Below are 115,343 nucleotides of genomic sequence, written 5' to 3'. Positions count from 1 at the left end.
GGTATAGAAGCGTCCTTGCGCCGCTTTGGTCATTATGATTATTGGTCAGATACGGTACGTCGCTCCATCTTAGTAGATTCTAAGGCAGATGTACTCGTCTATGGTATGGGAGAGCTTCAAATCATTGAACTAGCCGATGCCTTAGATCAAGGACGATTTAAAGAGTCCTTGCCGTCTATACGCGGTATTTGCTACATGGCAAAGGAAATTTCTACTATTGACTATGTAGAGTGCCCATCCTATGAAGCTATTAAGGCGGATAAGATGAACTTTGCCGATGCATTTCGCATTCAATACGATGAACAAGACCCGTTCTATGGTCGTATTGTAGTCCAAAAACATGGGGATAGATATCTCATTCAGAACACACCTGCTTTACCATTGACGCAGGACGAAATGGATGGTGTCTATAACTTGCCATATACTCGAAAGTGGCATCCTAAATACGATGATAAGGGTGGTGTACCAGCGTTAAGCGAGGTTCAGTTTAGCCTTGTGAGCCAACGAGGTTGCTTTGGCAGTTGTTCTTTCTGTGCTATTACTAATCACCAAGGGCGTATCATCCAGAATCGTAGTCATGAGTCTTTGATTGAAGAAGCTCACATGATGATCAAGATGGACAACTTTAAAGGGTATATTCATGATGTAGGGGGCCCTACGGCAAACTTCCGCCATCTAGCTTGCGATAAACAAGCTGTTTATGGTGCGTGTAAAGGTCGTACTTGTGCGGCTCCAGAGCCTTGTGAAAACTTGAATACAAATCATGATGACTATATTGCTTTACTGCGTAAATTACGTAAACTAAAAGGTGTAAAAAAGGTATTTGTTCGTTCTGGTTTGCGTTATGACTATGTACTAGCCGATAACAATAAAGATTTTGTGCGGGAACTTTGCGAGTTTCACGTAAGTGGGCAGCTAAAGGTAGCTCCAGAACATGTATCTAAACGGGTTACCAATATGATGGGGAAAGCTGGTAAAGAAGAATTCCTAACCTTTAAGTCTTGGTTTGAAGAGGCGAATAAAAAGCTTGGTAAGAAGCAATATTTAGTTCCGTACTTTATGAGCTCTCATCCAGGTTGTGCGTTAGAGGATGCTATTGAATTGGCGGAATTTTTACGAGACCACCATATGTACCCTGAGCAAGTACAGGATTTTATCCCTACACCGGGTAGTCTTTCTACTTGCATGTATTATACGGGCATTAATCCACTAGATGGAAAGCCTGTATATGTTGCTAAAAAGGGGCGAGATAAAGCAAAACAACGCGCTTTGATGCAGTTTAAAAATATTGAAAACTATGATCTTGTTAAAGAGGCTCTCATAGAAGCCAATCGACGTGATTTAATTGGCTTTGGCCCGGAATGCTTAATTCCACCGCGCCTAATTAGTGGAAATTCTAAGCGTATTAGCCAATCTAGTAAATTCCGTAATGGCAAACGAGATTGCGAACCTAGGAATCAATGCCGGACTGCCAAAAGGCGTAGTAGAGATGTGACTAAAGTTCGTACATCTAATAAAAGTTTTGGTGGTCGTTACATGTAGGGAGTAGCTTTAGCTACTCTCATTTTAAGATACTTTATGTCTTATGGGAGGCATATATGAAACGATGGATTGCTCCGAGCATCTTAGCATTATTTGTGGTAGGAATGTTGATCTATGGCATAAACTTTTACCAACAAGAACAAATAGAACAGGCCAAAGAGCCTATTCGTGGTGAAATTATAGTCTATACGGACTTACCTAATACTTTGACAGCTATGCTTGCTGAGCGTTATGAAGAGGAACAAAAGGTAAAAGTCACTGTAATGCCTCTTACAGAGGAACAAATGTCACAACGGTCGGCTTCTACCGTGGCTGATACTTCTGGTGATTTGGTGCTAACTTCTGAAGATAATCTCGTAGTTGGTGCCAATGCAGGTAAATATATGCCCATCGTCAATGAACGTATTGACGAGGTACGTGATAATCTAAAGGATCCAAATGGCTATTGGGTTGGTCTCTGGTACGATCCAATCGTATTTGTTCAGAATGATACCTTCCATAATGGCATTGGTAAATATATTACTACATGGGAAACATTGGGAAAACAAGGTGATTGGTCTATCGTTATGACTGATTTTGTAGCATCTCAGAATGCGGCCAATTTGCTATATAATATGGTAGAGTATAAAGGGGAACCAGAGGCTCTTGAATACTTATATAGTTTGAAGCCCCATGTGGTTCAACATGCTAAATTTTTGTCTACTCCAATACGCCTAACTGCGCTAGGGGAGACAAATATTGGTATTGGTAACTTGTCTGATGCGGCGCAATATAGTCATCATGGGTATCCAATTAAGATCATTTATCCTAAAGATGGTACGTCTTATTATGTGACTGGTGCTGCCGTTTTAAAAAATTCAAAACATAAAGCAGATAGTGTAGAGTTTATTAATTGGTTACTATCTTCTAAAACGGCGAAATATATGGTAGAAAAGAATTTTACTTATATATTTACTAATCCTGAGATGGATGAGCCAAAAGATTCTATGGGGCATGATTTAGTATTATGGCCTGTGAATGGTGGCTATACTCTAGAAGGTAAAAAGTTACTATTAAATCATTGGGTTAGTCAAGTACGATTCCGTAAGGACTAAGTCAGTTGTATAAATCCAAGAAATAAATAAGAATCTAGTGACGAAAGGATATAGAATGGGGAAAAAATTAGGATATGTTAGCCTAGGTTGTGCTAAAAATTTAGTAGATACAGAGGTAATGTTAGGCTTATTGAGAGATAATGGCTATTCGATTACAGAAGACTTAAGCGAAGCAGATCTTATCGTTGTAAATACCTGTACTTTTATTGAAAAAGCTAAGGCTGAGTCTATAAATACCATCCTTGAGGTTGCCCAATATAAGGAGGATGGTACTTGTAAGGGCCTTATCGTAGCAGGTTGTCTTAGCCAACAATATCAGGATGAATTATTCCAAGAAATTCCTGAAATTGATGCATTAATCGGTACCGGTGCATGGGATCAAGTTATGGTAGCCGTTGATGCTATTGAGCACGGCAATCGCAGTTGTATCATGGAAAATATTACGAATATCTATGATGAACGCATGCCTCGTATTCAAACAACACCTCGTTATAGTGCATATGTAAAAATTGCAGAAGGCTGTAATAATGGGTGTACATTCTGTATTATTCCTAAGGTACGCGGTGCATTCCGTAGTCGTACTATCGAGTCTATTAAGGCTGAAGTGGAACGATTGGCTGCGACAGGGGTTAAGGAAGTTGTCCTTATCGCTCAAGATACAACGAGCTATGGTATCGACCTTAATGCTGGTAAACCATTATTGACGACATTGTTAAAAGAATTAACAACTGTAGAAGGCATAGAATGGATTCGCATGCTATACCTATATCCGACATTTTTCTCTGATGAATTGTTAGATATTATCGTTAATGAGCCAAAGCTTTGTAAATATGTAGATATTCCATTGCAACATGTTAATAACGATATTTTGAAACAAATGAATCGCCGAGACGATCGCAATGATATTGAGCGCTTGCTTAAGAAGATTAGAAATGCACCGACTCATATTACATTGCGCACCTCTATCATTGTTGGATTTCCTGGTGAAACAGATGAACAATTTGAGGAACTTTGTGACTTTGTAAAAGAAATCAAATTCGATAATATGGGCGTATTTACGTATTCTCAAGAAGATGGTACACCAGCTGGTGCTCGTGAAGACCAAATACCAGAAGAGGTCAAAGAAGAGCGTTATCACGTTCTTATGTCCATCCAAGCTGCTATCTCTGAAGAGAACAATCGTAATTTAGAAGGTACCATTGATTATGCGATGGTAGAGGAAATCGAAGAAGGTGAACATGATACATTGCTTGCAAAAGGCCGTTTGAAATCTCAAGCACCTGATGTAGATGGTAATATGTATATTGAAGATTGTGGTGAAGACATTCAACCTGGTGATATTCTTAAGGTACAAGTAGAGCAAGGCTTTGCTTATGATGTAGTAGCTACGGTTGTAGAATAATACACAGTTCGATACATTCGATTGTGGAGGTGATCTGATGATTGTAGAACTTATTTCTACAGGTTCAGAATTATTGCTAGGTGATACAGTAAATACGAATGTATCTTGGCTAGCACAAGAGTTAAATAAATTAGGATATACCATTGCCCATCAATCGGTGGTAGGTGATAATCCGAAACGAATGGCTGAAGTTTTTCAGCTCGCTAGTACAAGGGCTGATATCGTTATTAGTACTGGTGGGCTAGGACCAACGCAGGGCGACATTACACGTAATGTACTTGCCGATTCAATTGGCAGACCTATTGTGTTTAATCAAGAGGCCATGAACGAGCTTGAAAGGTTTTTTAAAAGTGTAAACCGTACTATACCCGATGCGAGTCGGCGAGAAGCACAATTACCAAAAGGGGCAAAGGTATTATATAACCCTGTTGGAGTTGCTCCAGGTGTAGTCGTTGAAGATGGCGACACTACGTACATACTTTTACCTGGACCTCCTGGAGAAATGAAGGGCATGTTCCAAGAGAGCGTAGTTCCTTATTTAAATGGCCGATTTGGTTCTCAAGGTGTTGTTACATCCTATCGTTATGGCGTATATGATATTCGTGAAATTGATTTAGAAAGCACCTTGATGGATCTAATTAAGAAGCAATCTAATCCGACCATAGCTTTGCTCATTAAAAAAGGCTACATTGAGGTTCGTATCACTGCTAAGGCTGAAACATTAGAAGCGGCACAAGACCTGCTTAATCCTTGGGATGCAATCATACGAGAACGCTTAGGCTCTTGCATAGGGCGCAACTTAACAATTTCTATGGAGGAAACATTAGGTCGAACCTTGTTAGAGGAACATAGTACTATTAGTACTGCTGAATCATGTACATCAGGATTGGTTGGTAAATTACTGACTAATGTCAGTGGCAGTAGTGAGTACTATATGGGTGGTGTCATTTCGTATAGTAATGATGTGAAACATCGTGTTTTAGGTGTACCACAAGATATGTTAGATGCGTATGGCGCTGTTAGTGAACAAGTGGCTAAGGCTATGGCAGAGGGGGCACGAACTGTTGGCCAAACAACATATGCTGTTTCTACGACAGGCATAGCTGGTCCTGGAGGTGGTACTCGAGAAAAGCCTGTTGGTCTTGTATGGTTTGGTGTTACTGGTCCATATGGCACAGTGGCCCATAAAGCTAATTTAATTGGCAATCGAGAAGATATTAGACAAAGTGCGGCAGAACTAGCACTATACTATGTTTATACTTATATAACAGAAAAGGGGAAATAAAATAATGGCTGTAGATGGCAGACAAGCAGCGTTGGATAACGCGTTAAAACAAATTGAAAAAGATTTTGGTAAAGGTGCTATTATGCGTCTTGGTGAAGCGGCAGATCGCATGAATGTAGAGGTGATTTCCTCTGGTTCTCTTGCTATCGATATTGCTGTTGGTGTAGGTGGTTTCCCTCGTGGCCGTGTAATTGAAATCTACGGTCCAGAATCTTCTGGTAAAACAACAGTCGCTCTTCACGCTGTAGCAGAAGCTCAAAAACAAGGTGGTATTGCAGCATTTATTGATGCGGAACATGCGATGGATCCTGTATATGCTCGCAACTTGGGGGTAGACATCAATAATTTGTTGATTTCTCAACCAGATAATGGAGAACAAGCTCTAGAAATTACAGAAGCTCTTGTTCGCAGTGGTGCAGTAGATATTGTTGTAGTTGACTCCGTAGCGGCTTTGGTTCCTAAAGCGGAAATCGATGGCGAAATGGGCGATGCTCACGTAGGCTTACAAGCTCGTTTGATGAGTAAAGCTTTGCGCAAATTGACTGGTATCATCAGTAAATCCAAAACAGTTGTCATCTTCATCAACCAATTGCGTGAAAAAGTAGGTGTTATGTTCGGTAATCCTGAAACAACGACTGGTGGTCGTGCGTTGAAATTCTATTCTTCCGTACGACTTGATGTTCGTAAAGGGGAATTAATTAAAGCAAACAACGAAAATGTTGGCGCTCGAACAAAAGTCAAAGTTGTCAAAAATAAGGTGGCACCTCCATTTAAGACAGCTGAATTTGATTTGATGTATGGCGAAGGTATCTCTAAAACTGGCACACTTATTGATATTGGTACAAATATGGAAATTATTAATAAATCTGGTGCTTGGTACTCCTATAATGGGGAACGTATGGGGCAAGGTAAGGAAGCGGCTAAACAATACTTGTTAGAGAATCCACAAATAGCTGATGAAATCGATCGCATTATTCGTGATACATTGGCTGTTGGCACTGAAGAAATCGATGTAATCGGTGAAGAAGTAACTGAAGAAGTATAATCATGAGTGACGAAACGATGCAAGCTGCTATGGATCAAGCGTATCGCTTCCTAGCTCAGCGCTTCCTTAGTTCTTATGAGCTGACGCAGAAAATGAGACGTAAACAATTCGAGGACCCTATCATTGAGAGGGTCCTTGAGCGCCTTAGAGATTATGATTACATTAATGATGAACGTTTATCTGAGCAAGTATTAACCTATTTGATGAAAGAACAGAAATACGGTGCTTATATGATTAAGCAAAAAATGAAACTTCGAGGACTTGCGATTCCTCAAGAAATTTCTGCTTATGATGAGGTAAAAGCTGCTTATCGGGTGGTAGAGAAAAAATTTGGATCTATTCTCAATGAAGAGAAGACTCCTCGGGTAAAAGTTTTTAGTTTTCTCAAATACAGGGGGTTCTCAACAAGCACAATTCAAGTTGTATGCAATGATTTTTATGAATAAATTCTGCTTTTTGAGAGGCCTTGGTAGGCTTGTAAAATCTTGACAGAAAGGGCTTTGAAGTCTAAAATTAATAATAGCCTTATTTATTTATATGATGATATGGCTAATTGATAATTTAATGCATAAAGGGCATAAAAAGGAGCATGAAAGCTCAATTTTGAGAAATAAAAAGGAGGTGAAAGAAATTTTAGAGTATAGTCTAATTGCAGTGGTAATGGTACTGATTGGACTAGGGGTAGGCTATTTTTTAAGAAAAAATATTGCTGAAGGAAAACTGAATCAAGCTGAACAAGAGGCTGCTCGCATCATTGCAAATGGTGAACGCACAGCTGAGTCTAAAAAGAAAGAAGCTTTATTAGAAGCGAAAGAAGAAATTCATAAGCTCCGTTCTGATGTAGAACGAGAAAATAAAGATCGTCGTTCTGAACTTCAACGTATGGAACGTCGTATTCTTCAAAAAGAAGAATCTTTGGATAAAAAATTAGACAATATTGAGCACAAAGAGGAAGCTTTACATCGCAAAGAAGCTGACTTAGCCCAAAGCCGTGAAAAGGTAGAAGCTTTGTATGAAAAACAAATGGCAGAATTGGAACGTATTTCTGGCATGACGTTCGAAGAAGCAAAAAATATCTTGTTAACGAATGTGGAACAAGAAATCCGTCATGAAACGGCGATTATGGTTAAGGAAATGGAGCAGCAAGCTAAGGATGAAGCGGAGAAAAAAGCGAAAGAAATTATCTCCTCTGCTATCCAACGTTGTGCAGCTGACCATGTAGCGGAAACTACCGTATCCGTAGTGGCATTGCCTAATGATGAAATGAAGGGGCGCATTATCGGTCGTGAGGGCCGTAACATTCGTGCACTCGAAACATTAACAGGTATTGATTTGATTATCGATGACACACCAGAAGCAGTTATTCTTTCCGGCTTCGATCCAATTCGTCGTGAAGTGGCTCGTATTGCGCTGGAAAAATTGATTGTAGATGGTCGTATCCATCCAGCTCGTATTGAAGAAATGGTTGGTAAAGCTCGTAAAGAGGTGGACCAAACTATTAAAGAGGCTGGTGAACAAGCGACATTTGAAGCTGATGTTCATGGCTTACATCCTGAAATTGTTAAGATTTTAGGCCGTTTGAAATATCGTACTAGTTATGGTCAAAACGTATTGAAACATTCCATTGAAGTATCTCATTTAGCAGGTTTAATGGCAGCTGAACTAGGCTGTGATGTAACTTTGGCTAAACGAGGTGGTTTGATTCATGATATTGGTAAAGCATTAGACCGTGAACTTGAAGGTTCTCATGTTCAAATCGGTGTTGATGTGGCTCGTAAATATCGTGAAAGTGCAGCAGTAATTAACTGTATTGGTGCTCATCATGGTGATGAAGAGTTCCAAACCGTAGAAGCTGTATTAGTAGCTGCCGCTGATGCTATCTCCGCTGCCCGTCCAGGAGCACGTCGAGAAACATTAGAAAACTACTTAAAACGTTTATCTAAATTGGAAGAAATCGCTGAATCCTTCGAAGGCGTTGAAAAATGTTTTGCTATTCAAGCCGGTCGTGAGATTCGCGTTGTAGTAAAACCGGATAAGATTGATGAAGCTGAGTCTACATTACTTGTTCGGAATATCGTAAAACGCATCGAGTCAGAACTTGAATATCCAGGCCAAATTAAGGTCGTAATTATTCGTGAAACTCGCGTTGTGGATTACGCAAAATAATATGCTATAAGCGATAAGTATAGGCTGCAATGTTTTCATTGCAGCCTATTGTTATCAAAGTTTCGGTAATTATATATTGCTATATACGGCGTATAGGAATCATCATTTACATTGCGTTGTAGATGATGATTCCTATGATTCGTATCAAGTTATTTATACTTTTTTAATAATTTAATTGATTAAAATGCTTTACAAATAGAGGATTTTTTATTTGTATATAGAATTAATATATATATATGGGGAAGGAGGCGTTGGCTATGAGCCGATATTTTGAAAATGAGTTGATTGAACAAATCAAAGATGCTAATGATATCGTGTCAGTTGTATCCGAGCATGTAGCCTTAAAGAAACGCGGCAAGAACTATTGGGGTTGTTGTCCATTTCATAATGAAAAAACGCCATCCTTTAGTGTAGCCCCTGAAAAGGGTTTTTATTATTGCTTTGGGTGCCATGCATCAGGAAATGCTATTAAATTTCTTATGGAATTAGAGCATTTAACTTTTGTAGAAGCCCTAGAGCGGCTAGCTAATCGAGCTAATATTCCATTGCCAGAGGCGAAACTTTCACCTGAACAAAGAGCTAGAGATGAAAGGCGCAAAAAACTGTATGAAGCTTCTGATTTAGCGTCTACCTTTTTCCATAACTGTCTCACTCAAACGTCTATTGGTAAAGTGGGATTAGATTATTTGAAAAAGCGAGGGCTCACACAAGAGACCATAGAAACATTTAAGCTTGGTTTTGCTCCTGATGGTTGGGATAAGTTATATCGTGCCTTTCATGAGCGTGGCATTGATGATTCCATTCTTTTAGAGTTGAATCTTGTCCGAAAGAACCAAAAGGGTCAATTTTATGACTTCTTCAGAAATAGAATTATGTTCCCTATTATGGATGGTAAAGGGCGAGTAGTTGCTTTTGGTGGACGCGTTATGGATGATAGTACACCAAAATATTTAAACTCTCCAGAGTCATCAATCTTTGAAAAAGGTAAACTCTTATTTGCCTTTGATAAGGCTTATAAATCTATTCGTGAGGAAAAACAAGCTATTCTTGTAGAAGGCTATATGGATGTTATATCCGCTCATAATCATGGTGTTACTAATGTAGTCGCATCATTGGGGACTGCTTATACAAGAGATCATGGGCATATCTTGATGAGGCAAGCTGAAGAAATCGTGTTAGCTTATGATATGGATGGTGCTGGTCGTCAAGCGGCTGCTAGGGCTATTGAATTATTGCAAAATACGGATTTTAAGGTGCGTGTCCTTGCCATGCCAGACGGTAAAGATCCAGATGATTATGTGCGTAATCATGGGGGACAGGCATTTAAGGAGTTAGTTGCTAAAGCTGTTAAACCTCTTGATTATCTATTAAGTGAGTCTTTGATTAAACACGATACAAATGATACAGAAGGGAAGCAGGCTGTTATGGCAGATGTTTTCCCATATATTGCAAATATAGATAGTCAAACACAGAGAGATGATGCTTTAAAAACATTGGCATTGCCATTATGGCTTGATAATAGTACTATTTTTAGATACTTTAGAGATTATGTGAAAAAAGGACAAATTGAATTAGTGGATACTGCATCAACACCTTTGCCAACACAGGATTTACCAAAGGGGGATGCGGAAAAATTATTGTCCTTAGCTTTCACAGATGGCGAAGTATTACAACATATGATGAGCTATTTGCCATTAGAGGACTTTGAAAAAATTGAATATCGAGGTATAATAGAAAAGCTATTCACCTTGTATAAGTCCGAAGGTCGTCTAGATGAAACTGCAATTCAATCTGTTTTATCTTCTCAAGAATACGATATTTACTCTAGGTTGGTCGTCATGAGTGACGATGAATATAAGGTACAAGTGCCTGCATTAATCCGCAAGATAAGGCTCCATTCATTGCGTGAACAGTATAAAGCGCATTCAATTATGGCGGATCAATTAAAACGAGCAGGAGATTCGACGTTTATTAGCGAATTACATAAGTGTCAGGAAATACAGAATTTAATTAGAGAATGGTCTAAGTAAATCATTAATGGTTAAAAAGGAGAGCGCTGTGGCTAAGAAAGTACAAAAAAGTCAAATAGAGGAGATTGTTGAGCAACTTCTTGAAAAAGGCCGTAAGAGCGGTGTGTTGACACAATCCGAGATTTCAGATGCTCTTCATGAGCAGACGGAAATTACTGCGGAACAATTAGATGATATTTATACGACTTTGGGTAAATTGAATGTTGAGATTGTGGCAGATATTGATGCTGATGATACAGATAGTCATACAATTGAAACGGATGAAGATGAAGACGAAGTTTCTAGCGAGAAGAAAATTTCTATCGATTTAAGTGTTGATTCTGGTGTTAATATTGATGACCCTGTACGAATGTACCTAAAAGAGATTGGTCGCGTACCATTGCTTTCAGCTGACGAAGAAATCGTATTAGCTAAGCAAATCGAAGCTGGTGCACAAGAGGATGCTACATATAAAGATATTCAACTTAGCAAAAAGGCTAAGAAAAAATTGGTAGATGCTAATTTGCGGCTAGTTGTAAGTATCGCGAAACGTTATGTAGGTCGCGGTATGTTGTTCTTGGATTTAATTCAAGAAGGTAACCTAGGTCTGATTAAAGCGGTAGATAAATTCGATTATACTAAAGGTTATAAATTTTCAACGTATGCTACATGGTGGATTCGTCAAGCGATTACGCGTGCTATTGCAGACCAAGCTCGTACGATTCGTATTCCTGTACATATGGTAGAAACAATTAATAAATTGATTCGTATTTCTAGACAATTGTTGCAAGACAAAGGTCGTGAGCCATTGCCAGAAGAAATTGCTGAAGGTATGGGAATTACTGTAGAGCGGGTGCGTGAAATTCAAAAAATCGCCCAAGAGCCAGTATCCTTGGAAACTCCGATTGGTGAAGAGGAAGATTCCCATTTAGGGGACTTCATCGAGGACCAAGATGCGATTGCTCCAGACGATGCAGCTAGTTATATTTTATTGCAAGAGCAAATTGAAGATGTATTTACATGCTTGACTGATCGTGAGCAACAAGTATTGATTTTACGTTTTGGGTTGAAGGATGGTAAGCCTCGCACATTGGAAGAAGTTGGTCAACATTTCAATGTAACAAGAGAACGTATTCGTCAAATTGAAGGTAAAGCGCTTACTAAATTGCGCAACCGCGGTAAACGTGATAAAATCAAAGACTTCTTATAAGATTTTGAATCTCTTAAGGGTTGTAATGCAGTGTTGTATAGCACTGTATTACAACCCTTTTGTGTTATAATAAAAAATGGTAATATCTTACAATAAAAAGTAATTTATGATAAGACTTACGTAATAGACAAGCGTTTCATGTAATAGCGATAAGTTTTATGTAATAGATATAAGTTGAAAGCTTATGTAATAGATAGGAGATATAATGTTTACAGTTACTAAACGGTTAGAGGTGAGTGCATCTCATCAATTAAAACTAGATTATCCGAGTAAATGTCAAAATCTTCATGGGCATAACTGGATTATTACAGTTCATGCACGCTCTGAAGAGTTAGATCATAACGGGATGGTCATCGACTTTACGATTATTAAAGAAAAGATTCATGGTCGCTTGGATCATCGCCATATCAACGATGTACTAGGTGACATTAATCCTACTGCGGAGAATATGGCAAAATGGATTGCTGATGAATTGGGCCCAAAATGCTTTAAAGTAGAGGTTCAAGAATCTGAAGGGAACACAGCTGTTTATGAACGTGATTGAGATTTTTGCCTCTATTGATGGGGAAGGTAGTCGGCAAGGCTTGCTGACTACATTTTTACGTCTTCATGATTGCAATATTCGCTGTTCCTATTGCGATACGACTTATAGTTACGGCATTGATAGTATTTTCACAGAGATGACTGTAGCTGAGGTGGCTGATGTTATTGAAAGCTTAGGTAATCATCGCATTACTATTACTGGTGGGGAGCCCTTATTGCAAGAAGCCGCTGTAGTAGAGCTAATCGATGAGTTAAATCGTCGGAAGGCTGAAACAATGCAGGATAATACATCAGGTCAAGCTGGTTCAACTTGTATTATTGATATAGATAAATTTGATAAACGAGAGATGCTTAATAATAGCCTTTATGATTTCAATATTGAAACAAATGGCACGATTATACCGAGTTTTCATAGAGATAATGTGTGGTTTACCTACGATTATAAAACACCGTCTTCTTTAGCCGAAGAGTCTATGAATATAGACATATTCAAGGTGGCTACAGAACGAGATCTTATCAAGTTTGTCGTTGGTTCTCCAGAAGATTTGGATTGTATGCGTCGCATAATTGACCAATATCCTACAGCGGCTCAAATATATGTATCGCCTGTATGGGGACAGATTGAAGCGGTATTGATTATCGATTATATGAAAGCATATAATTTGCAAAATGTACGATTTCAACTGCAAATCCATAAATTTGTCTGGGATCCAGATACAAAGGGTGTATAGTATTATTAGGATGTGTAGTGTCAGTATCTTTTTTTATGCATAGTATGATATGGGATCTGATGGAATCTTGATATAAAGGGGTAAATATGGATACAAAAAAAATAGAATCGCTTATATATCAGTTGTTAGAAGCACTAGGTGAGGATCCTAATCGGGACGGTTTGTTAGAAACACCGAAACGGGTAGCTCAAATGATGGAAGAGGTATATGAAGGCATTCAGTATACAAATGCTGAAATTGCAGAAATGTATGGTAAAACCTTCGCTGTAGATACAAATCAAATGGTAGTAGTAAAGGATATTACTTGCTTCTCTCATTGTGAACATCATATGGCATTGATGTATGATATGAGTATCAGTATTGGGTATATACCAAAAGGTCGTGTCATAGGTTTATCTAAGATTCCTCGCATAGCTGAAATGTGTTGCAAGCGTTTACAATTGCAAGAAAAAATTGGTGAAGATATTGCGGAAGTAATTTCTTTAGCGACAGGGTCTAATGATGTTATTGTGCACATTATATCGTCGCACAGCTGCATGAGTGCACGAGGCATTAAATCTACAGATAGCCAAACGACTACACTAACTACTAAAGGCGTATTTAACGAAGATCATATGATTCACCGTTTTATGCTAATGAAACAGTCTTAAGATTTGAGTTTCCTTGACTAAATGATAGTCTATTCGGTATAATTAATAGGCTAGAAACTAACTGAGGGCCTATAGCTCAGGGGTAGAGCAACCGGCTCATAACCGGTCGGTCCCTGGTTCGATCCCAGGTGGGCCCACCATTATGTTGATATCTACCGTCCTTGAGATTTCAAGGACGGTTATTTTTATATGTAGCTCATTTTGAGGTAACATAATAGAGATTATTTCAGAATAGTATTGTGTTTAGAGCTATATAAACGAGAACAAATAAGTAAGAAAATAATCAAGAATTAGTAATTAAGAATAAATAATTAGTGATAGTAGAGGAAGTTATGGAACCTAGATCTATGATGGACCGCCTAGAAGCGGTATTCTCAATCGTACCAAAGGCTCATGCCATTGCAGATATTGGTACCGATCACGGCTATTTAGCGGTAGAGCTTATCAATCGTCAACGTGCTGAATATGTCATTGCCGGGGATGTGCATAAGGGTCCGTTAGAGTCTGCAAGAGCATATGTTGAGTCTTGTGGATTAGCCCCTAAAGTAGATTGTCGTTTAGGCGATGGTCTTAAGGTGACAGAAAAGGGTGAGTTGAATGGTGCCATTTGTTGTGGTATGGGTGGCTTTTTAATGCGAGATATTATAGATGCAGGTCCAGAACTATTAGAGTTCTATGTGTTGCAGCCACAGAATGGGCAAAAAGAATTGCGTCAATACATGGTTCAGAAGGGATATGTTATCGTTCTAGAAATCATTGTAGAAGATGCTGGTAAGCTCTATACAGCGTTTTTAGCAGTACGCAATGATTGTGTAGAAGCTTATACAGGTATGACTGAATATGTAGATGTTTATCAAACGTTACCGGAAGATTCCTTGTTGTGGTCTGTAGGGGCTTTATTGGAACAAGACAGACCACCACTTTGGATAAAATATATAGAGTATTTAATATATCAACGACAATGTGCCTTGGAGGATATGACAGAGAAATTAAGTCATATTGATAAATATCAGGATTTAGAGCAGGAAGTTAATTTTCTTCGGAATCTTTTATAGAATAGAGAGGAAGTGATTTTATGACGACGGTTCAACAAATTATTACTGTAATGGAACAACTAGCACCCCGCTCTTATGCAGAGTCTTGGGATAATGTAGGTTTAATGGTGGGCAATCGGAATGCAGTTGTTACAGGTGTAGTGACTACGTTAGACGTAACAGAAGAGGCTGTAGAATATGCTATTGAACAGAATTGTAATCTAATTATTAGTCATCACCCATTGATTTTTAAAGGTTTGAAACAATTATCCTACGATACAGTACAAGGACGCATGATCAATCGCTTGATTCAACATAAGATTGCCGTATATAGTGCTCATACGAATCTTGATATTGCATCAGGCGGTCTCAATGATATGTTGGCGAAACAATTAGGCCTCACAGATATTAAGGGCTTTATTAAAACTGGTGAAGAGGTGCTCTATAAGGTGACCACCTTTGTACCTGAAAGCTCGGCTGATGCGGTTCGTTTGGCTATGGGCGATGCAGGAGCAGGTCGAATTGGTAATTACGAGTATTGCAGCTTCAGTACCCATGGTGAAGGGCGCTTTGTTGGTAATGAAGATTCTCATCCTGTCATTGGGACAGCTGGTGCTTTGACAGTGACTCCTGAGGTACAAGTAAATGCTATAGTCGATGGTACGCATTTAAGCGAAGTCGTAGCGGCTATGAAATCAGCTCATCCGTATGAAGAGGTGGCTTATGAGGTTTTGAATATAGTTGAGCCTACTAGTTTAACTCAATATCTAGGCCGGGTAGGTCGCTTGCCTAATGCATTAAACTTAGAATCTTTCCGTGAATGGGTACAAGAGGCATTGCCTGATGCTAATATTCGCTTTGCCGGTGTTGCGCCAGAAACAATTCAATCCATTGCGCTATGCTCTGGTGCAGGTGCTGAATTTATTAAGGATGCTGCTAGATTACATGTAGATGCCTATATCACAGGTGATGTGAAGTATCATGAGGCGCAAATAGCTAAGGAATTAGGCTTACTCGTAGTTGATGCGGGGCATTTTGGAACTGAGTCTATAGTAGCGCGTGGCTTGCGTGATTATTTAATTTCTACAAGGCTTACTGTTCCTGTGAAAGCTTTTACAGAACAAAATGATTTCTTCTTTGTGTAATGATGCATTTTCTTGCAACAAATTGTTAGCTATGATAAACTGAATTGAAGCAAGTATGAAAGACGATTGCGAGTCTATAAGACTCGAGGAAAGTCCGAGCTCCATAGGGCAGGATGCCAGATAACGTCTGGCGAGGGTAACCTTAGGGAAAGTGCCATAGAAAAGGAAACCGCCACGTAAGTGGTAAGGGTGGAAAGGTGAGGTAAGAGCTCACCAGCAGTCTGGTAACAGGCTGGCTCGGTAAACCCCATCCGGAGCAAGACCGAATAGGGAAGGGTTAAGGGTGGTCCCGCCTACCTTCCGGGTTGTGTCGCTCGAGCGTGCAGGCGACTGTACGCCTAGAAAGATAATCGTCACCGCGCAAGTGGAACAGAACTCGGCTTATTGATTGCTTGCTTCCATATTTAACATATAATTGATAGTATATAAGATTGTAGATCTTTGTTAGGAGAACTTCATGGCAATTACAGCAATTACTAGTGTACAAGAATTTGATGAGAAAGTGCTTGGCGCTAAAGGTTTAGCTATTGTTGATTTTTGGGCTGGTTGGTGCGAACCTTGTACCGTTATGCGTCCAGAGATTGAAGATGTAGCAGAGCGTTTAAAAGGTCAAGTAGAATTCTTTAGTGTTGATGCAGAAGATAAAAATCTTCGCGGTATTTTGTTAAAAGAAGATGTTGATGGTATTCCATCCTTAGTATTCTTCCGAGATGGTAAAATGCTTGATTCCCTTGTGGGTTATAAAAAAGCAGATATGCTTGAGTCTCTAATAAAGGAAGTTATCTAATTAATTAATAACTAGGAATTCGTAGAAAATAAATAACATGAGGCTGTATATAAGAAAAGTTAATTTCTTATATACAGCTTTTTTGTTAAATTTTATAGTTTTCAAAAATGTTAAGTGATATAATATAATAGTAAAAATATGATTGTCATCATGCTGGTTGAACTTCGTCAAACTGATAGAGTGAGCTCATAAAAATGATTTCTGTCATAAACGTTGTAGTTTATTAAGTAATATAATTATATTGCGCAAAGTTGTTGTAAGGAGGCTATATTCCATGAAGAATCGTATAAATAGTTTGTGGACACTCTTCCAAGAACGCCGTTTGAGTCGACGCACATTTATGAAATCCTGTGTAGCACTCACTGCTATTTTAGGTCTACCTCCAACGATGTTAGACACCGTTGTTAAGGCTGCCGAAACAACTGAATTACCTACGGTGATTTGGTTGCATGGTCATGAATGTACTGGTTGTAGTGAATCTTTTATCCGTTCATCCTCTCCCTTTACTTCTGATGTTATTTTGAACATGATTTCTCTTGAATATGATGATACTTTGGCGGCAGCGTCTGGTGCACCACTAGAGGAACATTTAGAAAAAATCATCAAAGAAAAAGCCGGTAAATATATCTTGGCTGTTGAAGGTGGCGTACCACTTGATGAAGATGGTGTTTATTGCACAGTAGGTGGACGTACATTTAAAGAATCCCTATTAGAAGCAGCTAAAGGAGCTGCAGCAATCATAGAATATGGTTCTTGTGCTTCTTGGGGTGGTATACAGGCTGCAAAACCAAATCCAACAAATACAGTTTCTGTATCTTCCGTTGTAACTGGTAAGCCAATTATCAAGGTCCCTGGCTGCCCTCCAATTCCAGAGGTTATGACTGGTGTAATCATGCATTATGCATTATTTGGTCAAATCCCACCTCTTGATGCGCAAGGTCGTCCAAAACAATTTTATGGCAATCGTATTCACGACACATGCTATCGTCGTGCCTTCTTTGATTCTGGACTCTTCGTTGAAAAATTTGATGATGATGCATCTAAATCTGGTTGGTGCTTGTACAAGGTAGGTTGTCGTGGACCTCAAACATATAATTCTTGCGGTAATCTACGTTGGTGGAATGGTTTGTCCTATCCAATTCAATCCGGTCACGGCTGTATTGGTTGCTCTGAAAAGGGCTTCTGGGATAATGATGTGTTCTACAAACGATTACCAGATATTCCATTGGCTAATACTATCACAACTGCTGATACAATCGGTACAGTAGCTGCCGTTGGTGCCACTGCAGCGGTTATCGTTCATGGTGCAGCAACTCTTACGCGTAATAAAATTCTTGATATGAAAGAAGAAAAACGCTTAAAAGAACAAGGCTTATGGGATGAAAAGAAACATAATAATGGAGGAGGTCACTAATGAAACGCATAGTAGTAGATCCGATTTCCCGTATTGAAGGTCATTTACGGGTTGAAATAAAAGTTGATGAAGCGAGTGGTAAAGTAGAGGACGCATTGTCTTCTGGTACTGCTTGGCGCGGTATCGAACTTGTTGCTAAAGATCGCGATCCTCGTGACCTTTGGGCGTTCGTACAACGGATTTGTGGTGTATGTACTACAACACATGCGTTGGCAGCATTACGTGCGGTAGAGGATGCAATTGGAATTACAATTCCTAAAAATGCAAATTATATACGTAATATCATGCATAGTAGTCTAGATGTGCATGATCATATCGTGCATTTTTATCACTTACATGCGCTTGATTGGGTTAGCCCGATAGCAGCTCTTAGTGCAGATTCTGCTAAAACCGCTCAATTACAAAATGATGTATTAGCAACTTATAATGTGAGCGGTTTAGCACCTGCGGAAACGGCATCAAAAGATTCAGCCTATCCTAAAGAGTTTCCTAAGGCTACTACAGCATACTTTACGGCTGTACAACAAAAGGTTAAAAAAATAGTTGAATCAGGTCAATTGGGGATTTTCTCCGCTCAATGGTGGGATCATCCTGATTATAACTTGTTACCTCCAGAAGTTCATTTGATGGCCGTATCTCATTATTTGAACATTCTTGATCGTCAACGGGATATTGTAATTCCTCATGTTGTATTTGGTGGCAAAAACCCTCATCCTCATTACATTGTAGGTGGCATGCCATGCTCTATTTCTATGAATGATATGAATGCCCCTATTAATACACAACGCCTTGCCGCCGTAGAGCAATCTATTGCATTGACTAAAGACTTAGTTGATAATTTCTACGTGCCAGATCTATTAGCTATCGGTAAAATATATGTAGAAAAAGGTATGATCGATGGTGGTGGCCTTGCGAAGAAACGCGTTATGTCCTATGGCGATTATCCTGATGATACGTACACCGGTATTTCTAATGGTGATTATCATAAGAAATGTATTGTTCGTTCCAATGGTGTTGTTGAGAACTTTGCGTTAGGTGTAGATAAAGCAACATTCATCCCATTAGAAGGTAAAGATTTCATGGATCCTCAATACCTTAGTGAAGAGGTTGATCATTCCTGGTTTACATATCCAGATGGAACAAAAACACTTCATCCTATTGAAGGTGTTACTGATCCTAAATTTACAGGTCCTAAATCTGGTACAAAAGAAAAATGGGAATTCCTTGATGAAGATAAAAAATACTCTTGGATTAAATCTCCAACTTTCAAAGGAAAAACTGCAGAGGTTGGTCCATTAGCAAAGTATATTGTTGTGTATACAAAGGTAAAACAAGGCATAATCAAAGACCCAACTTGGGCTGAATCTATGATTGTTCGTCAAATTGATACAGTATCACAAGTATTGGGTGTACCAGCTCATGTATGGATGACTACTATGGTAGGACGTACAGCATGTCGTGGTCTTGATGCACAGGTAGCGGCAAATATTAGCCAATACTTCTTTAACAAACTTGTATCTAATATTAAAAATGGTGATACTACAGTAGCGGATATGACTAAGTTTGAACCAAATACATGGGATAAAGATGCAAAAGGTGTTGGTCTTGTAGATGCGCCTCGAGGTGGCTTGGGTCACTGGATTCATATTAAAGATGGTCGCTCTGCAAATTACCAATGTATCGTCCCATCTACATGGAATGCGTGCCCTAAGACTGCAGCAAATGAACATGGCGCATACGAAGATGCTATGATTGATACACATGTAAAAATTGCAGACAAACCACTTGAAATTTTGAAGGTAATTCACTCCTTCGACCCATGTCTTGCCTGTGCAACCCATTTATACAATAAAAAAGGCGAAAAAATTGTTTCCGTCAATACAGATGCATTGTGTAAATAAAGGGCGGTGGACTTATGTTAATACATACTGACAAAAAGGCGTATGTCGTATTTAGTTTATGGCTACGCATATTCCACTGGACTATGGTGCTTAGTGTAACGGCTTTATTCTGGACTGGTTTATATATTGGTGATCCAGGGTTTTCGGCTATTACAGGTAATCCAGAGCCAACTTTTGCAATTGATGGTTGGTTTTCTATGGAAACTATGCGTCGTATCCATTTCATTGCGGGTGTTATCTTAACATCCTCCTTTATCTTCCGATTTGCCGGTGCTCTTTGGAATCGAGGGGACAGACTATTGCCTAAATTCCGTCAAAAACGGTATTGGTACGGTCTTAAAGAAACTACATTGCACTATTTGATGATCCCTCAAAAACATGAACATCATTGGCTTCGTAATTCCTTAGCTAGAACTGCGTATATGATGGTATATATTATGTTCTTCTTTGAAATCTTAACGGGTTTTGCAATGTATTCGATGATTGAGCCTAATGGTGTTCTAGGAATGTTATTTTCACCAGTGGTTACATTATTTGGTGGGGAATACAAAGTCCATGTTATCCATCACTACATTGCGTGGGGATTCTTGTTCTTTACTATTGTTCACGTGTATATGGCATTCCGAGAAGATGTTATGGAGGAATCGGGCGAAGTATCGGCTATGGTTTCCGGTATGAAATATTACGCTCATGATCCAATTGATATTGAAGACCTCAATGGTAAACGTCGTCGTGGGGAACGTATTGATAAACCATCTGGTACTACATACCGTCCAAGTGATCCTAATGATCCTAGAGAAAGAGAATTACAAGAAAATGATTAATACAAGTACTGATATCATCAGTGGCTTGGAACAATACGCGGACTCAGAGGGTCCGCGTATTGATTTAAATAGCCTTTATGATGATGGAGACAATGAAATTATCCTACTCGGAGTCGGCAATATTTTGCTTACCGATGAGGGATTAGGTGTTCATGTAGTAAAAGAATTGAAAGAATCTTTCACATTCACGCCTGCAATTTCCATTATTGACGGTGGCACTATGGGAATGGAATTACTCACGTATATGCGTGGTATGAAGAAAATCCTTCTTGTAGACGCTATTAATGGCGGAGATGCTCCAGGAACTATATATGAATTTCCTCATAAGGAATTAGAACAATATTTTACGGAACATATTTCTGTACATGAAGTAGGAATGCAAGATATTTTACGTATCCGTGCTATTCAAGAGGATCCATTAGAAGATGCAGTGGTTATCGGTGTAGAGCCGGAATCATTGGAAATTGGTTTTGAACCTAGCGAGTCGGTACAATGCGCCTTGCCTGAGGTTAAGAAGCGTGTTTTGAATGTACTACGAGAATGGGGCGTAGTAGCTGAGCCTAAAGCATAAAGTGAAAATTTCATATAGTATATAGATAGCTTATAGAATGTAAAGATAGTCTCTGTATAGGAGTATTTATGATTGAAAATTATGGTAATGTTCGCGCCGTTTTAAATGAGTTGCGTTTGGCTCTAAAGAATTTGCGTGAAACTGGTGAGACATATTCGATTTATATTGAAAAAACGGGTTTAACAGAGGAAGAACAAGTTGAAGTATTAGAAACACTTGGACGCGGTCATATTACGATTAACTTTAATGAAACTGATCAACCTGTAGAATGGTATGAATCACAATTTTCTGGAATCTGGATTGGGACTTATAAAAATGGTCGTGATGACTCAATTTTACATACCGTAGAGGTCGCTAAGTATCCAGTTGTAGCTGGTGCTTATATAGAGGATATGGAACTGGCGGAGGAAGATTTACAATCTTGGATTGATGCTGCTGGATTATAGTAAAGGAGACCCTTAACGGGTCTCCTTTTTATGAAAAATAGATGAAAATAGATGTTTTTGGTAAATTTGTGATAAAAATACATATAAATTTTTGATTAATAGTTAATAAAGTCAGAAATAATCATATTTATCTCCATATCATTAAAATAAATAATTTTTATAAGTCGCTTTATTAATTAGATTTACAAATAAATAGATATTATATTGATTTACTGTATTTATATAAAAGATAAATGAAGTGTTTTGTTGGTGTTTTATAGATAAATGGCTTATTTACTGGCTTTATAAACATTATTAGGCTTATTGTTAACCTTTAGCATTTGCCTTAATTTACTAATTAACATAAAATATGTGAGTAAAATACTTTGGAGGATTTATGTTACTTTCTATTGTAGTGCCTGTATATAACGAAGAGGAAAATATAGCGAACTTTTATAAAGCTGTAACTGATGTTATGTCAGGTCTCACGTATGATTATGAACTAATCTTCGTGGATGATGGATCTAGTGATTCGTCAGCTATGATACTGCGTGAAATTGCATTCAATGATAAACATGTTAAAGTGTTATTGCTGGCTCGTAACTTTGGGCATCAAACGGCACTTACATGTGGACTTGATTATGCTCATGGCGATGCAGTCATTACAATGGACGGTGATATGCAGCATCCACCTGCATTGATTCCTGAACTAGTTCGATTGTGGGAATCAGGGTATGATGTGGTGCGTACCATTCGCGATTCAACTGATGACGCTAGTTGGGCTAAATCTTTCACGTCTAAGTATTATTACAAACTAATGAACAAAATGGCCGATGTTCCTATTGTTGAAGGCGGGTCAGATTTCCGCCTCATGAATAGTAAAGCATTGGGCACGTTGAAACGATTTAGAGAACATGGTCGATTTTTGCGCGGTATTGTCGGCGCCTTAGGGTATAGACAAGCAGAGTTGCACTTTGTGGCACCACCTCGATTTGCAGGTGTCTCAAAGTTTAGTGTGCGTAAAATGATTCGATTTGCTCTCGATGGTGTAACCGCTTTTTCAAGGGTGCCTTTACGGGCGGCCTTGTATGTAGGTGTACTTTGTGGTGGAATGAGTTTTTTGCTCATCTTACATCTTTTGTATGTATATCTTACAGGACAAGCTTTGAATGGGTGGACAACCTTGGGCGTATCAATCTTGTTTATTGGTGGAATTCAACTCGTCGGACTGGGGATCATTGGCGAGTATGTAGGTCGTATTTTTGAAGAGGTGAAGCAACGGCCTTTGTATTGGGTTAAGTCAGCTATAAATTTTGAAGAGCATGAAGAGGCTCCGTTACTCGGACCAAGCAGTGCAGATGTTTTTATGGCACCAGAGGCTTATACCAACAAGAGCAAAGAAGACTAGCTGTATTTGTGAATGCAAATAAATAGACGGTTAGTATATTTTGAATAAATAACTTACTTTAAAAGTTTTTTGGAAAGGAAGCATATGAAGTCAAAATATAGTAAGGTTAAAATAACGGCATTAACATTAACTTTTGTGTGTGCCACAATAGCCATGGTTGGCGCAACAACATTACAATATGGTGATAAGGGCAAAAGTGTTACAGCGGTTCAACAACAACTAATTAAACACGGCTATAATGCTACAGATAAAAATGGTGTATATGGTAAGGAAACGAAGTGGGCAGTTCGTTTGTTCCAACAAGATCGTGGCCTTCCAGTGGATGGTATCGTAGGTCCTGCTACGTATAACGCATTGATGGGTGCTCCTCGTTCTACGAAGGCAGTATTGACTCAAAATGCAGCGACTAAAGCAGTAGCAACGAAATCCGCTTTTACAAACAGCAACGCGACATCCCGTCGTATCGCTGGTCAATCCATTAATGGCAAGAACGTTAAATTAAACAATATTACGAAAAATGAAACACCTAGCAGTATTCACGCAATCTTGGCAGAAGCTGACAAATACCGCGGTGTACCATATGTATTTGGCGGTACTACTCCAAGTGGCTTTGACTGCTCTGGTTATGTTAAATATGTATTTGAAAAACAAGGTATTTCCTTACCACGTTTGGCAGATGAACAGTATAACGTAGGTGTTGAAGTTTCTCGTGCGAACTTGAAAGCAGGGGATTTGGTATTCTTCGAAACATATGAACCAGGTCCATCTCATTCTGGCATTTATATTGGCGATGGCAAGTTCATTAGCGCCACTTCCAGTCGTGGTGTTGCAGTAGCAGATCTTGATACTGGCTATTGGGGTGAACGTTACATCGGCGCAAAACGCGTTGTACGCTAATTTAATAACTAGCTATAAAAGAGGCTATACGAATCAATTTTGTTTTGTTGATTTGTATAACCTCTTTTTATGTTTATTATTTACGATTTAACTAGCATTGACTAAATTTGACCTTTACTTTTATTGTAAAAAATATGGATTAAAATTTATATCTTTCACGGTCTGATTGGATTAGTGTGAAAGTGCGTGAATTCCGCATAATTTCAATGTTTTTGATAGATTTTATATCGTTTTTGAGTTATAATGAAGAGTAAATAATTTTAGGAGGAATATACACATGAAGGGTAATGAACTGCGTCAAGCATACTTGCAGTTTTTTGAAAGTAAAGGACATTTAAAATTAGATAGTTTTTCTCTTATACCAGAAAACGATCCGTCTTTGTTATTGATCGGGGCAGGTATGGCGCCATTGAAGCCTTTCTTTACAGGTAAATTGGTACCTCCTTGTCGTCGTATTACAACATGCCAAAAAAGTATGCGTACCGGTGACCTTGAAAACGTAGGGCGTACAGCACGGCATCATACATTCTTTGAAATGTTGGGGAATTTCTCTTTCGGGGACTACTTTAAAAAAGAAGCTATTCATTGGGCGTGGGAGTTTTTAACTGAGGTTATTAAACTCGATAAAAATAGATTATATGTTACTGTATATCCAGATGACCAAGAGGCATATGATACATGGCATAATGATTGTGGTGTAGAAGAGAGCCATATCACGCGTCTCGAAGATAACTTCTGGGAAATTGGCGAAGGCCCATGTGGTCCAGATAGCGAAATCTTTTTTGATCAAGGTCCTGAACATGGTTGTGATGACCCTAATTGTGCGCCAGGCTGTGATTGCGATCGCTATCTTGAAATTTGGAACTTAGTGTTTACTCAATTCAATAAAATGCCAGATGGATCTTATGAACCATTACAACATAAAAACATCGATACAGGCGCCGGTCTTGAACGATTGGCTTCTGTATTACAAGGCTGTAAAACAAACTTTGAAACCGATTTGATTTTCCCAATCATCGAAGCCACTGCAAAACGCGCTGGTGTTACATATAACGAAGATCCAAATACAGATGTTTCTTTAAAAGTTATCGCTGACCACGCTCGTGCTGTCACTGCATTGATCTCCGATGGCGTACTGCCATCCAACGAAGGTCGCGGCTACGTATTGCGTCGTATTTTACGCCGTGCTGTACGTCATGGCCGTTTACTTGGTATTGAAGGTATCTTCTTAACACCACTTATTGATGTAGTTGTAGACATTCTTGGCCCTGGTATTACATCTATTGCTGAGAAACAAGACTTCGTTAAACGCGTGGTTCAAAACGAAGAAGAACGCTTTAACCAAACCTTGGAACAAGGTCTTGAGTTATTAAACTCCTTAATCGATACATTAGCCGCTGAAAAGGCAACTGTAGTTCCTAGTTCTGAAGTATTCAAACTATATGATACCTATGGATTCCCTTGGGAATTAACAGAGGAAATTGCTTCTGAACGTGGTTTTACAATCGACCATGAAGGCTTTGAAGCTGCTATGAAAGAGCAACGTGAACGCGCTCGTGAAGCCCGTGTTAAAGAAGATGCAAAGGTAGCAACACCGGATATTACATTCTTGAAAGACGAAGAACTTCTTGAGGACGAGGCTGTAGAAGCATCTTCTGTATTGATGATAGGTAAAGGTGCTGAACGTTTACAAACAGCTGCTGACGGTGATGAAATTACTATCATCGTACGTACGACTCCATTCCATGCAGAAGGGGGCGGACAATTAGGCGATACAGGCTTTATTGTAGGCTCAATGGGTAAAGTAGAGGTTCATAACACTAAACGTTTACCAGAAGGCACTGTATACCATATCGGTACTGTTGTAGAAGGCTCCATCTCTGAAGGCGACGATGTCACTCTTGAAGTGGATACAAATCGCCGTGCAGCAATGGCTCGCAATCATACAGCGACCCACTTGTTACATGCTGCTTTGAAACAAATCTTAGGTGAGCATGTAAACCAAGCAGGTTCTTTAGTAACTCCAGATTACTTGCGTTTCGACTTCACCCATTTCTCCCCTGTAACGCAAGAGGAACTTGATCAAATCGAAGCACTTGTAAACGAAGAGATACTTAAAGCAACTGATCTTGCCATTGCTGAAATGTCCATGGATGAAGCAAAAGCAAAAGGTGCTATGGCGCTTTTCGGTGATAAATATGGCGATGTGGTTCGCGTTGTTGAGGTCCCAGGATTCTCCGTTGAATTGTGTGGTGGGTCCCACGTAGGAAATACCGCATTCATTGGCTCTTTCCGCTTAACATCTGAAGCTGGTATCGGTTCTGGTGTACGTCGTATCGAAGCTATTACTGGTCGTGCAGCTCTTGATGCAGCAAAACAAGATCGTTTGACTATTGAACGCATGGCAAGCGAGCTTAAAACTAAATCCCCTCAAATAGAAGAACGCTTACACCAAGTATTGACGGAAGCTAAAGACACAGCAAAAGAATTAGAACAAATTCGTAAAGAGGTTTCTGCTGCGGGTGCTGCCGACATTATTGCTGGTAAAGTTGTAGTAGGTGATGTAGAGTTTGTAGGGGCTGCTGTAAAAGCATTTTCTATTGATGAATTACGAGATTTAGCTGATATGGGTCTTGATAAATTAAATGGCTCTGGCGTAGTACTCGTAGGTGCTATTATGGGCGATGATAAGGTAAACTTTGTATGTAAAGTATCCAAAGATGTCGTTGCTAAAGGTGCAAAAGCTGGTAATATCGTTAAAGCGGCTGCTCAAGTAGCTGGTGGTAATGGCGGTGGTCGTCCAGATATGGCACAAGCAGGTGGTAAAGAGCCAGCTAAATTGATGGAAGCATTAAAAGCTGGTGGTGAAGCCTTAAAATCTATGTTACAATAGGCATATAATTTTATAATTATACTTGTATCTGTTATAGAAATTTTTCATAATGCATAAAAAGTTACTGACTTTGTAGCTTTAATTCAAGTATAATAGTAGGTGAGATTTCACTTTTATGGTGAAATCTGCCGATGTAATAAAAAGGAGGGATACGATGAACGTTTCAGATGAAACCATGTTATTCCGTAAAGTAGACGATGAACCGATGACCGCTGAAGAGGTGCTTACGCGTGTTTATCAATCTATTCAAGAAAAAGGTTACAATCCAATTAATCAAATCTTAGGGTATCTAATCTCTGGAGACCCTGCGTACATAACAAGTTATAATAATGCGCGTTCCGATATCCGTCGTTTAGAGCGTGATGACTTGATTGAAGAATTGTTGAAAGAATACGCAAAGGCTAAACAACTATAATGAGAATTATGTCATTAGATGTAGGCAGCCGTACTATTGGTATTGCCTGTAGCGATGCACTGCTCATGACTGCACAAGGTATTGAAACCATTCGTAGAACATCTCTAGAAAAAGACTTTAATCGCTTACAAGAACTCATTTCTGAATATGAAGTACATGAACTTGTGGTAGGTATGCCGAAAAATATGAATGGTACAAAAGGTGAACGGGCTGAAAAGACTGAAGAATTCGTTGCAAAGATGAAGGAAGTCATCGATTTACCTGTTACATATTGGGATGAGCGGTTATCTACTGTTATGGCTGAACGTCAACTCATTGCGGCTGACGTGAGCCGTAAAAAGCGTAAATCCGTTATTGATAAAATGGCAGCGGTTGTAATTTTGCAAGGATATTTAGATCGCTTGCAGTTTAATAAATAAGTATTTTCTTTAAGGAGGGTTTCCAATGGTTGACCAAAATTTTGAAGGTGAAGTGTATTATTTGGAATTCGAAGACGAACATGGTAATAAACAATACTTCACAGAAGATGTTATCTTGAGTCATGAAGGTCAAGAGTATGCCGTTCTTGTGCATGTACAAGATGAAGATGCTGATCATGAAGGTCAAGATGACACATACATGATCTTGGCTCGCATCGAAACAAACGAAGAAGGCGTAGAAGAATACGTACCTTTGGATGAAGAAGATGAAAACTTTGAAACTCTAGTAAAATTGTATGAAGACATGGATGAAGACGAATAATCGTTTTTAGCATAAATTTAGCGTATTGTCAGTGGACAATGCGCTATTTTTATTTTGTTATACATTATCATTGTTGGACAAAGACTAGACTTCATTTATGCTAAAGGCATAACAAATTCACAAAATTAATATATTGCATAAAATGTAATAAGCGTAATCATTGCCCTTTTATATAGGGGAAATATAGAGTTTATGGTATAATGAATTGATATACTGTTATGTTACAGAAAGGAACTCAACAACGTGAGAAAAGCCTTAAGATATATTTTGATCCTAGTTATTGTAGGTATATTAATTATTGGTGGAGGCCTTGGTGCATTGTACTTTGTACCGAATACCTTTGCTCAAGATGATGGAACACAAGTAGTCGTTATAGAAAAAGGTCAAACTGGTACTGAAATTGCAGATATGCTTTTTGAAAGGGGGCTTATTCGCTCAACTCAAGGCTTTAAGCTTTGGTTATACTTGAGTGGTACCAATGATAAGCTTCAAACTGGCCATTATCAAATACCTAATAAGGTAACTGTGCACGAACTCATTTCTTTGTTACAAGAAGGTCATGTAGAATCTATTCGTGTTACAATTCCTGAAGGCTATACAGTTGGGGATATCGCTATCGTTCTTGAAAAGAATCAAATCATGAAGGCGAAGGACTTCTTGGCTGAAGCTAAAACTTATGTACCATACCCATACATGAAAGGCACAAAACCTGCTACATATCCTGTAGAAGGCTTCTTGTTCCCAAGTACGTATGAAATCCCCGTAGGGGCTACACCTCGTGATGTTATTCAAATGATGGCTGATGAAATGAATCGTTATCTCACACCAGCTGTGAAGAAACAAATTCAAGCTCAACATATGAGTATTCATGACTTTGTAACTTTGGCGTCTATCGTTGAACGAGAGTCGTTATTTGATGCAGACCGTCCAACCATTGCAGGGGTATTCAAAAAGCGTCTAGCTCATGGTATTCCATTGCAATCTGATGCGACTATTTCCTATGTACTTGGTTATGCAAAGGAAAATGTAACGATTGGTGATACACAATTGCAAAGCCCATATAATACATATGTATCTAAAGGTTTACCACCAGGACCAATTGCAAACCCTGGTAAAAAAGCTTTAGATGCAGTATTACACTCTGAAAATACAGATTATTTATACTTCGTAGCAGATAAAGAGGGGCATAATCACTTCTCTAAATCATACGAAGAACATTTAGCAGAGGTTAATAAAATTTATGGCGCTGACACAGTAAAAAATTCTTCTGCTAATACTGAAGTAGCTGCACAAGCTGGTCCTAACTATGACGTAGCAGTAGCGACTACAGAGCCTAATTATAATTATAGTTCTGCAGAAGCAGTGGAAGCAGATTCTCAATATGTTGATGTAGAACCTAGTTATAAATACACACCAACTACAGTTCCAGCGGCTGAGGTCCCAGATCCTGTACCAGGTTCAACACAAAATCAATCATCGACGCAAGTTACGCCAACTGCTCCATCCTATGGAAATAATACAAATACCAATACGTATGTACCAACGACGACACCTGTACCTGAATCGATGCAGAACGTTATTCCTAATGCACAACAAGCACCACAAATTCAGGTAGAATCTGCAAATCCGGCTGAACGCTCTACGTTGGTAGTTCCTAGTGGTACTAACAATAGATAATGTAGGAGATTTAATCTACTTTCATGACATTAAATGATATTTTAAATGAACAGCGTATTTACGCGATGATTAATGATGTGCCGATTTTACGAGAATCTGAGGTTCATCTATTTGAAGAATTAATAGGTTTATACCGGCCCACCTCTGTGTTAGAGGTGGGCACAGCCATTGGTTACTCCGCTTTGTTGATGGCACCATTACTCGATGAAGAGGAAGGGCATATTACCTCCATTGAATTGGATGATGTGCGCTATGAAATGGCAAAATACTATATTAACCAATCCGATTATACCGATAAAATTACATTGCTGAAAGGCGATGCGTCTCAAGTCTTAACGGAACTCACAGGCGAATACGATCTAGTGTTTTTAGATGGACCAAAGGGGCAATATTTAAAACAACTTGAACTTATTCTGCCACATGTGAAAGAAGGGGGCGTCATTCTTGCAGATAATGTACTCTTTAGAGGCTATGTAAGGGGCGATAAGGAACCGCCAAAACGGTTCAAAACTATCGTAAAACGGTTACAAGAATACTTAACATATGTTGAAAATAAAGAATTGTTTAACACCACCATTTATCCCATGGGTGATGGTATGAGTGTGAGTGTGTGGAAAGGGCACAACAAATAATGGCAGAACATTTTATGGAATTGCTTTGTCCTGCAGGTAATATGGACAAGCTTAAAATGGCTATTCGCTATGGTGCGGATGCCGTATATTGCGCAGGTAAACGTTTTGGCTTGCGCGCAGGTAACTCTAATTTCTCCGATGAGGAATTAAAGGAAGCTGTAGAATTTGTACATGCGCATGGCAAAAAGATTCATGTTACATGCAATATTATTCCTCACAACGAGGACTTTGAAGGTTTAGAAGACTATTTGAAATTCCTTGAAAGTATCGGTATTGATGCTATCATCGTTGCAGATATGGGAATTTTCAGCCTTGCTAAGCGCGTAGCTCCGGGTTTAGAGCTTCACGTAAGTACACAAGCTTCTACTACGAATTGGCATACAGTTCAGATGTGGAAAGAACTTGGTGCCACACGTGTTGTAGCGGCTCGCGAAGTATCCTTAGCAGACCTTAAAGAAATGAAGGACCATGTAGATATTGAAATTGAGTCCTTTGTACATGGTTCTATGTGTATCTCTTACTCCGGTCGCTGCTTATTGTCTAACTATATGACCGGTAATCGCGATGCTAACCGTGGTCAATGCTCTCAATCCTGTCGCTGGAAATATTCTCTTGTTGAATCTAATCGACCTGGTGAATATTATCCTATCGAAGAAGATGAACATGGTACGTATATCTTTAACTCTAAAGACTTGTGCTTGATTCACCGCATTCCAGATCTTTATGAAGCTGGTATTGATAGCCTTAAAATTGAAGGGCGTATGAAATCAGTTCACTATTGTGCCACAGTGGCAAAAGTATATCGTACAGCGATTGATACATACCTTAAAGAAGGTAAAGATTGGTATGTTCGTCCAGAATGGATTGCAGAATTAGAGAAGATTTCCCATCGTCCTTATACAGATGGCTTTGCAGAAGGTCGTCCTGATGAAACGGCTCAAAACTATGGTAAATCTACGAATACGCAGAGCCATGACTTCATCGGTTTAGTTATGGGCTACAACGAAGAAGAAAAATACGTTGATCTTGAACAACGTAATAACTTCAAGGTGGGCGATAAGGTAGAATTCTGCCAACCGAAAGGGGAACTCGTTGAAACTGTTATCGAAAAAATGACAGATGAAGATGGCAATCCTATCGATGTAGCACCTCACGCACAAATGAAAGTTCGCATCTATATGGATACCCCACTTGAACCGTACTCCATGATGCGCCGTGAGTGCAAACCTAAAGAGGCTGAATAGTTTATGAGTGGTACAGCCTTAGAGCCGAGTAAATCTATCGGCGCATTTCCAGATGTACCTGACTTAACCACCTCTGGAGAAGAAGCGTATGTGTACTTTCACATTGATTCTAAGCATACGAATTTCATTAATCGCATCATTGAAGGCTATGAATATTTAGGTGTTATGACCTCTGTAGATACGAGTGGGCGGTGCATGTTGCGCTGCACACCATCTACAAGGCCTTTGGCGCTTGAAGTATTAAGTAGTTTATCCGACTATGTCACTATAGAAGATAAAGTATAATTTTGATTGTAAATTGTATGAGGGAATTTTGTGACTATACTAGATTTACAATTATATTAAATGTATACGAATTGTAGAGAAATGAGAGTATATCTATGAAACAATCTATTTTGAAACGCACATTATTAACAGCTTGCCTTGGAGTATCTATGGCAGGTGTAGCTATGGCGGGTCCTGTAGGCCCTGTAATCATTCCTCAAGCAGGGGATGTGGTTGTTATCAACCATGGTCCTGATATGACTTTCACAGGGAATATCAATTTTGATGTTGAAAGCCAAACTAACAACAACCTACAAATTGGTTCTACTGTGATTCCTAATGTGGTATACGGTGCGGCTTTTAATAAGTCTGGCGCACCAGATACAATCATCCCAGCTCAAACGTATGTATATGTAGGCACAAAAGACGGGGCGAATGCTTTCACAGAAGCTAGCGATGCAGACAAAAAAGGGGCAAGCTGGAATGTGGAAACATTGAAGAAAACTAAATCTGGCGATGTACAATTGGCGAGCCGTGGCGTTCCTGAAAAACCATTGGCTAACCAAGTGGCGACCATTAAAGATTCCATTATGCTTAGCGCTGTAGACCTCAGTACTACAGAGGTGGGACGCAATAGCAAGGGCGTTTTATATATGACCGTACCTAAGGAATTGAAATTGACTGCTGACACAGGCATTCCTGATGATGTACGTGAAACGATGCCAGCCATGTTCCGGGGCAAAATGGGAGACTCCCTCATGGTAAACCTCATGCCTCTAAATGAAGAAGAGAAGCAACAGTTAGCGGCAAATCCACATAATGCCAATACTATCGTATTCAACCGTGGTATGAACATGGCAAAAATGATTGGATCCTCTGCACGTACAAGCAAGGTGTACACATACATGAAGGACCATTATTTGAACCTTGTTATTGTAGCGAAAGATTACGATGATAACGGTGCTCGTGGTAGCGGTGTTATGATGGTATCTAAACAAGATAACTCTAATGACGTGCTCTTAACACTCTACAAAGGTCCAGACCTTTCTACTAGTAAATTGGAAAAAGTAATTGGTGCTATGTTGTCTACAAACTTCAAACGTTAATTTATAAATAATGCATATAAAATGGCTCGAGATTCTGATATGTTCCGCCTTCACTGGTTGTCTAGTAAAGGGGACATATCATTCTCGGGCCGTTTTTTTTAGATATATGTATATATAGGTATAAATAAAGGTGAGATTTGCAGTTTATAGCTTTTACAGAAATTACAGTTTATAGTTCTTATTAAATTTACAGTTAAACTGTATTGAATTTTTTAGTCCTCTATGATACTATAATCTAGTAAAAGTGATGCAAAGGACATGATTCTTTTATCCCTGTGTACCAGAGAGAGGCTGATGCTGGAAATGCCTTACACATATATTAGAGTTACCCCCTTTAAACTGATTTGTCGAACCTAAGTAGGCAAATACGGTCGCCACCGTTATCGGGCTTAATGAAGTGAATTAACTATACACATATATTGGTATAGATAATTAACTAGGGTGGAACCGCGAATGATCTTCGTCCCTTGTTTGTAGGGATAGAAGGTCTTTTTTTATTACCCAATTTCTACAAGCTAATTACTCAATGTTTATGTATTGTGTGGTAAGTAGGTATATTGGTGAAAGTAGAAAATCAAAGCTATCCTAGTTTATAAATTGGAGGAAAGAAAAATGGCAGATGTAAAAATCATTTTACCTGATGGTAGTGCAAAGGAATACGCTGCTGGCACTACTCTTGGGGAAGCAGTAAAACAACTATCTAACAGCTTGGCTAAAAAAGTACTAGCTGCAAACGTAAATGGCGAATTAACAGACCTTCGCGAAGAACTTGTAGATGGTTCTGAAGTTGCGTTCTTAACATTCGAAGATGAAGGGGGCAAACATACTTTGCGCCATACAGCTTCTCATATCTTGGCACAAGCTGTTAAACGTTTATGGCCTGAAGCTAAATTGGCAATCGGTCCTGCTATCGATAAGGGTTTCTACTATGATATCGATATGGAACATACTTTGACTCCTGAAGATTTGGGTAAAATCGAAAAGGAAATGAGCCGTATTGTAAAAGAAAATTTACCGATTACTAAATCCGTTATGCCTCGTCAAGAAGCTATCGAATTCTTTAAAGCTAAAAATGAAGATTACAAGGTAGAATTGATTCAAGATCTTCCTGAAGATGCTGTAATCTCTTGCTACTCTCAAGGCGATTTCATCGATCTTTGTGCAGGACCTCACGTGGCATCCACTGGTAAGGTGAAAGCTTTCAAATTACAAAGCATTGCAGGTGCATACTGGCGTGGCGATGAAAAAAATAAAATGTTGCAACGTATTTACGGTACTGCATTTGAAAAGAAAGAAGAACTTGACGCATACCTTCACTTGCTTGAAGAAGCAGCTAAACGGGATCATCGTAAACTTGGTAAAGAACTTGGCTTGTTTGTTATCAAAGAAGAAGGTCCTGGTTTCCCATTCTTCTTGCCAAAAGGCATGGCTCTTCGCAACGAATTAGAAAACTTCTGGCGCGAAGTTCACCATGAATTTGAATACGAAGAAATTCGTACACCAATCATCTTGAATAAACAATTGTGGGAAACATCTGGTCACTGGTTCCATTACCGCGAAAATATGTACACTACAATTATCGACGAAGAAGAATATGCAATTAAACCAATGAACTGCCCAGGCGGTATCTTGGTTTATCAAAACGAAATGCATTCTTACCGTGACTTCCCATTGCGTTACGCTGAACTTGGTCTAGTTCACCGTCATGAATTATCTGGTGCATTACACGGCTTGTTCCGGGTACGTGCTTTCACACAAGACGATGCTCACGTATTTATGTTGCCATCCCAAATGCAATCTGAGTTGATGAAAGTTATCGAATTATTCGACCGCATTTATAGCCAATTTGGCTTGAAATACCATGTGGAATTATCCACTAAACCTGACAATGCAATGGGTGATGATGCGATTTGGGAAGCCGCTACAGAAGCATTGCGTAATGCTATCGAAGCAAAAGGCATTCCATACGTAATTAACCCTGGTGATGGTGCATTCTACGGTCCTAAACTTGACTACCATATTGAAGACTCCTTGGGCCGTACATGGCAATGTGGTACTATCCAATTGGATATGAACTTGCCAGAACGTTTCCAAATTGAATATGTTGGCGAAGATGGTCAAAAACATCGCCCTATTATGATTCACCGTGCATGCTTCGGCTCCATGGAACGTTTTATCGGTATCTTAACTGAACACTATGCAGGTGCATTCCCAACATGGATGGCTCCTGTACAAGTTAAAATCTTGCCTATCTCTGAAAAACACGTTGAATATGCTAAGGACTTGGCAAAACAAATGCACCGCGACTATGTACGTGTGGAAGTAGACGATCGCAGCGAAAAAATCGGTTATAAAATCCGCCAAGCACAAATGGCAAAGGTTCCATATATGCTTGTTGTGGGTGATAAAGAGGTCGAAGAAGGCACAGTTAACGTTCGTAAACACGGTGGCGATGAATTGGGCTCCGTACCATTCGAAGAATTCTTCAATTCTATTAAAACTGAAATTAAAGAACGCAACTAATTATTTACTCTCCTAGTAATTATAATGTTATAAATCCCCCTCACATCTTGCACAATTTAAATTAGTCTGTATAATTTAATAGTGATGAGATTATAAGAGGGGGATTTTGTATTATATTCGCTTTAATTGTTACCTGTGAGTAGCGAAAGGAAATGACTATGAAAGAAGTAAATTCATACGGCTGGAAAGCTGTTATTGGTTCCTCTATTGGCTATGCCATGGATGGTTTTGATCTATTGATTCTCGGCTTTATGCTGACCTTAATTTCAGGGGACTTAGGTTTGACCACAGGTCAAGCAGGTTCCCTTGTGACGTGGACCTTGGTAGGGGCTGTTATTGGTGGTTTTATCTTTGGTACCTTGTCAGATAAGTTTGGTCGTGTTCGTGTGTTGACATGGACTATTGTGTTATTTGCTGTATTCACTGGTCTATGTGCTTTTGCACAAGGGTATTGGGATCTTCTCATATATCGTACAATTGCCGGTATCGGCTTAGGCGGTGAATTCGGTATTGGTATGGCCTTAGCAGCTGAAGCGTGGCCTGCACAACACCGTGCAAAAGCGACGAGCTATGTTGCCATCGGCTGGCAGTTAGGCGTATTGGCCGCAGCACTGTTAACGCCCGTATTACTTCCTTATATTGGCTGGCGTGGTATGTTCATGGTTGGTATTATTCCTGCCTTTGTAGCCTGGTTCTTCCGTGCGAAATTACATGAACCAGAAATCTTTGTTCAAAGTAAAGAAATTAAAGAACACTCCCATACGAACTCATTCAAGTTATTAGTAAAAGATGTAAGAACTACAAAGACCTCTATAGGTGTTGCTATTTTAACATCTGTTCAAAACTTTGGTTATTACGGTATTATGATTTGGTTGCCTAACTTTTTGAGTAAGCAATTAGGGTTTTCCCTTACAAAATCGGGTTTGTGGACTGCCGTAACTGTATGTGGTATGATGGTCGGCATTTGGTTATTCGGACGATTGGCTGATAAAATTGGTCGTAAACCGACATTTATTTTGTTCCAAATATGTGCTGTGGCATCTATCTTGATTTACTCTCAACTATTTGATCCAACAGCTATGCTATTTGCCGGTGCTATTTTAGGGGCCTCCGTAAATGGGATGATGGGTGGCTATGGTGCCTTGATGGCGGAAGCATATCCAACAAGTGCTCGTGCAACAGCTCAAAACGTATTATTTAACATTGGTCGTGCCGTAGGTGGCTTTAGCCCAATGGTAGTAGGCATGATCATCTCACTGTACTCCTACCAAGTGGCAATCGCTTTCCTCGCGATTATCTATGTAATCGATATTTTAGCAACCGTATTCTTAATTCCTGAACTAAAAGGTAAGGAATTAGAATAAATAAATAATTTTGAAAGCTTTACATTGAAAAGAACATAGACGTTTTATATTGAAACGCATATAAAAATCAAGAGGCTCTGTCATAAGACAGAGCCTTTTATAGTATGTTTAATTTAAAATATTAGAATTATTTAGAGTGTTTGGTCTATTTAGAATATTTAGACTTACGCGATTCCAATCCAGTGCCAGTATGTAAGTGCAAATACGAGCATCATGATATAGCCGATGATGGTTAATGGAATGCCTGTAGTCATAAATGTTTTTACGTCGAATGTATCTGTACCGTAAGCTACCATGCCTTGTGGTGAGTTTACTGGTAATACCAGACCAAAGCAGATTGCATATTGCATGAGCATTGTTACACCGAGTGGATTAAGTCCTTCTGCGGAATGTCCCATAACGATGGATATTACGATAGGAATCATGGCAGAGGAAAGGGCTGTAGCTGATGCAAATCCAAGATGGATTAAAATCAAGAAGGCAGCCATAATAGAAATCAAAAGGAACACGCTTGCCGTTTCAAGGGAGAAAGCATTTACGAATACTTGTGCGAGCCAGGTGGCCGCTTTCATTTTAAGTAATACGGAACCAAGTCCTATACCAGCCCCAAACATAACAATCGATCCCCAGTCGATCTTTGGCTGTGCAAATTTCCAGTCCATAATGCCAATTTTAGGGAAGAAGAATAAGGCAATTGCTATAATAGTAGTTGTTGTAGTATCGACGGAGTGTAGTTTACCGCCTGTTGCCCACAATGCTAATAAACCAATGGAGATGCATAATAGTTTCTTTTCATCAAATGTCATTGGACCGATTTCTTTACGCATTTTAGCGAGTTGTACATCACCGCCAACGAGCTCTTTAAACTCAGGTTTAATAAAAGCTTGCGTTACAAAGTAAGTAATAACAGCCATAATTATGGAGAACGGTGCAGCTGCTGTAAGCCAATCAATCCAACTTACAGATGTGTTCATCTGTGTTTGCATAAACCCAACAGCTACGAGGTTTTGTGCGGCTGCTGTTTGAATCATAATATTCCAAAAGGTATCTGCTTGTACGGCGCCTACCATGAGGAGAGCGGCTACACGGCTTTTACGTTTAATACCTAAGTTTTCAACGATACCGATAATAATTGGAGCAAGACAAGCGATACGAGCCGTTGCACTCGGTACAAAGAAGGCTAGAATAAGACCTGTAATAATAACACCTAAATAGATGCGGCTTACCTTTGTACCTACACTAGACAATACGAGCATGGCTATGCGACAATCGAGACCCGTTTTACGCATGGCTACAGAAATAAACATAGCGGCACCTACGAGAATCATCGCAGGAGAAGAATAACCTGAAATAATCAGTTTTAAGGCATTGGCTGTACCCATAGCTTTTGCTGGTGCCTCAGGATTTGGAGAGAAGCCTAGTAATAAGGCTGTGAGCGCCGTAATCATGGTCGCACTTACCGGATAGGATACAGCCGATGTCATCCACAAGATGATAGCAAAGGCGAGGACCCCAATCATGCGATGGCCCCCAGTAGATAATGTTTCTGGTGTTGGTAATAATAAAATGCCAACTAACACAATAAAGGCAAGAATAAGACCTATATTTTGAATTGTTGTACGAGCCTTTTGAGGAGGCGAACTAGTTGTTACACTCATAATAAAACCCCTTTCAGTTTGTGTAATACCTATTACTGTATAATACTTAGTTAGATAATGTTTAGTTAGATAATACTCAGTTAGATAGAATATGTTATATATATTATTGTATCGTATTTTTCTATAGAATTAATAACTATATTATAAATTATATTATAGAAATATTGTATACATAAAGGATGGATAGGTGTCAGTAAGTATACCTATATACAGAACTTATAATCTTTGTTATACTGTAAGAGTTGTAATAATAAATTGCTGAGAACAACCTAAGATTGTTGTTGACTTTCACTATCTAATTTGTTATTATAATTAAGTAATTTATGAAGCAGAGGCCATCCGCCACTCACCTAATACCAAGAAGTATGAGGTTAATATAGAGAATTCTATTCGGATGGTGTTTGCCGTCCGTTTTTTTTATTCTCTTGGAGGTGAACGCTATTAGCAAGGATACACCACGCATTAATGAAGAAATTCGTGCTCGTGAACTTCGTGTCGTAGGTCCTGAAAACGAACAAATCGGTATTATGTCTGGCCGTGAGGCTTTGGCATTGGCTGAAGAACAGCATCTTGATCTTGTGGAAATTGCACCTAACGCTAAACCACCAGTAGCTCGCATTATGAACTACGGTAAATATCGTTATGAACAACAAAAACGCGAGAAAGAAGCGAAGAAAAAACAAAAAATCGTAACTTTGAAAGAAGTCAAATTACGTCCACATATTGAAGACCATGACTTTTACGTAAAAATGAAAAACGCATCCAAATTCTTGGGTGAAGGTAACAAAGTAAAAGTGACCATTATGTTCCGCGGTCGTGAACTTTCACACCCTGAACTCGGCATGGCAGTGTTGACACGTTTTGCTGAAGAACTCAAAGAAACGGCGTCTATTGAAAAAGCAGCTAAATTAGAAGGTCGTAACATGACCATGATTTTAGTAAGTAAATAAGGTATTGGGAGGATTATATTATGCCAAAAATTAAAACTCGTCGCGCAGCGGCTAAACGTTTCGCAGTAACTGGTACTGGTGAATTCAAGCGTGCGAAAGCTTTCAAAAGCCACATTCTTGAGAAAAAATCTCCAGCTCGTAAACGTAATTTACGTAAAGCTACATTGGTTGCAAAGGCTGACCATAAACGCGTAGCTAAATGCTTACCATACGCTTAATCGTTAACTATTAGATCGATACATCGTAATTTAGGAGGAATATACAATGGCAAGAGTGAAAAAGGGCGTTACAGCTCATGCACGTCATAAAAAGATTTTAAAATTAGCTAAAGGTTACCGCGGTACACGTTCCCGTTTGTTCAAAAAAGCTAACGAAACAGTAATGAAAGCGTTGTACTACGCTCGTCGTGACCGTCGTGCAAAAAAACGCGAATTCCGTCAATTGTGGATCGCTCGTATCAACGCAGCGGCTCGCATCAACGGTACAACTTACAGCCGTTTCATCGCTGGTTTAGCTAAAGCAGGCGTTGAAGTTAACCGTAAAATGTTGGCTGACTTGGCAGTTAACGATGCAGCAGCATTCGCTAAACTTGTTGAAGTAGCTAAAAATGCTTAATAACATAACAATATACATTGAGGACTCTCTTTGGAGGGTCCTTTTTTATGTGGTGAAAGTAATAGATTATCAATACTTTTATAATATGATATCCTATACATATAATGTGTGTGATAATATTAAAAGAGAGGATTTAAATTAATGAAAAAGTTATTTTCTATGTTATTGTTAGCATGTATAGTAATACCATTACAAATCCAAGCTATATCGATGGAAGCTATTAAAAATGATAAGAATAATATTCCTATTCTTACAGGGAAAAATGCCATTACGTATTTTGTAGATAAGAGTTCCATTAAAAGAATAGAAGAGAACCAGTTTATTTATAAAGCACAGGCAGTTGTATATGAGGTTGAAAATAATAATAGTCGTAGAACTAACTCATATATTCACAAGGTTTTAGTTACTTATCGTTATGATATAAACCATTCTGTAGCCAGCGTATTACGTACTCCACAGTATGCACAAGATTATTCACTCCTCATATATGCTAAACAAGCTAGCTCTGGTATGAAATTAACGATAAATAGTGTGGAAGATTTTAATTATGAAGGTGTAGCCTTGGGTAACTTTAGCAATATTCCAGAACAATACGTTGATGTAGCATTGCGTGATCCTAAATATGTTGTAGGTAATTATATCTTTAAAGAAGCTTATGGTACAGCTTTTGAAAATATGACTCTTCATAAGAAATAAGATAAATGAGTTTATGGAAGTAGCTAAAAACGCTTAATAGCATAATAATACAGATTAAGGACTCTCTTTGGAGGGCCCTTTTTGTATGGTGAAAGTATGATATAGCTACATTTATATTTTAGTGTAAAATACTAAATCGTTTTGGCTGTTTTATAAAGTGAAATAAACTATCAAAAAAGTAAAATATAAAAGAGGAGTTTTATTATAGCTTGTAGAACTAACATAGTAATAAACCTATTTAAGGTGCTTGTAAAAGGAGGCATTATTATGGGAATCTTTAAAAAGCTATGTATGACCTCTATGTTAGGTGTTATGTTAACTGTACCAACGTATGCAACTGTTGTTACAGGCAGTCAATCAGATGTAAATTTAGATTTAAAGTATCCTTTAGTTTATACAGAACATGCTTATGCTCAAAGAGTTATTAATACAGATATTGCAAATTATGTACTCGAAGCAAAGGATATGTATTACAACCAACATATTTATCAAGTTTCTCAAAACTATAAGGTTACCTATGAGGATAGTCAAGTTGTTTCAATCCTACTAACTACCTATTATTACTACGCCGGAGCTGCTCATGGTATGTATAATACAAGAGGTCTTGTATATAATAAAGTAACAGGTCAACGCATTCCATTATATAACTATATAAAAATTGCGAATGCAGCACAATTGGATAACGGTTTACGATCCCATGTATTAAGTTATTATACAGGTAATCATATAAAGAGCTATATTCCAAGTGGATGGAGTGTAAAATATGTAACCGATAACTATTGCTTACGTGGTAAGGGGAACATTGATCTAGTTTACCAACCATATGAACTAGGACCGTACGCAGCTGGTAATACCTATATTGGTTTTACACCAAAAGCCATTGAATACTTTAACAGAATGAACTCCTGATAAAAGTATGTTGCTATATTGATCCTAACTGTATTTTGATGAATTAAATAGTATTCTTGTAATATACGACAAAAGCCTATAGTACATTTTTAGTACTATAGGCCTTTATCGTATTTACCATATTATCTTCTAAATCCGCCGCATCCTCTAGTATTAGAGTTTGGACCGCAATAATTTTGGTTGTTATTGGTGCCTGGTGCATAGTTAGTATTGTTCGTATTGTTATCGGAGTTGTATTGTGTGTTAGTGTTGCAATTGTACTGAGAGTTATTGCATACATAATCGTAAGCAAATCCAGTAGATACAACAGCGGTTACGGCTAAAGCAGTCATGATGAGTATACGTTTTGTAAATTTCATAGTAATTACCTCCTTGTTCATATATTTATATTATACTACTATGAGTCAAATAAAATATGATATTCTATACATATATACTATTTGAGAGGCATTATGTGAAAGGATGAGAGTCTATTATGAAACGTGTATTGATGGCTGCACTATGTTTAAGCTGTGTTACGTTGGGAAGTCATGCGATTGATATTAATATACCAGGTGCAGATCCTACAGTAGCAAAAGATGCCTATCAGAACTATCGTAAGACTGGTAATGAAGTCCAAAAGACTGAAAATATTATAGCTAATCAGATACGAGATGAATATAACAATAATGGCTCTAAAAAATGGACACTAGATGAGTTACTATACTTTACAAAAGAATTGTATCATTCTACAAAACAGTCTTCTTCTGTTTTTATTCTTAAGGATAATGGGGCAAATATTAAATTTACTGTACCAGAGAGTAGTCAATTTGGTAAAACTATAAAAGGGGACCCATTAACTACAGAGGTTCAAAAAGGAAATTTCCGCTTAATTGAAGGCAATATACATTATACTATTCGTAAGAGTGGTGAAAGTCAAGTTAAAGAAAATTCGTTCTCGTATCCTACTGTTAGAAATGCTACATGGGAGATTGGGCAGACTAAAAGTGGAGCTTTAGAAGGGGCTATTAACTTTGGCGTAAAGTCCGATCCTTCGCTGTCTTATCATATTAGTTATGATTTAATTAAGAAAAAGGAATTAGAGCTATTAAAGACACATGATCAGCAATACGTGTATAAAGAGCTAATGTCACCATTAGTTAATTATGTACTACCTTCGATTGAGCCTGCAAAACAAATACTTTCAAAAACAAAACCAATAACTATTAATGGATTCACGTTCCAAACTTTAAAATCAAGTGATTTAGTGTATCATGGCCCTGATAATGATTCAATTTATATCTATGATGGTAAAAAATATCGTGAAGGTATCATGGTGAGAGAATTAAAACCGGAAGAGTTGGCTAATCGTCATCAAATTAATTATAAATTGATACGATTCTTCATTATGTATAAGCCATATTCTGATTTCAAGCCAATTCAATACGCAACGGTTTGGAATGATGCCACTCCTGCTATCTATATGGAAGTAGAACGATCTAAATCTAGAATGTACATTCAATCACTATATGATGATAAATATTTATATACTCACTTTATAATGGCCGATTTAGATTATAAAACACCATCAAAAGACTTACGCGATATAGTTCAATATGTAGACAATGCAAATGACAAAGATAAATATGCTAAAAGCCAAGCTGGGATGGGAGCTATACCTAAAGGTATATATGAAAACTCATCTGTAAAATAAGGGGAAAATAGTCAATCTATGATATAATCTTGACTTGATTTCCAATTTAGTTCATAAAAATATATATGTAAGTTTTACCACATGTATTCACTATTACTATAGTAAAGTGTTTATATGTGGTATTTTTTATAGTAAAATTAAGATAATTACTATGAATAAATTATGAAAATACAGGAGATATTATGGGGGCGGAATTAAATCAAAAATTATTTAGTGCTGCAGATAGTTTGCGTGGCAAAATGAGTGCTGATCAATATAAAGATTATCTTTTAGGGCTAATCTTTTATAAATATTTATCTGATAAATTATTAGAGTCTACAGTTGTAAAAGCTTATAAATCCCTTGATGAATATGATACAGTAGCAAAGCAAACAGAATTGTATAAATCTTATATTTTAAATGATAAAAGCAAGGCGTTTTTTATTGCGACTATGTCAGATACGTTAGGGTATCATATAGAACCGCAATATCTTTTTAGTGAACTTGCTAATTCTGTTAAGGATAACTCTTTTGAATTGGTTCATTTGAGAAATGCTTTTGTACGATTGGAAACGGCATACAAACAGTTTGAGGGGCTATTTGATGATATTGATTTAGATTCAAAACAACTTGGTGTAGATGCGAATCAACGAAATATTACCATTAGTGAAGTTATTAAAAAACTAGATGAAGTTGATGTGTTAGGTCATGATGGTGATGTGATTGGCGATGCATATGAATATCTGATTGGTGAATTTGCTGCTGGCTCAGGTAAAAAAGCAGGTGAGTTTTACACCCCCCAACAAGTATCTAATATGATGGCTCAAATTGTAACAATTGGACAAGAGGATACACCATCGTTTACTGTATACGACCCTACAATGGGTTCTGGTTCATTGATGCTAAATGTACGTAAGTATTTAAATAATCCAGATCGTGTACAATACCATGGACAAGAACTTAACGTAACTACATATAATCTTGCACGTATGAATCTTATTCTTCATGAAGTAAATGCTGAAGATCAACGTCTACATAATGGGGATACACTAAATAAAGACTGGCCGACAGATGAGCCGTATATGTTTGATTCTGTAGTTATGAATCCTCCATACTCTGCAAAGTGGTCTGCAGATCCTACATTTATGGATGATGCACGTTTTAACCGTTATGGAAAGTTAGCACCTAAATCTAAAGCTGATTTTGCTTTTCTCTTACATGGGTTTTATCATTTAAAAACATCTGGTACTATGGCAATTGTTTTGCCACATGGGGTTTTGTTTAGAGGGGCAGCAGAAGGTATAATTCGAAAAAAATTATTAGAAGATGGAAGTATTTATGCGGTGATTGGGATGCCTGCAAATCTATTTTTTGGAACATCTATACCGACTACTGTAATTATTCTTAAAAAGAATCGCCCAGGACGTGATGTGTTATTCATTGATGCAAGCAATAATTTCACAAAATTCAAAAATCAGAATAAATTAGAACCAGAGCACATAAAACGCATTGTTGATACTTATAAAAATCGTGAAAGTATTGAAAAGTACTCTTATTTAGCACCATTTAAAGAAATTAAAGAAAATGATTTTAACCTAAATATTCCACGCTATGTTGATACCTTTGAAGAAGAAGCTCCTATTGACATGGTTGTACTTGGCAAAGAGATGAAAGCTATTAAGGAAGAAGAAGCAAAATTAGAAAAAGAGATTTATGATATGCTTCTTCAGTTAGATTGTACTGATGAAGATAAAGATTGGTTAAATGGTGTACTTGAGGTATTTAATTATGGCAAATAAACCAAGAATACGATTTAGGGGATTTACTGAAGATTGGGAACAGCGTAAGCTGGGAGATTTAGCTGAAATTGTACGTGGTGCATCTCCAAGACCGATAAGTGATTCAAAATGGTTTGATAATAATTCAGATGTAGGTTGGTTAAGAATTTCAGATGTTACAGCCCAAGATGGTCGAATTCAATATTTAGAACAAAAAATATCTAAATTAGGTCAAGATAAAACTCGTGTTGTAAAAACACCACATTTATTATTGAGTATTGCCGCAACAGTAGGAAAACCTGTAATCAATTACGTTCCAACAGGTGTTCATGATGGTTTTTTAATTTTTCTAAATCCTAAATTTAATATTTTATATGCTTTCTGGTGGCTAGAAATATTCCGAGAAGAATGGAATAAGTATGGTCAACCAGGTAGTCAAGTGAATTTAAATTCTGATTTAGTAAAAAATCAAGTTATTAATATACCAAATGAAAAAGAACAAGAAAAAATTAGTTCATTTTTAGAGGCTCTTGATAGAATTATTACCCTTCATCAGTGTAAGCTTAAAAAGCTCAATTTAGCTAAAAAATCATTGTTACAAAAATTATTTCCAAGAAATGGAAGTCAAATTCCAGGGGTTAGATTTAAAGGATTTACTGATGCTTGGGAACAGCGTAAGTTTCTTGATTTATTAGATACACAAAATGGAATCAGAAGAGGTCCATTTGGTAGTTCATTAAAAAAAGATTCTTTTGTAAAGAAGTCTGACTATGTAGTATATGAACAACAAAATGCCATATATGATAATTATGTAACTCGTTATTTTATTTCAAAAGAGAAATATAATGAGTTAATTCGGTTTAATATACAACCAGGCGATTTTATTATGAGTGGTGCAGGTACTATAGGTAGAATCTCAATGGTGCCAGATGGCATAAAGAAGGGTGTCTTTAATCAAGCGCTAATTAGATTTAAAGTGGATAAGAACTCTGTTAATCCACTATACTTTCTCAAATTTATGCAGTCAGATATGATGCAAAAACAGCTGACACAAGCAAATCCTGGATCTGCCATGACAAATCTGGTTCCAATGGATGAGTTAAAAAAGTGGGATGTTACCATTCCATCACTTGAAGAACAAAATAAGATAAGCAATTTTATAAATCAAATAGATGAGTCTATTACCCTTCATCAGCGTAAGTTAGAAAGGTTACAAGAAGTAAAAAAAGGCTTGCTTCAAAAAATGTTTGTATAGAATTACAGGGATAACTATATGGGGAAATTAAATAATACAAAAGAAGCTCAGCTCGAACAAAATCTAATTGATTTACTTTGTGCACAACATGGACAATGGACTTTTCGTTCGGATTTAAAAACAGAAGAAGATTTATGGAACAATTTACGTAATATTATTGAGATTCGAAATAAAAGTGAACTTAATGATAATATGTTAACTGATAGTGAGTTTAAGCGAATTCGATCAGAAATATTGGCAAATACTAAAACGCCTTTTGAAGCCGCAAAATGGCTGCGTGGTGAAAAGGGAAAGTGTTCAGTTGTTCTGGAAAGAGATAATGGTTTAGGGCGTATAGAGTTAATTATTTATTCTAGTATTGAAAAAAATGGTGGCTTTTCTTCTTATGAAATAGTACATCAAATTGCAAAAAATAAATCTAACTTAGAAGAACGAAGTCGTCGATTTGATATTACTTTATTGATAGGTGGTCTGCCGATTATTCAAATAGAATTAAAAACAGCCATAGCAAAGGATGGGGTTAAGCAAGCCTATTATCAAATAGAAAAATATATTGATGAAGGGACATTTTCAAATACTATATTCCAAACGCTACAGCTATATGTTATGTCTAATGAACAAACGACTCGATATATGGCTGCTGCTCCAAAAGGTGAGTTACAAGAAAAATTTATGTTTGGTTGGCGAACTCGAGATAATACAAGGGTTGAGAATATTAATGAGTTTGCAAAGCAGGTATTAAATATTCCAAGAGCTCATGAATTAGTATCTGAATATATGATTCTTAGTGAAGAAGTAAGCAGTAAGATATTAATGGTCTTACACCCATACCAAATTCATGCTATAGAAGCAATTTTTGAGGCTGCAAGTAAACATCAATCTGGTTATATTTGGCATGCAACTGGTTCAGGTAAGACTATAACTAGTTTTGTATCTACAAAACTACTTGCCCAAAAGAGTGGGATAGATAGAACTATTATGCTGTTAGATAGAAAAGATTTAGATAATCAAACGACATCAGAGTTTACTAAATTTGCCTCTGCTTACTCAACAGGTGTAAATACTAACAAAAATACACTTATAGTCGGTACGGGGAATACCAAGGAGCTTTCAAATGCTCTTAAACAGGATTCAAGTTCTAATGTAGTAATTGTGACTACACGCCAAAAACTAAATAAGGCTGTTGAATACTTGCAAGAAAAAGAACCAGGAAGACTTGCTAACCTTCGAGGAAAACATATTGTATTTATTGTTGATGAATGTCATAGAGCTATTAGTGCTCAAAATATGGATGATATTAAAAAAGTATTTCCAAAATCGACATGGTTTGGATTTACAGGTACACCTATTTTTGAGGAGAATAAAAAGAGTTCTGATGGTCAATATGCCCGCACTACACATGATCAATATGGAGAAGTTTTACATCGATATACTATAAAAAATGCGCTTGAAGATGGATCTGTATTGGGATTTCAGGTAGAACATGAATCTACTATACATCAGGATGAACTGGCGAATGTAGTGTACCGAGCAATGCGTTCGGAAGAAAAAAATATCAATTATACCGATGAGGAGCTAGTGTCCACTATTGAATCTATGAAGGATATTGATAAAGAGCAATATTTACAGAGTACACATTATGAGTCAGATGACCATATTCAATCTGTAATTCGCAAAATTTTAAGCCCTAACAATGCATATAGTAAATTTGTATTCAAAGATGGTAAGCCAACAATGTCTGCTATTTTGACAACTAGTTCTATTGATATGGCGAAGCGTTATTATAAGGCAATTAAGAAATTTACAGCCCATAAGAACTGGTTAGAAACACAGTTTCCCAATAATCCTTTGCGCCAGGGTGCGGTTATGAATGATCCAGATTTTCCACGTGTGGCAATTACATACTCTTTAGAGGAAAATACAAAGGATTCAGCATTAAAAGAAACTGAAATGGCTGAGATTATTGATGAGTATAATCAGATGTTTGGGACCTCTTGGTCTATTGAAAGTATTAATCGTTATAATGGTGACATTAACAATAGGCTAGCGCGTAAAAAGGGTGAGTTTAAAGAATTTGGTAAACATTTAGATTTAGTTATTGTTGTAGATCGATTATTAACAGGATTTGATGCTCCTAGATGTCAAACCTTGTTTGTAGATCGGAACTTACAATATGCTGGACTCATACAAGCGTTTTCTAGAACTAATCGAACATATAAAGGAAAAGATAAAGGTTTGATTACAACCTTTAGAAAACCTGCGACGATGAAGGAACATGTATATGCAGCAACTCGGTTGTATTCTCAAACGAATAATAATAGTAGTTTGATCTACCCAACATATGAAGAATCTAAAAAGAAGTTTAATGTTGCATATACAGCTTTAGTAAAATTAGAGGCTATAAATTCAAATAATCCTATTACTGAATATGCTCCCGTTTCAGATCGAATTAACTTTGTGAAGTGCTTCCAGGATTTAAATAAAGCTTATCGTGCTATTGCCTCATATGATGACTTTAACATAGAACTTGATAATGACAAACATGGTACCTTTTCTAAAAAGATTGCAATTATAGAAGACAATATTGGCTTATATAATACGATAAAAGCATCCTTAAAACCTGATGATAAGAATGAACCTGGTATTGAATTAATTGATTTCTTTGATTCTAGTACAGTACAGACATATACTGTTGATAAAAGCTATATAGATGCTTTATTAAGTGAATATGAGGCGAACAGTCAAGATACTCGTGCAAAAATTGAAGATGCTTTAACAAAGTTGAATAAGAGTGAATCAGTCCGTACTATTTATAAACATATTCTTGATGATATTGATACACAGGTGATAGATAAAGATAGTAATCTATTGAAAATAAAAAGAGAATATTTTACTAAAGCTTATGACTCTATTGTTGAATCCTTTGCATCAACATGGTGTGTTAATCAGGATGAACTTATGGTTTCTGTAAATCAATCTACACTAGGTGAAGATATATACAATAAAAATAGAATAGTAGGCAGTGCTAACTATCCTGTATATGTACAACAACACCCCGATTCTGATCCATTTTCATACCCTCAACACATGATAGAAGCATGGGAAGTATGTTTGTCTGATGAAGTTATACCGTTAAGAGATGAATTGAAGTAGCAACATAAAATCCTAAAGTATATTTGTTAATAATAGAATATCCGAAGTTTTGTCCGTATATGGTCAGAAACGTTTAGATTTGGTCGTATTAGACATTATATGGTGTTTAATACGGCTTTTTATTTTCTTGGGAACAGCGTAAGTTAGGGGATTTATATAAACGTGTAAATGAACGTAATGATGGAACTTTAGGGCGGGATAAATGGATTTCTGTTGCAAAGATGTATTTTCAGGATCCTGATAAAGTACAATCAAATAATTTAGATACACGTACCTATGTGATGAAAAAAGGAGATATAGCTTTTGAGGGACATCCAAATAATGAATTTAAATTTGGTCGATTTGTATTAAATGATATAGGTACTGGTATCATTTCAGAGCTATTTCCCATTTATAGACCTATTACCGAATATGATTTAGATTTTTGGAAATATGCGATTCAACTTGAACGAGTGATGGCTCCTATATTGGCAAAATCTATTACATCATCAGGAAATTCATCAAATAAATTAGATCATAATCATTTCTTAAATAAGGAACTTTTAGTTCCTAATATTGAGGAACAGAAGAAAATAGGAACCCTATTAAGCCTATTGAGTAAAAATATTACCCTTCATCAGCAAGAGCCATTTCTATGTGGGAACAGCGTAAATGGTGGGGTAGAATTATGTTGACAATAGAGGAAAAATCCGAACTATTTTATATTTATTACGAAAAGTGGATACGAATTTATAAAGAAGGGGCTATTCGTAATGTAACAATGCGAAAATATGAGATAACTCTATTATGGTTAAAAAAATTAGTTCCTGAACTTAAGCTTTCACAATTAAACAGAATATCGTATCAACAATTATTAAATGATTATGCAGAGTTTCATGAACGACAAACAACAATGGACTTTCATCATCAAATTAAAGCAGCTATATTGGATGCAGTAGATGAAGGATTTATTGATAGGGATCCGACGCGGAAGGCTATTATAAAAGGTCGGTCACCGAGAATAAAGAAAATCAAATATCTAAATCAGTTTGAATTACATACCTTGTTAGTTAACTTGAAGTTGACATCCGAGATTAACTGGGATTGGTTGATATTGATAATAGCAAAAACTGGGATGCGATTTTCAGAAGCTTTAGCATTAACGCCAAAGGATTTTGATTTTTCACATCAATCATTGATTGTGGATAAAACGTGGGATTATAAAGGAAATGGTGGATTCCTGCCAACGAAGAATCGCTCATCAGTGAGAAAAATACAGCTTGATTGGCAAACAATCATAAAGTTCTCAGAACTAATTAAAGGCTTACCTGAAGATAAGCCTATATTTGTGAAAGGTCGTGTATTCAATTCGACAATAAATGGTGTATTAGAACGGTATTGTAAAAAGTTGGGAATACCAGTCATATCAATTCATGGTTTACGACATACTCATGCCTCGTTGTTACTTTTCGCAGGGGTATCGATTGCAAGTGTTGCAAGAAGACTAGGGCATGCAAGTATGACGACGACACAAAAAACATATATCCATATTATTCAAGAAATGGAAAATAGAGATATTGATCTAGTGATGCGGTCTATGGCTGGATTAGCATGAGAATTATTATATAGAAATGGCTTTTACTGATGAAGGGTAATAATACTATCCATCTTCTCAAAAAGAGTCGAAATCTCTTTTTGTTCATTAAGCAGAGGAAATGTTAAATTAACTTCTTGTAAATCGGAATTATGTAAATGAACTACTGACTTTCCTTGAGCTCGTTTACTCAACTCTTTTTGTTGTTCTCCATTTGAGATAGTCAGAGCTAAAAATGTTGGATCCAATAAATGATTTACTTTAATTACATTCAAATCACCACCAATAATAACTCCTTGATCTTTAACAACTGAAGCACGAGAAATATCTTCTACAGTTTCACCTGATGCTGGAACTATTACTTCATCGCCTTGACTAATAACTGATTTATCTTTTAATTCAACAAATGTATCTACATTCCTAATAGTGGTTTCATAATTTGTATAAAGACGACCATATAGGATAATTGGATCTCCAGACGGTGCTAAATCTGATTTAGAATAGCCATTACCTTTTGAGAATGTAGCTATATCTCCTAACTTACGCTGTTCCCAAGTAATTTTAAGGAGATAAATATGCAGAATTTTGATAATTATAATTATGAAAAATATGAAAAATGAGTGGAACTGAGTTTCGATTAAAGGTAAGTGAATTAGAGGTGAAATTGTCTGAAATTGGATTATCTTTAATTAAAGAATATGCTAGTGGCGGCTTAAAGGCACTACTTTTATTAAATGGTGCAGCTGGTATAGCTATCTTAGCTTTTCTAGGAAATATTTTGGGAACTGAATTTGAACGTTGGATTAGAGGAATTGCATGGGGATTAGTTTTCTTTTCGATAGGTGCCTTTTTTTCAACTATTTCTTGGTTATTTGCCTATATATCACAAACATATTATAACGAAGCTAATGGTAATGATAAAATGATTAAGAATGGTACTATCTGGCGTAATACTACAATTATAACTGTTGTTGTTAGTGGAATCGCTTTTCTTGTTGGTGGATTTTTGATATTTTATGTTATAACTAGTTATTAAATTACTATGAAATAAATGAGAAACATAAGATGTTCTTATTTGAGTAATATCTTTAAGAAACAGTCTGACTATACGGTTAAACTGTTTTTATTTGATTTTCATGAAATCTCTTTCTTCTACCTGTATAATATTTTCATTAGTCTAATGAGAGGGTAGGTATAGATGAAAGATACTGCAAAGCAAATTATAAAGTATTGGTATTCACTTGAATGTTTGCAACCGAAAGAGGTTCCTAAGTATAAAGCAATTCCTAAGAAGTATGTTAATGAGCTTGTATTTACTACTGAGAATGATACAACTACTATTTATCAACAGTCTGTAATAAAACCTTATTGGAAAAGAACAAATTCGCGTGTTTCTACGTATGTAGTCCCGTTACCAAATGATTCTTATAATTACTCTATTACTGATGAGATTAAATATTTTAAGGATGAAAAGGACTATGTTTTAGATGATGAACATGCTGTTCTATTATGTGTAGTTAAAGGGACTGAAGTATTAGAGGCCTTCATTGATAAACTAGAAATTGAATATCCTGAAAAACCATATTTAGGGAATGTGTATAGTGCATCGTTTGTTGTTGATGCAGAGGGATACTATAAAGAGGGGAGTCTTCAAATTGCTCCTTTTATTTGGGTGATTTATCAAATGATGTCTCAGCCTGATGTGGAGTTTAAAGATATTAAGCTAGATGGTTGGCATGAGATTGTTAAATCAATTGAAGATAGTTTTAATCTTCCTGAGGAAAAAGTATCTCTTGATAATGCTGCACGTGTAATTAATACATATTTACGAGAGCATATCTTAGAACCTATGGGTATTACCATGTTCCGTGCTGGTGATATTTATGGCTACTGTGGTTTTCAGGCAGAGGAGATTCAGCTAGTTAAAGCTGAGACAATGCCTATTAATGATTTAAAATCTAGCTTTTTCCTCGATGATTTACAGTTGGTGTTACAACACATTGATACATTAAAGGATAAAGATAAGTTATTGTCTTATATCAATAGTCTTAATCAGGATATTGAGCATTATGATTTGTTAAAGGATACTGATCAGATGCGCAAATGGTATAATCCTAAGGTTTTACCATATGGTAGATGGCCTTCAAAGTTTAATTTATCCTTTATGCAGCAAATTGCTGTTAATATTGCTAAGGGGAACCCTAAAGATATTTTTTCGGTTAATGGACCTCCCGGTACAGGCAAAACCACATTATTGAAGGATATTATTGCTAGTAATATTGTTGAACGTGCTGCTAAGTTTTGTGAAAGTAATAATGTAAACGATATCTTTAAGAAAGTTATGGGCCGGGATGGGACATCTTTTTACTATGATATACCTAGTGATATTGCATTATATGGCATGCTAGTGCTTTCATCAAATAATAAGGCCGTTGAAAATATTACATTAGAATTGCCAAATATTTCCTCTGTGGAAGAGGGGACTAATGGGTCTACATTATTTCATCCAGATTCCTCTAATCAACAGGTTGATTTATCTTATTTTGTTAAGGATAAGAAGTATCAATTTGTTAAATCTAATGAGGTATATTTTACCTTTTTAGCAGATCGTTTAGCGGAAAGTAATGAACAATGGGGCCTAATTTCTGCGAGACTTGGTAAGAAGTCTAATATAAACACATTTATGCCAGTATTAGATGCATTATCCTCAGATATGTCCTCTATTATGCGTATGCCTAGTGCTCAAGATGCTTTTGAAAGTGCCAAGAAACAGTTTCAGGCTCAACATAATCTTGTAAAAGCATTATTTACTTATGTAACAGCCTATGAAGAGAATATTCATTTGATTCAAGAATTAAAGGGTAAAATCGATAAATTAAAAGAGGAAGTTCTTGTAATCAATGAACAATTAAGTAAGTATGATGATTTAGATGATAACTTGTTGAAGTTGATAGAGCGTAAAAATAGTATTGAGTCTAAATTAATAGGGTTGAACAGCAAACGTTCTATTATTGATAAGATTTGGAGTGCTACCAACTGGTCTATTTTAGAAGCCATGAGTAATGCTGCATTGTTATCAGTTATTGAAGACGAGACTACAAAGCTTCAAAATGTTAAAGGTGAATTAGATGCATTACACCAGTTGGTTAATGAGCGTGAATCTATAATCAATACGAAAGATGGTTTATTAGCTGATATTAAAGGGCTTGATAATACTCTTCAAAAAATAGAAGAAACACAGCAAGATATTTTAGGTATATTAAAAACTGATAATAAAGACACTATACATTGTTTTGATGATATAGTATCAAATTTAATGTCACTTCATGAGGACCGAGCAGAGGCCCATACAGCGTTCTTATATATGTGCAACTACTTAAATGAATGTAGAGAACGTTTATTATATGATGCTTTACAATTGCAAAAGGCTGTTGTTGTGAGTGATGCTTTCAGAAAAAATATGCAATTACTTAGTCAGTATTGGGGCTCATTAAATGATAGGAAAAATTTACAGAAAAATTTTGACCTTGATGCTATATTCCCTGCATTACTTAATTCCTTGATGATTGCAGTACCAGTTATTTCCTCCACCTTTGCTGCTGTGGAGAGATTTTTGATTAATTGTAAATCTGAAAGTTCGTTAGGTACAATTATTATCGATGAAGCAGGACAAGCGTCACCTCATATGCTTGTAGGGGCATTATTCCGTGCGCAAAAGGCAATAGTAGTTGGTGATCCTAAACAGATTGAACCAGTACAAACTGTACAGGATTTGTTTGTCGAAAAAATTGGTGGCGAAGGTATTGGAAAATATCGGAGTAAAGAGCTATCTGTACAAAGTTTAGCTGATGCACAAAATCCGTTTGGAGGTATTATCAAAAATCTTGATAGTTCTGAATCTTGGGTCGGTTGCCCGCTCGTTATTCATAGACGCTGTAAAGATCCAATGTTTACAGTTGCTAATGAGTTATCTTATGGTGGTTTTATGATTAATAAGACCATGAGTCCTAAAGAACCTATTGATCCATGTAAAGAAAGCTGTTGGATAACTTATGATGCAAGTAATATTGAATCTACTACGGGTAAAGATCGATATATACAAGTACAAGGTCAAATCGCTTTTGAATTAATCCAAAAGTTACGAGCAGGAAATGTGAAATTTAAAGATATCTTTATTATTACACCATTTACTACTGTTGCGTATGGTTTTAAAAAGTATATGGAATTCATTAGTGATGATATCGTCAACTGGACAGATAAAGATAATAAGAGCGGTTGGTTAAAGGATAATATCGGAACTGTTCATACTTTCCAAGGAAAAGAAGCTAAAATAGTTATTTATATGCTGGGCTGCCAAAGTGATGGTTCTGCTAATGGCGCAATTAAATGGGTTAATGCAAATAATGTAAATGTAGCTTTTACAAGAGCAAAAGAATATGTATATGTTATTGGTGATGCTACTAAATGGGCAGAACTCAATAAAAATCTAGCATTTGCTCAAAGATATTTACCTGTTTATACTTTAGAGGATATCTAAAAAATATTAGCTGAAGACGATACTTATAAATGACGAATATATTAAAGGTTATAACAATAAAACAGGGAAAGAAATCCTTTGATTTCTTTCCCTGTTTAGATATGATATAATTTATATCAAAGTGAGGCATAAATGGTTTCGACGCCAGACTTCGCTTCTAGTGTTTAAAATTGAAGAAACGGTCTGACTTCTATGTCGGGCCTTTTTTCATGCTACGATTAGAAAGCTAGCTTTCAGCTAGAGGTCAATCACTTTGCTGCCATGATAATGGTCGCTACAAGTATGCCAAAGGAAATAATTAACGATAACACTTTGAATGTACTCATATTGATCACCGCCAATCTCTAGAAGATTAGCAAAGGCTGGACCCATTTAGAGGCCTCAAGTTCAATATAGTGCCGTCAATTATAAAAGTAAATAGATTAGGGGTTCCTAATAGTCACCTAGGTGACCAATAGGAACCTCTTTCATTTTGTAATGAGTTCGGGGGAATTTAACATTATCTTTTATAAAGAAAACAAGGAAAGAAATCTTTAGATTTTTTCCTGATTTATATATGAGATACTTTATATCGAAGTGAAGCCTAAATGGTTTGGTCGTGATAATGCAGTTACAATTTTTATATTACTAGAATCAAGTATCAGTTATGCAGCCCTCGTTTGCCGTATATTTTTAAGATTATAGCAATAATTGTATTTAATACGAATAGAAGAGCAAAGCATACTAAGGCTGTAGTATATCCATATCCTGCTTCGTGAAAGTATGATACGAGCATAGGGCCAACGATGCCAGCCAATCCCCAAGCAGTTAGAATACGGCCATGAATGGTAGAAAGTTGTCGTATACCGTAGAGATCCGCAAGATATGCTGGCATACAGGAAAATCCACCGCCATAGCATGTGATAATGAGAAGGATTAAAATTTGAAATGTTAGTGCGCTATTTGTTTGGGCGAGTAAATGGAATGCGACGATTTCTATAATAAAGAATAGTATGTAAGTTTGTGCTCGTCCAAGGTAATCGGAAATAGTAGACCATGCGATACGCCCCCCGCCATTAAAGATACCGATGATACCAACTAGCGATGCAGCTGCTGCAGGTGTCATACCAATGGTTTCTTGTGCCATAGGGGACGCTAAGGATAATAGGCCTATACCACAGGTAATATTAACAAAGAAGATCCACCAAAGGGCACTGAATTGCCAAGTTTTCATGGCATCATTGGCTAGCATGCCATGGTTATGAACGTACATGGTGGATTTATCTTTAGTAGTTCGAGTTAGGTGTTTTTGTTGAGGTGCTTTCAAATAGAGAGAAGAGGCGCCCATAACTACGAGATAGATTATACCGAGGATAATGAAATTATCTACCAATCCAACCTGAGCTACGAGGTATTGCATAAGAGGCCCCGCAATGAGTGAAGCAAATCCAAAACCCATAATGGCTAAGCCGGTAGCAAATCCTGGGCGATTTGGAAAGTACTTTACGAGCGTAGACACTGGTGTTATATAACCAATGCCTAGTCCAATACCACCAATGATGCCGTAGAAGAGGTAGAGTAAGGTAAGATTATGTATGCTAAGTGCATAGGCCGTACCGAATAATCCGGTTACCCAGAATAACATAGCGAGAAGGCCACTTTTTTTAGGACCTATTTTTTCTGCAAAGGATCCAAGAAAACCCGCAGATAGTCCGAGCATTAAAATGGCTAATGAGAATGTCCATGTTGTTTGCGATAAGGTAAAACCCATATCTACCATGATTGGACGTGTAAGTACGCTCCATGCGTATACGCTACCAATGGATATGTGTAGACCAATGGCTGCTAATGCAATAAACCAACGATTTCTCATAAGAAAACTCCTTTCGTATAAATGAGATACTCAAATATAGATAAAGAAGCCTTTGTTACGAGAAGTCAATAAAAAAGACCATCTGAACAAAAGCTTGCCCAGACGGTCGGCTATCACACGATGTGTGTGCTACTGTGCATGTAGTCAATTCTACGCATCCGTCAGCCCAGTAGGAATATATCATAAATATAGCAATTGATAATATGTTTTGTCGGTGATCTAAGTCACTATCGTATGCACTATGAAGATTTATAATTGAAACAAGGAAAAAAATCCTTGGATTTCTTTCCTTGTTTAGATATGATATAATTTATATCAAAGTGAGGCATAAATGGTTTGGACGCCAGCTCTCGCTTCTCGAAAATGTATTTGAAGAAACGGGCTGACTTCACAGTCGGGCCTTTTTTCATGCGTTCACACACCGCCAATCCTCGAGTTGATTAGCAAAGGCTGGACATATTTAGAGGCCTCAAGTTCAATATAGTGGTGTTAATAATTAAAGTAAATAGATAAGAGGTTCCTAATAGTCACTTAGGTGACCAATAGGAACCTCTTTCGTTTTGTAATCGTTTTCATAAAATATGTTAAAATACAGTTAATACTACTGTTCAATAGGGGGGACGTATTTATGAAACATTGTATTACATTACTAAGTCTTGGGTTATGTTTAGTGTCACCATTGCTTTCACAAGCTAGCGATATAAAGCCTCTGATACATGTTACGAATGTACATAATGGCCAATATGATGAGGCATTAGATGCTATTACAGACACAAAGATTTATGGCCCTTATCAATTTCGAGTATTAAAGGATGCTATTGAAACGCAGGGCGAAACAAAGGACATTAATGGTAGGGTGTTTAGAACCTCTGATGGGGTATTTATGCATGTAAAGGCTAGATCCGTTGATAATGGCAGTACATCCTTAGATAAAGAGGTTAAGAAAATTATTAAAGATAGAACGATTCCAGAACCTACAGTTAAGATGGTATTATACCTGTTAAGCATGATGTAATAGAGGTCAACAATGATGGCGTGCGTAGTTTATTTATGGAATTTATGTATGGGTGGCCATTAGAGTATCGAACGGATATGGTATTAGTTACAGATTATGGAGATACTAGATACTACTATAATTTACAGTTTTATCGACATAAGTTACCTAAAGGTATTCGTATTGAACAGTTGCGCCAAATGATTATGGATGCGCAGTTCAGTCATAAATAAGCTATAATCCTTCAGATCCCAATATTTGTTCAGCCTATTATATTCAGTGGGCCTACAATATTTAGCTAAATAGGTATAGTAAAAGCAAATAGTAAAGAGGTTCCCAATAGTCAACTAGTGACCATTGGAAACCTCTTTTATTGTGTTTGTATTATATAGTTATAAAACTATTACAAAATACTTTTACCCATAGGGAATATAGTTTTACCGAATACTTTGTTTACAAGTACCGCACCGGAACCGTAGAAGCCCAAGAGGGAGATGAATAATTCAGACCATGCTGTAAGAGCGAAGAAGCCTGTGCGACCACCTAAAAATAAGTCTGTTGAAAGTCCGAAGAATAGGAAGCAGATAAGAACCATGATAGTAAATACAACTTTGTTTGTTTTCAAAGATGCGATTGTACCAAAGATGGAGAAAATCAAAAAGCCTAAAAATGCGAATGCTAATTGTGTTACATCAAAACCTTTTTGTAGTTCTGCACCAAAGGCGCCCATTTGAATGAGCCATACACCTGCCATAGTGGACCAGAATAAGCCGTATGCACCGAATACAACGGAACCGAAAGCATTGTTCTTCTTGAAATCAAAATAACTTGCAATTATTTGGCCCAAAGAACCTAATAAAACTGCCCAAGGGATAAAAACGGATGTTGTTGGGCCAGACCAGCCTACGCGGGACGTGGATACCACAAAACATACAACAGCGAGACCAAGTAGACCAAGACCAGTAGGATCCGCTACATTTTCACTCATTTCAACTTTTCTTACTTCCTTTCCATTTGTTTCTCATTTCTCCGTCAACTAACTACAACTACACAGTCAAATCTTCACATGATTACAACTATTGTTATCTCCTATTAAATACTGTGTGTACTGAATTGACAGATAACCATTGTGAAAGTACTGCCTCATAAATGTAACATATATCACAGTTTTAGGGCAATAGAGTGAGTCATAGATGTATGCCTAAAACGCATATAAAGAAATACGTTAAAAACATATAAAAAGCGAAGAAATAATGAGGAATAAGATTTTAACCTTATATATTTCTACGCTTTTATCAGAATTAGTATTTAATGTATATAAATTTGTTATAGATTAAGGAGTACAATGCTATCTAGGATATTATTTAACTCTTGTCGATGTATTTGGTGCATAGGACCTAGGTATTTCCTAATTGAGTTCAATTATGAAATTATATTCACATAATCATTTATTAGAATTAGTGATAAATGATGTGTTGATATATGATGTACGTTGAGAAAATCAAAAGGCTTAGCGCATAATTTTTAACATTTTGACAAGCCCTATGTAATAGGCGTACCCTTTAATTAGAAACATTTGTTATTATGTGATGTATTTTTTGTGTTGTTATGTAAAAGGGGCGTAGAACATGGAAAAGAAAATGGGGCAACAGCCAAGCAGGTATAAAGCTCTCTTGACTGCTGTTTTAGTAACAAGTACGTGCGGTTGTTTATGGGGTAGTCCTGTTTATGGCGAAACTCCTGTTACTGATGGTAATGGTAATGAGTATTTAGCTAGTGATAATACCAATATTACCGGTAAAAAGAATACGGTAACTAGTGGTAAAAATGCTACTATCGTAGGGGATAATAACACAATCAGTAAAACCTTTCCAAACGAGAAGGGGAAACCAGTTAACTCCATGGGCAGTGAAGATGTGCGAATTGTAGGTTCAAACAATACCGTTCAAGGTAGTCGTAGACAGCATGTTATTGGTGACAATAACACATTAATTGCTCGTGATAAGGGAACTGTTACGGATTATAAGCATAAAACAGGGCGGGAGTCGAATACGTCTGATTTGACAATCGGTAGAGGCAATTTCCTTCGTGGTAATGATACCTATCGAAATGAATGGGATTCATTGACCGTTATTGGGAACAATAACAAAGCTGAATATAGTGTAGAGTCTGCTGGCGGTCCTGCTGCAGGTATTGTTATCGGGGACAATCAAAATCTTGATACCATAAGAGATTCTGTTGTTATAGGCAGTATGTCTCCGGCGGAACAGGCCGAAAAATCAGAAAGTGATCCGAGGGATAAAAAATATACAGTCGGTAGAAGTAGTACTATCATTGGATATCACTCAGCCAATTCTTCAGGAGGCAGTGTAGTCATTGGTAATCACTCAAAGGCAAATAGTATTTTCCAAACCCTAACCGGTCATGGTTCCGTTATAGAGGGCGGAACGGAAATGAGTCGTTCATCGGGAGCATTTTCGTCATCCTATGGTAGTTTTAATAGTATTGAAAGTACTTCAACTGAAAATGATGAAGCCGATAGTATCGGTAATACGATAACCGGTAGTTTGAATAGAGCCTCTGGATCAACAGGAACCATGATTGTAGGTTCCGGGAATGAAGTAACAAATTCTAAGGCCTCTGTGATACCTCTTCCTGAATTAGGGACTACTTTGGGGAACTTTTATCTTGAAAGCGCTGAAATAGCCGGTATGGATAAGATAAATGGAAATCATGAAGGAACCGTAGAGGCTGGTCGTAAAAACATGAAGGCCTATATGGCGGGTCATGCCGGAGCCGTATCTATTTTAGGCAATAGTAATAGCGTTGATTATACGATGCGTTCCCAAATATCGGGTACTAATAATGCGTTAAAAGGCCAAGAAGGGCACATGAATGTTTATAATAACATGAGTGGATATGGCAATGAAGGTAGTAACATTAGCCGAACTACAATAGTTGGGACAGGTAATAGTCTAAAAAATGGCGAAGACAATGTGGTTATCGGTGATTTTCATAAGCTTGATGGTGGCAAACATAATGTCGTACTAGGCTCTATGGCTTCAGAGGAAAAAGAAGTAACAAAGACCCTTAAAAATTCTTGGGATGGTAGTGAAACTAAATATACGGTTAAGGAAATAGTTCCTACGAGACGCAATACGGCTAATATTGAAAATGCTGTTATGCTCGGATATAATACGGATGTTAAAAATAATGGTGGTGTAGCGTTAGGTAGTGATTCAGTAGCCTCTAGAGATAAAGGGATTGCTGGCTATGATCCTTCTAGAAATGCTACCTCTACAGAAGGTTCCCCAACTTGGAAGTCCACAGCAGCAGCCCTTTCGGTAGGAGATTCAACAGGGAATACGGTTTTGACACGCCAAATTACGAATGTTGCAGCCGGTAGTGAAGATACAGATGCGGTCAATGTAGCTCAATTAAAACGGATTGCCACAGAATCTGCATCTACTATGGAACACCGATTCAGTCAAGTGGATACTCATATTAATCAGGTGGATAGTCGAGTTAAGCGTGTAGGGGCAGGCGCGGCAGCACTAGCTGCACTACATCCACAGGAGTTTGATCCATATGATAAATGGAATATTGCTGCCGGGTATGGCAATTATCGTGGCGCTAATGCCATGGCGCTTGGTATTTTCTATCGCCCTAATAGTAAAGCTTTATTCTCTGTTGGCGGAAGCTTCGGTGGAGGCGAAGATCTCCTTAATCTAGGTGTTAGTTTGAAATTTGGCAAAGGTAATCCTTATGCGGAGTATTCCAAGGCAGGGCTTATTAAGGTTATTAACGACCAAGATGAAAAGCTTAAACAACAAGACGAAAAAATCAATACCATGCAAGAACAAATTAATAAAATGATGGCTAAATTAGATCTTTAATATAGCTTTCTGTATTTATACACAGCCGACTATGTTACAATAATGTAATGTGGTTGGCTGTTGTATTATGCGAGGTAACTTATGACTGAAATTCAACTTGTGACCATCAGGAACCTCTTTTGTCGTGCAAGTAATTTATATAGTTATAAAACTATTACAAAATACTTTTACCCATAGGAAATACAGTTTTGCCAAATACTTTATTAACTAATACAGCACCGGAACCGTAGAAGCCCAATAGGGAGATGAATAGTTCAGACCATGCTACAAGAGCAAAGAATCCTGTGCGACCACCCAAGAATAGATCTGTTGAAAGACCAAAGAATAGGAAACAGATTAGTAGCATAATAGCGAATACAACTTTATTTGTTTTCAAAGATGCAATAGTACCAAAGATAGAGAAGATTAAAAAGCCCACAAAAGCGAATGCTAATTGTGTTACATCGAAACCTTTTTGAATTTCAGGACCGAAGGCACCCATTTGAATCAACCAAATACCAGTCATAGCGGACCAGAATAAACCGTATGCACCGAATACAACGGAGCCGAAAGCATTGTTCCTCTTGAAATCAAAATAACTTGCCATTAATTGGGCCAAAGAACCTAATAAAACTGCCCAAGGGATAAAAACGGATGTTGTTGGGCCAGACCAGCCTACGCGGGACGTGGATACCACAAAACATACTACAGCGAGACCAAGTAGACCAAGACCAGTAGGATCTGCTACATTTTCGCTCATTTCAACTTTTCTTACTTCATTTTCCATTTGTTCCTCATTTCTCTGTCAACTAACTACAACCATACAGTAAAATATTCACATGATATTGTGCGGTTATCTTCTGTTCAATACACTAGCTATTGAATTGACGGCGTATCTATGTGAAAGCACTGCCCTACAAATGTAACATACATCACATTTTTAAGACAATAGATCTGGTATAGGAGCTATGCGTAAAATATATAATGTGAAAAATGAAATAAAATTGAGTAAATAAAAGAAAAACCGTACAAAATGAGAAGTTTAAAATTTTAACTCCTATTTTTGTACGATTTTAATTTATAAATCTCTTATGTATATGAACTCTTATGTATATGAATTTGCTATAGATTATTGATAAGAATTTAGAATATATCAATGACTATACTCAATATATGAGTAGTGCCTTGAATATGACTAATCTTATTATAAATTCTATGAAACGGTGTATATATTATTTATTTAAGGTTTCAATAATGCTTAGAATATCATCTGCTTTTCGGGCAATATGTGTTACGCCTAGTTCTTGGTGGAGGGATTCTTCTCTAAAGCCCCATGTAACACCGATACAGAGTAGACCAGAGTTTTTCGCAGTAGCTACGTCAACTTCAGAGTCACCTACATAAATAGATTCTTCTGGTGTAGACCTTAGTTCTTTTAACGCTTGAAGTACCATGTCTGGTGCTGGTTTACGTTGTAAGCCAGGTCTTTCACCAATGGCAACAGGTAAGCGGTCGCCAAAGTACTCTTTATTGAGTGGTGTTACACCTTCTTGGATTTTGTTGGATACGATAGCTAATTTATAGCCCTTTTCACGTAATACATCTAGCATATCTAGGATGTCTGGGTAGGGCGCTGTTGTGTCTTTTAAATGCTTACCATAGTAAGCTTTGAATTCCTCAATGTATGGCTCTAATTCATGATCAGCTACTGTACTTGGGAGACACTGACGCATTAAATATGTTACTGCATTACCGAGTGCTGCTTTTATCTCTGCTAGAGATTTTTCCGGGAAGTTATGTGTACGTAGAACATGATTTACGGCGTTAGCTAAATCTGTAGCCGTATTGAGCAATGTGCCGTCGCAGTCAAAAACGATAGTCGTATATTTCATAGGAGCCTCCGATATTAAATCAATATGTACTTTTTAAGTATATGATAAATATGTAGAAAATCAAGAGAATAGACCTATTAGTTACTATAATTGTGTTACAATAATAAGGAGTATAAGTACAGTGTATAGGAGGCGTAGTATGACTGAAATACAAGCTCTTTTATTGATAAAATCTATTCTTGAGTCCGCAGATATTCATGGTATTGAAAACATTTTGGCTAAGGATTGTGAATACATGTCCACAGGTCGAGGTATTATCGGTCGTAATCGAAATGAAACGATTGAGTTTTTGTCCTCTATGGCTGAGTCTATTAAGGCTGATAATGTGCCTGTTACGTGCAAGGTCATGCATATTACCGATGTGTATGAGGAGGATGCGCTATTTCACGAGGGTCGTCATGGTTTAACCGTTTCTTATGAAAGTGACGATAACTATGTGTACATGATTTTTGTAGACGTAAATGATGAAGGCCTTGTAGATCGTATCGTTTCAAGCCAAGAAAATTATAGTATTGAGTATGATGATCTTCGTTTTGGCACTGATGAAAGCGAATATGCTTTTATTTCTGCACCAACCACTGTGAAAGACTGGATTACAGTCCTTAGTATGTGGTTAGAAACGGCAAATGTAGATATTGATGATTTCTATCAATATATCGATGAAGACACGCGCGTTGTATTCCAAAAAGGTGATGCTGAATCCATTACCCTTGAAAGCGGTCTTGATGTAGAGGATTACTTTGATCAATTAATGAATCAACACTTTGATGCGGTGCCTCATATCATTCGAGATGAAGAGGATGGATTAATCTTAACCTACGGCCCTATGAGTGCCATTGCTACCCTCAATGAAGAGGGAGCATTAGCTCTTATCAGTATCTATATCGACACCCGTGATGAAGATGAAGCGACTGAAGAGGTTGGTTATATCGAAGAGGACTTAACGAAGGAAACTATTATTGAAGAGGATCTATATTAGTCGATACTACTCATTTGATATATCTAATCTAATTAGGATTAATAGATAAAACTTAGGATTAATAGATAAAACAAAAACTACCAATTAAACATATATCTTTTAAACAGACCTTCTACTAAGGAAGGATAAGCCACTAGATATTATGAATAACTGGTAGTTTTTTGTATTATTTACATTTCGTCATGGCCTTTAATGAGACCAGCTTTTTTCTTTTTCCAGTAGGAGTAGTAGAATGGCAAGATTACGATACAGCCGCCTAGCCCCCATAATAATTGATTTGTTTGTGCTTGTGCCAACATCCAAAGGGATGTGCCGATAGCAATGACAGGAATTAAGTAGCCACCAGGAATTGTGTAGGAGCGAGCTTTATCAGCCCATTTGCGGCGGAAGATAATGACAGCTAAACACGTTGGTAGATATTGTGTAAAACGAGATACCGCGCTGATTGCTGCTAGTGTTGTAAAGGAACCGGACCAGGCAAGTAAAACACTAGCAATGGCAGTAACGATAGCTGCTACATATGGTGCATTGTAACGATTACGTTTTGCCAAAGCACTTGGTAACATACCATCCTCTGCCATGGATGTTGCCACACGAGGAGCATAGTAAGCTTCGGCAAAGTTGATACCACCCATAGAGATCAATGTACCTATTAATACGATATACATACCAATAGGTCCAACGATCACATTGAATGCATCTTGTACTGGAGCCTTGGTATTTGCTAAGTCAGTACCGAGTACACCAATAGATACGGCGAGGATTGCCATATACAGAACGGATACGAGAAGCATACACATGATAATAGCACGTGGTAAATTCTTTTTTGGATTTTTCATATCTTCTGCAGCAATGGCAATAACTTCAAATCCTGTATACGCAAAGAATAGAAGTACTGCTGCTTGTGCAAATGATCCATCTACATAGGTATCTTGTGGGAATACAGGCGTAAAGTTAGCACCATTAATAAAGAAGATACCAATTGCAATGAATAGGGTAAGCGGAACTAACTTAGAGATAGTAATTAAGTTATTAACGAATTTTGATACATTAACACCAAATATATTTACAACCGTAAGACCTACAATTAAGATAAATGAAATGACATCCTTTGCAAAATCACCACTTAAAGCTGGTACTGCAGCACCTAATGCTGTAGCAAAGCCAACGGCCATAGCCGCCCATGCAATAACGGTTACGATCCATTTTAGAACACCTACTTCAAAGGCCCAGAAATCACCTAATGCATGTTTTGCATATAGATAAGGACCTCCATTACGTGTAAATAGGCTGGCTGCCTCTGCAAAGCAAAGGGCGATACAACCTGCGATAATGGCGTCAAATAATAGGACGCCTAAGCTAGCGGAACCAATTATAGAATATGCTTTGTTTGGTAGTAGGAAAATACCTGTTCCTACAATACCATTGATGCCTAGGAGTACAATACTCCAAAAGCCAAATTTTCCTGTTTCTTTCATGATACAATCTTCCTACTATTTAGTTATATTTTCTCGAACTGCTTTTACGAATGCAGTAAATAAACGCTTGGCATTATCGTCATTTGTAGACATCATTTCTGGGTGGAACTGACAGGCTACTAACCAAGGATAAGATGGATCCTCTAAACCCTCTACAGTACCATCCTTAGCTCTTGCTACAACTTGTAATCCTCTACCGACATTTTTAACTGTTTGGTGATGATGGGAGTTCGTAATCCAAGTATTGCAACCTATAGCACTAGCTAGTTTTGATTTGGAATCAATTTCTACAGTATGGGTGCCAAGAGAAGGTGTTTGATTCTGAGAGTGTTTTATTGTACAGTTTTGATCATATTTTAAATCTTGGAATAAAGAGCCGCCACGATATACATTTAAGATTTGTAAACCACGACAGATACAAAAGATGGGAATTTGTTTTTCTTCTGCTGCTTTGATTAAAGCAAAATCGAATTGATCGCGCTCCGGAAATACATCACCAAGACCTTGCAAAGGTTCTTCTCCATAGTGAAGAGGGTATACATCATGACCGCCGGATAATAGCAAGCCGTCAAGCCTTGCTACCGTTTCGCGAGCTACATCAAGATTTTCGGTAAATGGAATTATAATAGGAATGCCACCAGTCTCCTCAATAGAACGAGGATAATCTTGGTTTACGTAAGAACGTAATAAATCTACGTAAGGTCCACCATTATCTCGTAAGATATTGCCAGATATGCCAATGAATGGTTTCGTCATAATATCACCTCATATGTGTAAAAATCTGTACAACCTGATGTTAGTGTATCAGATTTTTATGGATAAAAACACTACTAATAGATATAATTATAAGACTTATAATAGAGAAAATATGTTAAAGTTGATACATTTTACTATATTTTCTTTCCAGATATAGTTGTATCTGTTTATTGCGAAACATGGTATGATAGACTACGAATGAACTGTGCGGGAGGTTTACTATGGTTTTTCTAACATCCTTACAAAGTATCATACCTATTGTACTACTTATTTTGTTAGGATATATATTAAAAGGGCGGGGCATGTTTAACCCCACTTTTAGCGGTAACTTATCGCGATTTATCATGTCGGTTGCATTACCAGCGGGAGTATTTGTATCTGTATTGCATCACTTACATACTTCAGATATTTGGAATTTACGATATGGCATGTTAGTGGTTGTCCTAACATATGTTATCGCATATATCGTAGCGTTTATCATGATGAAAATGTTGAAAGTTCCTAAAGGACGACGTGGTATTTTTATCAATATGGTAGTAAATGATAACTGCTTGTTTATTGGGTTACCAGTGCAAATTGCACTCTTTGGTCAAGATGCGCTGCCGTATTTTCTGTTATATTACATCGGTAACACTATTTCCGTATGGATGGTGGGGGTATTCCTTATAGAACTAGATCCACTGCCAAATTCTGAAGTAAATTTTAATAATGGCTCCAATAAGATTGATAGTATAAATAATAGTTCAGAATCTACTGAAGGTAAAAGCAAGAAACCTAAATTTGATTGGAAGAAGTTATTACCACCACCTTTGATAGGTTTTTTTGTGGCATTAATCTTCTTGTTCTTTGAAATTCCTTTACTTCCAATTTTGCATACTACCTTGAATTACTTAGGCGATATGGTAACCCCATTGTCGTTAATCTATATTGGTATTGTGCTTCATGATGCGGGCTTAAAAAGCATGCGTTTAAATAAAGACTCCATCGGTGGGATTGTAGGACGATTTGTTATTTCCCCGATTATCATGTTCTGTTTGATTATGGTTTTACAATATGGAGCAGGCATAGTTCTAGAACCAATTGCAATCATTACCTTTGTTGTACAATCAGCAGGACCTGTTATTGCAGTATTGCCAATTGTAGCTAATGAATCAAAAGCTGATTTGCCATTTGCTACAGGTCTAGTCATGATTAGTACCATCCTATTTGTTGTAGTAATTCCAATCATAATGGAAATTTTAACAATGATAGGTATACAGGCTTAAAATAAGGAGAAGATTAAAATAAGTAAATAAAAAAATAGGTTCCTAATGGTCATATAGGTGACTATTAGGAACCTATTTTTATGTAAGTATATACAGCTTATCTAAAGAATCTACCCACTAGAGGCATGCTAGCACCATCGTTTTTATTGAGGCCTTTTAAAAGGACCATGATAATTACGTACAGTAGCAATCCTTCAATACCAGTGAGTATAAAGTTGGCCCACATTGGTAGGATGTCTATTAAGTAATGGTAACTCATGAAAATAAGTATACCCATGACACCGGCACTGACCACGTTTTTCCAAAGAAGGGAAATATCAAGGAAGTAGCCTGTGTATTTTTTGATATAAATTAAGTTGAGTAATGCGGCAAAGCCAATATCAGCAACGGTTGCCCAGGCGGCACCGCCGATGCCCAGCCAAGGAATAGCAGTCAGTGTCCAGTTAAGGATAACCTTGATTATGAGGGAAATCCCCATATTTATGACTGGAATACGTGGCCTGTTGAGCCCTTGTAAGATACCTGTTGTTACTTGATGTACACCTAGGAAGAATATAGAGAACGCCGTGATTTGCGTTGCTAGTTCTGCCTTAGGCGCATTGTAAATCAGTGTAACAGTGGGGGCAGCAAGTACATATAATAGCACTGTAAATGGTACGGTTGCCATAAATGTTAGTCGCATAGAGCCTGCAGTGCGATCATAGATACCTTGATGATCGCGTTTTGCAAAGGCATGAGAGATAGCTGGTACAATGCTTGTCGCAAGGGCTGCGGTAATGATGGTAGCCAAGTTGATGAGTGGCACCGCCATCCCAGTAAGGTAACCGAAGAGCTCTGTTACTTCGTTCATCGGGAACCCCGCATCTAATAAGCGACGTGGTACGATAAGTAAATCGAGATTCGCCGTCAACGGTAACATGATACTTGCTAAGGAAATTGGTATGGACAATGTTAAGAGTCGTGACAAAATTTCTTTAGCTGATTCACGAGGACCATCATAGCTTTCACCAGTACTACTAGCCTTAGGTAATTTGTAGTAATAATACAATAGCACCAGGAAGGCCCCAAAAGCACCTACACCTGCACCCAAGCTAGCGCCACCTGCCGCGGCCGGTAAGCCGTAAGGTAATAAAATAGCAGCAGCACCGAGCATAACGATAACTCGTAGTAATTGTTCTACAATTTGGCTAATCGCCGTGGGCGTCATCATTTCATAGCCTTGAATATACCCGCGGAAACAGGAAATCCATGTTACAAAGAATACTGCCGGAGCGAGCGCGATGATAGAGTAGTAGGCACGGCTTTCAGCAATGAGACCACTAGAGATTAACCAATCTGCACCAAAGTACATGGCAAGACTGGCGATAAAACCTGTTATAGTCAACATTGTAAAAGAAATATTGAATACTCTCTTAGCACCACCAAAGTCGTGTAAGGCTAATCGTTCTGCCGTCAAAATAGAGATGGCAATCGGCACACCTGCGCTCGAAATTTGTAATAGTAACAAATAGATAGGAAAGGCCATCTGATAGATACCGATGCCTTCACCACCTAAGATGCGAGATAGAAGAATCCAGTTGATACTACCGATGGCTTTCACTACGAAACCGGCAATTGTTAAAATTAAGGTTCCTTTTAAAAATCCACTAGCCATTGATTATAGTTTGTTAGAAGAACCTAATACATTTTTGATTTTGTGAGCTACCATGCCTTTAATAGCATCACGAGCAGGTCCTAAATATTTACGTGGGTCAAACTCAGATGGGTTTTGAGCCAAGTATTCGCGTACAGATGCAGTCATAGCAAGGCGAAGGTCTGTATCAATATTGATTTTGCAAACCGCCATTTGAGCTGCTTTGCGAAGCATTTCTTCAGGTACGCCTTGTGCACCAGGGATGTTGCCACCAAATTCATTACATTTTGCTACGAATTCAGGCAATACGGAGGATGCCCCATGCAATACGATTGGGAAGTTAGGCAATAATTCGCCAACTTTTTTCAAACGATCAAAATCGAGGTAAGGGTTGCCTTTGAATTTGTATGCACCGTGGCTAGTACCAATAGCGATTGCTAAGGAGTCTACACCTGTGAGATGGACAAACTCAGCAGCTTGTTCAGGATCAGTGAAGCGAGCATCTGCATCAGATACGTTTACATCATCTTCAACGCCTGCTAAACGGCCCAATTCTGCTTCTACTACAACGCCGTGAGCGTGAGCATATTCAACAACTTGTTTTGTGATTTTTACATTTTCATCGAAATCATGATGAGATGCATCAATCATAACAGATGTAAAACCACCATCTACACAGTCTTTACAAATTTCGAAGGAATCGCCGTGGTCAAGGTGAAGAGCGATTGGTAGATTGCTGTCTTCAAGAGCGGCTTCCACAAGTTTTACAAGGTAAATATGTTTAGCATATTTACGTGCGCCTGCAGATACTTGCAAGATAAGAGGAGATTGTTCCTCTTTTGCTGCATCTACAATACCTTGTACGATTTCCATGTTGTTTACATTGAAAGCGCCAACAGCATAGCCGCCTTCATAGGCTTTTTTGAACATTTCTGTAGTAGTAACTAATGGCATGTTGTCCTCCTTGGCCATAGGGCCTGTTATATCATGTTATTAATACCGTGACTGCTAATATTTCTAGCTTGTAAGAACTAGATGAATTTCTGTTATTGCAATCATATATCAATTCAAGTTAAGTATATCAAGAAACACTATAAAGGGCCAATATTTTTTGTATAACTTATGCATAAATTTCGTCTTATTTTGTGACCCATATGGGTTATTTCTGTGTGTTAGCATTTATTTAGTGGTGTTATATCAGATCAATCATTCAGCAATACATTCATATCCTCTGGCATCTCTGCATGCAGTTCGAGCCATTCATTTGTTATGGGATGGTAAAAGCTTATGCGCGATGCATGCAGTGCTTGGCGTTGAATAGATTCTAGATGACCACCGTATAAGTCATCACCAGCTAGTGGATACCCTAGTTGAGATAAATGAACTCGAATCTGATGAGTGCGCCCTGTGTGTAATAAGCATTGCACATGAGTAAAGTGATTATAAGCTATTATAGAGTTGTCAGCTGGACATATATTACTATTATTAATCATATCATCAGAGTTGTTTTTACTATAGTTAATTTTACTTATATTTTTACTAACTACTGTTATATCCGTGCGAGCCGGCTTTCCTTGGTCTGTACAACAACGTTCAATGATACTGCCTGGTTTACGACCTATAGGCCAGTTAATGCTTATAGGCACAGAAGGGAGATGTCCTTCTACAATGGCGTCGTAGCTTTTGTAAAAATGGGTGTGTTTTTTATCAAAAGCATGTTGTACTACGGATGTCTTAGCAATGATGACAATACCAGAGGTATCCTTATCTAATCGATGTACGGGATGAAAATCATAATGCTGATGTGTTTCTTGGTAGTAATAAAGTACACCATTTGCTAGCGTATGATCTCGTATGGTAGAAGTAGGGTGCATAAGAATACCAGCCGCCTTATTAATGACTAAAATATATTCGTCCTCATATATGATATCTAGTTCCATAGGGCTTAAACTAAACTCTTGCTCTGGTGTTAACTTCATAATGAGATGATCACCACCATGAACGAGCGTATTCCAGGTAGCAGGTTTACCATTAACTGTTATGATACCATCACTTCGTAAACGTCGTCTCATGCGATGGGAGATATGCTGTTGTTTTATAATATGATTTATAGATTGTGTGTGTACATCAAAATCTACAATTAAGTCGATTATTGTTGCTGTTTTCATACGTATTATTATAACAAATAAAATAAAAATGAAGAATTTTTCATAGTTCGTTGTTTTTATGAAGGTCCATATAGTATAATTTGAATTATTAAATTTTATACATTATTTATGTGTGAACTTTTTTTACTGTAAAACTGTGTGTTTAGTTATAACAGTATATTTTATGAACTATATATGTATGTTAACGACTGTATGGTTATAGCTTATTCTATAAAAGGAGAGGTTTATGAATATTAACAAGAAATCTGTATTAGTCGCATGTGTGTTAGCGGCTATGTCTACAACAACTTTTGCGGCATCTACTACAACATCTACTAGTAGCACAACGGTAACAAACCACGATACACCAACATCTACTAGTACACGTGTAACTCGTGAGGAACATACAACGACTACATCAACTTCTACTGTTCGTACAGAGAGCTCTAGCTCCTCTAAAAGCACAAAAGCTAGCGTAGGAGTTATGACTCCTCAAAAAATTGAAGAGCGTAGTGCACTTTCTGGCTATATCGCAGCTGATGTGGCGAGCGCATTAAACCCTTATCGCAATGCTCCTAAATCTTTAAAATCTGGTAAAGGCACTACTTTCAAAAATGACGAAGTCCTTGAACATGGTGTATTAGCAGCTATGAAACAAGGTGGTAAATGGGGTGTTATCCGTCCAGATGGTACCGTTGCTATTGAGCCTAAATATAAAGAAATTAAAGATGTTGATTATAAAACGGGCAATGTGTTAGCTCAAGTAGATAAGAAAACAGACACTTGGGTTACTCCTAAAGGTGTAGAAATCTCTGAAGAGGAAGCTTTAAAAGAACGTGTAAAACAAGAAGCAACTCAAGAGTATGCAAGTGATTCTTATGTAGAGTTTAAAGAAAAAGGCAAATATGGTTTTAAAACTACTGATGATAAAGTAGTGATTGCTCCACAATTCCGTCAAATCGTGACTGGATTTAGCGAAGACCGTGCTTTTGTTAAAAATGCTAAAGGTAAAATCGTAGCTATTGATGGTACTGGTAAAGAATTATTTAATGCTCCATCTAAAGAGGTATATAGATACCGTAATGGTCTTGCTGAATACCGTCGCTCTGTGAGTGGCTTTAATTTAGGTGGCCTTGTAGGCGGCTTCATCGTGGGCGGTATCCTTGGAGGTGCGCTTTTAGGTGGTCAACATTATCACGTAGGTGGTTTTGCCTATGATGGTGCAAAACGTGGCTATATTGATCGTTCTGGTAATATTGTAATCGACAGCAAAAAAGATAAAGTATGGCCTATCACAGCTTATGGTACGGTAATTAAAGATGCTGGTAACTTATACTTTGTGAACCGTAAAGGTGAAGTTGTTATTCAACCAGGCGATTACGATGCAGGTGAAATGGATAAATTAAATGGTCTATTAGCGTTAAGAGACAATAAGACTGAGAAATGGGGCATTTTCGATGTATCAACAGGTAAGCAAGTAGTAACCTTCAAATATGATTCTATTTCTTTTGCAGGGACTGATCGTTTAGTAGTTGTGAAAGATCATGTTAAAAACCTTATCGATATGAATAGTGGTAAATCTTTGTATTCTGCTCAAACAGAAGCAACTATTGAACCGTTCAACAACGATACTGTAACATGGGTTCATACTGGTAAAGAGGGCTATACAATCATAGATAATAATGGTCATATTTTATTTAAAGATACAAACAAAATTATTGAAGACGCTAAGTCCTTTAACCATGGTTTCAGTTCTGTTAAGTCTAAAGGCAAATGGGGAATTATGAACTCCAAAGGCGAATGGCTTGTACAACCTACATATGATGCGGTAAACGTTTTATAATATAATTGGTTGTAGAATTCCTTTGAATTTGTATTGTCTTTAGTTTTGGCTTAATTAGTATTTTAGTTATAGTTCTTAGCTATAAACTAAATACAACGTAATATCGTTATACAGAAACTAGCAATGTACATATATTATGTATGTTGCTAGTTTTTTTATTATTTGTCTTGTGTATTGCATAACCGTATTAGAGAACTTTCACTATACTTATAAAAACCTTATTAATACATAGCTAACAATTATAATTAAGAAAATCGATTTACCTAGAAAATAAGCGTATTTTAAGGTATAATTATAGAGATGTATTCCGATTTGGTGTAGTTTTACACTTTCATTTGGAATATGAGGATGATGAAAGTAATGCTATGAACCTTATGCCCAACAGGTTCAGGTGTAGGAGGTATAAAATGGCTAAAGATTGTTCCTTTGATGTTGTGTCTGAAGTGGATATGCAGGAAGTGGATAATGCGGTAAACCAAGCGAAAAAAGAGATTGGTACGCGCTATGATTTCCGTGGCTCTAAAGCAGAAATTAGTCTTGAAGGCGACACTATCAAAATCATCGGTGATGATGAATATAAATTGAATGCCATTATCGATGTTTTAAAAGGCAAGATGGTTAAACGTAACGTAGCAATTAAAAATCTTGACTACGGTAAAGTTGAACCAGCAGCAGGTGCAACAGTTCGCCAAATCATTACTATTAAAAAAGGCATTACTAAAGAAAATGCTAAAGAAGTAGTAAAAGCAATTAAAAACATGAAAATTAAGGTACAAGCATCTATCCAAGAGGATCAAGTGCGCGTATCTGGTAAGGATAAAGATGATTTGCAAGCAGTAATCCAAATGCTAAAACAATTGGATATCCCTGTAGAATTGCAATTCGTTAACTTCCGTTCTTAATACTATATGTCCATAGGATAGGTTAGTTAGACTCGTTTGAGTTTCTAATACTATCAGTGTAGGAGGCCTTATGAAAGTGGAGGACATGAAGGGTGGATATACCACAGGTTCATGTGCTACGGCAGGTATGAAAGCTGGTTTATTGGCCCTCTTAGATAAGAATATTGTGGACCAAGTGGTTATTGAAAATCCTCAAGGGCAGTATATTGAGGTGCCTATTAAAGCGGTAGAGGTTATATCCGATACAGAGGCGAAGGTGACCGTCATGAAAGACGGCGGTGACGATCCTGATGTAACTCATGGCAATGATGTGGAAACGACAGTGACCCTTGATAATACTGGTGAACTGCGATTCCGAGCCGGCTTTGGTGTAGGTACCGTAACGAAACCAGGCCTTGCTATGCCACCAGGAGAACCGGCTATCAATCCAGGGCCTCGGGCAATGATGAAGCTAGTTTTTGAAGAACATTGTGTCCATGGTCAAGGTGTAACGGTAACCGTTAGTGTTCCTAATGGTAAGGTATTAGCTAAGAAAACCTTGAATCATACGCTTGGTATCGAAGGTGGCATTTCCATTATTGGTACTACAGGTATTGTTAAGCCTATGAGTGAAGAAGGGTTTAAGAACTCGTTAGTGCCACAGTTGAAAGTTATGAAGGCTAACGGATGTGAAACAGCTGTTCTCGTACCGGGGCGTATCGGTCAAGATCTTGCAGAGCAAGTATTAGGTATTCATAAGAACCAAATGGCAGAAACGAGTAATTTTATCGGATTTATGCTTGAAAAGGCTGTACAGATTGGATTCAAGCGAATCTTAATCATCGGTCATATCGGTAAATTAATCAAACTAGCTAGCGGTAGCTTCCATACTCATAATCGCATGAGTGATGGACGTATGGAAAGTATCGTGGCCTATGCTGCCTTAGAAGGAGCATCCCAAGAGGTGTGTGAAGAGTTATTTAATTGCCAAACTACAGAGTCTACATTCCCTATCTTGGAGCGAGAAGGATTGACTGGTGTGTACCAACGTGTTGTAGATCGTGCCTCTCTACGTAGTGAGCGCTATATTGCTAACGAAGCAGAGGTGGGCATCATCATTACGACCTTAAAGGGCGAAATCTTGGCAATGGATAAGCATGCAAAAGAGATAGGAGAACTTGAACATTGGCACATACCTTGTATATCGTAGGCATTGGTCCGGGTAATCCTGATTATGTGGTGCCTAGAGGCCTTAATTTAATTAAACATGCTACAGTATTGGTAGGCAGTGAACGGTCCTTAGAGGACTTTCAAGAGCCTGGACAAATTACATATCCTGTAACGGGTAAACTTAGTTTATTAGCCGAACAAATTGAGCAGGAGCTCAAGAGCCATGACGTGGTGGTCATGGTTAGTGGTGATACAGGCTACTATAGCTTGTTGCCCTATTTAAAGAAGAAATTTACTGCTAATCCTATTGAGGTGGTACCAGGTATTAGTTCTATGACCTTTGCCTTTGCCCGACTCAATGAGGTATGGCATGATGCGGATTTAATGAGCTTTCACGGTCGCCAACCGGCACCAGAGAAACTCGTATATGAAGTAGGTAAAAAGATGGGATTCTTAACTGACCCAGAATATAATCCAGCGCATATTGCGCGTATTTTAATAGATGCAGGTTGGCCAAAAGAAACGAGAGCGGCAGCCCTTGAGCGCTTGAGTTATGATGATGAAAAAATCGTAGACTCTACGCTAGAGGTGTTAACTGAGCTTGAAGGCTTTGGTCATTCTGTAATGGTGGTACTAGGATGAGACATTTTTTCGGAATTCCTGATGAGGAGTTTATCCGCGGCGATGTGCCGATGACGAAATGCGAAATTCGCAAAGCCGTTATGAATGAGGCACGCATCGAGGAGGATAGCATCGTTCTTGACGTAGGTGCTGGTACGGGCTCTATTTCTATTGAAGCAGCCTTGGCAGCTCCTAAAGGGCATGTATATGCAATTGAGCGCTTTGATAAAGGCATCGACCTTATCAATGAGAATATAAAGAAATTCAATGTAAATAATATGACCGTAATCAAATCCAAAGCTCCTGAAGGCATGGAAGAATTGCCTGAGCTTGATGCGGTTATCATCGGAGGTAGCGCTGGTGGTATGACAGGCATCATGGATGAAGCGCAACGTCTTTTAAAAGTAGGCGGCCGTCTAGTAGTAACTGCTGTAACGATGGAGACAGGTTATACAATCTTGAAAGAGTTGAAAGGTCGTCCTTTCACGTATGAAGGTTACCAAATGTCCATCAGCCGTTACCGCAAGGCTGGTCCCTATCATTTGTTAGACCCATTGAGTCCAATTTTCATTGTATCTGCAACGCGTATCGCAGAAGGAGAGTAATATGGTTGACGTACATATCGTAGGTGCAGGCCCTGGGGATCCTGAGTTAATTACTCGCAAAGGGTATCGTTTAGTGCAAGAGGCAGATGTTGTAATTTATGCGGGTTCCTTGGTAAACCCTGCCATTTTAGAGGCTTGTAAACCAGGCTGTGAAATTCATAACAGTGCTACGATGAACCTTGATGAGGTGTTGGCTGTTATGAAAGCTGCCGTTGAGGCTGGTAAACGTGTAGTTCGCCTTCACACAGGTGACCCTGCTATTTACGGTGCTATTCAAGAGCAAATGGATGCATTGGCGGGCATGGGCATTTCTTATGAAGTCGTGCCGGGCGTAAGCTCTTTCCTTGCTACAGCAGCGGCATTGAAACAAGAATATACATTGCCAAATGTATCTCAAACAGTAATTATTACGCGTATGGAAGGCCGTACACCAATGCCTCCAAAGGAAAAATTGCGCATGTTAGCATCCCACGAAGCGACAATGTGTATTTTCCTTAGTGTTCAAATGTTAGATAAGGTTGTAGCTGAACTTATCGAGGGCGGTTATGACAAAACGACTCCAGTGGCTATCGTGGTAAAAGCTTCTTGGCCAGACCAACGCATTATTCGTGGCACATTGGAAACCATTGCAGACATCGTAGCGAAAGAAGGCGTATTGCGCCAAGCTATGATTGTAGTAAGCCATGTATTAGATAGTGAATACGAATTGTCTAAACTCTATGACAAAGGCTTTGCTCACATGTACCGCAGTGCTAAGGACTAGTAATATGAAAAATCTAGAAACTGTTGTGCCTACGACGGAAGCTAAGAAGAATAGAACGGCTATTCTTTCTGTTTCTGAACGAGGAGCAAAGCTGGGTCAACGCATCAAGTCTTTGGTGGCACCTCATGCGGATTGCTTTGAAAAAGAAAACCGTCCCTCTGGTGGTGAGGCTATTTATTTTGATTCCCTTAAAAATCATATTGGACAGATTTTCAAGGATTACGATCAAGTATTATGCATTATGGCGCTTGGCATCGTAGTGCGCATGATTGCACCATATATTGAGCATAAATCCAAGGATCCTGCGGTAGTCGTAATGGACGAAGTGGGGCACCATGTAATCAGTTTATTATCTGGACACCTTGGGGGCGCCAACGAATGGACGCAGTCCATTTCGCTGGCCATCGATGCGGACCCTGTTATTACAACCGCAACGGATGTAAACGGATTGCCTGCGCCTGACGTGTTGGCGCGCCACGAGCATTTGTTGGTAGATGATTTTCAAACCTTAATCAATGTGAACTCTGCCATCGTTGGGGGAGAGTGTATTGATTATTATATCGATGAAAGCTTACCGAATGCAGCACATTTAGAGCAAGCTGCGAAAGCTCATATTGGCGAACATGGATCGGTTCATGTTGTTTCTATGGAGCAACTTGGTGAAACACCATGTAAAAATGAAAGTGCTGAAGAGGATTCTTCTCGCGTAGTCATTACGGACAAAGTAATTACCGAATATGTTCATCAATTGATTTTGCGCCCTCGTACGTATACGATGGGTATTGGTTGTCGTCGAGGCACACCAAAGGAATTGATCCTTGACGCCATTCAACAATCGCTAGCAGTACATAAGCTTTCACCAAAGAGCCTCGTAACGGCTGCATCGGTCATCGTAAAACAAGATGAAGTAGGCCTTTTAGAGGCTATGCAAATTATGGGGTGGCCTATCGTGTTCTATACGCAGGACGATATGGCACCACTCATTGAAGAAGAAAAATTAGAAGAATCAAATTTTGTAAAAGGAACTATAGGAGTAGGAAACGTATGCGAGACAACGGCATTACTAGCGGCCAAGAGCCGAACACTAATACAGCACAAAACAATTTATCCCAAAACAACGGTAGCCATTGCACAGGTAACATCAAAGTAATCGGCATTGGCCCTGGCGATGAAGAGTTCATGACACCTCAAGCACGCGAAGCTATTTTGGCAGCTGACCGTGTTGTAGGTTATTTAACTTATCTTGACTTGATTAAAGACCTAATTGAAGGTAAAGAGACTGTAGGAACTGCCATGATGCAAGAAGTGGATCGTTGCCAACAAGCTGTTGATTTAGCAGTAGAAGGTCATCAAGTCGTAGTTGTGTCTTCTGGTGACTCTGGCGTATATGGTATGGCAGGTCTTGTGTTGGAACTTGCTAATAAAGTACCAGCAGAAAAACGTCCTTCCGTAGATATCGTACCTGGCCTTAGCGCTGTAAACGTAGCAGCATCTGTTTTAGGCGCACCTTTGATGCATGACTTTGCGGTCATTTCTCTTAGTGACTTGATGACTCCATGGGATTTAATTAAAAAACGTGCTGACCTTTGTGCGCAAGGTGACATGGTTATCTCCTTGTACAACCCACGCAGTAAAAAACGTGTTACACACTTAGACGAAGTTCGTGAAATCGTTCTTAAATACCGCGATCCTAAAACACCTGTTGGGATCGTGCAAAAAGCAGGTCGCCCAGGGCAACACATGGTAATTTCTGACCTTGAGAATTTCACAAACGAAGAAGTGGATATGCAAACACTTGTTATTATCGGTAATAGCCAAACCTATGTTGAAAATGGTCGCATGATTACACCTCGAGGCTACAAATTATGATTTGGGTCATCGCTGGTACCTTAGATGGTCGTACCTTAGCGGTAGATATTCAAGAACGGACAGGTGAAGAGGTTCTCGTTACTGTTGTGAGTCAGTATGGGGCAGAACTTGCTGCCCATAAGGGAATTACCGTTCATACTGGCCGCCTTGACCAAGAGGCTATGCAAAATTTGATTAAGGAACACAACATACGCTTATTAATCGATGCGAGCCATCCGTATGCTGCTATTGTTACAGCTACGGCTCAAGATGCAGCAAAAGCTAAAGGTATTCCTTTTGTTCGCTTTGAACGTAAAGAGGTACCATTACCAGATTATGATAAATTACATATCGTAGTGGATGAGGTAGAGGCCGCAAATTTAGCTGGCAAATTGGCAAAGGAAAATAACAAACATGTGTATTTGACCACAGGTAGTAAGACAATGCACATCTTTGCTAAATCTGATGCTTTACAAGATTGTGAAGTATGGACACGTATTTTGCCGACTGCAGAGGTGTTACAAATGATGGAAGACCTCAACGTGAGTCCTAAGCGCATTGTTGCTGTTCAAGGTCCATTTTCTTATGATATGAACCGCATCATGTTCCACGATACACAGGCAAGCGTTGTAGCTATGAAAAACTCTGGCCTTGTAGGTGGTGCTGATACAAAATTACAAGCTGCTATGGATCTTGGTATCCATGTTATTGTTATCGATCGTCCGCGTGTTAAACTTGAAAGTCACGTGGTATCATCAAATGATGAATTCTTTAAATTATGGGAGGACACTAATGGATTACGTTAAAAATCCTAAAGCTATTGAAGATAAAAGCATGGAAATCATTTACGATTATGTAAAGGATTTAGGCTTAACAGATGATGAAGTGCGCGTAGTATCTCGTACAGTACATGCGTCTGGTGATGTCGAATATGCTCAACTCGTAAAAATGAGCCCTGATGCTGTTCAAAAAGGTATTGAAGCATTGGATAATGGTGCAGACATTTATACAGATGTAGAAATGGTTCGCACAGGTATTTCTAAGCCAGCTCTTAAAATTCGCGGTAATGAAGTGCACTGCTTAATTAAAGATGAAAACGTAGCTAAAATGGCTAAAGAGTTAGGTGTAACTCGCTCCATTGCAGCTATGCGTACCTTTGGCAAACAATTAGAAGGACAAATTGTTGCTATCGGCAATGCACCAACTGCATTGTATGAAGTATTGCGCCTTGCTCTTGAAGAAGGCATTAAACCAGCTCTTATCATTGGTATCCCTGTAGGCTTCGTAGGTGCTGCAGAATCTAAAGACTATTTGATGGAAGTATCCCCAGTTCCTTACATCACTGTAAAAGGCAACAAAGGCGGTAGCCCAATCGCTGCCTCCGTATGTAATGCATTACTTTACACAGACGTAAAACGTAATGACATGCTCTTTGTAGAAGGTAAAGAATCTAAATAATATAAAACCCGAATCGTGTTTTAGTAGTTTTGCGATTCGGGTTTTACTGTATATATTTTTCACAATAATTAGCTAAACATAAATTAGCTAAACACGATAATTATACTATAGTAAATTTCTTATAATATAGTTAATTTTGAGAGGGGGTTCATATGGCATCAAGTAATAAACGAAAATTATTTCGTGTATCAGTGATTTGTATCTTAATCATCGCCGTTATTATGAGCATGATTATATCTCTTATTTGGGGATCAACACCCGTATCATTAGCTGAGATTTGGCATACATTATGGTCTAGTGAACTAACTGATACATCTTCACAAATTATTTGGAATATTCGATTGCCTCGCAATATTGTAGCTGCGTTAGTGGGGGCTTGTCTAGCTGTATCTGGTGCAATTTTGCAAGCAGTTATGAAAAATCCCCTAGCAGATCCACAGATTGTAGGGGTATCCTCTGGTGCCGGATTAGCTGGTGTTATCATATTTATTTTATTTCCTGGGTATGATCATATAGTTCCTTTAGTGGCCTTTTTAGGTGCTATGGCTGCAGCACTCATGGTGTATGCATTAGCATGGAAAAATGGAGTGCGACCTAGTCGTATTATCTTAGCTGGTGTTGCGGTCGCAGCCTTTTTAGGATCAGGTATTTCAGCACTACTTGTATTCTTTGGTGATCGTGTACAAGGGGCATTGCTTTGGATGGTAGGAGGACTCGCTGCACGCAGTTGGCCTCAGGTAGAAGTGCTGTTTCCATATGCTATAGTTGGACTTATTTTTGCTTGTTTAGGAGCTAAACGACTTACCATTTTAAGTTTAGGTGACGAAACTGCAAAGGGACTAGGCCTTAAGGTAGAACAAACACGGTTTATTATGACTGCAGTGGCTGCTCTTTTAGCGGCTGGTGCTGTAAGTATAGCTGGGCTTATCGGATTTGTAGGTTTGGTTATTCCCCATATGTTACGTCTTATAATCGGTAACGACTATGCATATTTGCTGCCTGGATCCGCATTATTAGGCGCCTTAGTTCTTGTTGTCAGTGATACAATAGGACGTGTTATGTGGAGCCCTATAGAGGTACCAGTGGGTATTATTATGGCATTCTTTGGAGCTCCGTTCTTCTTGTATCTGTTGAGGAGGGATAACTAATGAATACCGCTATTGATGTAAAACAGTTATCCGTAACTCTTGGTAATCGTCATATTCTACATGACATTAATGTATCGGTCCCTATCGGTAAAATTACGACATTAATAGGGCCTAATGGTTGTGGTAAAAGTACGCTTTTACGATCTATGATCGGATATATCCATAGTCCTCATGAATGTATTACCATATTTGATAAACCGTTACAATCATATTCTCAAAATCATCTGGCACGGCAAATGGCATTTTTGCCACAAGTACCGAATATGCCAAAGGATATGACTGTAGAAGAATTGGTATATTGCGGACGGTATCCATACCAAACATGGTGGAAAAACACGGCTAAAGAAGATCGTGAAATCGTTGACTATGCGTTAGATATTACGAAAACGAATCATTTGAGAGAACAATTAATTCCATCCCTATCTGGTGGCGAACGGCAACGCGTTTGGATTGCTATGGCGCTAGCACAGCAACCAAAATTATTAGTATTAGATGAACCAACAACATATTTAGATATTAATCACCAGTTAGAAATTATGGAGTTATTGAAACGATTAAATAAGGAACAAGATTTAACCGTTCTCATGGTACTTCACGAACTTACACAGGCGGTTCAATATTCACATTATATGGCTGTTATAAAAGAAGGTCATTTAATAACGTCAGGAGAGACAAGTAAAATTATATCGGATGAGTTGTTTAGAGATGTATTCTCTGTAGATGTACAACTTGATACTTTTGATAATAAAAAATATGTGCGCGTAAAAGGACTAGTTGAGTAGTTTGATACTAATTGAAAAAGAGGGCATTCCCTTTTGGGGGATGCCCTCTTTCGTATGAAGTAATATATTAGAATGTAACATTAATACCGTATGCTTCTTTAACTAATCGTGCCATAGCTTCAGGTGTTTGTAGACCTGGGTTTAATAGGAATAGTTTGGATGGTAAGTATATTACGCGGTTATTTTGTACGGCTTTTAAATTGGCCCATGCAGGATTATCTGTCATAGCTTGTTTCATAGCTTTTGTAATTTCTTCTTCTTTACCCATTGTAACAACAAAGATAATATCAGGGTTATCTGCAGTCAATGTTTCAAGAGAGTAAGGGACCGTTTTGTCCTTCGTTGTACCATCTAGGTGAGAGGAGACAACATTTGTCATACCTAGTTCTTTTACCATTGATGCAGTAACTGCTTCATCAGTTTCGGCAGTTACACCCTTTCCTGTGGCACGTAACACGGCAACACGTGCAGGTTGTTGATTCTTAACTGCATCTTTTACCTTGGTAATATTGTTTTCATAGGTAGTAATAACAGACTTAGCCTTATCTTGATGATTAGTTAATTCGCCAAGAAATGTTAACATTGGTACATTATCTTTAATACCATCGTAATCAAAAAGTACGGTTGGAATATTATTAGCTTGTAATTGAGATTCATATTTTTTATGTTGATTTACTAAACCCAATACTACATCTGGCTTCAAGCCTAATAATTGTTCCATGTTGATATTTGCAGTTTGACCAAGAGCTGGTAGAGCTTCTAACTCTGGTGCTAGTTTATCCGTTGTATTGGCACGGCTAATAGCCTTACCATCGACAGCATAAAGCATAGATAAAACAGAATTAGATAATACAGCAATTTTTTGTGGATCCTTTGGTACAGTATAGGTTTGGCCATTAAAGGTCAATTCCTTCGTAGTAGCAGAAGAGCTGGATGTGGTTTTACCACACCCAGCTAGTGCTAGTACAATCATAACCAAAGCGATACTACCGAGTAGTAGTTTTTTCATGATGTACTCCTATGAATGTTATATATGCAATAACGATCTTAGTTATATTGATTATTTTTCTAATGCATCCCAAGCTTCGTTAGCACGTTCAACGAATAAGTTACGGATGTTTTGGTTTTCACCTAAACCATGGATGTAAGTGTCAACTTTGAAGCCTTCTTTTTCAAGAATGGATTTGTGGGAATCTGGTTCGTTACCAGCCATGTCGTTGTTTGCATGGTCACCAGCAACCATCATGAAAGGCATCAATGTAACATGTTTAATACCATGTAATTTCAATTGAGGGATAACTTGTTCAAGATTTGGTGTACCTTCTACTGTGTAGATGAATACATTTTTCATGCCAAGAGTATGGATACGGTCTTGAATTACAGAATAGTATGCATTGGAAGGATCTGGAGTACCATGAGCCATGATAAGAAGACCATCTTCTTTACCTAATTTAGGGAATTGGGATTGAACAGCTTTTAATGTTTCAATAACTTGGTCAGTTTGGTTTTCTTGACCCATCCAGTACATAAGAGAAGTACCGAGTGTCATTTTTTTGAAATCATTTTTGTATAAATTATATACTGCTGCATCGTAGTTATATTCCATACCAGGAATTACATCTAGAGATGCCAATGCAACGCGAGTGTAACCATCTTTTTTAAGTTCAGCTAAAGCTTCTTCAGGTGTAGGGTATGTAATGCCTTCTTTTTGTTGGATACGATCACGAATAATATGGCTTGTGAAAGCAGTTATCACTTTAGTATTTGGGTGTGCTGCCTTAATAGCATCTACAGTAGCATCGATTGTTTTCACACGAGTATCTTTATAAGTTGTACCAAAGCTCATAACAACCATAGCATCTTTGTTTGGCAAGTTTTGTAAAGCTTCTGTATTATGTGTACGAACACCAATTGCAGCGGCTTCTTTCAATGCTGGTGTAGGATCTTTTACTTCCTCATTTAATTGATATGCAGCATTAGATACAACTGGTGCACCAAAGGATACTGCAAGACCTAGAATAGCGGATGCTAAAGCTAATTGTTTTTTCATTTCTATACTCCTATCTATAACTATAACTACACTAATATGCAATCATTTACATAGTTCTATTATATGAAAACTATGGATTCATCGCATATATATAACCTTATTTCAATCGTAACAAAGCGGAAAACAGGTGTCAATAAACCCTATACCCCTAGAAGTATAAGGAATTTGAGAGATTATTAATAAATTAATGTGATGAATAAAGTATGATAGTACATTTTATAATTATATTCTTGTTGGTTATAAGGATATGAATATGTGAATATATGAGTAATTTTATTTTAAATATATTTTGATGGGGCCCAATAATATTACTACAACTACCTTAAAAATGACGACCTATACTTGTTTGCTCCTCGTTCCTGATGTCGCTCCACAAGTACAGGTCGCCATTTTTATTACTTTAGTCATATAGGTGTCCCATCAAAATATGCTATTATAAGAAATATAAAAAATATTTTAGTAAAATAAAATTACAGAAGTTGTAGTGGCTATGGAAGGCCCTTTTATCAGATTTATTATGCTTAAAAATATTACATATATTAATAAGAATTTTAAATTTTATGGGTGAGACATAATATATGATTTATAATCTATTAATTTGGGGAATCAGCATATGGTTAATATATGATATTTTTCTTATGCATAAAGCAAAGAATAAATCACAAGTCTTAATAGAGTCTATATTGCTTGTGATATTAATTGCTGGATACTTAATAAATCAATTATATGAAGCTAACTATTTTGTATCAGATACATATTTTTATTCAGGTATGGTATTAGCGGTTATCATGTATTTTTGTATATTATGGTTACATAGATATAAATATAAAAATAGTGATGATGAAAGAAAAAAGAAAAGTATAATTAATTCAATTCTAACAATTCATGCAATCATGTTTTTATATGGATTAGTGTTAGTTTGGATAGTATTCTTTTAGATTTTAATATGATTCTTAATTAAAAAATGGTGTTGTCCTCCTTTGAGTTCAACACCATTTTGTGTATCTTGAAGTAATAGTGTAATGTATATATTAAATAGATTATAGTACTATAGTTTTAAATTAGTAGGGTAGATATGTTTGAGAATACTGTAATTGGCCTCTTTGGCTTATTAATGGTGAATTATCACGTTATTATAGCTAGACAGCAAATAGTTAAAATTGTAATTGGTATCTTAGGGAATTGTTTCTTCGGACTTACATTATTTAGTGGTTATATTGCGTTGCCTAGTTATATGATAGATTTGAAGTATATTTTAATAATTATTCTTTGTATCGCTTGTGTATATGATTTATGGCGAAGTAATCGCAGTGGTACGATCACAGCTGGTGACAAGAGAATGTATGATATCATTGTAAGTCGAATTAGGTTCATCATTATCTTTTTTCTTGTTTTATGTAGTATAGCAGTAGTTGGACTAATAAAGGTAATGGGAGAGATTATATTGTAGAAGAGGAGAATGGAAAATATAAAATTTTATTTGATCAAGGGTGGAAGGATATTACAAAATATGATCTTGAAAGATATTATAAGCGCAAAAGCAATTAAGGACGAGTTATTTTTGTTAAGAACTAACGTTAAATCTTTAATGTTATCATGGCGTATTACTCGTACTCCTTACTTACTTTCTATAATATTAGTATATTTTTCTTATATTGCTATGCCAGGACTAACATTTAATTCCTTACCAGAGTATGAAGAGAGTGTAGTGTCTTTAATTGGATATACTAATTTAGTAATATCGTTAGTAATTTTTTCTTTACTAGCAATTAGACGAGTTCTAGATGTTAATCAAAAATGGATTTCAGGATTTGTAATAGTAGCCGGTATATATACGTTGTACACTAATTATTTAAATTATTTACCACCTATATTAGAGGTAACATATACAGAGGATTCCTTGATTACAAATATGTCAGTTAATTTAAACATATTGGTAGTAGGGTTATTAATATTATCTTTGTTTCCTAGTAATGAATATAATAATGACTATGGCTTATCAAATTGTATTGAAAAGGTGGGGTCTAGCTTTATAAGAATTGACTATGGCGGGTTTGAACAATTTTTAGATGAATTTTCCTTATATAAAATCTTACCGATTTTAAAAAAAAGCTTATCGCTTGAGTTATTTAACTGGAAGGGCCGTATATCAAGAGGTGAATTGATATATTATTATATAGTATATCAATTCATGGTTCTATTACTTGTAATATTAATTTATTCAATAGGGACTATTTTACCTACAATATTATTAAAGAATATATTTTTATCATCTATTGTAGCTATTTTTTTGATTTGGTGTTTTATATATTTATTAAAAGTACTAATTCTGCGGTTACATGATTCTTATAGTAGTGCTTTTTGGTTATTTGGGGTGTTCATACCTTATGTAAATGTATATGTACTATATCTAATATTATTTAAAGGTTCATGGCGGTACATTGATGCCAGTGCAATTAGTGATAATATTTCTCATTGACTTTCGTAGTTCAATCATGTATTATTGACACATAGTAGTTGATAACAATTTTCAATTGTGAAAGTTGTTTCATGTATGAGTAATATGGAGGTCACATATGAAAGGCATAATTATTGCATCCTTTGGATCAATTTACCAAGATGCTGTGGAGAAATCCATTGGCAGTATAGAGAAAAAAGTACGTTCCATGTATAGTGATATGGAGGTACGCCGCGTATTCTTATCTGATGCATTAGTAGAGAAGTGGAATGAGAAATACGAAGATAAGATTTCCTCTTTCACAGAGGCTATGCAAGATTTCGCTCGTATGGGTATCGATGAGGTGTACATTCAACCTATTACCTTGGTGGCAGATCAGTGCTACCAACAAATGCGCAAACAAGCATTAAAATTTTTACATAGCAATGAATATGGTTTTAGCCAGGTAAATATTGGTAAACCATTGCTTACCTCTTTAGGTGTAAAAAATTATGCCGATGATTATGAAGCAACATTAGAAAGCATTGTTCGTCATGTTAATACAAAAGCACTTAATAAATCTGTTGTACTCATGGCGAATGGTCAAAATCAATTAGAGTTCAGTACATTGCAATTAAAAGCTATGTATGGAGCAGCGCCAAACGTAGTAGTATTTACTACAAATGGTTTCCCTACATTCAAACAAGCTCTTACTTTCTTGGATCGTATGGGGCATAAAGATTTATTAGTTGTACCATTGGCTCTCATAGGTTCAACACATTTAATGGATTACCTTGGCGGTGAACGCTCCGATTCCATTTATGCTTTACTCGCTGAGGAAGGCTACAATGTTGACATCTGGAATGAAGGGCTTGGGGAAAACCCACATGTACAAGATTTATTCTTGAAACATTTAGGTCAAGCTATCCGCATGTCTGATCGGAAGCGGCCCATGCCTAGAGAATCTGTAAAACCTGTCATGACAAATTCTCGCTTGGAAGCGCAAGGTTTGATTTCTTGATATTTGTTATTACATAATTAGACATACAACACTCCACTCTTTCACATTAATAAAAATCCTCCTTGTTGGATATCCAATGAGGAGGATTTTTACTTTTACCATGAAAGATAAGAATAATTTCCATTTTATACGTACCATGGTATGCCCCTAGAGAATGGTCTATGGTATGATTAAGATAAATTATTAGTTAATATAAGGAGACATTCATGAAACAAGCTATCTTAGTTGTTGCCTTTGGGTCCACTGTGGACAGTGCTCGTGAACATAATATCGATTCTGTAGTAGAACATATTCGTAAATCGTATCCGGATTATACTGTAGAATTAGCTTTTTCGTCTCGTATCATCGTTAAGCGCTTACGTGAGCGTGGTATTGAGATTCCTACTGAACAAGGGGCGTTAGAAAAACTGATTCAAGAAGGTTATACACATGTATATGTGCAGCCACTTCATTTCACCGGTGGCGAAGAGTTCGATAAATTGAAAAATAATATCCTTGCTCATGAAGGGGAAGGACAACTCGAAGTATTGCGTGTAGGTAGACCTCTCGTATACTATATGGGACAAGAAGAGCACCCAGATGATTACCAAATCTTGATTGACCGTTTCATTAAATCTCTTAATATTTCCAAAGATGATGGTTTGTTATTGGTTGGTCATGGAGGTCTTGGTTCTGGCAATTCTTCATATGGTAATTTACAGTTTAAGCTAATCCGTAATGGACTTACGAATGTGCGTATTGCTGTACTTGAAAACGCACCATATGTGTCAGATGTAGCAATGCCTTGGGAATGGCTTGATGGTAAACGCCCAAAAACAATTTATGTACATCCTTTATTATTGGTACTCGGGGATCATGCACAAAATGATTTATTTGGTGACGAAGAGGATAGCATAGTGAATGAACTCGCTGGAGCAGGATATGAGGTTAAACCAATTCATAGTGCTCTAGGTGAATATGAAGCGATTCATGATATTTTCCGTCAACATGTGCAAGATTGTATCGATGATTTGTATGGCAAACGTAGCCCACATCGTCCTGCAATACCAAATATTAAATAGTATCTTTGTATATATTGTATAAATTGGTTATAATAAAAGATATTGTAATTATAAATAGAGTGTGACTATAAGAATAGGAGATACCCATGAAAGGTAAATTATATGGTATTGGCGTAGGCCCTGGCGATTCTGAATTAATGACTGTGAAAGCTGCTCGCATCGTAGGAGAAGCAGATATTATTATCACACCTAAAACAGAAAAGAAAGATGGTTCCGTAGCCCTTGATATCGCATCCCCATATATCCAAGAACATACAGAAATCGTTCCCGTAGTATTCCCAATGGTGTTGGATGATTCTACGCAAGAGGAAGGCTGGCAAGAGGCTAAACGCGTTATCTTGTCTTATTTGGATGAAGGTAAAAGTGTTGTATTCTTAACATTAGGTGATCCTATGTTCTACAGCACATATATGTATGTATACCGTTTGATTGAAAACACAGGGCATGAAATTAAAACAATTCCTGGCGTTACTGCATTCTGTGCTATCGGATCTCACCTTGGCTATCCAATCGTAGAGAAGGAAGAGGTATTGGCCATCGTTCCAGCTACAGCGCCTAAAGAAAAAATCGATGCTGTATTGGCTGTTGCAGATGATGCAGTTATTATGAAGGTATATAAAAACTTTGATGAAGTACAAGAAACCTTGATTAAACATAATATGGCAGATGATGCGGTTATGATTAGCCGTGTAGGTTTGCCTGATGAGCAAGTATTCGTAGGTTTAGATAATATGCCAAAAGATACTAAACTCAACTACTTATCTACAATTCTTGCAAAACGCAAGGAGCGTTAACAAACACATCGTATTACGAGGTAATATCTATGAACACAGTACAGATTCCACGTGTTGTCATTGCTGGTACCAACTCTGGTGTTGGTAAAACAACTATCGTAGCGGGTTTATTGGCCGCTTATGCAAATGGTGGACGTACGGTGCAATCTTTTAAAGTGGGCCCGGATTATATTGATCCGGGCTTTCATAAAATTGCATCCGGCCGTGACAGCTATAATTTAGATACGTGGCTCGTGCCACCTCACAAGTTGACTCCTTTCTTTGCTACAATGGCACATGATGTAGACCTTGCCATTATTGAAGGTGTTATGGGCCTTTACGATGGTGGTCGAGAAGGTGTTAGTTCTACGGCTCAAATTGCTAAACAGTTAAATGCACCGGTGGTGCTTGTTATTGATTGTAAAGCTATGGGTGAAAGTGCAGCCGCTATTGCTAAAGGGTTCCGTGACTATGACCCAGAGGTAAACTTTGGTGGTGTCATCTTGAACCGCTTAGGCTCAGCCAATCATGAGCGTATGGTTCGTGAAGGGATGGATAAAATCGGTGTACCTGTTATTGGTGCCATTTATCGTGATGATCGTATGCATTCTCCAGAACGTCATTTAGGACTTACACCGGTTACTGAAATTGATCCAACAGAGGCGATTAATACGATTCGAGAAGCTGTTGAGAAGATGGTAAATCTCGATGCACTATTGGAAATTGCTACTAATGCACCAACTATTGAACTACCAGATGCTATAGATGTTAAAACCATTGAAAAACATGTGAAAATCGGTGTAGCTTATGATGAGGCGTTCTCTTTTTACTATCCAGCTAGTCTTGCTGCGTTAGAGGAAAAAGGGGCTGAGCTTGTTTACTTTAGTCCGCTTAATGACTCGGTAATTCCTGATGTAGACGGACTTGTATTCGGTGGTGGCTTCCCAGAAATGTTTTTATTTCAGTTATCTAGCAATGAGTCTATGAAGGAATCTATCCGCCAAGCTAATGCACAAGGTATGCCTATTTATGCCGAATGTGGTGGCCTCATGTATCTTTGTGAAAGTATTAATGACTTTGGAGGTTCTGTATATAAAACTGTAGGTATTGTACCTGCCAATTGTGTGATGCAACAAAAGCTTCAAAAGGTGGGCTATGTTACAGCAATTGCAAAGAGAGATACTTTATTAGGTGCTATGAATACAGCTATTCGTGGTCATGAGTTCCATTTCTCTACAATGGAGCCAACTATAAATGACTTTCCATGGGCTTTTCATTTAGAAGGAGGCCGTAAACCTCAATCGTATGACGGCGGCTATGCAACAAAAAATGTATTAGCTTCTTATTTACATTTGAACTTTGCTGGCTCTGATGAAGGGGCACAACATTTTGTTGATACATGTGCTGCTTATAAAGCCCAAAAGTTATAGATGTGTAGATGTATTAGTTCGTATTAAAGGAGCTATTATGGAAGAACGTGGATTAATTCTAGTTAATACAGGCAATGGTAAAGGTAAAACAACAGCGGCATTGGGTGTTGTTTTACGTGCTGTTGGACAAGGTTTTAAAGTTCTTATATTACAATTTATTAAGAGTGGTAATGGCTATGGTGAATTGGCAGGTCTTGCCAAACTAGGTGATCAAGTTGAAATTCGTTCCATGGGAAAAGGCTTTATTTACTATAACCGTAATGAAGTAGGGGAAGCTGAGCTTGCTCGCCACAAAGAAGCAGCACAAGCCGCTTGGCGTACATTGGTAGAGGAAGTAAACTCCGACAAATGGGATTTAATTGTTATGGATGAAATAAATAATGCTATTAATTATGAGCTTATTGATGTGAATTCTGTAGTGGAAATGCTAAAAAATAAGCCTAAAAGACTTCATGTTGTTTTGACGGGGCGTTATGCTAAACCTGAAATCATTGATATGGCGGATACTGTCACAGAAATGAAGGTAGTAAAGCATGCTTATGAAAAGGGCATAAAAGCTGCTAAAGGAATAGAATTTTGATTTAATTCAAAAAAATCGAAAAAAATCGAAAAAGAACTTGCTAAAACTATATCGAAAATGTATAATATAGTCATAAGCACAGAGGTGCTCAATATTCTTGACATTAAGTATGTATATAAGACTAACCAGGAGGTTAACTATGGCTGTACATGATTACATTAAATCTGGTGATTTCGCTACTGAAAAACACGTTCCTGTTATCGAAACAGTTGACACTGTAAAAGCAGGTGAAACATTCCACGTTACTTTATCCGTAGGTAAAGATATTGCACATCCAAACACTGTAGAACATCACATTGAATGGATTAAATTATACTTTGTGGCTGAAGGTACTCAATTGCCATTTGAAGTTGGTGAAATTTCCTTCAACGTACATGGTGATGGTGCAACTGCAAACGAAGGCCCTGTACATGCAATTTCTGAAGGTACATTGGCAGTTTCCTTGAACAAATCTGGTAAATTGATTGCTGTATCCTACTGCAATATCCACGGTTTGTGGGAATCTGAAAAAGATATCGTAGTTGCTTAATTAACTATTACAACTAATAAAGACCAGTCCTAGGGCTGGTCTTTTTGTATATCTATGTGTTTACATAGCTTAATAATGAGGTAAAGTTAAACTTTCAATAGTAGATATTTAATGGCATTATGGCTAATACATGTTAGGAATATTTAATTCATATTCATAATATTATAGACATATTATTTGATTTTTAATGTCCATATAAAAAGGAGTTTTGTATCACTCCAGTGGATTAAATGCTGTACATCCCTTTACAGTGCTATTTGTTTGTGGTAAAGTATATGCATATTGATATTTAGTAAACATAGTTAAATGAGGGATTATTGTGGCCTTAATCGTTAAAAAATTTGGTGGCAGTTCCGTAGCTACACCAGAAAAAATATTTAATATTGTTGATCGCGTTCTTCGTGAGAAGCAAGCTGACGATAAAATCGTTCTTGTTGTATCCGCTATGGGTGATACAACTGATGACTTGGTGGCCTTAGCTAAACAAGTTACATCCAAGCCGTATGGTCGTGAAATGGATCGCTTGTTATCTACCGGTGAACAAGTAACAATTGCATTGATGGCAATGGCTTTTAACGAACGTGGTCAGGAATCTATATCCTTAACAGGTGATCAAGCGGGTATTACAAGTAGTGATACATTTAATAAAGGTCGCATTTTGGGAGTTGATCCTAATCGTGTGTTTGAAGCTTTGGATGAAGGTAAAATTGTAGTAGTTGCTGGTTTCCAAGGTATAACTGAATATGGTGATATGGTGACATTAGGCCGTGGTGGCTCTGATACAACAGCTGTTGCATTGGCAGGTGCTATGAAAGCGGATGTATGTGAGATTTTTACGGATGTAGACGGCGTATATTCTACAGATCCTCGCGTGGCGAAGGAAGCTTTTAAATTAGAAGAAGTAACGTATGGCGAAATGCTTGAAATGGCACGCCTTGGTGCAGGTGTAATGCAACCGCGTGCCGTAGAAATGGGTTTCCGTTATGGTGTACCTATTCATGTACGTTCTACATTTAGTGATAAACCAGGTACTATTATTCGGGAGGATTATACTGTGGAAGCAAATAAACACGTAATTACTGGCGTAGCTGATGATACAAATACAGCAAAAGTAGCCCTTGTAGGCGTTGAAAATAAACCAGGCGTTGCAGCGACTGTATTCAAAGCGTTAGCTGCTAGAAACGTTGACGTAGATATGATTGTTCAATCTATCCGTTCCGTGGGAGAACCAAAAACTGATCTTATCTTTACAGTAGCTATGGATGATGTGGTATTAGCTCGAGAAGTATTAGAAGAATTACAAAAAGCAGTAGATATTGAAGCCGTTAATATTGATGAAAAAATGGCTAAAGTTTCCATTATTGGTGCAGGTATGTTAGGACAGCCTGGTGTAGCTGCGCAAATGTTTGATATTTTGAGCCAAGAAGGTATCAATATTGAAATCATTTCTACTTCTGAAATTAGTATTTCTTGTCTTGTTGCTGAAGATCGCGTAAAAGATGCTGTTCGTGTAATTCATAATGGCTTATTGTTAGATCAACGAGGTTAATCATTGCATGGATAGTCTACGTAGTTTTATGGATGAAATGCTCAATGACCAAGGTCGTAAGGAAGGTTTCATTAGCGATCTACTAGGAAATCTAAAAAATCAGCCTATTCCAACATTGGAACAAGCTCAAACTGGTTACACAACAATGAGTAATTTACATGGTATCTTCTATGATTATGATAAGTCTGAGGTTACTATTACTTACAAGGTTGTACCAGATATGTATCAACCATATACATTGAGTTTTATACAATTCGAAGCCGTGTTAGAAGGCTTATTAACCTTGCGTCGCAATCAAAAGTGGCAGATGCAACATAATAAATAATATGAACCCCATGGGAATACTTGCCTATGGGGTTTTATAATTCGATAATTATTCTTAACATCTATATATAGAGTCATCGATATGATATAATAAATTATTCAGAGAGAAATCATTATATTAGTATAGAAAGAAGGGACAGCATGGAAATAAATAAGGTTTATTCTGGCTTTCGCCTTGACCGCATTGAGCGCATTGATGAGATCAATGGTACCGCTTATGAAATGAAACATGAAAAGTCTGGTGCTCGTTTAATTTATATTGATTCACCAGATTCTAATAAAGTATTCAATATCGCTTTTAGAACAACACCACATAATAGTACTGGTGTTGCACATATTATGGAACATTCCGTTTTATGTGGTTCTCGTAAGTTTCCTTTAAAAGAGCCATTTGTTGAGCTTGTTAAGGGATCTTTAAACACGTTCTTAAACGCTATGACTTACCCTGATAAAACAATGTATCCTGTAGCAAGCAAGAATGATAAAGACTTCCACAACTTGATGGACGTATATCTTGATGCTGTATTGTATCCACGCGTTCGTGAAGATGCGGAAATCGTGATGCAAGAAGGTTGGCATTATGAATTAGATCGTGCGGACGATGAACTTACCTATAAAGGTGTTGTATTCAATGAGATGAAGGGGGTTTATTCCTCTCCAGATTCCGTTCTAGAACGCCAAATGATGCGTGAACTTTTCCCAGATACCACTTATGGTGTTGATTCTGGTGGAGATCCTGACCATATTACAGACTTAACTTATGAAGAGTTCCAAGAGTTCTATCGAGTTCATTATCATCCGTCCAATAGTTATATCTTCCTTTATGGTGATATGAATATTGAAGAGCAATTGGCATTCTTGAATGATGAGTACTTAAGTCATTTTGATGCTATTGAGGTTAATACAGAGGTTGGTATACAAACGCCATTTACGGAAGGTAAAGTGGTAAGTTATCCATATAGCGTAGGTTCTGAAGAGCCAACCGACAATCGAACTTTACATTCCTTTGCCTATGTGTTACCTGATGTAACACCTGAGCATAGCTTGGCTTTTGAGGTATTAACACATGCATTGTTGACATCTCCTGCGGCGCCTCTTAAACAGGCTTTGGTGAAAGCCGGTATCGGCTCTGATGTGAGTGGTTATTATCTTGATAGTATTCGTCAACCTTTGTGGACCGTGCAAGCAACTGGCTCTAATCTCGATAAACAAGCTGACTTGCAGCGTATTGTGGAATCTACATTGCAAGAACTTTGTGATAACGGTTTAGATAAAGAATTATTAGAAGCTTCCTTGAATAGCATTGAGTTTGCTCTTCGTGAAAGCGACTTTGGTGGTCGTCCAATTGGTCTTGCTTATGTTATCCGTATGATGGATAATTGGCTATATGACAATGACCCACTTGAACTATTACACTACGAAGAAGCATTAGTGAATATTCGCAAGGGCTTATCTGGTACGTACTTTGAAGATTTAATTCGTCAATCTATCTTAAATAACAATCATAAAGTGCTTGTTTCTATTTATCCTGAACGTGGTCTTCAAGAGCGCAAGGATGCAGAGGTTAAAGAATATTTAGCTTCTGTAAAAGCTAAGATGACTCCAGAAGAAATCGAAGCGATTGTAGAGCAAACAAAACGACTTAAATTTCGTCAAGAAGCTCCAGATAGCGACGAAGCATTAGCGTCGATTCCATTGCTTGAATTATCAGATTTAAATCCTAATATTGAAGAAGTAGAACGTCGTGAAAGTAAAATTGGCAATACTACAGTACATTTTGTACCTACTTTCACAAAAGGCATCAACTATGTAGGTCTTTACTTTAATTTAAGTTGTCTTACAGAAGATGAGTTGTTCTATGCCGATATTCTAAGTGATATTATCGGTCGTATCAACACATCTGAACGTGGCTATGAAGCATTGGCGAAAGATATCAATATGAATCTTGGTGGTTTAAGCTCAGATATTACGGCTATTAGCAAAGATGGTAAGCGTGATGAATTTACGCCTCTCATGATTGTTCGAGCTAAAGCCTTGCATTCTAAATTACCTGACTTATGCCGTTTGATTAACGAAGTAGTACAAAAAGCAGATTATAGTGACCATAGACGCTTGACCGAACTTGTTCAAGAAAGCAAAGCTATTTGGGATAATGAAGCGTTTCGTCGTGGCAACTCCATTGTAAGTCAACGTGTTATGGCACAAGTATCTGCAGTTGGTAAATTTAGAGATAATGGTAACTTTGGTTACTATCAAAAGATTAGCGAATTGGCTTCTAATCCTGCGGCATTACCATTATTGCCAGAAAAATTAGCTGATGTGGCTCGTAAGATTTTCCGTGCTAATAATGTAGATATCATGTTCGTTGGTGAAGAAGGCGAATTAGAAGCCTTTGAAAATCTCATGAAACCATTGATTGAAACTTGGGATACTACTGACTTAAGTAATGATACATTAAAGATTACACGTTTGTCTGGTAATGATGGTATCGTTACAGCTGGTAAGGTTCAATATGTAGCTCAAGGTGGTAACTTTATAGACCATGGGTATAAACATGTAGGTCCAATGAGTGTATTGGAAACAATTTTACGTTATGAATATCTCTGGATTCGTATTCGTGTACAAGGCGGTGCTTACGGGGCCTTTGCAAACTTCTACGACGATGGTAATATGATTTTCTGTAGCTATCGCGATCCAAACTTGGTAGAAACATTAAATGTATATAAAGAATTACCTCAATACCTTCGTGAGTTTACGTTGGCTGATCGTGAGATGCGTAAATATATTATCGGTACTATGAGCTCCTTGGACTTGCCTATGACTCCTGCGTTGCGTGGTCCACGTGCGATGGGGATGTATTTTAGCGGTGCTAAACTAGAGGATAAGGTAGAGTTTCGTAAACAAGTTATCGCTTGTAAGCCAGAGGATATCGTTGCTTTAGCAGATGTGGTTGAACCAGTATTGAAGGACAATCATATTTGTACAATGGGGAACGAACAAAAAATTAAAGACGCTGGTAAGGTATTCGATAACATTATTTCTCTAGGATAATTGTTTTATATCATGTATAGTGGCATATTCTGTGTAATTCTACGGGGTATGCCACTTGTTTTGTACTGTAGGAGGGTATCATGAAAGGTCGATTTGCTCCAAGCCCCACAGGATATATCCATCTCGGAAATGTGTGGATAGCCCTCTTATCTTATGTTTCTACGAAGCAACAAAAAGGGCAGTATGTTGTGCGAATGGAGGATATAGACATCCAACGCTCTAAACGTGAGTTAGGGGAAGCTCTATTAGATGATTTAGAGTGGCTAGGCTTTGAATGGGATGAAGGGCCTCGTGTTGGTGGACCAGAATCAACATATTGGCAAAGTGAACGACAAACATATTATGGAGACGTATTAGAACATCTTGCATCAGAAAAACTAATTTATCCTTGCTTTTGTAATCGCACAAGACTGCATTCTATTGCTTCGGCGCCCCATGTAGGAGAGGTAGTACATCGATATGATGGTCATTGCCGTCATCTAGAGGCTAAATTGATAAAAGAGTTTATGACGTCTAAGGAGCCATCTTTGCGTTTAGCCGTTAATTCCTGTGATATAGATTTCGTAGATCGTTGGCAAGGCTTTCAACATATTCATTTGGAAGGTGAATTAGATGATTATGTATTGCGTCGTGGTGACGGTATGTATGCCTATAATTTAGCTGTCGTATTGGATGATATTGCTATGGGGATAACGGAGGTCATTCGTGGAGACGATTTACTAGAGACTACGGGGCAGCAAATATATTTATATAAAACATTACAAACCAGTTTCAAATCTAAAAATATACAACTACCTTCTTATGGGCATGCTCCATTATTAATTGATTCTGAAGGGCATAGATTATCTAAGCGACAAAAGAGTATTACTATTCGTGAATTACGTGAAAATCAATGGTCTCCTAATAGGATTTTAGGTGAGCTGGCTATTGTAGGGGGCTTAGTTGAAGCTCATACATTAATTCGTAGAGAAATCAGTTTATCTGAATTAATTGAGATTGATTTAAATTTACCTAGTCTTAGTCAGAAAGCGATTGAGATAGAAATCAAAGAATAGAGCAAAAAAATAGTATTGCTTTATGTTATAGAATGATTGCTAAAAGAGAATAATTCTTTAACTATATAATTCGATATAATATATTGACAATATTCGATATTTATTTATAATAGTATATAAGAGGTGGTCGAAATGACAATTCAACAAGCTTTAAATCAAAAAGTATGGGCCGTTATTGGAGCTACCCATAAAACCGAAAAGTTCGGTTATAAGATTTATAAATGTCTTAAAGATCACGGATATGAAGTATATCCAGTCAATCCTAATATTGCAGAAATAGATGGAGACACTTGTTACTCTAGTCTTTCTGCACTTCCCGTTGTGCCTACTGTGGTAGATTTTGTTGTACCAGAAGCAGCGGGGTTAGCTGCACTTGATGAATGCAGAGAACTTGGCATTTCTGTTGTGTGGTTGCAACCGGGGGCGGATAAACCATCTGTTGTTGAAAAAGCACATGCTTTAGATCTGCATGTCATTCAAGATTGTGTATTAGTTCAATTACCGTAGGAGGGTACAATGAGCGAATTAAAAGATTTAAAAACTGCTGAATATCAAGATTTAGTAAACCAAGGTGGTGTTACTGTTGTTGACTTCTGGGCTCCATGGTGCGGTTATTGCGTACGTATGATGCCTATCATTGAAGAAATTGCAGGTGAGCTTGAAGGTAAAGCTAACTTTGTAAAAGTAAACGCTGATGAAGAACCAGAATTAGCACGTAACTTACAAGTTGAAGTATTGCCTACATTCGTTATTTTAAAAGATGGTGAAGTAGTAGACCGTAAAATTGGTTTCTTGCCTAAAGGCGATCTTCAAGCTGCTATCGAATCTAAATTCTAATACTATAATTAAAATTATATAAATAGAGGAAAACCTCATCAATGTATGTGTTGTACATTGATGAGGTTTTTTTGCTTTTTTAATATAGACCTAAATATATTTAACGTTTATGCATTACTAAACAATACATTGAGTTGCTAAACATAATACATCTAAAAGTGGGGTTTATGTCCATTTAAGGTGTGGTATTTCATCATTGTGGTGGAGAGTGGTTAAGATTAATGTATTTTTAATATATTATCGAACATATGTATTGTAGAAAAGAGGAGAAAAATAGAGATTAAACAAGAAAAATATAAAAAAGTGGGATAAAAATGGATTTTTTGTTGTGAAAGGTGGGGAATTGTGGTAGAATTTACCATATAGTGGTGGATAAGAAATAGAGAAAGGCGGTGATACGTATGTTCATGGGCGAATATAATCACACCATTGATACAAAAGGGCGGATGATTATACCTGCGAAAATACGTGAACAACTAGGTGATTTGTGCATCGTTACAAAAGGCCTAGATAACTGCTTAGCTATTTACACCGAAGAGGCGTGGAAGAAAATTTCCACTGCTTTACAATTACAATCTTCCACTAAAGCTAGCGTGCGTGCCTTAAAACGTTTTGTTTTTGGTAGTGCTGCTGAGCTTGAATATGATAAACAAGGTCGTGTCCTCATTCCTGTACCACTACGTGAATATGCAAGCCTCGATAAACAGGCTGTTATTGTAGGTGCTGGGGACCACGTTGAAATTTGGAGCCGTGAAAAATACGATTTCTATGATGAGCAAGTGGCTGAAAGCATGGAAGAATTAGTTGAAGGGCTTGAAGGGATTATGTTATAGGAGGCTATGATGGAATTTAATCATACTAGCGTACTCTTACGTGAAACGGTGGACTCCGTCGTAACTAATCCAAAAGGCATTTATGTGGACTGTACCCTCGGTGGGGCAGGACATGCTCACGCAGTGGGTGAGATGCTAGATCCAGAAGGCATGATTGTAGGTTTAGATCAGGATGAAGATGCTTTGAGTGTAGCTCGACAGCGTTTATCTGATTTGAAATGTCAGGTGTTAACGATACCTACAAACTTTTCTAACTTAAAAGAAGCCCTCCAAAATGCAGGCATTTATGAAGTCGATGGTTTTATATTTGATCTTGGTGTATCCAGCTATCAACTAGATACTCCTGAACGAGGTTTTTCATATATGAATGATGGACCTCTTGATATGCGAATGGATAAAGATGCACCTCTTACGGCAGAGGAAATTGTTAATGAATATGACAGTGAACAATTACTGCAAATTATCCGCGACTATGGGGAAGAACGATGGGCTAAACGGATTGTTGAGTTTATTGTTGAAGCACGCCAAGAAAAAAGAATCATTACTACTGGTGAGTTAGTTAGAATTATTAAGAATGCAATACCTGCAAAGGCACGACAAGATGGACCTCATCCGGCAAAACGGACGTTTCAGGCTATACGTATTGAAGTAAATAGAGAATTAGCAATTTTGCATGATAGTTTTGTAGATGCTGTATCGATGTTAAAACCAAAGGGAAAGATTGGAGTTATTACATTCCACTCCTTGGAAGATCGAATTACAAAGCAAACTTTTAAAGAGTTAAGTACCGCATGTATATGTCCTCCACAATTGCCTATGTGTGTTTGTAATCACAAGGCAGTTGTAAAGGCAAAAAATAAGGCTATAGAGCCAAGTATAGGGGAGATTGAAGTTAATCCGAGGGCTAGAAGCGCTAAATTGCGCGTAGCAGTAAAGTTGTAGAATTGGAAGGGGTTAAGTGTTATGTTAGCAAGAAAGGCTGTTGTGGGCCAAGTAAAAGGTGATATGTTGGTCATTGCACAAGGGAGAAGACGTAGTGCAAACGTAGCTTTAGATTTAAGCCCTATGATGTGGCAAGTTGTATATGGTATTGCTGCATTAGTTGCATGCTTGCTTATCATGATGGTTATGAATGCATACAGTACAAAGTTGGGCTATGAGGTAGTTAAAACACAGCAAGCTGTAGTACAATTAACAAAAGATAACGATGCATTAGACGTTGAAGTGGCTTCCTTGAAGTCTCCTGTACGCATCCAACAAATCGCAGAAGAACAATTAGGAATGGTTTTGCCTGATTCTTTTGTTTATAGTACAAAAAGCGCTGTTACTGAACGTAATGTACAAGAGAAACAGCAAATTATAGACTAGCAGGCGAAGCAGCTCGTATTGGGCTGCTTTCCTTTGCGTGTAAAGGAGATTATATATGAAACAATTACAAGATATAGTAAAAACCTTACATGCACCGCATGTAGAAGGTAATACAGCTGTTGAAATTTTAGATGTAACCGCTGATTCTCGTGCTGTAAAAGCAGGTAGTTTATTTATTGCTTTAGACGGTGCTACTGTAGATGGACATGACTATGTAAATAAAGCCGTTGAAGCCGGTGCTGTAGCAATACTTGTGTCTAAACCAGTAGAGGTAAGTGGTGATGTTTGTGTTATCACTGTAGAAGATACTCGTAAAGCTATGATGACGTGTGTACCGTATTTCTTTGATTACCCAGCAAACTCTATGCGCATGATTGGTGTTACTGGTACTAATGGTAAAACGACTACCACGCATATGATTCGCCATATTTTAAAAGCTCAAGGTCATAAGGTTGGCGTTATTGGTACTGTTCATATTATGATTGGTGATACATCATATCCGATTCATAATACGACTCCTGATGTAGTAGATTTACAACATATCTTGTATCAAATGGTACAAGAGGGAGTTACACATTGTGTAATGGAAGTATCGTCCCATGCATTGGCTTTAGGACGCGTATCTGGTGTTGAGTATGATACGGCTGTATTCACAAATCTTACACAAGATCATTTAGACTTTCACAAAACATTTGAGAATTACTTGGCAGCTAAATGTAAACTATTTGAACAAGTTAGCAAATCAAACCAAATAAAATCTGGTAAGGGTGCTGTCATCAATATTGATGATGCCTATGGACATCGAGTTGTTGAAAAAACTACAGCCCCTATCATTACCTATAGTATTGATGGTAGCGGCACATTGAATGCTCATGACGTTGATATGACGCCAAAGTCTAGCCGTTATACTGTATCTTATGATGGTCATGATTATACAGTTGCAATGAATACAACTGGCTTGTTTAATGTGTATAATACATTAGCAGCTATTGGTGCCTGCTTATTAGAAGGTATTTCCATGGAAGACATCGATAAAGCGTTGAAAACATTTAGTGCTGTACCTGGTCGTTTTGAATTGATTGAAGAAGGTCAACCATTTGCTGTTGTTGTAGACTATGCACATACACCAGATGGGTTAGAAAATATTTTACAAACAGCAAAGGCTATTCAAGAAAATCGTATTATTGTAGTCTTTGGCTGTGGCGGTGACCGAGATGCAACCAAACGTCCTATTATGGGACGCATTGCGGCACAATACGGTGATGTTGTGTATGTTACATCTGATAATCCGCGTACAGAGGATCCTGTACAAATTGTTAAAGATGTGGAAGTCGGCGTTAAAGACGGCCTTCGAGAAGGAACTCACTATGAAGTTATCGTTGATCGTCGAGAAGCGATTCAACATGCTATACAACATGCAAAACCTGGGGATATTGTACTCATTGCAGGTAAGGGGCATGAGGATTACCAAATCTTAAAGGATAAAACGATTCATTTTGATGATCGTGAAGAGGCGCGAGCAGCCCTCAAGGAGATCTAATATGGCAGAATTTACATTGTCTCAAGTACTGGAAGCCACACAGGGGACGAGTGCACATACCGACAATATTAAGTTTTTAGATGTGTCTACTGATACAAGAACTATTGAATCAGGCTTTTTATTTGTAGCCTTAAAAGGTGATACCTTTGATGGCCATGATTTTATCAATGCGGCTATCGAAAAAGGTGCTACAGGGGCTATCGTTGAAAAAGGACGTTCTGTAGAAGGTATTGCTTGCATCGAGGTAGACAATACTTTGGTAGCATATCAAAACTTAGCACGATATCATCGTCGCCGCTTTGATATTCCTGTAGTTGCTATTACTGGTTCCTCTGGTAAGACAACGACAAAAGAAATGGTGGCAGCCGTACTTGGCACAGAATTTAATGTATTAAAAACTGAGAAAAATTTTAATAATGAAATTGGCTTGCCAAAAACCTTGTTACGTTTGACCGCTGAGCATGAAGCCTGTGTTGTTGAAATGGGTATGCGTGGGCTCGGACAAATTGAAGAACTGGCGTTGATTGCAGAACCAACGATGGGGATTATTACTAATGTTGGTACTAGTCACATCGAGCTTTTAGGTTCTCGAGAAGCCATTGCCGAAGCGAAAGGTGAATTGATTCGTTGCTTGCCTGAAAACAGCGTGGCTATCCTTAATGAAGATGATCCATATGTAAAAGCTATGGATCGTTTAGCTAAGGGTAAAACAATTACCTATGGTATTGAACGGAATGCTACTTGTATTGGTAGCCATTTGCGCTATAAAAAAGACGGTATTAAGTTCACTTGTAAGTGTTATGATGAAGTTTTTGATATCTTCTTGCCTATGATTGGTGAACACAATGTATATGATGCATTGGCGGCTATTGTTGCAGGCCGAGTGCTAGGCATTAAATCTAACACAATTCGCAAAGGTTTGAGTGAGTTTAGTGGAACTCCAATGCGTCAAGAAATCGTTCCATTTGAAGATATTGTTATCTTAAATGATGCTTATAATGCAAACCCTTCATCCATGGCAGAAGCTATTAAAGCACTTGGCCAATTAGAAGGTAAGCGTAAAATTGCGATGCTAGGCGATATGCTCGAGCTCGGCGACTTCTCTGAAGAAGCACATCGTGAAATCGGCCATTTGCTTGCTGAAGAGGGTTATAGTGTTGTATTTACCTTTGGTGATGCTGCTGCCTTTATTGCAAAGGAAGCGAAAAAAGCAGGTTTAACTGCATTCCGTTGTAAGAGTCATTTAGAAATGGCAAACGCATACAGTGATATTCGTGAAAAAGGGGATGTTATCCTTGTGAAAGGTTCCCGTGGTTTACGAATGGAGCGCGTTGTTGAAGAATTAAAGGATCGAGAATAATAGGTAACGGCTAGTTATATCTAGCCGTCCTATTTATTAATAAGTAGAGGATTCATATGATAAATCACATTCTGTTAGCCTTCGTAGCGACTTTCATCATTACGGTAGTGCTAGGTAAAATTGCTATTCCTATGTTGCGTTCTTTGCACGCACAACAAAGTATTCGTGAAGAAGGCCCTGAAAGTCATCAAGCGAAAGCAGGTACGCCAACAATGGGCGGTGCTTTCATGATGGTTGCCCTTGTTATTGGCGTGGCATTGTTTGCACCATGGAATGTGGGCACAGGTATGTTATTATTTTTAACACTGGGTCATTGTTTATTAGGTTTTTTTGATGATTTTGTAAAAGCAGTAAAGAAACGAAATCTTGGTTTAACAGCGAAGCAAAAATTACTTGGACAATTTATATTGGCTGCCGTATTCTGTTATTGCATTACTGAGATTATGGTTGTTCCTACCACATTATGGATTCCTGTTGTAGATATACAATTACAATTGGGATGGGGGTATTATGTATTGGCATTCTTGATTATTGTAGGAGCTACAAATGCAGTAAATTTAACAGATGGTCTTGATGGTCTTGCTGGTGGTACATCAGCAGTGGCGGCGATAGCATTCTCTGTTATTGGCCTGATGGCTGTATCGATGACAAATTCTATCGGTGCTGAAAGTGTTGCGTACTTCGGTGCTATTATAGCAGCTGTATGTCTTGGCTTTTTGGTATATAATGTGAACCCTGCAAAAGTATTCATGGGGGATACAGGCTCTTTGGCATTAGGCGGTGCCTTTGCAGCAATGGCTATTTTAACTAAAACAGAATTGTTACTTGTGGTGATTGGCGGCATTTTTGTTATGGAAGCATTATCTGTTATTATTCAAGTTATTTCTTTCAAAACACGTGGTGTGCGTGTATTTAAGATGAGTCCTATTCATCACCATTTTGAACTTTCCGGATGGGCAGAACAAACAGTTGTTAATCGTTTCTGGTTTGGTGGAGCTGTTTTAGCCATTATTGGTGTGCTTTTAGCGACTATAACTTTATAAGATAATACTTAACGGAAGTTGTAAATAATGGTATGCTTATTAGATAGGATACATTAATTTTGTAGATAATTTAGGTGATATAGATGGAATACGGAGATAAACATATACTTGTTCTTGGCGCTGGAGCCAGCGGTATAGGTGCATCTTGGGTATTAGCCCAAGTGGGTGCGCATGTTGTGTTAAATGATTATAAGCCCATGACACTGCCTACGGCTGAGGAGAAACGACTCGTTGCGGCAGGGGTAAATATTATTACAGGACGTCAAGATGAATCCTTGCTAGATGGCGTGGATCGTATCGTTATTTCTCCAGGTATTTCTTTAGATATTCCGATTGTAAAAGCAGCAAAGGCTCGTGGTATTGACGTGGTCAGCGAAGTAGAATTAGCTTATGAAGTATCTAAATCACCTATCGTAGCTGTTACTGGTACAAATGGTAAGACTACGACAACAACCTTATTAACTAAAGTACTAGAAGGCTCTGGAAAACCAGTTCACGTCGGTGGAAATATTGGTGATTCCCTTAGTGAAGTGGCCTATTCTATGCCTGCAGACGGTTTTTTGGTAGCTGAATTATCTAGTTATCAATTAGAGACAATCAAGCATTTTAGGCCTATTGGGGCTATTATGCTCAATATTACTCCAGATCACTTAGCTCGTCATAAGACGATGGAAAACTATATTGCTGCGAAGGAACGCATCTTTGAAAATCAATTAAGTACAGATTATTTAGTGTTGAATATAGATGATCCCGTTGTAGCTGATATGGAACATCGTGCGCCTAGTCATATTCTAAAGATTAGTCAAAAAAAAGCCGTAGAGAATGGCGCTTATTATGCTGATGGGAAATGTTATATTGCTAAAGATGGGGTAGCAAAATTTGTTATTGCAGATGAAGATATTCATATTCCAGGCAGTCATAATATTGAAAACATATTGACCGTTATTGCTTTATCTTATGCATTGGGCGTACCTGTAGAAACAATTCATCGTATTATTAGTGAGTTCCGTGGCGTTGAACATCGTTTAGAACGCGTTAAAACGATTGATGGTATTACATTTTATAATGATTCTAAAGCGACTAATGTAGATTCTGTGGTTAAAGCATTAGAATCCTTTGATCAACAAGTTATTCTATTAGCTGGTGGTCATGATAAAATGACGCCTTTAGAAGACTTCATGGAGTTAGTTAAGGAGAAGACTAAAGCTGTTATTTTCATGGGGGAAGCGGCAGATCGTTTCGAGACGGCTGCAAAAAAGGCTGGTGTGAAGCCGATTTATCGTGCTTTATCCATGAAGGACGCAGTAGAGAAAGGCTATAAATTGGCAGAGACGGGCGATATTGTGCTATTATCTCCGGCTTGCTCAAGCTTTGATTGGTACAGCTGTTTTGAAGAGCGTGGAGATGACTTTAAACGTTGTGTTCATATGTTGCAAGAGGGAGGACACCATTAATGAAACGTGTTATTATTTCAGGTGGTGGCACTGGTGGACATATATATCCAGCAATAACTATATATAAGGAAATTATGAAACAAAATCCTGATGCAAAGGTGTTATATGTTGGTACCAAGCAAGGTCTCGAGGCTACATTAGTTCCTAAAGAGGGAATAGAGTTTACTACGATTCCTGTGCAAGGCTTGCAGCGTCAATTATCGTTAGGTACTTTAGTTACATTAGGTAAAACTGCTTTAGGCATTGTAAAAGCTAATGCTATAGTTTGTAAGTTTAAACCTGATGTTGTTATTGGTACTGGTGGTTATGTATGTGGGCCTGTTCTCTTGGCTGCAGCATTGCATAATATTCCTACTATAATTCAAGAACAGAATGTCATAGCAGGTATTACTAATAAAATTCTGAGTCGTTTTGTTGATGTGGTAGCCCTAGGCTATAAGGATGCGGAAGCATCGTTTTCTAAAGCAAAGCGCGTAGTCTATACAGGGAATCCTGTTCGTCCAGATGTGCTAGTTGATTCGAGAATAGTGGGACGTAACTATTTCAATTTAAGTGATGATACCTTTACAGTACTCATAGCTGGAGGTTCTCGAGGGGCGAGAACTATTAACAATGCTATGATAGATGTACATAAACACTTTCAAGGTGTGAAAGGTATTAAATTAATCCATATTACGGGAAACGGAGAATATGAATCTGTTTTATCCCAATTGGGCATTACCGATGGGGATGGTTTAGGTAGTTCATCTTTGATTTTGCCGTATTTACATGATATGCCAAAAGCACTAGCAGCAGCCGATTTAGCAGTATTTAGATCTGGTGCTATAGGTCTTGCAGAATTAGCAGTTCGCGGTATTCCATCCGTATTGATACCGTATCCATACGCAGCGGAAGATCATCAAACCTATAATGCACGTATCTTTGTACAAGAAGGGGCGGCTCATATGATTGTAGATAAAATGTTGAGTGCTCACGATTTGATAGGGGAAATCGAGATGTTTATGGCCAACCGTGATTTGTTGGCACAAATGGGAGACCGAGCATTGCAATTGGGGAAACCGAATGCGGCTCATGATATTGCAAAATTAGCTTTATCTATTGCAAAGTAACAAGGAGAGGTTTTATGTTAGACGGTATTCACAAAATTCACCTTATCGGTATTGGTGGATCTGGTATGCGTGCGATAGCGAATATTTTGATTCAAAAAGGTTATGATGTATCTGGTTCAGATATTGCTGAATCTGCAGTGATTTCTAAGTTTAGAGATATGGGTGCCACGGTGCATATCGGTCATAATAAAGAATATGTAAATGGTGTTGATGCTATAGTTCGTTCTACAGCGATTCGTGAAGACAATCCTGAAATTGTTGCCGCTAAAGAGCAAGGGATTACCATTTTACATCGTTCTGATATTGTAAAGGCTGTATTAGATGTAACAGATGGTATCGCAGTAGCTGGTGCGCATGGTAAAACATCTACAACTTCAATGATTGGACAAATTTTAGTGGAGGCTAATGCGGACCCTACGGTAATTATCGGTGGCGAAGTAGATTATCTCAAAGGTAGCAGTTGCCTTGGGAAAGGCCATTTTTCAGTTGTGGAAGCGGATGAGAGCGATGGTTCATTTTTAAAATTGCATCCACATACTATCGTTATAACTAATATTGAAGATGATCATATGGATCATTATAAGACTATGGATAACTTGTTAAACGCTTTCTGTGAGTTCGTCGAAACGTTACCAGAAGCGGGCAAGGCTATCGTATGTGGTGATAATGAAAATATTCGTTATGTTATGAGCCGCGTAAAACGTACTTTTATTACGTATGGTTTAGAGGATAATAATGATTATGTAGCAAAAAATATTCATTATGTGGACTCTTCCTTGGTATATGATGTATATCATAAAGGCATTAATATAAGCCACATCAGCTTGCGCGTGCCAGGAGAGCATAATGTATTAAATTCCTTGGCAGCCTTTATTGTGGCTCATGAATGTTGCGGTGTAGAGAATCGCTTTATTACAAAAGCGTTAGGTAAATTTATCGGTGCAAAACGACGCTTTGAAACAAAAGGTCATGTTGGTGGAGTCTGGGTTGTCGATGATTATGCACATCATCCAACAGAAATTAAAGCGACCTTAAGAGCAGCAAAAGAGCTTGAAAAACATCGCGTTATTTGTGTGTTTCAACCGCATCGGTATACACGTACAAGCTTATTGAAAGATGAATTTGCCACTGCTTTTACCAGTGCTGATGAAATATATATGACAGATATTTACAGTTCTGGTGAAGATCCGATTGCAGGTATCGATGGACGTACTATTCCTGACGCTGTTGAAGCCGCTACACATAAGGTTGTACATTATGTACCATCTGTTGACGACATACCGGCTGTATTGGCAAAAATTGTGCGACCTAATGATCTGGTTATCACAATGGGGGCCGGTTCTATTAATCAATATGGACCCAAATTATTAGCTATATTGGAGGAAGGCTTACAATGAAAGATAGAAAAATAATCGTATTGATGGGTGGCCCTTCCAAAGAGGCTGAAGTATCTCGCCGTACTGGCGCTGCTATTGCGGAAGCACTCGAAAGCAAAGGGTATAATGCGCAAACATTAGAACTTAATCCTCGTACTGTTTTAAAAGATATTGAATCCTTAGGCGGAGAGATTGTATTTAATGCAATTCACGGCCGTTATGGTGAAGATGGCGCATTACAAGGCTTGCTTGAAATGGCAGAAATTCCATATACTGGATCGGGCATCATGGCTCATGCGGTAGGAATGAATAAAAAAGTAAGCAAAGATGTTTTCAAAGGGGCTAATATTCCAACAGCTACTTCTGAATCCTTTAATGGTAATTTAGAATCTGCAGAAGCTATTATAGGACATATTCGTAGACAGTTTACGATTCCTGTAGTGGTGAAATCTGCTACTCAAGGCTCTAGTATTGGCGTTACCATCGTTCGTGATGAGGCACAATTGGAGGCTGCTGTTACAGAAGCGCTAAAATATGATCCGATTCTTGTAGTAGAGCAATTTCTTGATGGTCGCGAATTTACAGTATCCGTTCTTGACGGAAAGGCATTGTCAGTAATTGAAATACGTCCACATTCTGGGGAGTATGACTATACCAGTAAATATACTGTAGGTGCTACAGAATATTTAGTACCTGCGCCTATTAGTGAAGAAATGACTGCTGAGATGCAACGCATAGGGGAACTTGTGTATCGCGAAGTACAAGGCAGTGGGGTTATTCGTGTTGATATTATGACAGATCATGCAGATAATATGTATGTTCTAGAATACAATACTGTGCCAGGTATGACGGCAACGTCTTTAGTACCAAAGGCAGCTAAAGAAATGGGAATTGACTTTCCAACATTATGTGAAAAGATTCTATTAACAGCTAGTATAGGGAAATTTTAAGGGCTGAATAGAACATAAGGAGTTATCTATGGATGACAAGCAATACCATCCATCCAACTCTGGGGAGATGCAGTCTTCTACACCTGTTCATGATGAACGGGCTGTATTTAGAAAACGAGTGTTAAAAATCGGTGGTGCAGTTACTCTCGTGTTGGTGGGATTGTTTACACTACCTATTCCTTTTGGATCCTTAAAAATTATAGGATCGGATAAGGTAACTGTACAAGATGTAATGGTAGCAGGGGATATTCATGAACCTGTAAATATATTGCAAATTAGTACAGAGAAATTAAAAACTAGATTGGCGAAAGACTTACGGGTTGAAGAGGCCCAAATTAGTTATCAATTGCCATTTACAATGGTTGTACGTGTCATAGAGCGCAAAGCTGTTGCAGTTGTACCAGCTCAGTTTGGTTATTTAACACTTGACAGTAAAGGTCAAGTGATTGCATCAGAGCCTGCAATACAAGATACGTCGGTACCAATGATATCAGGTGTTAAGGCGGGAAATATTTTGTTAGGTGATACCGTTGTTGATAAGCCCATTTTAGCGGCTCTTGAATACTTAAACTCTCTTGATGAGAGCACCTTCAAGACTATTGCAGAAGTCAATATAGGAGATCCTGATGCAATAATGGCTTATACCGTATCGGGGGTGCAAATTAGATTAGGAGATAGTAAAGACTTACCTAAAAAAGCCGAGTTAACTCAGTCTATGTTACAAGATATTAAGACAACACATAGCAATGTACAATATATAGATGTTAATGTTTCATCACCATATATAAAAACTGATGTAATACCGGAAGTTAAAAAGCATCAGACTGGAACAAAGACAACAGAAAATTCATCTACTAAGAAGGATGATAAAAAACAAGATAAACAAGGTCATGTTGAAGATAAAAGGTAGATGATTGTCGTGAGACACGAACGGTGGGCAATAGCCTTAGTCAGTTGTATATTGGGTTTCATGGTTGTTACTCAATATAAGATGACTCAAGATAATATAGAAGAAAATATCCGTTTACAACGGGCTGGTGATTTAGCCGTACAATTACGAGAGGCTCAAAGTGAACGTGATGCATTGTTAAAACAAATAGAAGAACTTAAACAGTCTGGTGCTAGTAGCAATGTTAAAGCAGATGAACAGTTGATGATGAAAGCAGCTTTAACTAATGTTAAAGGTACGGGTGTTAGTGTATTAATTGAGGATAGCTTAAAGCCAATTCAAAGTGGTGAAAATCCTAATTTATATGTAATTCATGATGAAGATATTTTACGTATTGTTAATGAATTGCGAGCTGGTGGGGCTGAGGCGATAGCTATCAATGACCAACGTCTCATAGGGACTTCTGAAATACGATGCTCTGGTCCGACTATTACTGTGAATGGTAAGGTTTTTGGGGCTCCTTTTACAGTTAAAGCAATTGGTAATCCAAAAACACTAAATTCTGCGCTCACCATGCGAGGCGGTGTGGTGGATTCCTTGAAACACTGGGGCATAAAGGTAACCATAAAGGAAGAAAATGAAATAGCTATTCCAGCTTTTACAGGAACCTTTAGAGAAGAGCATATAAAGCCTAATGAAACAGGAGGTAAAGAATGAATATTTATATCTTTGCCATTGTTGGTTTAATTGTAGGTACTACATTAGGGTGGCTTTCACCATTTCATATACCTATAAGTTATGCAAATTACACATCGGTCGCTGTTCTGGCTGCACTAGATGCTGTATTTGGTGGTAGCCGAGCTGCATTGGAACGAACCTTTGATCTTAGTAATTTTGTGCTTGGGTTCTTTTCAAATGTTGTGTTAGCTGTTATTCTTGTATATGTAGGTGACCTCATAGGAATTAACCTATATTACGTAGCTCTTATTGGCTTTGGATTGCATGTATTTATTAATGTAGGAGCTATACGTAAGATTATTATGACTAAGCGATTCTAATAAATCACATTCTATATAGTGGAAAGTTTTTAAATTTTAGTGTAAAATAAATGTAATTGTTATAAGATTGTCAGTATATAAATCGATACATTGGGACGTATATTGATACGATAGATAACGATAAGAGGAGGAAGTTCAATGTCTGATTTTGCAAATATTAAAGTTATCGGTGTTGGTGGCGGCGGTAATAACGCTGTTAATCGCATGGTAGATAGCGATCTTAAAGGTGTTCAATTTTTATCCGCTAATACTGAAAGCCAAGTGCTTGAATTATCTAAAGCGGATGTAACGATCCAAATTGGCGAGAAGGTTACAAAAGGTCTTGGTGCAGGCGCAAATCCACAAATCGGTGAAGAGGCTGCTCAAGAAAGCCGCGAAGAAATTATAAAAGCTCTTGAAGGTGCTGATATGGTATTCGTAACTGCTGGTATGGGTGGTGGTACTGGTACAGGTGCTGCTCCTATCGTTGCAGAATGTGCTAAAGAAATCGGTGCATTGACAGTTGGCGTCGTTACTAAACCGTTCGCTTTTGAAGGTAAACGCCGTCGTGCACAAGCGGAAAAAGGCATTGAATTCTTGACTCAAAAAGTAGATACTATTATCGTTATTCCTAATGATAAATTGTTGCAAGTTGTAGATAAAAAATGTTCCTTAAGCGATGCGTTCCGTACAGCTGATGATGTACTTCGCCAAGGTATCAAGGGCATTTCAGACTTGATTCAAGTTCCTGGCTTGATCAATCTTGACTTTGCAGATGTTAAAACTATCATGACTGAACAAGGCGAAGCATTGATGGGGATTGGCGTTGGTGAAGGTGAAAACCGCGCTGCTGACGCAGCTAAAATGGCTATTAATAGCCCATTGTTGGAAACATCTATCGATGGTGCAAAAGGCATCTTACTCAATATTTCTGGTAGTGCAAACTTAAGCTTGTTTGAAATTAATGAAGCTGCCGAAATTATTTCTGAAGCGGCGGATCCTGATGCAAATATTATCTTCGGTTCCGTTATCGATGAAAGCTTAGGCGATACAGTTCAAATTACTGTTGTGGCAACTGGTTTTAATTCAAATACTAAGAATGTACCTGAATTCGGTAAAACAACAACTACATCCCGTCCGGCATCCACTACAAATACTAACAGTGGTATCCCTGATATCCCTGTATTCATGAAACGCTAATTTATAGATTGTATAATTACTATACCTATCGATTAGTAACTTATTAAGACATACCGTTGGTATGTGTATAGGAGGTAAAAATGAAGAAATTAGTATTATTAACTTTAGCAGCTACAGTTGTAGCCGGTAGTGCATTTGCTGCAGCTCCTGTAACGAAAATTAGTGATGGATCCACTAAGGTACAAGCTGATTATGCTTTTAAACAACACGTATCTAACGGTGGCGGCAATAGTAATGATGGTTTCGGTGTTTCTTTACAACACGACCTTTCCAATAAAGCCGCATTACAATACTCTTACGATAAATTAAATGCAAAAAATGGTGATATTAAAGATCATCAATTAGCATTGGTTTATAAAGTACATCCAAATGTAAATTTATATGGTGCAGGTACTGCGATTCGTACAAATGATACTGAACTTGGTTTCCAAGCTGGTGTTATCGGTCATGTACCTTTGACTAATAAAGTAAACGGCTTTGCTAAGGCTGGTTGGGGTAATGATATTAAGCAAACTTATCAAGTAGGTGCTCAATATGAAGTACGCCCTGATGTAGATTTGAATGTATACTATGGCTATGATAAATATAGTGTAGATAGCAATGATAAAACTGCAAAAGGTTTACACGCTGGTGTAGGCTATTCCTTCTAAGGATGATGATGGGGCTGTAACAAAACAGTCCCTTAACCTAAACAAGCTATTAGTTAATTTTAGATAATCAACTAATAGCTTGTTTCTGTATTTCTAAGCAAAAAGGGCC

At 37.7% G+C, this 115,343-nt stretch carries 105 protein-coding genes, 1 tRNA gene, 1 other RNA gene, 1 pseudogene and 1 other annotated feature (1 of these 109 running past the window's edge); of the genes and pseudogenes, 94 read left to right on the top strand and 14 right to left on the bottom strand.

What is annotated here, in order from left to right:
• The 35 genes from E7B10_RS04715 to E7B10_RS04545 form a co-directional block, all read left to right on the top strand.
• Positions 1-1,542 carry the 3' portion of a YgiQ family radical SAM protein gene (locus E7B10_RS04715; protein ID WP_287507311.1) on the top strand. 405 nt of this gene lie to the left of the window's left edge, so the window shows 1,542 of its 1,947 coding nt (coding positions 406-1,947); the start codon falls outside the window, past its left edge; it ends in the stop codon at positions 1,540-1,542.
• Between the two features lie 56 nt (positions 1,543-1,598).
• Entirely contained in the window at positions 1,599-2,636 is a 1,038-nt protein-coding gene (locus tag E7B10_RS04710; protein WP_278451709.1) for an ABC transporter substrate-binding protein, read from the top strand.
• Between the two features lie 55 nt (positions 2,637-2,691).
• Complete coding sequence (gene rimO / locus E7B10_RS04705; RefSeq protein ID WP_278451708.1) at positions 2,692-4,038, top strand: 30S ribosomal protein S12 methylthiotransferase RimO; 1,347 nt, start codon at positions 2,692-2,694, stop codon at positions 4,036-4,038.
• A gap of 37 nt (positions 4,039-4,075) precedes the next feature.
• A complete protein-coding gene (locus tag E7B10_RS04700) occupies positions 4,076-5,323 on the top strand; it encodes a competence/damage-inducible protein A (RefSeq protein ID WP_287511427.1) in 1,248 nt (415 codons plus the stop codon).
• Between the two features lie 4 nt (positions 5,324-5,327).
• Positions 5,328-6,368: a recombinase RecA gene (gene recA / locus E7B10_RS04695; protein WP_004696404.1), complete on the top strand. Its 1,041-nt coding sequence runs from the start codon at positions 5,328-5,330 to the stop codon at positions 6,366-6,368.
• Between the two features lie 2 nt (positions 6,369-6,370).
• On the top strand, positions 6,371-6,814 hold the full coding sequence (locus E7B10_RS04690) for a regulatory protein RecX (RefSeq protein WP_039965037.1): 444 nt from the start codon (positions 6,371-6,373) through the stop codon (positions 6,812-6,814).
• Between the two features lie 118 nt (positions 6,815-6,932).
• Positions 6,933-8,534 (top strand): ribonuclease Y, encoded by a 1,602-nt coding sequence (gene rny / locus E7B10_RS04685; protein WP_004696400.1) that lies wholly within the window; start codon positions 6,933-6,935, stop codon positions 8,532-8,534.
• 257 nt (positions 8,535-8,791) lie between these two features.
• Positions 8,792-10,564 carry a DNA primase gene (gene dnaG, locus E7B10_RS04680; protein WP_004696399.1) on the top strand — a complete coding sequence of 591 codons (1,773 nt, stop codon included), beginning with the start codon at positions 8,792-8,794 and terminating at the stop codon, positions 10,562-10,564.
• A 28-nt stretch (positions 10,565-10,592) separates the two neighbouring features.
• The gene (gene rpoD, locus E7B10_RS04675; protein ID WP_004696398.1) at positions 10,593-11,753 is read left to right on the top strand and encodes an RNA polymerase sigma factor RpoD; all 1,161 of its coding nucleotides are present in this window, start codon (positions 10,593-10,595) and stop codon (positions 11,751-11,753) included.
• 205 nt (positions 11,754-11,958) lie between these two features.
• Positions 11,959-12,297: a 6-carboxytetrahydropterin synthase QueD gene (queD, locus tag E7B10_RS04670; RefSeq protein ID WP_021148329.1), complete on the top strand. Its 339-nt coding sequence runs from the start codon at positions 11,959-11,961 to the stop codon at positions 12,295-12,297.
• Positions 12,284-13,027, top strand: a complete 744-nt coding sequence (locus tag E7B10_RS04665; protein ID WP_042986446.1) for a 4Fe-4S cluster-binding domain-containing protein — start codon at positions 12,284-12,286, stop codon at positions 13,025-13,027. Before queD ends, E7B10_RS04665 begins: the two co-directional genes overlap by 14 nt.
• Before the next feature lie 86 nt (positions 13,028-13,113).
• Positions 13,114-13,677, top strand: a complete 564-nt coding sequence (gene folE, locus E7B10_RS04660; protein WP_021148327.1) for a GTP cyclohydrolase I — start codon at positions 13,114-13,116, stop codon at positions 13,675-13,677.
• A gap of 65 nt (positions 13,678-13,742) precedes the next feature.
• Positions 13,743-13,817 (top strand) — tRNA-Ile (locus tag E7B10_RS04655).
• Between the two features lie 192 nt (positions 13,818-14,009).
• Complete coding sequence (locus E7B10_RS04650; protein WP_287511430.1) at positions 14,010-14,732, top strand: class I SAM-dependent methyltransferase; 723 nt, start codon at positions 14,010-14,012, stop codon at positions 14,730-14,732.
• A gap of 20 nt (positions 14,733-14,752) precedes the next feature.
• Positions 14,753-15,856 (top strand): Nif3-like dinuclear metal center hexameric protein, encoded by a 1,104-nt coding sequence (locus E7B10_RS04645; protein ID WP_287511432.1) that lies wholly within the window; start codon positions 14,753-14,755, stop codon positions 15,854-15,856.
• Positions 15,857-15,905: 49 nt separating this feature from the next.
• Positions 15,906-16,256: RNase P RNA component class A (rnpB, locus tag E7B10_RS04640), an RNA gene on the top strand.
• A 57-nt stretch (positions 16,257-16,313) separates the two neighbouring features.
• Positions 16,314-16,643: a co-chaperone YbbN gene (locus E7B10_RS04635; protein ID WP_205112493.1), complete on the top strand. Its 330-nt coding sequence runs from the start codon at positions 16,314-16,316 to the stop codon at positions 16,641-16,643.
• 274 nt (positions 16,644-16,917) lie between these two features.
• A complete protein-coding gene (locus tag E7B10_RS04630) occupies positions 16,918-18,057 on the top strand; it encodes a hydrogenase small subunit (protein ID WP_302498305.1) in 1,140 nt (379 codons plus the stop codon).
• Positions 18,057-19,958, top strand: a complete 1,902-nt coding sequence (locus E7B10_RS04625; protein WP_287511118.1) for a nickel-dependent hydrogenase large subunit — start codon at positions 18,057-18,059, stop codon at positions 19,956-19,958. The genes E7B10_RS04630 and E7B10_RS04625 overlap by 1 nt, the downstream gene beginning before the upstream one ends.
• 14 nt (positions 19,959-19,972) lie before the next feature.
• On the top strand, positions 19,973-20,782 hold the full coding sequence (gene cybH, locus E7B10_RS04620; protein WP_287511120.1) for a Ni/Fe-hydrogenase, b-type cytochrome subunit: 810 nt from the start codon (positions 19,973-19,975) through the stop codon (positions 20,780-20,782).
• Entirely contained in the window at positions 20,775-21,353 is a 579-nt protein-coding gene (locus tag E7B10_RS04615; protein ID WP_287511122.1) for a HyaD/HybD family hydrogenase maturation endopeptidase, read from the top strand. The genes cybH and E7B10_RS04615 overlap by 8 nt, the downstream gene beginning before the upstream one ends.
• A 68-nt stretch (positions 21,354-21,421) precedes the next feature.
• Positions 21,422-21,799 carry a hydrogenase expression/formation C-terminal domain-containing protein gene (locus E7B10_RS04610; RefSeq protein WP_008714244.1) on the top strand — a complete coding sequence of 126 codons (378 nt, stop codon included), beginning with the start codon at positions 21,422-21,424 and terminating at the stop codon, positions 21,797-21,799.
• Positions 21,800-22,175: 376 nt separating this feature from the next.
• Positions 22,176-23,186 carry a glycosyltransferase family 2 protein gene (locus E7B10_RS04605; protein ID WP_004696372.1) on the top strand — a complete coding sequence of 337 codons (1,011 nt, stop codon included), beginning with the start codon at positions 22,176-22,178 and terminating at the stop codon, positions 23,184-23,186.
• Between the two features lie 84 nt (positions 23,187-23,270).
• On the top strand, positions 23,271-24,083 hold the full coding sequence (locus E7B10_RS04600) for an NlpC/P60 family protein (RefSeq protein WP_316055519.1): 813 nt from the start codon (positions 23,271-23,273) through the stop codon (positions 24,081-24,083).
• 277 nt (positions 24,084-24,360) lie between these two features.
• Complete coding sequence (gene alaS, locus E7B10_RS04595) at positions 24,361-26,976, top strand: alanine--tRNA ligase (RefSeq protein WP_287511125.1); 2,616 nt, start codon at positions 24,361-24,363, stop codon at positions 26,974-26,976.
• A 154-nt stretch (positions 26,977-27,130) separates the two neighbouring features.
• Positions 27,131-27,391 (top strand): IreB family regulatory phosphoprotein, encoded by a 261-nt coding sequence (locus tag E7B10_RS04590; protein WP_004696366.1) that lies wholly within the window; start codon positions 27,131-27,133, stop codon positions 27,389-27,391.
• On the top strand, positions 27,391-27,810 hold the full coding sequence (ruvX, locus tag E7B10_RS04585) for a Holliday junction resolvase RuvX (RefSeq protein ID WP_004696363.1): 420 nt from the start codon (positions 27,391-27,393) through the stop codon (positions 27,808-27,810). Before E7B10_RS04590 ends, ruvX begins: the two co-directional genes overlap by 1 nt.
• 25 nt (positions 27,811-27,835) lie before the next feature.
• Positions 27,836-28,132, top strand: coding sequence for a DUF1292 domain-containing protein (locus E7B10_RS04580; RefSeq protein WP_008601328.1), 297 nt, complete (start codon positions 27,836-27,838; stop codon positions 28,130-28,132).
• 243 nt (positions 28,133-28,375) lie between these two features.
• The gene (gene mltG / locus E7B10_RS04575; protein ID WP_316055518.1) at positions 28,376-29,809 is read left to right on the top strand and encodes an endolytic transglycosylase MltG; all 1,434 of its coding nucleotides are present in this window, start codon (positions 28,376-28,378) and stop codon (positions 29,807-29,809) included.
• 23 nt (positions 29,810-29,832) lie between these two features.
• On the top strand, positions 29,833-30,441 hold the full coding sequence (locus tag E7B10_RS04570; RefSeq protein WP_287511128.1) for an O-methyltransferase: 609 nt from the start codon (positions 29,833-29,835) through the stop codon (positions 30,439-30,441).
• The gene (locus tag E7B10_RS04565) at positions 30,441-31,685 is read left to right on the top strand and encodes a U32 family peptidase (protein WP_287511129.1); all 1,245 of its coding nucleotides are present in this window, start codon (positions 30,441-30,443) and stop codon (positions 31,683-31,685) included. Before E7B10_RS04570 ends, E7B10_RS04565 begins: the two co-directional genes overlap by 1 nt.
• 3 nt (positions 31,686-31,688) lie before the next feature.
• Positions 31,689-31,970 carry a DUF4911 domain-containing protein gene (locus E7B10_RS04560; protein ID WP_287511131.1) on the top strand — a complete coding sequence of 94 codons (282 nt, stop codon included), beginning with the start codon at positions 31,689-31,691 and terminating at the stop codon, positions 31,968-31,970.
• A gap of 95 nt (positions 31,971-32,065) precedes the next feature.
• A complete protein-coding gene (locus tag E7B10_RS04555) occupies positions 32,066-33,055 on the top strand; it encodes a hypothetical protein (protein ID WP_156697623.1) in 990 nt (329 codons plus the stop codon).
• Positions 33,056-33,293: 238 nt separating this feature from the next.
• Positions 33,294-33,526, top strand: a binding site (T-box leader).
• A gap of 141 nt (positions 33,527-33,667) precedes the next feature.
• On the top strand, positions 33,668-35,578 hold the full coding sequence (thrS, locus tag E7B10_RS04550; protein WP_227037086.1) for a threonine--tRNA ligase: 1,911 nt from the start codon (positions 33,668-33,670) through the stop codon (positions 35,576-35,578).
• 158 nt (positions 35,579-35,736) lie between these two features.
• Positions 35,737-36,942, top strand: coding sequence for an MFS transporter (locus tag E7B10_RS04545; protein WP_287511134.1), 1,206 nt, complete (start codon positions 35,737-35,739; stop codon positions 36,940-36,942).
• A gap of 164 nt (positions 36,943-37,106) precedes the next feature.
• Here the strand turns inward: E7B10_RS04545 and E7B10_RS04540 are convergent, their stop codons facing one another.
• The gene (locus tag E7B10_RS04540) at positions 37,107-38,600 is read right to left on the bottom strand and encodes a DASS family sodium-coupled anion symporter (RefSeq protein WP_287511136.1); all 1,494 of its coding nucleotides are present in this window, start codon (positions 38,598-38,600) and stop codon (positions 37,107-37,109) included.
• Between the two features lie 431 nt (positions 38,601-39,031).
• Between E7B10_RS04540 and infC the strand changes: the two genes are divergently transcribed.
• The 5 genes from infC (at position 39,032) to E7B10_RS04515 (ending at position 41,770) form a co-directional block, all read left to right on the top strand.
• Positions 39,032-39,550 carry a translation initiation factor IF-3 gene (infC, locus tag E7B10_RS04535; protein WP_038150291.1) on the top strand — a complete coding sequence of 173 codons (519 nt, stop codon included), beginning with the start codon at positions 39,032-39,034 and terminating at the stop codon, positions 39,548-39,550.
• Between the two features lie 20 nt (positions 39,551-39,570).
• Complete coding sequence (rpmI, locus tag E7B10_RS04530; protein ID WP_004696338.1) at positions 39,571-39,768, top strand: 50S ribosomal protein L35; 198 nt, start codon at positions 39,571-39,573, stop codon at positions 39,766-39,768.
• Positions 39,769-39,814: 46 nt separating this feature from the next.
• On the top strand, positions 39,815-40,165 hold the full coding sequence (rplT, locus tag E7B10_RS04525; protein WP_004696335.1) for a 50S ribosomal protein L20: 351 nt from the start codon (positions 39,815-39,817) through the stop codon (positions 40,163-40,165).
• A gap of 141 nt (positions 40,166-40,306) precedes the next feature.
• Positions 40,307-40,861 carry a hypothetical protein gene (locus tag E7B10_RS04520; protein ID WP_287511138.1) on the top strand — a complete coding sequence of 185 codons (555 nt, stop codon included), beginning with the start codon at positions 40,307-40,309 and terminating at the stop codon, positions 40,859-40,861.
• 267 nt (positions 40,862-41,128) lie between these two features.
• Positions 41,129-41,770 (top strand): PdaC/SigV domain-containing protein, encoded by a 642-nt coding sequence (locus tag E7B10_RS04515; protein ID WP_038125449.1) that lies wholly within the window; start codon positions 41,129-41,131, stop codon positions 41,768-41,770.
• Positions 41,771-41,892: 122 nt separating this feature from the next.
• Here E7B10_RS04515 and E7B10_RS04510 read toward each other — a convergent pair whose 3' ends face one another.
• Positions 41,893-42,129, bottom strand: coding sequence for a hypothetical protein (locus E7B10_RS04510; protein WP_038125447.1), 237 nt, complete (start codon positions 42,127-42,129; stop codon positions 41,893-41,895).
• A 116-nt stretch (positions 42,130-42,245) separates the two neighbouring features.
• Between E7B10_RS04510 and E7B10_RS04505 the strand changes: the two genes are divergently transcribed.
• The 6 genes from E7B10_RS04505 to E7B10_RS04480 all read left to right on the top strand — a co-directional run bounded on the left by E7B10_RS04505 (position 42,246) and on the right by E7B10_RS04480 (position 51,222).
• Positions 42,246-43,463: a hypothetical protein gene (locus tag E7B10_RS04505; RefSeq protein ID WP_008714210.1), complete on the top strand. Its 1,218-nt coding sequence runs from the start codon at positions 42,246-42,248 to the stop codon at positions 43,461-43,463.
• A gap of 182 nt (positions 43,464-43,645) precedes the next feature.
• Positions 43,646-45,241, top strand: a complete 1,596-nt coding sequence (locus E7B10_RS04500) for a type I restriction-modification system subunit M (RefSeq protein WP_008714208.1) — start codon at positions 43,646-43,648, stop codon at positions 45,239-45,241.
• Positions 45,231-46,475 (top strand): restriction endonuclease subunit S, encoded by a 1,245-nt coding sequence (locus tag E7B10_RS04495; RefSeq protein WP_316055255.1) that lies wholly within the window; start codon positions 45,231-45,233, stop codon positions 46,473-46,475. Before E7B10_RS04500 ends, E7B10_RS04495 begins: the two co-directional genes overlap by 11 nt.
• A gap of 18 nt (positions 46,476-46,493) precedes the next feature.
• Positions 46,494-49,628 carry a type I restriction endonuclease subunit R gene (locus E7B10_RS04490; RefSeq protein ID WP_024062102.1) on the top strand — a complete coding sequence of 1,045 codons (3,135 nt, stop codon included), beginning with the start codon at positions 46,494-46,496 and terminating at the stop codon, positions 49,626-49,628.
• A gap of 221 nt (positions 49,629-49,849) precedes the next feature.
• Positions 49,850-50,302, top strand: a complete 453-nt coding sequence (locus E7B10_RS04485) for a hypothetical protein (protein WP_008714202.1) — start codon at positions 49,850-49,852, stop codon at positions 50,300-50,302.
• Positions 50,296-51,222 carry a site-specific integrase gene (locus tag E7B10_RS04480; RefSeq protein WP_008714200.1) on the top strand — a complete coding sequence of 309 codons (927 nt, stop codon included), beginning with the start codon at positions 50,296-50,298 and terminating at the stop codon, positions 51,220-51,222. Before E7B10_RS04485 ends, E7B10_RS04480 begins: the two co-directional genes overlap by 7 nt.
• Positions 51,223-51,245: 23 nt before the next feature.
• Here the strand turns inward: E7B10_RS04480 and E7B10_RS04475 are convergent, their stop codons facing one another.
• Positions 51,246-51,761 (bottom strand): restriction endonuclease subunit S, encoded by a 516-nt coding sequence (locus E7B10_RS04475; RefSeq protein ID WP_255324367.1) that lies wholly within the window; start codon positions 51,759-51,761, stop codon positions 51,246-51,248.
• A 104-nt stretch (positions 51,762-51,865) separates the two neighbouring features.
• Here E7B10_RS04475 and E7B10_RS04470 point away from each other — a divergent pair, with 104 nt between their 5' ends.
• Positions 51,866-52,237, top strand: a complete 372-nt coding sequence (locus E7B10_RS04470; RefSeq protein ID WP_038125442.1) for a hypothetical protein — start codon at positions 51,866-51,868, stop codon at positions 52,235-52,237.
• A 162-nt stretch (positions 52,238-52,399) separates the two neighbouring features.
• Positions 52,400-55,738 carry an AAA domain-containing protein gene (locus E7B10_RS04465; protein ID WP_287511142.1) on the top strand — a complete coding sequence of 1,113 codons (3,339 nt, stop codon included), beginning with the start codon at positions 52,400-52,402 and terminating at the stop codon, positions 55,736-55,738.
• A 640-nt stretch (positions 55,739-56,378) separates the two neighbouring features.
• Here the strand turns inward: E7B10_RS04465 and E7B10_RS04460 are convergent.
• Positions 56,379-57,590, bottom strand: a complete 1,212-nt coding sequence (locus E7B10_RS04460; protein WP_008714197.1) for an OFA family MFS transporter — start codon at positions 57,588-57,590, stop codon at positions 56,379-56,381.
• A gap of 628 nt (positions 57,591-58,218) precedes the next feature.
• Here E7B10_RS04460 and E7B10_RS09570 point away from each other — a divergent pair.
• A pseudogene (locus E7B10_RS09570) lies at positions 58,219-58,817 on the top strand (hypothetical protein).
• 170 nt (positions 58,818-58,987) lie between these two features.
• On the opposite strand, the gene E7B10_RS04445 reads toward E7B10_RS09570, so the two are convergent.
• Complete coding sequence (locus tag E7B10_RS04445) at positions 58,988-59,572, bottom strand: acetate uptake transporter (protein ID WP_008714193.1); 585 nt, start codon at positions 59,570-59,572, stop codon at positions 58,988-58,990.
• Positions 59,573-60,212: 640 nt separating this feature from the next.
• On the opposite strand from E7B10_RS04445, the gene E7B10_RS04440 reads away from it, so the two are divergent.
• Positions 60,213-62,480: a YadA-like family protein gene (locus tag E7B10_RS04440; RefSeq protein WP_024062656.1), complete on the top strand. Its 2,268-nt coding sequence runs from the start codon at positions 60,213-60,215 to the stop codon at positions 62,478-62,480.
• 154 nt (positions 62,481-62,634) lie between these two features.
• Here the strand turns inward: E7B10_RS04440 and E7B10_RS04435 are convergent, their stop codons facing one another.
• Both E7B10_RS04435 and E7B10_RS04430 read right to left on the bottom strand, forming a co-directional pair.
• A complete protein-coding gene (locus tag E7B10_RS04435; RefSeq protein WP_008714190.1) occupies positions 62,635-63,246 on the bottom strand; it encodes an acetate uptake transporter in 612 nt (203 codons plus the stop codon).
• 445 nt (positions 63,247-63,691) lie between these two features.
• Positions 63,692-64,351, bottom strand: a complete 660-nt coding sequence (locus E7B10_RS04430; protein WP_008714188.1) for an HAD family hydrolase — start codon at positions 64,349-64,351, stop codon at positions 63,692-63,694.
• A 139-nt stretch (positions 64,352-64,490) separates the two neighbouring features.
• On the opposite strand from E7B10_RS04430, the gene E7B10_RS04425 reads away from it, so the two are divergent.
• Positions 64,491-65,330, top strand: a complete 840-nt coding sequence (locus E7B10_RS04425; protein WP_287511147.1) for a hypothetical protein — start codon at positions 64,491-64,493, stop codon at positions 65,328-65,330.
• 170 nt (positions 65,331-65,500) lie between these two features.
• Here the strand turns inward: E7B10_RS04425 and E7B10_RS04420 are convergent, their stop codons facing one another.
• Together E7B10_RS04420 and E7B10_RS04415 are read right to left on the bottom strand one after the other, a co-directional pair.
• Positions 65,501-66,808: an APC family permease gene (locus E7B10_RS04420; RefSeq protein ID WP_287507635.1), complete on the bottom strand. Its 1,308-nt coding sequence runs from the start codon at positions 66,806-66,808 to the stop codon at positions 65,501-65,503.
• 15 nt (positions 66,809-66,823) lie between these two features.
• Positions 66,824-67,564 (bottom strand): gamma-glutamyl-gamma-aminobutyrate hydrolase family protein, encoded by a 741-nt coding sequence (locus E7B10_RS04415; protein ID WP_287507637.1) that lies wholly within the window; start codon positions 67,562-67,564, stop codon positions 66,824-66,826.
• 221 nt (positions 67,565-67,785) lie between these two features.
• On the opposite strand from E7B10_RS04415, the gene E7B10_RS04410 reads away from it, so the two are divergent.
• Positions 67,786-68,829, top strand: coding sequence for an AEC family transporter (locus E7B10_RS04410; RefSeq protein WP_287507639.1), 1,044 nt, complete (start codon positions 67,786-67,788; stop codon positions 68,827-68,829).
• Positions 68,830-68,926: 97 nt separating this feature from the next.
• Here E7B10_RS04410 and E7B10_RS04405 read toward each other — a convergent pair whose 3' ends face one another.
• From E7B10_RS04405 to E7B10_RS04395, 3 genes are all read right to left on the bottom strand, one after another.
• Positions 68,927-70,483 carry a polysaccharide biosynthesis protein gene (locus E7B10_RS04405; protein ID WP_021148291.1) on the bottom strand — a complete coding sequence of 519 codons (1,557 nt, stop codon included), beginning with the start codon at positions 70,481-70,483 and terminating at the stop codon, positions 68,927-68,929.
• Between the two features lie 3 nt (positions 70,484-70,486).
• Positions 70,487-71,416: a class II fructose-1,6-bisphosphate aldolase gene (gene fba, locus E7B10_RS04400; protein ID WP_004696283.1), complete on the bottom strand. Its 930-nt coding sequence runs from the start codon at positions 71,414-71,416 to the stop codon at positions 70,487-70,489.
• Between the two features lie 248 nt (positions 71,417-71,664).
• Positions 71,665-72,630 (bottom strand): RluA family pseudouridine synthase, encoded by a 966-nt coding sequence (locus E7B10_RS04395; protein ID WP_287507642.1) that lies wholly within the window; start codon positions 72,628-72,630, stop codon positions 71,665-71,667.
• A 226-nt stretch (positions 72,631-72,856) separates the two neighbouring features.
• On the opposite strand from E7B10_RS04395, the gene E7B10_RS04390 reads away from it, so the two are divergent.
• From E7B10_RS04390 to E7B10_RS04335, 12 genes are all read left to right on the top strand, one after another.
• On the top strand, positions 72,857-74,452 hold the full coding sequence (locus E7B10_RS04390) for a WG repeat-containing protein (RefSeq protein WP_187002547.1): 1,596 nt from the start codon (positions 72,857-72,859) through the stop codon (positions 74,450-74,452).
• A 407-nt stretch (positions 74,453-74,859) separates the two neighbouring features.
• Positions 74,860-75,354, top strand: coding sequence for a YajQ family cyclic di-GMP-binding protein (locus tag E7B10_RS04385; RefSeq protein WP_004696277.1), 495 nt, complete (start codon positions 74,860-74,862; stop codon positions 75,352-75,354).
• Between the two features lie 70 nt (positions 75,355-75,424).
• Entirely contained in the window at positions 75,425-76,543 is a 1,119-nt protein-coding gene (gene cbiD, locus E7B10_RS04380) for a cobalt-precorrin-5B (C(1))-methyltransferase CbiD (RefSeq protein ID WP_287507644.1), read from the top strand.
• Positions 76,519-77,145 (top strand): precorrin-6y C5,15-methyltransferase (decarboxylating) subunit CbiE, encoded by a 627-nt coding sequence (gene cbiE, locus E7B10_RS04375; protein ID WP_008714169.1) that lies wholly within the window; start codon positions 76,519-76,521, stop codon positions 77,143-77,145. The genes cbiD and cbiE overlap by 25 nt, the downstream gene beginning before the upstream one ends.
• Positions 77,142-77,729 (top strand): precorrin-6Y C5,15-methyltransferase (decarboxylating) subunit CbiT, encoded by a 588-nt coding sequence (gene cbiT / locus E7B10_RS04370; protein WP_004697307.1) that lies wholly within the window; start codon positions 77,142-77,144, stop codon positions 77,727-77,729. The genes cbiE and cbiT overlap by 4 nt, the downstream gene beginning before the upstream one ends.
• Position 77,730: 1 nt before the next feature.
• Complete coding sequence (gene cobM / locus E7B10_RS04365) at positions 77,731-78,492, top strand: precorrin-4 C(11)-methyltransferase (RefSeq protein WP_004696269.1); 762 nt, start codon at positions 77,731-77,733, stop codon at positions 78,490-78,492.
• Positions 78,493-78,496: 4 nt separating this feature from the next.
• Entirely contained in the window at positions 78,497-79,642 is a 1,146-nt protein-coding gene (locus E7B10_RS04360) for a cobalt-precorrin 5A hydrolase (RefSeq protein WP_004696267.1), read from the top strand.
• A gap of 29 nt (positions 79,643-79,671) precedes the next feature.
• Positions 79,672-80,361: a precorrin-3B C(17)-methyltransferase gene (gene cobJ, locus E7B10_RS04355; RefSeq protein ID WP_004696265.1), complete on the top strand. Its 690-nt coding sequence runs from the start codon at positions 79,672-79,674 to the stop codon at positions 80,359-80,361.
• Positions 80,358-81,146 carry a precorrin-6A reductase gene (gene cobK / locus E7B10_RS04350; RefSeq protein WP_287511151.1) on the top strand — a complete coding sequence of 263 codons (789 nt, stop codon included), beginning with the start codon at positions 80,358-80,360 and terminating at the stop codon, positions 81,144-81,146. The genes cobJ and cobK overlap by 4 nt, the downstream gene beginning before the upstream one ends.
• Positions 81,133-81,798: a precorrin-8X methylmutase gene (locus E7B10_RS04345; protein WP_004696261.1), complete on the top strand. Its 666-nt coding sequence runs from the start codon at positions 81,133-81,135 to the stop codon at positions 81,796-81,798. Before cobK ends, E7B10_RS04345 begins: the two co-directional genes overlap by 14 nt.
• Positions 81,799-81,950: 152 nt before the next feature.
• Complete coding sequence (locus E7B10_RS04340; protein WP_004696259.1) at positions 81,951-82,946, top strand: iron ABC transporter permease; 996 nt, start codon at positions 81,951-81,953, stop codon at positions 82,944-82,946.
• Positions 82,946-83,728, top strand: coding sequence for an ABC transporter ATP-binding protein (locus tag E7B10_RS04335; RefSeq protein ID WP_004696257.1), 783 nt, complete (start codon positions 82,946-82,948; stop codon positions 83,726-83,728). The genes E7B10_RS04340 and E7B10_RS04335 overlap by 1 nt, the downstream gene beginning before the upstream one ends.
• A 67-nt stretch (positions 83,729-83,795) precedes the next feature.
• On the opposite strand, the gene E7B10_RS04330 is transcribed toward E7B10_RS04335, so the two are convergent.
• Positions 83,796-84,737, bottom strand: a complete 942-nt coding sequence (locus tag E7B10_RS04330) for an ABC transporter substrate-binding protein (protein ID WP_004696256.1) — start codon at positions 84,735-84,737, stop codon at positions 83,796-83,798.
• 51 nt (positions 84,738-84,788) lie between these two features.
• A complete protein-coding gene (locus E7B10_RS04325) occupies positions 84,789-85,778 on the bottom strand; it encodes a sirohydrochlorin cobaltochelatase (RefSeq protein WP_004696254.1) in 990 nt (329 codons plus the stop codon).
• A 638-nt stretch (positions 85,779-86,416) separates the two neighbouring features.
• Here E7B10_RS04325 and E7B10_RS04320 point away from each other — a divergent pair.
• The 30 genes from E7B10_RS04320 (at position 86,417) to E7B10_RS04175 (ending at position 115,234) form a co-directional block, all read left to right on the top strand.
• Positions 86,417-86,716 (top strand): hypothetical protein, encoded by a 300-nt coding sequence (locus E7B10_RS04320; protein WP_149026238.1) that lies wholly within the window; start codon positions 86,417-86,419, stop codon positions 86,714-86,716.
• Positions 86,717-86,853: 137 nt separating this feature from the next.
• The gene (locus E7B10_RS04315) at positions 86,854-87,228 is read left to right on the top strand and encodes a hypothetical protein (protein ID WP_024062488.1); all 375 of its coding nucleotides are present in this window, start codon (positions 86,854-86,856) and stop codon (positions 87,226-87,228) included.
• 9 nt (positions 87,229-87,237) lie between these two features.
• Positions 87,238-88,257 (top strand): DUF805 domain-containing protein, encoded by a 1,020-nt coding sequence (locus E7B10_RS04310; protein ID WP_024062487.1) that lies wholly within the window; start codon positions 87,238-87,240, stop codon positions 88,255-88,257.
• 97 nt (positions 88,258-88,354) lie between these two features.
• Positions 88,355-89,236 carry a sirohydrochlorin cobaltochelatase gene (locus E7B10_RS04305; protein WP_004696252.1) on the top strand — a complete coding sequence of 294 codons (882 nt, stop codon included), beginning with the start codon at positions 88,355-88,357 and terminating at the stop codon, positions 89,234-89,236.
• Between the two features lie 206 nt (positions 89,237-89,442).
• A complete protein-coding gene (locus E7B10_RS04300) occupies positions 89,443-90,297 on the top strand; it encodes a sirohydrochlorin cobaltochelatase (protein ID WP_287511395.1) in 855 nt (284 codons plus the stop codon).
• Positions 90,298-90,383: 86 nt separating this feature from the next.
• Complete coding sequence (gene cobI, locus E7B10_RS04295) at positions 90,384-91,091, top strand: precorrin-2 C(20)-methyltransferase (RefSeq protein ID WP_287511394.1); 708 nt, start codon at positions 90,384-90,386, stop codon at positions 91,089-91,091.
• A 29-nt stretch (positions 91,092-91,120) separates the two neighbouring features.
• Positions 91,121-92,500, top strand: coding sequence for a cobyrinate a,c-diamide synthase (locus E7B10_RS04290; protein ID WP_287511392.1), 1,380 nt, complete (start codon positions 91,121-91,123; stop codon positions 92,498-92,500).
• Between the two features lie 37 nt (positions 92,501-92,537).
• Positions 92,538-93,080, top strand: coding sequence for a cob(I)yrinic acid a,c-diamide adenosyltransferase (gene cobO, locus E7B10_RS04285; protein ID WP_060919750.1), 543 nt, complete (start codon positions 92,538-92,540; stop codon positions 93,078-93,080).
• Positions 93,081-93,219: 139 nt separating this feature from the next.
• Positions 93,220-93,609: a class II SORL domain-containing protein gene (locus tag E7B10_RS04280; protein WP_119563149.1), complete on the top strand. Its 390-nt coding sequence runs from the start codon at positions 93,220-93,222 to the stop codon at positions 93,607-93,609.
• A 319-nt stretch (positions 93,610-93,928) separates the two neighbouring features.
• Positions 93,929-95,158 carry an aspartate kinase gene (locus E7B10_RS04275; protein ID WP_119563148.1) on the top strand — a complete coding sequence of 410 codons (1,230 nt, stop codon included), beginning with the start codon at positions 93,929-93,931 and terminating at the stop codon, positions 95,156-95,158.
• A gap of 7 nt (positions 95,159-95,165) precedes the next feature.
• On the top strand, positions 95,166-95,483 hold the full coding sequence (locus tag E7B10_RS04270; protein ID WP_004696238.1) for a hypothetical protein: 318 nt from the start codon (positions 95,166-95,168) through the stop codon (positions 95,481-95,483).
• 140 nt (positions 95,484-95,623) lie between these two features.
• On the top strand, positions 95,624-98,533 hold the full coding sequence (locus E7B10_RS04265; protein WP_287511390.1) for an insulinase family protein: 2,910 nt from the start codon (positions 95,624-95,626) through the stop codon (positions 98,531-98,533).
• Positions 98,534-98,613: 80 nt separating this feature from the next.
• Complete coding sequence (gluQRS, locus tag E7B10_RS04260) at positions 98,614-99,588, top strand: tRNA glutamyl-Q(34) synthetase GluQRS (RefSeq protein WP_287511388.1); 975 nt, start codon at positions 98,614-98,616, stop codon at positions 99,586-99,588.
• A 132-nt stretch (positions 99,589-99,720) separates the two neighbouring features.
• Complete coding sequence (locus E7B10_RS04255; RefSeq protein ID WP_316055516.1) at positions 99,721-100,095, top strand: CoA-binding protein; 375 nt, start codon at positions 99,721-99,723, stop codon at positions 100,093-100,095.
• 9 nt (positions 100,096-100,104) lie between these two features.
• Positions 100,105-100,425 carry a thioredoxin gene (gene trxA / locus E7B10_RS04250; RefSeq protein WP_004696229.1) on the top strand — a complete coding sequence of 107 codons (321 nt, stop codon included), beginning with the start codon at positions 100,105-100,107 and terminating at the stop codon, positions 100,423-100,425.
• Between the two features lie 401 nt (positions 100,426-100,826).
• Positions 100,827-101,258: a division/cell wall cluster transcriptional repressor MraZ gene (gene mraZ, locus E7B10_RS04245; RefSeq protein ID WP_287501993.1), complete on the top strand. Its 432-nt coding sequence runs from the start codon at positions 100,827-100,829 to the stop codon at positions 101,256-101,258.
• A 9-nt stretch (positions 101,259-101,267) separates the two neighbouring features.
• Positions 101,268-102,200: a 16S rRNA (cytosine(1402)-N(4))-methyltransferase RsmH gene (rsmH, locus tag E7B10_RS04240; RefSeq protein ID WP_287511386.1), complete on the top strand. Its 933-nt coding sequence runs from the start codon at positions 101,268-101,270 to the stop codon at positions 102,198-102,200.
• Positions 102,201-102,221: 21 nt separating this feature from the next.
• A complete protein-coding gene (ftsL, locus tag E7B10_RS04235; protein WP_004697156.1) occupies positions 102,222-102,626 on the top strand; it encodes a cell division protein FtsL in 405 nt (134 codons plus the stop codon).
• A gap of 55 nt (positions 102,627-102,681) precedes the next feature.
• The gene (locus E7B10_RS04230; protein WP_287508970.1) at positions 102,682-104,166 is read left to right on the top strand and encodes a UDP-N-acetylmuramoyl-L-alanyl-D-glutamate--2,6-diaminopimelate ligase; all 1,485 of its coding nucleotides are present in this window, start codon (positions 102,682-102,684) and stop codon (positions 104,164-104,166) included.
• Between the two features lies 1 nt (position 104,167).
• A complete protein-coding gene (gene murF, locus E7B10_RS04225) occupies positions 104,168-105,526 on the top strand; it encodes a UDP-N-acetylmuramoyl-tripeptide--D-alanyl-D-alanine ligase (protein ID WP_287511384.1) in 1,359 nt (452 codons plus the stop codon).
• A gap of 56 nt (positions 105,527-105,582) precedes the next feature.
• The gene (gene mraY, locus E7B10_RS04220) at positions 105,583-106,569 is read left to right on the top strand and encodes a phospho-N-acetylmuramoyl-pentapeptide-transferase (protein ID WP_012864508.1); all 987 of its coding nucleotides are present in this window, start codon (positions 105,583-105,585) and stop codon (positions 106,567-106,569) included.
• Between the two features lie 83 nt (positions 106,570-106,652).
• On the top strand, positions 106,653-108,023 hold the full coding sequence (gene murD / locus E7B10_RS04215) for a UDP-N-acetylmuramoyl-L-alanine--D-glutamate ligase (RefSeq protein ID WP_287507658.1): 1,371 nt from the start codon (positions 106,653-106,655) through the stop codon (positions 108,021-108,023).
• Positions 108,023-109,132: an undecaprenyldiphospho-muramoylpentapeptide beta-N-acetylglucosaminyltransferase gene (gene murG / locus E7B10_RS04210; RefSeq protein ID WP_101928361.1), complete on the top strand. Its 1,110-nt coding sequence runs from the start codon at positions 108,023-108,025 to the stop codon at positions 109,130-109,132. Before murD ends, murG begins: the two co-directional genes overlap by 1 nt.
• Before the next feature lie 14 nt (positions 109,133-109,146).
• Positions 109,147-110,529: a UDP-N-acetylmuramate--L-alanine ligase gene (gene murC / locus E7B10_RS04205; RefSeq protein ID WP_316055515.1), complete on the top strand. Its 1,383-nt coding sequence runs from the start codon at positions 109,147-109,149 to the stop codon at positions 110,527-110,529.
• On the top strand, positions 110,526-111,458 hold the full coding sequence (locus E7B10_RS04200; protein ID WP_101928360.1) for a D-alanine--D-alanine ligase: 933 nt from the start codon (positions 110,526-110,528) through the stop codon (positions 111,456-111,458). The genes murC and E7B10_RS04200 overlap by 4 nt, the downstream gene beginning before the upstream one ends.
• A 28-nt stretch (positions 111,459-111,486) precedes the next feature.
• Positions 111,487-112,368: a cell division protein FtsQ/DivIB gene (locus E7B10_RS04195; RefSeq protein WP_008714136.1), complete on the top strand. Its 882-nt coding sequence runs from the start codon at positions 111,487-111,489 to the stop codon at positions 112,366-112,368.
• Positions 112,369-113,064 (top strand): DUF881 domain-containing protein, encoded by a 696-nt coding sequence (locus tag E7B10_RS04190; protein ID WP_287508973.1) that lies wholly within the window; start codon positions 112,369-112,371, stop codon positions 113,062-113,064.
• Positions 113,061-113,405 (top strand): small basic family protein, encoded by a 345-nt coding sequence (locus E7B10_RS04185; RefSeq protein WP_004696202.1) that lies wholly within the window; start codon positions 113,061-113,063, stop codon positions 113,403-113,405. The genes E7B10_RS04190 and E7B10_RS04185 overlap by 4 nt, the downstream gene beginning before the upstream one ends.
• A 138-nt stretch (positions 113,406-113,543) precedes the next feature.
• Complete coding sequence (gene ftsZ, locus E7B10_RS04180) at positions 113,544-114,584, top strand: cell division protein FtsZ (protein ID WP_004697140.1); 1,041 nt, start codon at positions 113,544-113,546, stop codon at positions 114,582-114,584.
• Between the two features lie 80 nt (positions 114,585-114,664).
• Positions 114,665-115,234 (top strand): outer membrane beta-barrel protein, encoded by a 570-nt coding sequence (locus tag E7B10_RS04175; protein WP_004696198.1) that lies wholly within the window; start codon positions 114,665-114,667, stop codon positions 115,232-115,234.
• The last annotated feature ends 109 nt before the right edge of the window (positions 115,235-115,343 follow it).

The organism is Veillonella sp. (genome assembly GCF_032470285.1).
Lineage (GTDB): Bacteria > Bacillota > Negativicutes > Veillonellales > Veillonellaceae > Veillonella.
The sequence above is the reverse complement of the archived record's forward strand: the minus strand, read 5'-3'. Positions and strand labels throughout refer to the sequence as shown.

What these genes read in the sequence shown, in the direction of transcription:
- E7B10_RS04540 (WP_287511136.1), bottom strand. Translation starts at nt 38,600, where the DNA reads ATGAGTGTAACAACTAGTTCGCCTCCTCAAAAGGCTCGTACAACAATT.
- E7B10_RS04650 (WP_287511430.1), top strand. Translation starts at nt 14,010, where the DNA reads ATGGAACCTAGATCTATGATGGACCGCCTAGAAGCGGTATTCTCAATC.
- E7B10_RS04345 (WP_004696261.1), top strand. Translation starts at nt 81,133, where the DNA reads ATGGATTACGTTAAAAATCCTAAAGCTATTGAAGATAAAAGCATGGAA.
- cobJ (WP_004696265.1), top strand. Translation starts at nt 79,672, where the DNA reads ATGACACCTCAAGCACGCGAAGCTATTTTGGCAGCTGACCGTGTTGTA.
- E7B10_RS04270 (WP_004696238.1), top strand. Translation starts at nt 95,166, where the DNA reads ATGGATAGTCTACGTAGTTTTATGGATGAAATGCTCAATGACCAAGGT.
- E7B10_RS04330 (WP_004696256.1), bottom strand. Translation starts at nt 84,737, where the DNA reads ATGAAAAAACTACTACTCGGTAGTATCGCTTTGGTTATGATTGTACTA.
- queD (WP_021148329.1), top strand. Translation starts at nt 11,959, where the DNA reads ATGTTTACAGTTACTAAACGGTTAGAGGTGAGTGCATCTCATCAATTA.
- E7B10_RS04560 (WP_287511131.1), top strand. Translation starts at nt 31,689, where the DNA reads ATGAGTGGTACAGCCTTAGAGCCGAGTAAATCTATCGGCGCATTTCCA.
- E7B10_RS04485 (WP_008714202.1), top strand. Translation starts at nt 49,850, where the DNA reads ATGTATTTTCAGGATCCTGATAAAGTACAATCAAATAATTTAGATACA.
- E7B10_RS04290 (WP_287511392.1), top strand. Translation starts at nt 91,121, where the DNA reads ATGAACACAGTACAGATTCCACGTGTTGTCATTGCTGGTACCAACTCT.
- E7B10_RS04465 (WP_287511142.1), top strand. Translation starts at nt 52,400, where the DNA reads ATGAAAGATACTGCAAAGCAAATTATAAAGTATTGGTATTCACTTGAA.
- E7B10_RS04495 (WP_316055255.1), top strand. Translation starts at nt 45,231, where the DNA reads ATGGCAAATAAACCAAGAATACGATTTAGGGGATTTACTGAAGATTGG.
- rimO (WP_278451708.1), top strand. Translation starts at nt 2,692, where the DNA reads ATGGGGAAAAAATTAGGATATGTTAGCCTAGGTTGTGCTAAAAATTTA.
- alaS (WP_287511125.1), top strand. Translation starts at nt 24,361, where the DNA reads ATGAAGGGTAATGAACTGCGTCAAGCATACTTGCAGTTTTTTGAAAGT.
- E7B10_RS04415 (WP_287507637.1), bottom strand. Translation starts at nt 67,564, where the DNA reads ATGACGAAACCATTCATTGGCATATCTGGCAATATCTTACGAGATAAT.
- E7B10_RS04690 (WP_039965037.1), top strand. Translation starts at nt 6,371, where the DNA reads ATGAGTGACGAAACGATGCAAGCTGCTATGGATCAAGCGTATCGCTTC.
- E7B10_RS04265 (WP_287511390.1), top strand. Translation starts at nt 95,624, where the DNA reads ATGGAAATAAATAAGGTTTATTCTGGCTTTCGCCTTGACCGCATTGAG.
- E7B10_RS04490 (WP_024062102.1), top strand. Translation starts at nt 46,494, where the DNA reads ATGGGGAAATTAAATAATACAAAAGAAGCTCAGCTCGAACAAAATCTA.
- E7B10_RS04315 (WP_024062488.1), top strand. Translation starts at nt 86,854, where the DNA reads ATGTTTGAGAATACTGTAATTGGCCTCTTTGGCTTATTAATGGTGAAT.
- E7B10_RS04405 (WP_021148291.1), bottom strand. Translation starts at nt 70,483, where the DNA reads ATGGCTAGTGGATTTTTAAAAGGAACCTTAATTTTAACAATTGCCGGT.
- E7B10_RS04565 (WP_287511129.1), top strand. Translation starts at nt 30,441, where the DNA reads ATGGCAGAACATTTTATGGAATTGCTTTGTCCTGCAGGTAATATGGAC.
- E7B10_RS04360 (WP_004696267.1), top strand. Translation starts at nt 78,497, where the DNA reads ATGAAAAATCTAGAAACTGTTGTGCCTACGACGGAAGCTAAGAAGAAT.
- gluQRS (WP_287511388.1), top strand. Translation starts at nt 98,614, where the DNA reads ATGAAAGGTCGATTTGCTCCAAGCCCCACAGGATATATCCATCTCGGA.
- E7B10_RS04305 (WP_004696252.1), top strand. Translation starts at nt 88,355, where the DNA reads ATGAAAGGCATAATTATTGCATCCTTTGGATCAATTTACCAAGATGCT.
- cbiT (WP_004697307.1), top strand. Translation starts at nt 77,142, where the DNA reads ATGAGACATTTTTTCGGAATTCCTGATGAGGAGTTTATCCGCGGCGAT.
- E7B10_RS04200 (WP_101928360.1), top strand. Translation starts at nt 110,526, where the DNA reads ATGAAAGATAGAAAAATAATCGTATTGATGGGTGGCCCTTCCAAAGAG.
- rny (WP_004696400.1), top strand. Translation starts at nt 6,933, where the DNA reads ATGCATAAAGGGCATAAAAAGGAGCATGAAAGCTCAATTTTGAGAAAT.
- E7B10_RS04515 (WP_038125449.1), top strand. Translation starts at nt 41,129, where the DNA reads ATGGGAATCTTTAAAAAGCTATGTATGACCTCTATGTTAGGTGTTATG.
- E7B10_RS04430 (WP_008714188.1), bottom strand. Translation starts at nt 64,351, where the DNA reads ATGAAATATACGACTATCGTTTTTGACTGCGACGGCACATTGCTCAAT.
- E7B10_RS04340 (WP_004696259.1), top strand. Translation starts at nt 81,951, where the DNA reads ATGGCATCAAGTAATAAACGAAAATTATTTCGTGTATCAGTGATTTGT.
- E7B10_RS04445 (WP_008714193.1), bottom strand. Translation starts at nt 59,572, where the DNA reads ATGAGTGAAAATGTAGCGGATCCTACTGGTCTTGGTCTACTTGGTCTC.
- E7B10_RS04435 (WP_008714190.1), bottom strand. Translation starts at nt 63,246, where the DNA reads ATGGAAAATGAAGTAAGAAAAGTTGAAATGAGCGAAAATGTAGCAGAT.
- E7B10_RS04700 (WP_287511427.1), top strand. Translation starts at nt 4,076, where the DNA reads ATGATTGTAGAACTTATTTCTACAGGTTCAGAATTATTGCTAGGTGAT.
- E7B10_RS04545 (WP_287511134.1), top strand. Translation starts at nt 35,737, where the DNA reads ATGAAAGAAGTAAATTCATACGGCTGGAAAGCTGTTATTGGTTCCTCT.
- E7B10_RS04630 (WP_302498305.1), top strand. Translation starts at nt 16,918, where the DNA reads ATGAAGAATCGTATAAATAGTTTGTGGACACTCTTCCAAGAACGCCGT.
- E7B10_RS04195 (WP_008714136.1), top strand. Translation starts at nt 111,487, where the DNA reads ATGGATGACAAGCAATACCATCCATCCAACTCTGGGGAGATGCAGTCT.
- murF (WP_287511384.1), top strand. Translation starts at nt 104,168, where the DNA reads ATGGCAGAATTTACATTGTCTCAAGTACTGGAAGCCACACAGGGGACG.
- E7B10_RS04320 (WP_149026238.1), top strand. Translation starts at nt 86,417, where the DNA reads ATGCATAAAGCAAAGAATAAATCACAAGTCTTAATAGAGTCTATATTG.
- recA (WP_004696404.1), top strand. Translation starts at nt 5,328, where the DNA reads ATGGCTGTAGATGGCAGACAAGCAGCGTTGGATAACGCGTTAAAACAA.
- murC (WP_316055515.1), top strand. Translation starts at nt 109,147, where the DNA reads ATGTTAGACGGTATTCACAAAATTCACCTTATCGGTATTGGTGGATCT.
- thrS (WP_227037086.1), top strand. Translation starts at nt 33,668, where the DNA reads ATGGCAGATGTAAAAATCATTTTACCTGATGGTAGTGCAAAGGAATAC.
- cobM (WP_004696269.1), top strand. Translation starts at nt 77,731, where the DNA reads ATGGTTGACGTACATATCGTAGGTGCAGGCCCTGGGGATCCTGAGTTA.
- ftsZ (WP_004697140.1), top strand. Translation starts at nt 113,544, where the DNA reads ATGTCTGATTTTGCAAATATTAAAGTTATCGGTGTTGGTGGCGGCGGT.
- rsmH (WP_287511386.1), top strand. Translation starts at nt 101,268, where the DNA reads ATGGAATTTAATCATACTAGCGTACTCTTACGTGAAACGGTGGACTCC.
- murG (WP_101928361.1), top strand. Translation starts at nt 108,023, where the DNA reads ATGAAACGTGTTATTATTTCAGGTGGTGGCACTGGTGGACATATATAT.
- mraZ (WP_287501993.1), top strand. Translation starts at nt 100,827, where the DNA reads ATGTTCATGGGCGAATATAATCACACCATTGATACAAAAGGGCGGATG.
- E7B10_RS04255 (WP_316055516.1), top strand. Translation starts at nt 99,721, where the DNA reads ATGACAATTCAACAAGCTTTAAATCAAAAAGTATGGGCCGTTATTGGA.
- E7B10_RS04610 (WP_008714244.1), top strand. Translation starts at nt 21,422, where the DNA reads ATGATTGAAAATTATGGTAATGTTCGCGCCGTTTTAAATGAGTTGCGT.
- E7B10_RS04175 (WP_004696198.1), top strand. Translation starts at nt 114,665, where the DNA reads ATGAAGAAATTAGTATTATTAACTTTAGCAGCTACAGTTGTAGCCGGT.
- E7B10_RS04710 (WP_278451709.1), top strand. Translation starts at nt 1,599, where the DNA reads ATGAAACGATGGATTGCTCCGAGCATCTTAGCATTATTTGTGGTAGGA.
- E7B10_RS04570 (WP_287511128.1), top strand. Translation starts at nt 29,833, where the DNA reads ATGACATTAAATGATATTTTAAATGAACAGCGTATTTACGCGATGATT.
- E7B10_RS04510 (WP_038125447.1), bottom strand. Translation starts at nt 42,129, where the DNA reads ATGAAATTTACAAAACGTATACTCATCATGACTGCTTTAGCCGTAACC.
- E7B10_RS04460 (WP_008714197.1), bottom strand. Translation starts at nt 57,590, where the DNA reads ATGAGAAATCGTTGGTTTATTGCATTAGCAGCCATTGGTCTACACATA.
- folE (WP_021148327.1), top strand. Translation starts at nt 13,114, where the DNA reads ATGGATACAAAAAAAATAGAATCGCTTATATATCAGTTGTTAGAAGCA.
- murD (WP_287507658.1), top strand. Translation starts at nt 106,653, where the DNA reads ATGGAATACGGAGATAAACATATACTTGTTCTTGGCGCTGGAGCCAGC.
- cobO (WP_060919750.1), top strand. Translation starts at nt 92,538, where the DNA reads ATGGAAGAACGTGGATTAATTCTAGTTAATACAGGCAATGGTAAAGGT.
- cybH (WP_287511120.1), top strand. Translation starts at nt 19,973, where the DNA reads ATGTTAATACATACTGACAAAAAGGCGTATGTCGTATTTAGTTTATGG.
- E7B10_RS04635 (WP_205112493.1), top strand. Translation starts at nt 16,314, where the DNA reads ATGGCAATTACAGCAATTACTAGTGTACAAGAATTTGATGAGAAAGTG.
- E7B10_RS04190 (WP_287508973.1), top strand. Translation starts at nt 112,369, where the DNA reads ATGATTGTCGTGAGACACGAACGGTGGGCAATAGCCTTAGTCAGTTGT.
- E7B10_RS04665 (WP_042986446.1), top strand. Translation starts at nt 12,284, where the DNA reads ATGAACGTGATTGAGATTTTTGCCTCTATTGATGGGGAAGGTAGTCGG.
- dnaG (WP_004696399.1), top strand. Translation starts at nt 8,792, where the DNA reads ATGAGCCGATATTTTGAAAATGAGTTGATTGAACAAATCAAAGATGCT.
- E7B10_RS04645 (WP_287511432.1), top strand. Translation starts at nt 14,753, where the DNA reads ATGACGACGGTTCAACAAATTATTACTGTAATGGAACAACTAGCACCC.
- E7B10_RS04505 (WP_008714210.1), top strand. Translation starts at nt 42,246, where the DNA reads ATGAAACGTGTATTGATGGCTGCACTATGTTTAAGCTGTGTTACGTTG.
- E7B10_RS04395 (WP_287507642.1), bottom strand. Translation starts at nt 72,630, where the DNA reads ATGAAAACAGCAACAATAATCGACTTAATTGTAGATTTTGATGTACAC.
- E7B10_RS04300 (WP_287511395.1), top strand. Translation starts at nt 89,443, where the DNA reads ATGAAACAAGCTATCTTAGTTGTTGCCTTTGGGTCCACTGTGGACAGT.
- E7B10_RS04390 (WP_187002547.1), top strand. Translation starts at nt 72,857, where the DNA reads ATGAATATTAACAAGAAATCTGTATTAGTCGCATGTGTGTTAGCGGCT.
- ruvX (WP_004696363.1), top strand. Translation starts at nt 27,391, where the DNA reads ATGAGAATTATGTCATTAGATGTAGGCAGCCGTACTATTGGTATTGCC.
- E7B10_RS04605 (WP_004696372.1), top strand. Translation starts at nt 22,176, where the DNA reads ATGTTACTTTCTATTGTAGTGCCTGTATATAACGAAGAGGAAAATATA.
- rplT (WP_004696335.1), top strand. Translation starts at nt 39,815, where the DNA reads ATGGCAAGAGTGAAAAAGGGCGTTACAGCTCATGCACGTCATAAAAAG.
- E7B10_RS04480 (WP_008714200.1), top strand. Translation starts at nt 50,296, where the DNA reads ATGTTGACAATAGAGGAAAAATCCGAACTATTTTATATTTATTACGAA.
- trxA (WP_004696229.1), top strand. Translation starts at nt 100,105, where the DNA reads ATGAGCGAATTAAAAGATTTAAAAACTGCTGAATATCAAGATTTAGTA.
- E7B10_RS04600 (WP_316055519.1), top strand. Translation starts at nt 23,271, where the DNA reads ATGAAGTCAAAATATAGTAAGGTTAAAATAACGGCATTAACATTAACT.
- E7B10_RS04425 (WP_287511147.1), top strand. Translation starts at nt 64,491, where the DNA reads ATGACTGAAATACAAGCTCTTTTATTGATAAAATCTATTCTTGAGTCC.
- E7B10_RS04420 (WP_287507635.1), bottom strand. Translation starts at nt 66,808, where the DNA reads ATGAAAGAAACAGGAAAATTTGGCTTTTGGAGTATTGTACTCCTAGGC.
- cobK (WP_287511151.1), top strand. Translation starts at nt 80,358, where the DNA reads ATGATTTGGGTCATCGCTGGTACCTTAGATGGTCGTACCTTAGCGGTA.
- E7B10_RS04615 (WP_287511122.1), top strand. Translation starts at nt 20,775, where the DNA reads ATGATTAATACAAGTACTGATATCATCAGTGGCTTGGAACAATACGCG.
- E7B10_RS04500 (WP_008714208.1), top strand. Translation starts at nt 43,646, where the DNA reads ATGGGGGCGGAATTAAATCAAAAATTATTTAGTGCTGCAGATAGTTTG.
- E7B10_RS04625 (WP_287511118.1), top strand. Translation starts at nt 18,057, where the DNA reads ATGAAACGCATAGTAGTAGATCCGATTTCCCGTATTGAAGGTCATTTA.
- cbiD (WP_287507644.1), top strand. Translation starts at nt 75,425, where the DNA reads ATGAAAGTGGAGGACATGAAGGGTGGATATACCACAGGTTCATGTGCT.
- E7B10_RS04580 (WP_008601328.1), top strand. Translation starts at nt 27,836, where the DNA reads ATGGTTGACCAAAATTTTGAAGGTGAAGTGTATTATTTGGAATTCGAA.
- E7B10_RS04230 (WP_287508970.1), top strand. Translation starts at nt 102,682, where the DNA reads ATGAAACAATTACAAGATATAGTAAAAACCTTACATGCACCGCATGTA.
- mraY (WP_012864508.1), top strand. Translation starts at nt 105,583, where the DNA reads ATGATAAATCACATTCTGTTAGCCTTCGTAGCGACTTTCATCATTACG.
- E7B10_RS04325 (WP_004696254.1), bottom strand. Translation starts at nt 85,778, where the DNA reads ATGAAAAAACAATTAGCTTTAGCATCCGCTATTCTAGGTCTTGCAGTA.
- E7B10_RS04440 (WP_024062656.1), top strand. Translation starts at nt 60,213, where the DNA reads ATGGAAAAGAAAATGGGGCAACAGCCAAGCAGGTATAAAGCTCTCTTG.
- E7B10_RS04410 (WP_287507639.1), top strand. Translation starts at nt 67,786, where the DNA reads ATGGTTTTTCTAACATCCTTACAAAGTATCATACCTATTGTACTACTT.
- E7B10_RS04280 (WP_119563149.1), top strand. Translation starts at nt 93,220, where the DNA reads ATGGCTGTACATGATTACATTAAATCTGGTGATTTCGCTACTGAAAAA.
- E7B10_RS04555 (WP_156697623.1), top strand. Translation starts at nt 32,066, where the DNA reads ATGAAACAATCTATTTTGAAACGCACATTATTAACAGCTTGCCTTGGA.
- cobI (WP_287511394.1), top strand. Translation starts at nt 90,384, where the DNA reads ATGAAAGGTAAATTATATGGTATTGGCGTAGGCCCTGGCGATTCTGAA.
- E7B10_RS04185 (WP_004696202.1), top strand. Translation starts at nt 113,061, where the DNA reads ATGAATATTTATATCTTTGCCATTGTTGGTTTAATTGTAGGTACTACA.
- E7B10_RS04335 (WP_004696257.1), top strand. Translation starts at nt 82,946, where the DNA reads ATGAATACCGCTATTGATGTAAAACAGTTATCCGTAACTCTTGGTAAT.
- E7B10_RS04310 (WP_024062487.1), top strand. Translation starts at nt 87,238, where the DNA reads ATGGAAAATATAAAATTTTATTTGATCAAGGGTGGAAGGATATTACAA.
- ftsL (WP_004697156.1), top strand. Translation starts at nt 102,222, where the DNA reads ATGTTAGCAAGAAAGGCTGTTGTGGGCCAAGTAAAAGGTGATATGTTG.
- E7B10_RS04520 (WP_287511138.1), top strand. Translation starts at nt 40,307, where the DNA reads ATGAAAAAGTTATTTTCTATGTTATTGTTAGCATGTATAGTAATACCA.
- rpmI (WP_004696338.1), top strand. Translation starts at nt 39,571, where the DNA reads ATGCCAAAAATTAAAACTCGTCGCGCAGCGGCTAAACGTTTCGCAGTA.
- E7B10_RS04590 (WP_004696366.1), top strand. Translation starts at nt 27,131, where the DNA reads ATGAACGTTTCAGATGAAACCATGTTATTCCGTAAAGTAGACGATGAA.
- E7B10_RS04385 (WP_004696277.1), top strand. Translation starts at nt 74,860, where the DNA reads ATGGCTAAAGATTGTTCCTTTGATGTTGTGTCTGAAGTGGATATGCAG.
- fba (WP_004696283.1), bottom strand. Translation starts at nt 71,416, where the DNA reads ATGCCATTAGTTACTACTACAGAAATGTTCAAAAAAGCCTATGAAGGC.